The sequence below is a fragment of the Stenotrophomonas cyclobalanopsidis genome (genome assembly GCF_008710035.1).
Taxonomy (GTDB): Bacteria; Pseudomonadota; Gammaproteobacteria; order Xanthomonadales; family Xanthomonadaceae; genus Stenotrophomonas; species Stenotrophomonas cyclobalanopsidis.
The window spans coordinates 98,725-179,810 of the sequence record NZ_VYKI01000006.1 but is presented as its reverse complement, the minus strand read 5'-3'; the positions used below and the strand labels follow the sequence as shown (position 1 = coordinate 179,810).

Genomic DNA, 81,086 nt, shown 5'->3' with positions numbered 1-81,086 from the left:
CCACGCACAGCAGTCGAGCAAGCTCGACGCTACGAACGGCTCGGCTTCATGCGCAGTCGAGCAAGCTCGACTCTACGAACGGCTCGGCTTCATGTGCAGTAGAGCAAGCTCGACGCTACGGATCCCGTGCGGCCACCACTGGCAGGATGTGTGTGGCAATTTCGCCCAACACCTCATCCACCGTCCGCCCGCTGTCCACCAGGTTGAACAATACATGCGCCACACCCTGCGCATGCACGCGCTGCAGATAGGCCCGCAACCCATCACGGCCGACCTTCAGGCCCAGCGGCAGCGCTTCAGCCGGTGCCTGCGGATCGGCCTGCAGGTCCAGCAGCATCGACTGCACGAACGGCTTGGCCTCAGCAGCGCCCTGCGCCTGCTGCCACAGCCCGATGCGCCCTTCCTGCGCCGCCTCTTCGCGATGGTAGGTGGCCCAGCCTTCCGCTTCGCGCGCGATCCACTGCAGGCTCTGCCGCGCCGTGCCGACCACCAGCATCGGAATGCGCGCCTGCGCTGCCGGCAGCACATCGAACCCACCGGTGGCGTCGCGCAGCCGCGCCCGTTCGGCCTCGTCCGGCGACAACGCCGCACGCAGCAGCGCCCAGCGCTCGCGGAACGTGGCCGCCCTGCCCTCCAGGTCTTCACCGAACGCCGCGAATTCTTCCGGACGATCGCCCGAGCCGAGGCCCAGCACGAAACGACCGCCGCTGATCCGGTCCAGGCTCAGCGCGGATTTCGCCACGTGCAGCGGCTGCCGCAGCGGCAGCACGACGGCGGCGGTGCCCACTGCAATACGCGTGGTGGCACCGGCCAGCAGCGCAAGCCAGAGAAAGGGATCGTCCAATGCGCTGGTTATCGCATCCGGCTCCTGCGGCACCATCAGCGGCACATCGCGGGTCCACAGCGCAGCGAAACCGAGATCATCTGCCAGGCGCGCGATGCGTTGCGCTTCGGCAACGTCGGCAAGGCCGTGTGCAGCGACCGGCGTCATCAGGCCCAGGCTCAGGCCGTGTTGCGGGAACACCCGTGCACGGGCCGCATTGAAGTGGTTCATGCGCCGAGCTTATCGTGTGCGATGCACCCGCACGTCATCATGGAAGGAACACTGCATGCATCCCATCCGCCCCGCCCGCCCCGACGACCTGGCCGCGATCAGCGCGATCTGCATGGCTGCGTTCAGCGACGCCGTGGCGCCGTGGCTCAGCGCACAGGGCGTGGCAACGTTCACCCAGGTGGCCGCGGCCGATGCCTTCGCCGAGCGGCTGCAGGGTGACAACCACATCCTGGTCGCCGAACGGGAAGACCGCATCATCGGTGTGATCGAGCTGAAGGAAGGCCGGCATCTGGCGATGCTGTTCGTCGATCCCGCCTGCCAGGGCCAAGGCATCGGCCATGCCCTGCTGCAGGCCGTGCTGCCGCACCTGCGCGCACCGGGGATGAGCGTGCGCGCTTCGTTGAATGCGGTACCGGCCTACCAACGCTACGGCTTCGTCATCGATGGCGAGGTCGGCGAGTTCAACGGACTGGTCTACCAGCCGCTGAGCCTCGCCGCCCCTTGATACGTCGCCGCGCGGACGGTCAGACGAACATGCCGCCGGACGCTTCCACGCGCTGGGCGTTGACCCAGCCGGTGGACGGCGACAGCAGTGCGACCACCACCGGGCCGATGTCATCCGGTCGGCCAGGGCGACCCAGCGCGGTGATCGACGAGACCATCGCATTCATCTGCGCGTCGTCACGCACGCGGCCGCCGCCGAAATCGGTCTCGATCGCACCCGGTGCCAGCGTGTTGGCGGTGATCCCGCGCGCACCCAGTTCCTTGGCCAGGTAACGGGTGAACACCTCGATGCCGCCCTTCATCATCGCGTAGGCCGAGCTGCCCGGCAGCGAAAAGCGGGCCAGGCCGCTGGACACGTTGAGGATGCGGCCGCCATCGGCGATCAGCGGCAGCAGTGCCTGGGTCAGGAAATACGGCCCCTTCAGGTGCACGGCCACCGCGTGGTCGAACTGCGCTTCGGTGGTCTCGGCGATGGGCGCGTACAGCGCTTCACCGGCGTTGTTGAGCAGGCCCTGCAGGGCCGTCACACCCCACTGCTGCAGGGCATCGCGCAGCTGCGTGGCGAAGACCGCGAACGCCGAGCTGTCGGCCATATCCAGCGGCAGGGCCAGCGCACGGCGGCCGAGCGCCTGCACCTGCTGCACGACCTCGGCGGCGGCGTCGGCCTGCGAGCGGTAGGTGATCACGATATCGGCACCGTCGGCGGCCAGGGCCAGCGCGGCATTGCGACCGAGGCCGCGGCTGCCACCGGTGATGAGGACGACACGGGAAGAAGGAGTCATGGCGGGCACCTGTCTGGGAGGAAGTGCGGCCAGACTATTGGGATTGCCTGCGCGCATAAATCGCGCGATCCTGATTTTACTGTTCAAGCCAGACGAACAATCCATGGACCGCCTCGACACCCTGCGCGTCTTCCTGCGCGTCACCGAACTGGGCTCGTTCACCCGCGCCGCCGACAGCCTGGGCCTGCCCAAGGCCAGCGTCTCGCAGGCCATCGCCCGGCTGGAGGCCGAGCTGTGCACCCAGCTGCTGCACCGGACCACCCGCCGCGTGCACCTGACCGCCGACGGCGCGCAGCTGCAGCAACGCGCGCACGACCTGCTGGACGACATGGACGAACTGCAGAACCTGTTCCGCCACGAGCCCAGCGAGCTCAGCGGCCGCCTGCGGGTGGACATGCCCGGCGGCATGGCCCGCAACCTGGTCATTCCGCAGCTGCCCGCCTTCCTCGCCCTGCACCCGGGCATCGAGGTTGAACTGAGCGCCACCGACCGCCGCGTGGACGTGGTGCGCGAAGGCTTCGACTGCGTGCTGCGGGTCGGCACCCTGGACGACAGCAGCCTGATTGCGCGCCCGCTGGGGCAGATGCGCATCCTCAACGTGGCCAGCCCCGCCTACCTGGCCGCGCACGGCACGCCGCGCGAACTGGCCGACCTCGACCAGCATCGGCTGGTGCACTACGTGGGCACGCTCGGCCAGCGTTCACCCGGCTTCGAGTACTTCGATGGCCAGCGCTACCAGGCCTGGCCGATGCGCGGCGCGCTGACGGTCAACAGCGCCGATGGCTACAGCGCCGCCGCGCTGGCCGGGCTGGGCATCATCCAGGTGCCGGAGATGGGCGCACGCGAAGCGCTGCGCGACGGCCGGTTGGTGGAAGTGCTGCCGGACTGCCTGGCCGAGCCGATGCCGGTGAACCTGGTCTATGCGCAGCGCCGCCACCTGCCAAGGCGGGTCGAGGCGTTCATGACCTGGCTGGCCGGCCTGCTGGTAGCGGAGATGCGGTAGTGCCGGCCAATGGCCGGCAGCTGCGACGCCGTAGCCCCGGCATATACCGGGCCGCAAGCCCGACATAAGCAAACTGCATCAGCACGGGCAAGCGGGCTTCCTACAATGGCCCTTCACCCCCGTTCCTTCGAGATGCTGCCGATGCGCGCTGCCCTTCCCCTGCTGCTGGCCACCGCGCTGAGCGCCTGTTCTCCCGCACAGGCGCCGGTGGCGAGCGCGAAGGCCGCCGAAGCCGCGCCTGCAGCGGCCATTGCCTGGCGCCAGGGCGACGTCGACGATGCCTTCAACGAAGCCGCCGAGACCGGCAAGCCGGTGCTGCTGTACTGGGGCGCAGTGTGGTGCCCGCCGTGCAACCAGCTGAAGGCCGGCCTGTTCAAGGATCCCGCCTTCATCGCGCTGACCGGCAAGTTCGTGCCGGTGTACCTGGATGGTGACGAGGAAGGCGCGCAGGCCTGGGGCGAGCGCTTCGGCGTGCGCGGATACCCGACCCTGATCGTGCTCGACCCGCAGCGCAACGAGATCACCCGCGTGGCCGGCGGCAACGACGCCGCCGACCTTACCCGCACCCTGACCGTGGCCGCCAGCCGCCGCAGCGCCGTGGCCGGGACCCTGGCCACTGCCCTCTCTACCCCGGCCAAGCTGGGCGCCGAAGACTGGCAGGTGCTGGGCGACTACGGCTGGGAAGTGGATGCGAACCGCCTGGCCGGCCAGCGCGAGGCCGGCGAGGTGCTGCGCCAGCTGGCCAAGGCCGCGCCCGACGCTGCCCTGCAGCGTCGCTTCGCCCTGCTGGCCCTGGCCACCGCGGAGAAGCCGACCACGCCGCCGACTGAGGTGCGCGAGCTGCTGCAGGCGGTGCTGGCACAGCCCACCGAAGTGCGCCGCAACCGCGAGCTGCTGGGCTATGCCGGCGCCAACCTGGTGAAGCAGGCCAGCGCGGGGCCGGCCAGCAGCAATACGCTGGGCCAGCAGCTGCAGGTGGCTCTGGACCGCGCCGACGCCGAACGTGGCAACCGTGCCGACGATGCGTTGTCGCGCGCACTGACCGAAGTCTCGCTGGCCCGCCAGCAGCAGCCTGAGGGTGCACTGCCTGCGGCACTGGTGCAGCGGGTGAAGCAGCGGGTGACCGCCGCCGACGCCGCGGCCACGGATGCGCACGCGCGCCAAGCCACCATCAGCAGCGCGGTCCATGCCCTGCGCGAAGTGGGTGATGACGCCGGTGCCGAGGCACTGCTGCTGGCCGAACTGAAACGCAGCGAGCAGCCGTACTACTACATGCCCGAACTGGCCGAACTGGCCGAGAAGCGCGGCGACACCGCCGGTGCGCTGGAGTGGCTGAAGCGTGCCTACGACGGCGCGCAGGGCCCGGCCACGCGCGTGCAGTGGGGCGTGTTGTACGTGGAGGGCCTGCTGCGGCTGGCCCCGGACGATGCCCCGCGCATCGAGCAGGCCACCGATGCCTTGATTGCCGAGCTGCAGGCGCAGCCGTCGGGCTACCACCAGCGCACGAAGCAGCGTTTCGAGCGGCTGGCGGTACAGTTGAAGGCCTGGGGTGGCAAGCACCAGGGGGCGGAGACGCTGGCGCGGTTGCAGCAGCGGATGCAGCAGGCGTGTGGTGAGCAGGCAGACGGCGCGTGCCGTGGTTGGTTGAGCTGATTTCCGGTAGCGCCTGGCCATGCCCGGCGAGCGTAGCAGCTGGTAGTGCTGGCCGCTGGCCGGCAACCCGACCCTTCCTGATTGCCGGCCAGCGGCCGGCACTACTTTGACCTATTGACCTCAACCAAAGTTGAGGTGCGATAACAGTCTCCCCGAGGCCAATCCGCTGGCCTTCCCCATGGAGACTGTTGCAATGCCCTACTCGCTTCCCGCCCTCCCCTACGCCTACGACGCCCTGGAACCGCACTTCGATGCGCGCACCATGGAGATCCACCACGGCAAGCACCACCATACCTACATCAACAACCTCAACGCCGCACTGGAACAGGCCTGCATCGCCGACACCCCGGTCGAAACCCTGATCGCCGACCTAGACGCGCTGCCCGAATCCGTGCGCGGCGCGGTGCGCAACAACGGCGGCGGCCACGCCAACCACAGCCTGTTCTGGACCGTGCTCAGCGCCACCGGCGGCACGCCGGATGCCGAACTCGCCGCTGCCATCGACCGCGATCTCGCCGGCTTCGAGGCCTTCAAGGACGCCTTCAGCAAGGCCGCGCAGACCCGCTTCGGCAGTGGCTGGGCGTGGCTGACCAGCGATCGCGACGGACGCCTGCAGGTCGAAAGCAGTGCCAACCAGGACAGCCCGCTGATGGGCGCGGCGGTCGGCCTGTCCGGCAATACGCCGATCCTCGCCCTGGATGTCTGGGAACACGCCTACTATCTGCATTACCAGAACCGTCGCCCCGATTACATCGGCGCGTTCTTCAACATCATCGACTGGGCCGAGGTCGGCCGTCGCTACCGCCAGGCGCGCGCCTGATGGACGCCGGTGGCAGTGCCTATGCTGGACCGTGGGCGGGGGTCTTCCCTGCCCCGGCGCCGGCGCCCTCGGTGGACCTGCCACCGCGCGCCCTGCGCCGGCTGCTCGGCCACTACCCGACCGGCGTGGCCACCGTCCCCGCACGTGACGCGCGGGGACGCACGCACGGGCTGACCATCAACTCGTTCGTGCCGGTCTCGCTGCAGCCGCCGCTGGTGCTGTGGAACCTGGCCCTGCACGCGAAGAGCCTGCGCGTGTTCCAGCATGCGACCCGCTTCACTCTCAGCGTGCTGGGTACCGGGCAGAAAGCCCTCGCCAGACGCTTCGCCGATCCGAGTGTGCGTGAACGCTTCAACGGCGTGCCGTTGCTGGAAGGGGAGGAAGACAGGCCTCCGCGTATCGCCGATGCAGTCACACACCTCACCTGCAGCCGCCACGCGCAGTGGCCGGTGGGCGACCACCTGCTGCTGGCCGGCCGCATCATCGAGGTGCACGAAACCGGTGGCGCGCCCTTGATGTTCCATCGCGGCCGCTTCCTGCCCGGGCCGCTTGAACTGCTGCATGAGGTACAGCCATGAACATCGAAGCACTGGACGCCATGCTCGCCAGCGGCAAGGACAGCGCGCTGCTGCGCTTCGGCCTCGGCAAGAGCTGGCTGGACGCCGGCCAGCCCGTGCACGCCGCCACCCATCTGGCACGCTGCGTGGCGCTGGATCCGGAGTATTCGGCGGCGTGGAAGCTGCTCGGCAAGGCGTGGCTGGCCGGTGGCCAGCCGCAGGCGGCGCGCGCGGCATGGCAGCGCGGGCTCAGGGTGGCCGGCAGCAAGGGCGACCAGCAGGCACGCAAGGAGATGCAGGTGTTCCTGCGCCGGCTGGACCGCGCCCCGCAGGACGGCGATCCGCCGCCGATGCTGGCCAGAGCCAGCTGAAGCCCTCAGCCCGCGTTGGCGGGCGCTGGTGCCGGCAGGATGTCGGGCATCGGCAGGCGGCGCGGCTTGCTCGGGAAGGCGTGGCGCAGGATGCGCCAGACCACCTGCGCGAACTGGCGCGGCAGCGAGCCGTTGTTGTAGTGCTGGCCGTAGCGGCGGCAGATCTCCTTCACTTCCTTGGCGATGGCCGCATAGCGGTTGGCCGGCAGGTCCGGATAGAAGTGATGCTCGATCTGGTGGCTGAGGTTGCCCGACAGCACGTTGATGATGAAGCCGCCGCTGATGTTGGACGAACCGCGCAGCTGGCGCAGGTACCAGTGGCCGCGCGATTCATTGCGCAGGCATTCTTTCGGGAAGGTCTCCGACTCGGCAGTGAAGTGGCCGCAGAAGATGATCACGTAGGTCCAGACGTTGCGCATGCCGTTGGCCACCAGGTTGCCCAGCATCACCGGCAGGAAGAACGGGCCGGCCAGCAGCGGGAAGAACACGTAATCCTTCAGCACCTGGCGGACCATCTTGCGCGCCACCGGACGGGTCTGCAGCCACATCGCACGGCTGCTGATGCGCCCCTTGAACCAGCGGCCCAGGCGCAGGTCCTGCGCGGCCACGCCCCACTGGAACAGCAGCGCGAAGATCGGCGCGATGATCGGCTGCATCAGGTAGAACGGCGACCAGCGCTGTTCCGGGAAGATGCGAAGCAGGCCGTAGCCGATGTCATCGTCCATGCCACGCACGTTGGTGTAGGTGTGGTGGCGGAAATTGTGGGTCTTGCGCCAGTTGTCAGCGGTGGCAACGATGTCCCACTCGTAGGTATTGCCGCTGAGCTTGGGGTCGCCGGTCCAGTCGTACTGGCCGTGCATCACGTTGTGGCCCAGCTCCATGTTTTCCAGGATCTTGGCCAGCGCCAGCAGCAGCGTGCCGGCGATGCAGGCCGGCCACAGCAGCGGTGCCCAGAACAGCGGCGAGAACGCGCCGAGGAACAGCAGGCCACGGCCAAGCACGCTCGACCAGCGCACGGCGGCGGCCACGCGGCGGATGTAGCGGGTGTCGGAGGCGCCGAGGCTGCCCAGGATACGGTCACGGATCGCGTCGAGCTCGGCACCGAAGGCGTTCATCTCGGCGGGGCTCAGGGCACGGTCGGAAGCGCGGGTCATGGCAGCAGGTCCTCAGAGATCCAAAGTCAGGTCGGTGGTCGGTGCGCTCACGCAGATCCGCACCGGCTGCGCCGTTTCGGACTGCATTTCACCGGTGCGCAGGTGGCGGGTGGTGCCACTGACGCGGTCGCAGGTGCAGCTGTTGCAGATGCCCATGCGGCAGCCGTGCTTGGGCTTGATGCCCTGCGCTTCCAGGCTTTCCAGCAGCGAACGGCCGCGCGCGACCTTCAGCTGGCGGCCGCTGCGGGCCAGGGTCAGGGCAATCTCGCCGGCGCTGTCGGTATCGCTGAGCGGTGCCGGCGGAGTGAAGGCCTCGGCCTGGAAACCGGCGACCTGGTGCACCAGGCGCTGCCGCGCGGCGGCGACGAAACCATCCGGGCCACAGGCCAGCACGTGGCGCTGCGCCAGCGGGGTATCGTCGCCAGCCACGGCCAGCGAATGGGTATCGATGCGCGCGGCCGGTACCTCGCCCTCGCGGGTGGTCAGCAGGTGCACGCGCAGGTTCGGGGTGGCCGCAGCCAGCGCCTGCAGTTCATCGCGGAACTGGAAGGCGGCGGCGTTGCGTTCCCAGTAGAACAGGTCCACCGGCGCAGCCAGCGGGCGCTGGCAGGCCTCGCGCAGCAGGCTGCGCATGGGCGTGATGCCGCTGCCGGCGGCCAGCAGCAGCACCGGGGCAGCGGCCGGCATGTGGAAATCACCAAAGGCCGCATCCAGCCTGAACAGATCGCCCGGCTTGGCATGGTGGACCAGGTGCTGGCTGATGGTGCCGCCGTCGACCGCCTTGACGGTAATGGCCAGCTCACGGCGGCCCAGCGCGGTCGGGCTGTAGCTGCGGCGCAATACGCGCCCTTCAAGCTCCACACCCAGGGTGATGTGCTGGCCGGCGCGCATGCCGGCCCAATGCCGATTGCAGCGCAGGACCAGGGTGGCGGCGCCCTCGCCAGCCGGCTCGCGCCGGACCAGGCGCGCCAGGGGCTCGCGCAGGGTCCACAAAGGATTCAGCTGGCCCGCCCAGAAATCGAACAACGTCGGCGACAGCCAGCGGTACGGGGAAAACACGGACGGACGGATCACAGCGCTCATGGGCGCACTATACGGCCGCACATACAGCTGTGTATACATGTGTATATTGCTCCGGATTGGGTATGATTCAGCCTTGCCCCTCCGGAAGTGCCATGGCCGCCGCCACAGTTCTGTCGCCGCCCGAAGATGCCAACAGCCCGGCCCGCCGTACGGTGAGCCGCGAGGACCTGTTGGCCGCCGCGCTGAAACTGATCGGCCCGCACCGCAGCCTGTCCACGCTGAGCCTGCGCGAAGTCGCGCGCGAAGCGGGCATTGCCCCCAACAGTTTCTACCGGCAGTTCCGCGACATGGACGAACTGGCCGTGGCCCTGATCGACGTCGCCGGCCGCTCGCTGCGCACGATCATCGGCGAAGCCCGCCAGCGCGCCACATCCAGCGCAACCAGCGTGGTGCGCGTGTCGGTGGAAACCTTCATGGAGCAGCTGCGCGCCGACGACAAGCTGCTGCACGTGCTGCTGCGCGAAGGCGCGGTGGGCTCGGACGACTTCAAGCACGCCGTCGAACGCGAACTGCACTACTTCGAAGAAGAACTGCAGCACGACCTGGTGCGCCTGGCCGCACTGGACGGCGCCAAGCTCTACAAGCCCGAACTGGTGGCCACCGCCATCACCCGCCTGGTGTTCGCCATGGGCGCCACCGCGATGGACCAGCCGCCGGAGAAAGACCCGGAGCTGGTCGAACAGATTTCCACGATGATCCGCATGATCATCGTCGGCGCCCGCACCCCAGCAGCGTTCCGCCGCGGCAGGTAGGAACCAGCCGCCCGTGGTAGCGCCGGGCCATGCCCGGCGAAATGCAGGCAGATTGCGATGCGCTCGCCGGGCATGGCCCGGCGCTACCGTCAGGCGGCCCCGCCCTCGGCCTTGCGCACGAACGCTTCAAACAGCGCCAGCGTCTGCTCGCTCACATGATGCTCGATGCCCTCGGCATCACGCCGCGCCGTATCCGGGTCCACGCCCAGCGCCAGCAGGAAGCGCTCCACGGTCTGGTGCCGTTCGCGGCTGGCATGGGCCAGCGCCTCGCCTTCCGGAGTCAGGAACACGCCACGGTAAGGCCGCTGCACCACCCAGCCATCACGGGCCAGGCGCCGCAGCATCTTCGCCACCGTTGGCTGGGCCACGCCCAGGCGGGTGGCGATATCGACCTGGCGCGCCTCGCCCCCGTCGGCCAGCAGGTCCGAAATCAACTCCACGTAGTCCTCGACCAGCTCCATCCGGTGTGCCTCGCGCACCTGCCGGAAGCTCTCGACCTGGCGCTCGGCCTCGATCAAGGGGGGGGTCTTAGCCGATGTCGAAACGCCTGTCTTGCCCACGCGAGTGCCTGTCCTGCCGATGACTTCCGGATCTGAACCTGAATTCTGGACCAGTGACGCAGCAAAGACGATTGTTTCTCATTGCTAATGGATATAGCAGTGGCTATATTGCGGCCATGAACACCGTCGCGCCCACCGACTCCCCGGCCGCCCCTGCAGCCAGCCTCGGCGCGCTCAACGCCTCGGTGGCCGTGCCCGACAAGGGTCACTGGTGGTTCCGCCTGCTGGCCTTCATCGGCCCCGGCTACATGGTCTCGGTCGGCTACATGGATCCGGGCAACTGGGCCACCGACCTCGCCGGCGGTTCGCGCTTCGGCTACCTGCTGCTCTCGGTCATCCTCATTTCCAACCTGATGGCGGTGATCCTGCAGTCGCTGTCGGCGCGGCTGGGCATCGCCACCGGCATGGACCTGGCCCAGGCCTGCCGCGCGCGCTACCCCAAGCCGGTCAACCTGGCGCTGTGGGCCCTGTGCGAAGCGGCGATCATCGCCTGCGACCTCGCCGAGGTGATCGGCACCGCCATCGCGTTGAAGCTGCTGTTCGACCTTCCGCTGCTGTGGGGTGCGGTGATCACCGCGCTGGACACGCTGCTGGTGCTGCTGCTGATGAACCGCGGTTTCCGTGCACTGGAAGCCTTCGTCATTGCCCTGCTGATGATCATCTTCGGCTGCTTCCTGGTGCAGATCGCGCTGGCGGCGCCGCCGGTGATGGAGGTGCTGGGCGGCTTCATCCCGCGTACCCAGGTGGTCACCGATCCGCACGCGTTGTATATCGCCATCGGCATCATTGGCGCCACCGTGATGCCGCACAATCTTTACCTGCACTCGTCCATCGTGCAGACCCGCGCGTACCCGCGTACCGATGCCGGCCGCCGCAGTGCACTGCGCTGGGCGGTCACCGACAGCACGATCGCGCTGACCCTGGCGCTGTTCATCAACGCCAGCATCCTGATCCTGGCCGCAGCGGTGTTCCATGCAAATGGCCGCTTTGATGTGGAAGACATCGAACAGGCGCACCAGCTGCTGGCGCCGATGCTGGGCGTGGGCCTGGCCTCGACCCTGTTCGCGGTCGCCCTGCTCGCCTCGGGCCTGAATTCCACGGTCACCGCTACCCTGGCCGGGCAGATCGTGATGGAAGGGTTCCTGCATCTGCGCATGCCGCCCTGGCTGCGGCGCCTGATCACCCGTGCGCTGGCGATCATCCCGGTGGTGGTGGTGATCCTGCTGTTCGGCGACCAGGGTGCGGTGAAGCTGCTGGTGCTGAGCCAGGTGGTGCTGTCGATGCAGCTGCCGTTCGCGATCATCCCGCTGGTGCGGCTGGTGACCGACAGGGCCACGATGGGCGCACTGGTGGCCCCGCGCTGGCTGGGCAGCATCGCCTGGGTGATCGCCGTGGTAATCGTGGCGCTGAACGTAAAGCTGCTGGTGGATACCTTCGCTGGCGCGTAATTCGGAACACTGGGGTCGGATCCCTTGCCGCGGGCAAGGGCTCTGACCCCCGGTCATCAGGGCCAGTAGATCCACGCCATGCGTGGATGCTTTTCATCGCGCAAGCGGTCGCCGAGCATGGGCTCGGCTCTACAGTTAAGCATCGTTGCGGGGTCAGAGCCCTCGCCTGCTGCGAGGGATCCGACCCCAGTAGATCCACGCCATGCGTGGATGCTTTTCATCGCGCAAGCGGCAGCCGAGCATGGGCTCGGCTCTACAGTTAAGCATCGTTGCGAGGTCAGAGCCCTCGCCTGCTGCGAGGGATCCGACCCCAGTAGATCCACGCCATGCGTGGATGCCCATCACCGCGCAAACGGCAGCCGAGCATGGGCTCGGCGCTACAGGTGCAGCGCGATCGCGGCTTCAATCTGCTGCGGCGACTGGAACCCGGCCAACCGCTGCCGCTCATCCCCATCGCGGAACAGCGACAAGGTCGGCGTCTGCCGCAGCCCCAGCTCGCGGAAGAACGCCTCGCCCAGCACTTCCAGCTGCACGCGCAGCAGGGTCGTGCCCTGCCCCGCCACGCTGTTGGCCACGCGGTGCAGCGACATTTCCAGCATGCGGCACCCCGGGCACTGGTCCTTGTGGAAATCCACCAGCACCCGCGGATGCTCGGCCAGCAGCTGCTGGAACTGCTCAGGCGTGGTGGCGTCGATGATCTGCATCGTGATTGCTCCAGTAATGGGCCAGGACCGCATCGGTCCAGGCGTCGATGGCCGCAGCGTGGCGTGCGCCATGCGGCATCTGTTCGATCTCCAGCGGCGGGTGGCCGCTATTGAAGTAGCGAATCAGCCGGTGCACGGCGCCGCAGTAGTACTCCGGCCCCCACTGCGTTTCGCCGGTCCCGAACACCGCCAGCTGGCGTGGGCGCTGGCCGCGCTCGGCGATGCCGGCCACCCAGGCCTTCATCTCCGACGGCGTACGCCCGGCGTTGTCGGTCCAGGTGCCCAGCAGCACCAGGTCAGCCTCATCGGCAGCCAACGGCGCCGGCGCACGCGGGTCATCGGCCTCCTGCCAGTGCACCGCATGCCCGGCGGCCAGGCAGCGCGCTTGGATCAGCCGGCCCAGCTCGCGGGTGTTGCCGCTCAGCGAGGCCACCACCAGCAGAATGCGCAGCGCAGCGCCGGGTTCAGAGGTCGTCGAAGCCGTTGTCGACGTTGGTCTTCTTGTAACTTGCATTGCGCATCTCGAAGAAGTCGGTCTTGGTCTCGGTGAAATTGTCGGCGTAGGCCTTGATCCACGGCATCACATTGTCGGTGGTGTCGCTGTACAGGCGCTCGATGCCCAGCATGCCGGCCATCTTGTTGGCGCGGTACTTCACGTAGCGGGTCATCTCCTCGACGTCGATGCCGTCGATGCCATCCAGCACTTCCGACGACCACTGGGTTTCCAGCTCGATGGCGTGCTCGAAGGCCTGGTGCACATAGGCCGTCAGTTCGTTGGTCTGCAACTCCGGGTTCTCGCCGATGATGGCGCGGATCAGCTCGCTGATGAACTTGGTGTGGGCCAGCTCGTCGCGGTTGATGAAGCTGATGATCTTGCCGGTGCCGGTCATGCGGTTCTGCCGGACCATGTTGTAGAAGTACGCAAAGCCGGAATAGAAGTTGATGCCTTCCAGGATCGACGACTGGATCAGCGACTTCAGCAGGGTCTCGGCGGTCTTCTCGCGCATGAAATCGTCATACGCCCCCATGATCGGCGCATTGCGCTTGATGATGGTCGGATGGGTGCGCGCCAGTTCGAACACGCGGTTCTGGTTGGGCAGGTCGGTGATCGAGGCCAGCACGTAGCTGTAGCTCTCGTTGTGGATCACTTCCTGCTGGCCGATGATCGCCGCGTTGGCATGGGCGGCCGGGTCGGTGATGTACTCGGCCACGTTGTAGATGAAGCGGGTCTGCGGCGAATCGAGCGTGGCCAGCAGGCCGATGATCGAGTCATAGGCATTCTTCTCGCGCCCGGACAGCTCGCCGTACTGGCGCGCGTCCAGCTTCATGTCCACCTCGTCGGGGATCCAGAAGTTGGTCGACAGCTCCTTGTAGGCCCGATAGAACGACGGGTACGGGATGTCGTTCCAGTTGAGGATGCCGCTGGTGCGTCCGTTGATGATGCCGGTGCTGCGGTTGGGGTGGCGTGGTTCGAGGATCTTGATGCGGTCGAGGGGGGTTGCCATGGTCATCTGCCTTCGGATTGCATGCGGTGCATTTGTAGAGCCGAGCCCACGCTCGGCTGCGGTGCGCTTGAGCCGAGCACGGGCTCGGCTCTACAGCAGTCGCAGTGATCAGCTGGCGCACCACTCGCATTCGCTGATGTCGATGTCGTTGGAGCGCACGTAGTAGGTGGTCTTCAGGCCCTCGCGCCACGCGCTCAGGTGCAGCTCCAGCAACGTGCTGGCACGGATGGTGCTGGGCACGTACAGGTTGAAGCTGATGGCCTGGTCGACATGGCGCTGGCGGCGGGCGTTCTGCCGCACACTGGCGAACTGGTCGACCTTGTAGGCGCCCTTCTCGTAGTAGGGCCACGTCTCCAGCGACAACCCCGGTGCGGCCACGGGCCGGCGGAAGTCCTTCTTTTCCTCGTAGTAGAACGCGCTGTAGATCGGGTCGATCGACGCGGTGGACCCGGCGATCTGCGCGGTACTCATGTTCGGCGCCACCGCCAGCAGCCAGCCGTTGCGCAGGCCGTGCGTGGCCACGTCGCGGGCCAGGCTGTCCCAGGCGGCGCCCTCGTAGCGGCGGTCACGGAAGTAGGCGCCGGTCTGCCAGTCGCTGCCAGCGAACATCGGGTAGCTGCCCTTTTCGCGCGCCAGCTGCAGGCTGGCCTGGATGGTCAGGAAGTTGATGCGCTCGAACAGCGTGTCCGACAGCGTCTCGGCCTCGGGCGTCTCCCACTGGATGCCCTGCTGCGCGAGCAGGTGATGCCAGCCGAAGGTGCCCAGCCCGATGGCGCGGTACTTGCGGTTGGTGATGGTGGCCTGCGGCACCGGCAGTGCATTGAGTTCGATGACGTTGTCGAGCATGCGCACCTGGATGGGAATCAGCCGCTCCAGCACATCCTTGGCCAGCAGATCATCCGGTGCGGTGATGGCCCGGCCGAGGTTGATCGAGGACAGGTTGCAGACCACGAAATCGCCGGCGCGGCGGGTGGTGACGATCTGGTCGCCGCTGACGATCTCCTGGATCATCCGCGTCGGGCTCATGTTCTGCAGGATCTCGGTGCACAGGTTGCTGGAATAGACCATGCCTGCGTGCTTGTTCGGGTTTTTGCGGTTCACTTCATCGCGGTAGAACAGGAACGGGTTGCCGGTTTCCAGCTGGCTGACCATGATCCGTTTGAACAGATCGATGGCACGCACCGTGCGGCGGCTGATGCGTTCGTCGCCCACCAGTTCGGCATAGCGGTCGCGGAAGCTGCCCGCACCCCGCGTCTCATCGTAAAAGTCCTGCAGGTACCAGCCCTTGGCCTGCTTCACCTCGTGCGGGTCGAACAGGTACCAGTCGGCGCGGCGCTCCACCGCCTCCATGAACAGATCAGGCACGCAGACCGCGGTGAACACGTCATGCGCGCGCATTCGCTGGTCGCCGTTGTTCAGGCGCAGATCGAGGAAGGCCTCGATGTCGCGATGCCAGATGTCCAGGTACACCGCAACCGCACCCTTGCGCTGGCCGAGCTGGTCGACCGACACGGCGGTGTTGTTGAGCTGCTTGATCCACGGCACCACGCCGCCGGAGGAATTGGGAACGCCGCGGATCGGCGCGCCGCTGCTGCGCACATAGCCGAGGTAGGCACCCACGCCGCCACCGTGCTTGGACACGCGGGCGATATCGGTGTTGGAGTCGTAGATGCCCTGCAGGCTGTCATCCACCGTATCGATGAAGCAGCTGGACAGCTGCCCGCCGACCTTGCCGGCGTTGGCCAGGGTCGGCGTGGCCACCGTCATGTACAGGTTGGACAGCGCCCAGTAGGCCTCGCCCACCAGCTGCATGCGGCGCTCCCTGGGCTTTTCGTCCTGCATCAGGTACAGGGCGATGGTCAGCCAGCGCTCCTGCGGCAGCTCGTACACCTCGCGGCTGCCATCGGTGGCGAGATAGCGCGTGGCCAGCAGGTACAGGCCGTTGTAGGCGAACAGCCGGTCGCGCTCGGGATCGATCATCTGTCCGGCCTGCTGCAGTTCGTCCTTCGAATAGCAGCGCAGGATGTCGTTGCTGTAGACCCCACGGTCGGCCAAGCTTTCCTGCAGACCTACGTAGGAACCGTACTTCAGGCTGACATCGTAGAAGCGGTTGCGACTGGCGCGCTTGTACAGCCGGCGCAGGTACAGCCTTGCAGCAAACTGCTCCCATTCCGGCGCCACCAGGTCCACGCGCGATTCCGCCTCGCGGATCAGCAGGTCGACCAGATCATCGGCGCTGATGCCGGGCTTGCGCTCGACCATCGCCTGCACCACGCGGCGGTAGTCGCCCACGTCCAGCTGCGGGAACTCAGCATGCACGCCGTCGATGCTGCGCTGCAGGCGCTCGGCCTCGAACGGCAAGCGGCGGTTGCCGGCTTCCTTGGTGATCCAGGTGGGCACACGTTCGCCACCGGCGCGCATGGCGTCGCCGGCGCCGGCCAGATCGGCCGCGCGGTAGGTACTGTCGGTCATTGTCGTGCGTCTCCAGGCACGCACGCCTCGAAGCGTCGATGCCATGGCGGCCCTGCGCGCGATACCGGCGCCCAGGGCAATCGGTTGGTGTGCCATTGCGCGGGAACGTCAGACCGTCGGCGATGAGCCTGCGCCTGCGGCCGGTATCCGGGCCGTGGGGACGATCTGCGTACGCGCGATGGCGGCCGCGTCGACACGGCAAGCCTTCAGGGGCGGGCCGCGGGACGTTTGCTGCATGTCCGGCGGCGGCGGCTGACCGGGAGTGACGGCCACAACATAGTGGGGATATTGGAGATCGTCAACACAAGATGCGGTGATGAATACACTCCGCGACGATCCGTCGCAGGATGCCGTGTTGCACCTATGCCGCCTTGTCCACGGCGCCGCCATCCCCAGTTGGTTACAACCTCCTTTTCAACCGGAAGTTCCCCCATGCGTGCTGCCCGATACACCGCCTTCGGCGATCCCGCCACCGTCCTTGCCATTGCCGATGTCGCCCTGCCTGAACCCGGCCCCGGCGAAGTGCGCATCCGCACCACGCTCGCCTCGATCCACAACCACGATCTGCTGACCGTACGCGGCCTGTATGGCTACAAGCCGACCCTGCCGGCCGTCGGCGGCAGCGAAGCCCTTGGCGTGGTCGATGCCCTCGGTGAAGGTGTGGAAGGCCTGCAGGTCGGCCAGCGCGTGGCCGCGGCATCGGTGCATGCCACCTGGGCCGAGGCCTTCATCGCGCCGGCACGCATGGTCATCCCGATGCCCGACGCCATCGCCGACGAGACCGCGGCACAGCTGATCGCAATGCCGCTGAGCGCGCTGATGCTGCTGGAATTCCTGAAGGTGGACGCCGGCCAGTGGATCGTGCAGAACACCGCCAACGGTGCGGTGGGCAAATCGCTGGCAATGCTGGCCCGCGCGCGCGGCGTCAACGTGGCCAATCTGGTGCGTAATGCCAAGGCCGTGGCGCAGCTGCAGGCGCTGGGCATCGAGCACGTGTTCGATACCTCGCAGGACGGCTGGAAGGATCGCGTGCGCGCAGCCACCGGTGAAGCGCATGCGGCCGCCGCGGTCGATTCCATCGGCGGTGAAGCCAGCGCCGATCTGGTCGATCTGCTCGGCCTGCACGGCACGCTGGTGTCGTTCGGCGTGATGAGTGGCGAGGCGATGCGCATCCCGGCCAGCGGCCTGATCTACAAGGAAGCCACGGTGAAGGGCTTCTGGGGCAGCAAGGTCAGCCAGGCGATGGCGGTGGAAGACAAGCGCCGCCTGGTGGGCGAACTTCTGCAGCGCGCGGCCGGCGGCGAACTGACCCTGCCGGTGGACGGCATCTTCGCGCTGGACGACATCAAGGCCGCCGCGACCGCCAGCGCGCAGTCGGGGCGTGGCGGCAAGGTGCTGCTGCGGGTCTGAAGGACCCGCCGTCCGCACCCGGCGTTCGTGCATGACCGGTAAGGCCGCCCCCCTGCTCGACCGCCTGCGGGGCCGTAGAGTCGAGCTTGCTCGACTGCCGTCGCGAAAAGCAGTCGAGCAAGCTCGTCTCTACGTAGCGCCGGGCCATGCCCGGCGTTCGTCATCACCGGCTCAGATGCAGGAACTGCAGGTGCCGTTCGTACTGGCTGATGATGTCGTTGATGATCTGCTTGCGGCTGTAGCCCACCAGGTCGTAATCCTGGCTGCCTTCAAACAGATGCACCTCGGCGCGGTAGTAGCGCTGGTTGCGTAGCTGCTGCGCGGCGAAGGACGGGGTCAGGTAGCCGCTGAGGATCACCCGGTACTGGAAATCCTGCTGCTCGCCGTGGTTGACCGACAGCTCCATGTCACCGGCCTCCAAGCGCGTGACCACCTCCCAGCCCTGCCCTTGCAGCTGCTCGGCCACCGCTTCCATGGCCGGCTTCACCGTGTCATCCATGAAGCGGTAGACCTGGTCGCGCACCGGGAAGTGCATGGCCTGGCTCAGGCGCTGGCGCCAGCCCTGGTGGTGGCGGTCGTCGCCGATCAGCGGTGACGGTCGGAACTGCTGCGCGCGCTCGCGGTGCGATTCATCGCTGAAGGCACGGGTCAGGCCCCACATCATCAGCAGCAGCACCGCCGAGAACGGCAGCGAGGCCAGCACCACAGCCGACTTCAATGCGTCGATGCTGCCGGCCAGCAGCAGCCCGGCGGTCAGCACCGCGATCACCGTGCCCCAGAACACGCGCAGCCAGCGCGGGCCATCGTCCTCGGGCGCTCCGCCGTGCGAGGACAGCGTGGACAGCACCACCGCCCCCGAATCAGCCGACGTCACGAAGAAGATGAAGCTGACCAGCACGGTCACCGCGATCACCGCCTTGCTCCACGGGTAGCCATCCAGCAACGCGTACAGCACGGTCGGCGGATCATCCACCGCCAGCTGGGCCAGCTGCTGCTGGCCATGGTGCAGCACCTGGTCCAGCGCACTGTTGCCGAAGATCGACAGCCACGCCAGGGTGAAGCCGAGCGGGATCAGCAGTACGCCGAAGACGAATTCGCGGATGGTGCGGCCGCGCGAGATGCGCGCGATGAACAGGCCCACGAACGGCGCCCAGCCGATCCACCAGGCCCAGTAGAACACCGTCCAGCCGCCCAGCCATTCCGGGCGGCCGCCGTAGGCGTACACGTCGAAACTCTTGCCGACCACGCTGCCCAGGTAATCGCCCAGGTTCTGCATGAGCGTGCTGAGCAGGTACTGGGTGGGACCGAAGCACAGCATGAACAGCACCAGCGCGATGGCCAGCAGCATGTTGATGTTGGCCATCCAGCGCACGCCTTTTTCCACCCCGGACACGGCCACCACCACCGCCGCGCCCATCATCGCCACCACCAGCAGGATCTGCACCAAGTTGGAGTGCGGCACATTGAACAGGTGGGTCAGGCCGGCGTTGAGGTGCAGCACGCCGAAGCCCATGTCGGCACCGATGCCGAACACGGTGGCGACGATGCCCAATGCGTCCACCGTGTAGCCGATGGGCCCGTTGATGCGCTTGCCGATCAGCGGGTACAGCGCCGAGCGCAGCGCCAGCGGCAGGTTGTGGCGGTAGGCGAAGTAGGCCATCGCCATCGCCGCCAGCGCGAACACGCCCCAGCCATGCAGGCCCCAGTGCAGGAACAGCAGCTGCATGGCCTGCCGCGCGCCGGCCTCGCCGGCGGCCGCATCGCCCTGTGGCGGCTGCAGGTAATGGGTGAGCGGTTCGGAGACGCAGAAGAAGAACAGGGTGATGCTGATGCCGGCCGCGAACAGCATGCCTGCCCATGACAGATAGCTGAATTCCGGTTCGTCATGGTCGGCGCCCAGCTTGATGCCGCCGTACTTGGACAGGGCCACGCCGATCACGAACACCAGGTACAGGGTCATCGCCAGCAGGTAGTACCAGCCCACGTTGAGCGCGGCCCAGTCCTGCGCCTTCACCAGCAGGCGGCCGGCGCCCAGCGGGAACAGGCTGACGAACAGTGCGAAGGCAACGACCACGATCGCCGCAAAGGCGAAGACGGGCCGGAGGGTGCGCACCGGGGTGTGTTGAGGCTCCAGTGCTTCCATCGGCAGCCATCTCCGGTCGATCAGGGATTAGCCGACCGACCCTGCATGAATGGCAGTGGACGCAGGATGAAGTGCCCGGTGGCGATGACAGCCCGGCGACAGGCCAAGCGTGTTATGCGCGCGTCCGGGGCCTGCATTTCTGTAGAGCCGAGCCCATGCTCGGCTGCATCCCAGCCGATCACAGGCTCGGCTGCATCCCAGCCGAGCACAGGCTCGGCTCTACAGATCAGCGGTGGGCCAGCGCGTACTCCAGCGCCGAGCGCACCGCTGCCACCTGTGCGTCGTTGCACTGTTCCGGCGTCGCGCGCGGGCTGTCCGGGTAGACCTCGGTGGTGGTGGTGTACTTCGCACCGGTGATGCCCGCGCACAGCGCCAGCTTCACCAGCGGGTACTCGATGACGCCGTGGGCGACCACCGGCGAGCCGATGATCTCGTTCTTGTCATCCGCCGGGGCGATATGGGTCACCTGCTCGACGGCGGCGATCACTGCCTGCTGGAATGCCGGCTGCGGGTTCTCGCTGTCATCGACCAGATAGAAGCCATCGGGAATCAGGCCCGGCTCGAACGGCTTGCCATCGCGCGCAGCCAGCGCCGGGCGGAACTCGCTCTCGTCGCTGTCGGTGGTCTCGTGCAGGTCGATGTGCAGCACGAACTGGCCCTGGTACGGGGCGGTCAGCGCGATGACGGCGGTCGATTCACGGGCCGGGCCATCAGCGCGGAAATTGCGGTTCGGGTCGATCGCATCGTAGTTCCAGCGGTTGATGCGCTCGAAGCCCCACGGGTTCACGCACGGCGCCACCAGCAGGTTGGCCTTGCCGGCGTAGTCGGCCGCGTGCTGTTCCAGGAAATCCAGCGCCCCCATCACGCCGCTGGTCTCGTAGCCGTGCACGCCACCGGTGACCAGCGCCGCCGGGAGGGCCGGGTTCCAGTCGTGGCTGCGCAGGGCGAACAGGGTGTAGGTCTCACCGGCATAGTCGAGCCGGCCATAGGCCACCTTCTCGAAGCGACCGGCCAGCGCTTCGATGCGCGGCAGCACTTCCTGGTCATAGCGGCGCAGGCGCTGCTGGCGGCCGCGCCACTGCTCCCGTTCCGCCGTGCCCCACGGCTGGCCAGGGGTTCCGACGGGATAGAAAGCGGCAGTGGACATGGCAGATCTCGGCAGTCAGGAAACAATCTTCCACTTTACCACCGGGCCATTCAGGCCACGGCCGCGCCACCCCCGAAAGACGCATTCCATCGGCGAATGGAATCAGCAATAATTCTCATTTACGACCCTTCCGCGCCCGCCTCCATGCCCTTCCGAATCCCGCCCCCGGCCCGCCTGCCCCTGGCCGCCGCCCTGACCCTGTGCCTGTCCGCCACCGCCCTGGCGCAGGACAGCGCCACCACCCTGGACAGCATCCAGGTCTCCGGCAGCTGGCTGGGCACCGGGCTGCACGACAGCGTGAAGCGCTTTGCCGGCGCGCGCACCGTGGTCGACCGCCAGCGCATCGACGCCAGCGGCGCGGCCAGCATCGGCGATGCCATGCGCCGCATTCCGGGCGTGCAGGTCACCGACAACTCGGGCACCGCCGGCAGCTCGGTCTCGCTGAACATCGGCGTGCGTGGCCTGACCGGCCGTTACTCGCCGCGCTCGACCGTGCTGCTGGACGGCGTGCCGCTGGCGGTGGCGCCGTATGGCCAGCCGCAGCTGTCGTTCGCCCCGACCAGCCTGTCCAACATCGAATCGATCGACGTCGTGCGTGGCGGCGGTGCGGTGCGTTACGGGCCGCAGAACGTCGGCGGCATCATCAACTTCAGCACCCGAGCCATCCCGACCGAGGCCGGCCTGCATGGTGAAGCCGGCGTGCGCTACAGCGCCTATGACCACGGCGGCGGTGACAGCACCCAGTACAACGCCTTCCTCGGCGGCACCGCCGACAACGGCCTGGGCATGGCCCTGCTGTATTCCGGCCAGGACGGCCGCGGCTGGCGGCAGGGCAGCGACGACCGCTTCGACGACCTGGCGCTGAAGCTCGCCTATGCCATCGACGCGCAGCAGGAGCTGCGCGCCAAACTATCCTACTACGATGTGCGCTCGCTGACCCCGGGCGGCCTGGCCCGCGCGCAGTACGAGGCCGATCCGTTCCAGAACACCCGCCCCACCGATTTCTGGAAGGGCCACCGCACCGGCATCGACCTGGGCTACACCAACACCCTGTCGGTCGATAGCGAGTTCGAGGTGCTGGCGTATTACAACGAGAGCAACCGCGCCAGCTCGCTGATCAACGCCGCCAGCACCCAGCTGACCGTGCAGCCGCGCGACTACCGCGTGCTCGGCATCGAGCCGCGCTACACCCAGCGCCTGCGCTGGGGCAGCACCGTGCATGACATCACCGCCGGCTACCGCTTCCTGCGCGAGCGCGGCAACGACCGCAGCTATACCGTGGTCCGCCGCACCGGCGTGGAAAGTGCGATCACCCGCTTCGACAACGCCACCGACGCACATGCGTTCTACGTGGACGACCGCATCGCCGTCGGCCAATGGCGCATCACCCCGGGCGTGCGCCTGGAGTGGGTCGACATGGACCGCCGCCAGGCCGGTGGCGGCACCACCTTCAGCAGCCGCAACGACAAGGCGCTGCCGTCGATCAACATCGCCTACCTGCTGACCCCGCAGCTGACCGTGTTCGGCAACTACACCACCTCGTTCGGGCCGGTGCAGAACATCCAGCTGAACTCGCAGACCGCCAGCAACCCGCTGAACCCGGAAGTGGCCAGGACCACCGAACTGGGTGCGCGCTGGCAGGCCGGCGCCCTGCGCGCGGAAGTGACCGTATTCAAGATGCGCTTCGACAACCAGATCCAGCAGGTGCCGGGCATCACCCCGCCGACCTTCCAGAACATCGGCGCCACCGACCACAAGGGCGTGGAAAGCGCGCTGGAGTACCGCTTCGCCGAAGACAGCGCGCTGGCCGGCCTGGAGCTGTACGCCAATTACAGCTGGACCAAGGCGATCCAGCAGTCCGGCGACAACCGCGGCCTGGACGTGCCGTTCTATTCGCGTGACACCGACAGCATCGGCGCCCGCTACGCCATTGCCGCCTGGACCTTCAACGTCTCCAGCACGCACCACAGCGGGCAGTTCTCCGATGCCGCCAACACCTGGGCCGAGAGCGCCGACGCGCGCGTGGGCCGGGTGTCGGGCGTGCGTCTGCTGAACGCACAGGTGGCCTGGCAGGTGCCCGGCCTGGGTGACAGCGAGATCGCGCTGGGCGTGAACAACCTGGCCGACAAGCGCTGGTACACCCGCAATGTCGACGGCAACGCCGGGCGCATGGTGGCCGCGCCGCGCACCTTATACGTGCAGGGCCGCTACCGCTTCTAAGCCCCCCAGCCGCCCGATGCGGTGAGGGCAGCGATCAAGGTGGCGGCGTATCATGCCGCCACCATGTCCTCCCACGCTTCGCCATTACGCCTGCATCTGGCGTTCCAGGGCCTGCGCCTGCGCCTGCGCGGCAGCGACCTGTGGTTCATCGCCCTCGCCCTGGTGGTCGGGCTGCTCGCCGGCGGCCTGACCCTGCTGCAATCGGGCATCGCGCGCTGGCTGCAGGCCGCGCTGTACGGCCTGGAAGAAGGCATGCGCCTGAGCTCCCTGCCCTCGCTGCCATGGACCGCCCTGCTGGTGCTGCCGCTGGGCGGCCTGCTGGTGGGCCTGGTCGCGCTGGCCGCTACCCGCCTCAAGCGCCCCCTGCTCGATGCGGTGGAAGCCAACGCCCTGCACGGCGGCCGCATGTCGATGCGCGACAACCTGATCGTGCTGACCCAGACCCTGATCTCCAACGGCTGCGGCGCCTCGGTCGGCCTTGAGGCGTCGTACACGCAGATGGGCGCTGGCAGCGGCTCGCAGCTGGGACGGGTGATGCGCCTGCGCCGCAACGACGTGCGCATCCTGGTCGGGGCCGGCGCAGCCGGTGCCATCGCCGCCGCCTTCGGCGCACCGCTGGCCGGTGCCTTCTATGCCTTTGAGATCGTCATCGGCGCCTATACCCCGTCCGCGCTGGCCCCGGTGGCCGTGGCCGCGCTGGCCGGCGCATTCGTGGCCGACCAGGCCGGCATCGACGCCTACCTGCTGCCGGCCGCGTCCACCATCGACGTGCGCGCTGCCGACTATGCCATCTACGGCCTGCTCGGCTGCTGCTGCGCCATGGTCGGCATCCTGGTGATGCGCCTGATCGCCTCGATCGAGGGCACGGTCAAGCGCAGCCCGCTGCCGCTGTGGGGCCGGCCGGTGCTCGGCGGCCTGCTGCTGATTCCGCTGGCGATGGCCAGCCCGCAGGTGCTGTCTTCCGGCCACGGTGCACTGCACTTGGACCTGACCACCCACCTGCCGCTGATCTGGATCGGTGCGCTGCTGACCCTCAAGTGCCTGGCCTCGGGCATCTCGCTGGGTTTCGGCTTCCGCGGTGGCCTGTTCTTCGCCTCGCTATTCATGGGGACGCTGGTCGGTGCGCTGTTTGCCGGCCTGCTGGCGATGGCTACCGGCGTGCCGGTGATCGATGCTACTTCGGCTGCTCTAGCCGGCATGGCCGCGCTGGCGGCCGCCGTGGTCGGCGCGCCGATGACCATGGCCATGCTGGTGCTGGAAGGCACCCACGACTTCCTGCTGACCAGCGTGGTGATGAGCGCCGTGCTGGTGTCCAGCACGCTGGTGCGGCAGTGGTTCGGCTATTCGTTCTCGACCTGGCGCATGCACCTGCGCGGGGAAACCATCAAGAGCGCGCGCGATGTGGGCTGGGTGCAGAACCTCAACGCCGGGCGGATGATGCGCAAGGGCGTGGCCACCGCACCGGCCGACCTGGATACGGCCTCGTTCCGCCAGCGCTTCCCGCTGGGCTCCGGCGGCCGCGTGATCCTGGTGGACAGCGAAGGCCACTACGCCGGCATCGTGCAGATTCCGCGCATGTACGGCGATGGCGTGAAGCCGGATGCGGTGGTGGGCGACTATGCCGAAAACCGCGACGTTGCGCTCGCCGCCAACGCCAACGTGGTGGCGGTGATGCAGCGCTTCGACCAGACCCAGGCCGACGAACTGGCGGTGGTGGCCAGCGATGGCCAGGTGCTGGGCGTGGTCTCCGAAGCCTTTGTGCGCAAGCGCTACGCCGAAGAGCTGGACAAGCGCCAACGCGAACTGATGGGCGAGCGCGTCGAAGACAGCGATTGAACTCTTTTTACAGGGCTTCGCCGGCGTCGGCCAGGCGCGATTCGATCAATGCGTACCACTGCTGCAGTGTGTCGATCAGCATGTCCAACTCTGCATCGGCACGTTGCGCGCGCCCGCTGCGCAGGCAGGCCTGGGCGTCCTGCAGCTGGGTGAGGAACCCGGCCACGGTGTCGGCCTGCAGGATCAGGCCCGGCAGGCGCCGGCCGGGAATGCGCACCACCGAATGGTTGCCGAGCTGGCCATACACGCTGACTGTGGTTTCCGTCTTCATGGAAAAGGGCAGGAATTGGGCATTCATCGCGTGCACCATGGAAAGACCTGGCCCGCCGGCGGACGGAGATGACGGGGGAGACGCATCCACGCCGGCCGGCGGATCAGGGGGGAAACTCAGGCGCCGGCGGGGCCGGCGGAATACTCAGTTGCGCCGGGCGGTGCCGGCGATCTGCACGCGGCGGTTCGGCGCGAGGCAGGCAATCAGTTCGCGCTGGGTCTGCTGCGTGCACTGCACGAGGGGGTCGGCGGCGCCGCGTCCTTCCGCGCTGATGGTCTGTGCAGGTACCCCGCCCTGCACCAGCGCCACCCGCACCGACTCGGCACGCCGCTGCGACAGCCGCTGGTTGTAGTCGGCGCCGCCGATACGATCGGTGTAGCCGACCACCTGGATCGACTGCACCTCGCTGGCTTCACGCACCTGGGCAAGCACGCCCTGCACCGCCGACTGGCCGGCCTGGCTGAGCACGTCGCTGTCGAAACCGAACAGCGCATCGGCGGCCAGGCGCAGGGGCTGGGCCGGCAACGGTGCGGGTGCCGCGGCCACCGGCGGCGGCGCGGGTGGATCCAGCACGGCCGCACAGGCCTGCGGCTTCCAGTGACCGGCCTGGGCGATGCCCTTGCCATCGAACTGCACCTGGAACTGGCAGGTGAAGTACTCCGCGCCCTGGGCGGTGCGGAAATTGAACAGGTAATTCCACCGGCGCACGCCCCACATGCCTTCGTTGAAGTGCGGCGTGCCCAGCAGCGCGTACAGCTGGCGCTTGCTCATGCCGGGGGCGAAACGGCGCAGGTCGGCCACGTCGGGATAGGTGCCTTCCTTCAGCGAAGCCTTGCTGGCCTCCGGGAAGCTGACCAGCGTGTCGGCGGCCGGCGCGTCGCCGGCGGGTGCGGTGCTGCGGCAGCCGGCCAGCAGGCCGGCGGCCAGGACCAGGACGAGCGACGCGGCGAACGGGCCGGGGCGCGAGGTGCGTTGGAACGTCATTGGGATTCCCCCTGTCGATGTGGTGGGCACGGCCGGGCTGACGGGCAGCCCGGCCCGGGCACTTACCACTGGATGCCGGCGCCGACGGCTACGCCGGCTTCGCCACGGGTGTTGGTGGAACCGCTGAACTTGTAGATCCAGCGGCCGCCCTCGGAGACACCGGAAATGCCCAGGGCCATGCCGGATTCGCCGTTGTAGCTACCCGCCGCGAACGAGGCCATGCTGCGGCCCGCTTCACTGGGCTGCGGCAGCGCTGCGGTGGCCATCGCCGAGGCAATGCCGGCCGAGGCGCGGTTGTCGGTCTTGCGCAGTTCGCGCTCGAAGCCGCCCATGCGCTCGTCGGTGTAGGCCTTGGACCAGTCCAGGGTCTGCGACATGCCGGCGCGCAGCTGGTCGACGTTGACCGCGTCGGTGCCCGCCGTACCGGCCGCAACGTTGCGCACCGTGGTCGGCCCGCTGGTGCTGCTGCCGAGGGTGACGCTGTTGTAGTTGGTATCGCCGTTGGTGGTGGTGTCATAGCGCAGCGTGCCCTGCTGCGAGGCCTGCAGCTGGCGCACGTTGACCGCGTCGGTGGCCTGGGTACCGTCGGCCACGTTGACCACCTGGCGCTCGGCACCGGCGGCGCCCACCGACACCGTGTTGGCACGGTCGGCGACGGAGCCGGCGCCCAGTGCCACCGAGTTGTCGGCCTGCGCCTGCGCACCGTTGCCCAGTGCGGTGGAGTTGGCCCCGGCGGCGGTGGAACCGGCACCACCGGCGGCGGAGTTGGCACCGGTCGCGGCCGGGTCGGCCAGGTTGTTGCTGTTGTTGGCGCGGAAGCTGCCGGCCACGTTGGTGATGTTCTGGATCTTCTGGTCGGTATAGGCCTTGGACTGGTCGATGGCGTAGTTCACGCCGTTGTTCAGCTGGCCCACGTTGGTGGCATCGTGGTCATCGGAGCCATCGGCCACGTTGGTGATCTTGCGCTCGGCCCCGCTGCTGCCCACCGATACTTCACCGGCCGAGTTGCTGGCACCGGTCTGGCCGTAGGCACCGGTGTAGCCGGTCTGCGCACCGACGCTGGCGACCGAGCCGCCGCCCAGGGCCACGCTGTTGTCGGCGCTGGCGCTGGCGCCGTTGCCGACCGCCACGCTGGAGGCACCCGCTGCGCTTGCCTGCGGACCGACCGCCACGGCTTCATCGCCGGTCGCGGTGGCGGCGGCAGCGGCCGAATTGACCGCCAGGTAGGGGCTGGCGCTGCCGTTGAGGATGCGCTGGTTGAGCGTGCGCAGCGAACCATCGACCGCCAAGAAGGCGGCGGTGACGTTGCTGTAGTCGTTGAGCGAGATGCTGCCGTCGGTGGCGATGCTGGAAATGCTGAAGGACGGGGCGGTCCACTGCGAGGTGGCGCCGTCGTAGGTGGTACTGCCGCCGAAGTAGTTGGCGATGGTGGCATGGGTGGCGAACAGCTGGTCGCCGGTGATGGCATCGCTGCTGCCCGCCTGGATGCTGCCGGCCGCCACGTTGGTGAGCCGCACCGCTGCGTTGCCGGTGCCGCTGAGGGTGACCGAATCCATCACGTCGCCGCTTGCATCCACATCGTATTTCACTGCACGCATGTCCAGTTCGTCGGTCTGGTCGACCACGTTGGCCAGCGAGTTGCTCACCGCATCGAAGGCACTGCCCACGTCGTTGTAGCTGCCCTGGCTGATGGTGCCGTTGGCGGCCACGTTGTTGATGGTGTAGGTGGGTGCGGTGACCACGCCGTTGGCATCGACCGCTGCGCCACCGCCGAGATGGGTGGCCATGGTCTGGTTGGCGGCGAACAGCTGCGCACCGTTGATGGCCTCGCTGCTGAGCGCACTGACCTCGCCCGGGCCCAGGTTGCGCAGGGTGGTGGCGGTACCGCCCTGGCCCAGCGTGGCGCTGGCGTAGTCCACGCTGCCATCGGCGTTGAGGTCGTAGCGCAGCGCGCCCTCTTCCGATGCCTGCAGCTGGCCCAGGTTGACCGCATCGGTCGCCTCGGTGGCCGCGGCCACGTGGGTGATCTGCCGTTCCGCACCGGCGGCGCCGACGGAGACAGTGTTGTCACGGTCGGCCAGGCTGCCTGCGCCGACGGCGATGCTGTTGGCAGCGGTGGCCTGCGCGTTGCTGCCCACGGCGATGGAATCGGCGCCGGTGGCCACGGCTTCCACGCCCGTGGAATTCACCCGCAGGTACTTGGTGCCGCCGTTGCGGATGTCGTTGATCTGCGTGTTGAGGTTGACCAGCGAGCCATCGACCGCATCGAAGGCATCGGTGACGTTCTCGTAGGCGCCCTGCGCGATGGCGCCGTCATCGGAGAGGGTGCTGATCTCGAACAGCGGCGCGGTGAAGGCACCAGTGGCCGGATCGAAGGCAGTGCGGCCGCCAAAGAAGCGCGTGATCGCATCGTTGCTGGTAAACAGCTGGCTGCCGTTGACCGCTTCGGTGCTGCTGGCGCTGATCGCGCCCGCCGTCAGGTTGGACAGCGTGGTGGTGCCGGTGCCGTTGCCCAAGGTGACGCGGCGATAGTCGGGGGCGCCGGCTTCGTCGAGGTCGTAGGTGACGGCAACATCGCCCAGCGCATCGATCTGGCTGATCGCGCCCCGCAGCTGGGCGACGTTGACCGCATCGGTGCTGGCACTACCCGCAGCCAGGTTGGTGATCTGCCGCTCGCCACCGTTGGCGCTGCCCACGGACACTTCGCCGGCGGACACCTGCGCTGCGGTCAGGCCGTATGCGCTGTAGCTGGCCTGCGCGCCACGCACTGCAGCCGAGCGGTAGCCCAGCGCTACCGAATTGGCCTTGTCCGAGGTTGCCTCGGCGCCAAGCAGGGTCTGCCCGTTGGCGGTGCCGGAGGCGCTGTCGCCGACGATCACCGAATGGCCCAAGCGCGCGGCGTAGTCCGCGGTGGGCACGCCGGTGGGGTTGGCCGGATCGTTGGTGCCGTTGCCGGGGAACGCGACGTTGGCATCGACCTTGGGCAGTTCGTGGCGTGCGTTGGCGCCGATCACCACCTCCCTGGAACCGTTGGCATAGGCGCCGTCCCCCATCAGCACCTGGTAGTCCTGCGCGGCGTTGACCGCCCAGCAGGAGATATCGGCCACGCCGAGGACGTCCAGGCACTTGGCCGCCCACTCCGGCGACTGCCCCGGCAACAGCAGGCCGAGCAGGCCGCCCGGATTGCCGTTGTTGATGTTGTAGATGTAGCTGTCCGACGTCACGCCACCGATCAGGGTGAGGTGCGAGCTGCCACCGGTGACCGCACCGCCCAGGCCATTCAGCGTGGTGCCGACCGGGGTGGCGTTGACCACCGGAATGCCCAGCACGTTGACCGTCGAATAGGTCTGCATGACATTGGCAGTACTGACATTGAGGTTGCCGTTTGTCAGGTAGCCGTTGCCACCGAACAAACTGGCGGTGGTCGGGCCGATCAATGCGCCCAGACCACCGACCAGACCACCGGTGCCGATGATCAGGCCGGCATTGGGATCGGCCGCGGCAGGTGCCTTCGGGCTGTCCGGCGGAATGGCCGACGGCTGGGTCAGGCCGAGCCCGCCCAGCGTGTTGCCGAGCAGGCCACCCACCGCACCGCCGAGGTTGCCGACCGTGCCGTTGAGATCGCCGTTGACCAGGCTGCCAACAGCGCCGCCGACACCCTCCAGCGCAGTGCCGACGCCGGTGAGCAGGCCACCCAGTCCCAGCGAGCTGGTCTGTGCGCCGACCACCGAGGTACCGACCAGCTTCAGGTTGCGATCGGCAATGACGGCTTCGCCATCGGGGCCGAGCACGCGCACTTTGCCCGCGACGGAGCCATCGAGCCCGGCGGTCAGTGCACGATCCTCGGTCTCGCCCGGCAGCTCTTCTTTCGCCGGCAGCGTGGCCGACGCCGTCGCGCCAACCTGGCCCCGGCCTTCGATGGCATGGCCGGCCAGCGCCAGCTTCGCATCGACCTTGCCAGCGACCGCGGCCTTCAGGCCGGACAGCGAAGGGGTCGGCGCCGCCGCAACATTGGCGGCAACGGCAGCCTGGGTATCGAGACCGGCAAGCGGCGCGCCGTCCACGCCCACCTGGGCCTTGGCAGCGGCGGTGGTGGCCAGTGCCAACGGTGCCTGTGCCTGCGGCGCCAGCTGCGCACCGAGCGCGGTGTCGACACGGGTGGTGCCGCCCAGCCCGACCGAAGCGCGAACATTGGCGGCCACGGCCGGTGCGGCCACCTGCTGCGGCGTGTTGCCCGCACCCAGCGACACCTTGACCCTGGCCGGCAGCACATCGCGCACGACCGGCAGGCCGGTGGTGCTCAGCTGCAGGCCGATGCGTGCATCGGTACTGATGGCCGGGCTGGCCTGTGCCTGGCGCGCAGCGGCGGCGAGGGCCACTTCCGCGTCCACCTTGACCGGCATGGTCTGGGTGTACTTGGCCGCCAATGCCTGCAGGTCGCGCAGCGACTGATTGGGCTCACTGGCGGCAGCGGTGCCGCTGGCAAGGACGCTCAGCAGTGCCAGGGCCAATGCGCTGGGCACCAGCAGTTTCGATTGCGGATCGCGGAGCGCTGTCGCTCCACCATCGCCGGTGGCCAGTTCCGAGGCCACAACAAGAGCATTGAGCTGGCGGTTCCATACACGCCGGTAAATGCGGTTCATGAGCACTTCCCCCGTTGACGAACGACTTGAAATCCAGTGGGCATGCCGGTTGGCACGTGACTGATATTTCAGCGTCTTCAACGTGGGCGGGGCACTTCATTCCGGCAGGGCAATCGCGCATTCCGGCAAAGCCACGGGCGGATTCGGCAGACGCATATGCAGATTCGGCAGCACGCCTGTTTCAGGCCGGCTGGCCCATCTGTGCCGGCGAGCGCATCAACGTGTCGCGCGGCAGTTCGCCGAACACCTTGCGGTAGTTGTCGGCAAAGCGCGAGAGATCCCACAGGCCGCAACTGAGTGCGATGGCCTTGACCGAGCGGCGGCTGGAGTCGGCCATCGACAGGCTGCGGCAGGCGGCGCACAGCCGAAGCATCGACAGGTAACGGTTGGGCGACACGCCGAACAGATCTTCGAACGCGTAGCGCAGGCCACGCTCGCTGACGCCGGCCGCATCGCAGATTTCATTCATATAGATGTTGCGCCGCAGGTTGAGGCGCATGAAGTTCTCGGCGCGCTGCGCGATGAGATAGTGCGTCCGCCGCGCGCGGGTGAAGCCGGGGCGATCGGCAGGCCCGGCCGCCAGCAGCGCTTGGATGTGTTCATGCAGCAGGCGATCGGTCTCTTCCGGCTGCAGTGCGGCACCCTGCCCCAGCTGCGCGTGCAGCTGCAGGTAATGGTTGGCCAGCGCCTGGCTGTCGACGGGCAGCTGCACCAGGCTCAGGGCCTGGCCGGCCGGTGGCGTACTGCGCAGGCTCAGCTCGGTGAGCTTGCGCTGCACCCGCGCCACCGGCAGCAGCATGACGGTGATCTGGGTGCCGGCGCTGAGCGTGAACTCACTGATGCCTTCAGGCAGCACCGTGAACGACATGCCCGCCACCATCGGCACGCCGTGGCACCAGCTCTGTACTTCATCGGTGGCATGCACGAAGCCGAGCATCGCCCAGTCCGGCGGCAGCATGAATCGTCCACGGCAATGGAAGCCGCAGGTGATGCTGCAGAACAGCGCTTCATCGTGCACGCGCGAAGAGAAGGCAGCCTTGGGCCCGTTGCCGTCGAGCAGCAGCAGTTCCACATCGCAGACGCGAAGCACACCGCTCAGCGTCGCCAGGTCGATCGACCGGAGTTCACCGTCGTCGAGCCGGCCGCCTTCGAGATCGCCCACCCCACCTTCCATGACAGCGTCGTCCCCCATGAGTCCGTATCCGCCGCCCCACTGGCCGAAAGGGCGCGCGCCGCAATCCATTCAACGTGCCGTAGCGAGGCCGGCCTGCACTGCGGCCGGCTGCCACGAGTACGTTTCGATTGCGTTGGAGTATTGCGTGTAAATGAGCGTCCGTAAACAGTGATGCATTACGTAAACCATTAATGGCCAGCCTTTCGGAATGTAGCTGCGAATGGCACGAAATTCGCATGCGGCAAGGCTTCCCGGCGATTTTCTCGATCCAAATGAACGGATTTGTCGGGTAACCTTTTTTCTTCACCTGAACGACAGTTTTTCTTCACGCAAGAATGGCTTTCTGCCGAATTTGCATATTGATTTGGCTTGCGGCACCGCGCCATTCGGGCAAGAGTCGATGCCATGGTGATCCGGCGATGCGACATCGGCGTCACCCAGGGGGAAACATGCAAATGCGCGCCACCCTCGCACAGCTGACCCGCGGCAGGACGCGGCGCGACGGCGCTCGTGCGCAGGCTGCTCCTGGGGACAGGGATCACGTTGATTGACCATGGCGGGACTGTCCCGCCATGTCCCCCTGCCAGGACGGTGGGGGTCCATGGATGGACCCGGTGGAACCGGGCGCCCATTCAACCTGGGTAACACATGAAAACCTGACTGGTATAGGGAGACAACCGTCATGAACGCATCGATCCGCAAGTTCCTCAACGAAGAAGACGGCGTGACTGCGCTGGAATATGGCCTGCTGGCAGCAGTTATTGCTGGCGTGATCATCGCCATCGGCGGAGAACAGATCTCCGAGTACTTCGGCAAGCTCTTCTCGAACCTGACGACCCTGGCTGACAAGGCAGCAGGCGTCGGCGCCGGAGATTGATTCGCGGCGCCACGTTCCGCACGCGGCCCACGCGGCCGCGGCTGCGGATCGCTGAAAGAATCGAAAGTGCTGAAACAGAAACGGTCCATTGATGGATGTTGAGGGTGTGGGATGACGTTACTGGGGCTGTTGGCCATGGGTTTGAGCCTGCGCATCGCGATCAGCGATCTGTACGCCCGCCGTGTCCCCAATGCCTGGCTGGTCGGAGCGTGCGCGCTTGCCCTCCCGTTGATTGTCGCCGGTCAGTTTTCCGGCCCGCACCTGCCATGGTGGGGGCACCTGCTGGGCGCCGCGCTAGGGCTGGCATCGCTGCTGCCCTTCTACGTGCTTCGCTGGATGGGCGCCGGCGACGTCAAGCTCTTCGCCGTGCTGGGGTTGCTGCTGGGCTGGAACGCCCTGCTGCCGATCTGGATCGCCGCAAGCCTGGTGGCAGGCCTGCACGCGGTGCTGGTGATCAGCACGAGACGGCTGATGCACTGTGTATCGCCACGCCTGCAACTGCACTGCGCGCGATGGAGCGCGCACTGGCAGGCGCGCCCGGCCGTCCAGCACATGCACCTCGCCCGCCAGGGACGCCAGGGCGTCCCCTACGCCGCCTATCTCGCCTTCGCCGCCATCGGCTGGGTCGCGGCCTCGAGCCAGGGAGTACTGCAATGAAGACGATCCGATCCCAACGCGGCGTCATCACCGTCGAGTACGCACTGATGATGATGCTCGGCTTCCTTCCGCTGCTGATGCTTACGTTTTCCGGCGTGATGATCATGGCCGCGCAGCAGACGCTGGCGACCGCATCGGCCGAAGGCGCGCGTGCCTCGCTGCGCTTCGGCAGCACCGCCGAACGTCGGGTCGCTGCATGCTCGGCCGCACGCCGTTCGATGCAGTGGCTGCTGCGCTTCTCGGGCCAGGAGCCTGACTGCAGCGCGGCCGGCAGCAGCGGCGCCATCGTGGTCTCGCCGCCAGCGGCGTGCAGCGGTCTTGCCAGCGCGCAGTGCGTGACCGTCACGGTCAGCTACGACTATTCCAGCCACCCCTTCCTTCCCGGCACCGGCACGCTGTACGGCTGGGTGATGAAGGCCCCGATCCGCAGCGTTGCGGTCGCCCAGCTCGATCTCGGCAGCAACTGACGATCGGTTTCAGGAGATGCTTCCATGCTCAAGTTGACCCGCATCGCCGCCATCGCACTGATCGGCCTGGCCGCGCTGCTTGCGGTAGTGGCGTTCATGGTGGGGCGCAAGCCCGCCACGACGGCGACCGCGCCCATGGCAGCCTCGACCACCGACGCACGCACCCTAACCGTGGTGGAAGCCGTGGCACGACTGCCGGCCGGCGAACCGATCCGCGCCGATGGTGTACGCCTGGCCCAGCGCACCAGCGCCGAACCGGGCGCCTCGTCCGACCTGGCGTCGGTGCTCGGCAAGGTGCCGGTACAGGACATCGCCGAGGGCACCACGGTCAGCCGTGGCCTGCTGGCACAGGGCTTCTCGCTGCAGCTTCGCCCCGGCGAGCGCGCGTTGGCGGTGCCGGTCGATGAGCTGGTGGGGGCGGGCAACCGCATCCTGCCGGGCGATTTCGTCGATGTCTTCCTCAACCTGCGCAGCGCCAACAACAGCACGAACGGCCAGCCGCAACCGGCGCAGACGCGCCTGCTGCTGTCCCGCCTGCGCGTGCTCAGCTATGGACAGCAGGACATCGCCGTGGACACGGCACAGGCCGGCGCTGAAAACAGCGGCAACGCGCAGGGCGACGACCCGCGTGCCGCCGACATCACCGGCAGCGCCAGCACGGCCAGCCGCAGCGACACCGCCCAGGCTGCACGCAGCGCGGTGCTGGCGGTGCCGGTGGACGAAGCCAATCGCCTGCTGCTCGGTGCGCAGCAGGGCAAGCTGTTCCTGGCGCTGCGCAACCCCGCCGATGCCGGCCTGCCCGATGTTGCCCTGTTCCCGCAGGCACGCGGCGTGCTGGATCCGCTGCGCGGCCTCGACAGCGAACAACAGGAAGCGCTGCAGCGCCCCGAGAACAACGCCTACGCCGGCATCGACGGCGACGGCCTGGCCGGCGGCGCAGCACGACCGCGGCCGGTGGCCGGGGCGACGCCGCGCCCGGTTGCACCGCGCCGCGCCGGCGCGCGCCCGGCCGGCATCGAGATCATCCGTGGCGACAGTGCAGCCCCCCGCGGTTCCCTTTGACCTGCCCCGAGACCTTCCATGACCGTACATCGCCCGCATCCCCGCCCGACCGCCCGCCAACGCTGGCTGGCGCTGCTGCTGGTGCTGCTGGCGCCCGGCACGGGCGTGGCGGCAGATGAGCTGGTGCTGCAGGCCCGCGAACAGCGTCCGTGGACGCTGCCGGCCGATCTCGAACGGGTGGCGATCGCCGATCCGGGCGTGGCCGACGTGGTGATGCTGCGCGGCCAGCGCCAGGCGCTGCTGGTCGGCAAGGCGCCCGGCACCACCACCCTGCTGTTGTGGCACAGGAAGCAGGGCGAGCCGCAGCGCCTGCAGGTGCGCGTGCAGAGCGCCGTGCAGGGCGCCGCGGATGCCGGCCGCAATGGCCTGGTGTTCACCCAGCAGGACCAGCAGGGACTGCTGCAGGGAAGCAGCGACAGCATGCTGACCCACATGCAGGAGCAGAAGACCGCGGCCATGGCCCTGGGCAAGGACGGCATGCTGGCCGACGCCTCCACCATCGCCAGTGGTGGCGTGGTGCAGGTGGAAGTGAAGGTGGTCGAATTCAACAAGACCGCACTGAAGCAGATCGGCATCAGCTTCCAGAACCGCAACGGTGGCTTCGCCTATGGCTTCGCCCGCCCCGGCGGCATCCTGCCGGGCAACACCGGCGTGCTGCCGGGAATGGCGGAGGGCGGCATCAGCAACGAAGCAGAGTCGCCGATCTCGTCCGCATTCCGGCTGGTGTTCGGCTCGACCAAGGGCCTGTGGAATGCCGACGTCGACCTGCTGCAGAGCAACGGCATGGCCCGCGTCCTGGCCGAGCCGACCCTGGTTGCACTGTCCGGCCAGAGTGCGAGCTTCCTGGCCGGCGGCGAGCTGCCGATCCTCGAGCCGCAGGGCCTGGGCACCACCACCGTCACCTACAAGCCGTTCGGCATCGGCCTGACCGTCACCCCCACCGTGCTGTCGCCCAACCGCATCGCACTGAAGGTGGCGCCGGAAGCCAGCGACCTGGACTACACCAATTCCATCGCCCTCAATGGAGTGCAGATCCCCTCGATCAGCACGCGCCGCGCCGACACCACGGTCGAGCTGGGCGACGGCGAAAGCTTCGTCATCGGCGGCCTGGTCAGTTCAACGGTGGCGTCCACGGTGAACAAGATCCCGATGCTGGGGGACCTGCCGATCATCGGCTCGTTCTTCCGCAATCTCGACTACAAGCGCCAGGACAAGGAGCTGGTGATCATCGTCACCCCGCGCCTGGTGCAGCCACTGGCCCGCAACACCGAGCTGCCGCTGCCCGGCGACCGCGAGTCGCGCCCGCACATGCCCGAATGGGGTGCATGGCTGCTGGGCCCGGTCAGCCAGGACCCGGTGCCAGGCTTCTCGCGCTGACCCGATGCTGCCGAGTCCACGCCCATGCCCTACGCCACCGCCCAGCCACTGCATGCCACGGGACCAGCGATGAACCTGGTGCTGTACGGCATTGATCGCGAACTGCTGCCGCGGCTGGCGTCGCGGCTGCCGGCATCGGCGGTGCTGCACTGGCAGGACAGCACGCAGCCGACCTCCGCACAGGACCTGCAGCGAGGCGCCAACAGTCTGGTGCTGCTCGACTTCCGCCCGGAGTACGCGGCGTCTTCGACCGTGCTGACCGAGCAGCTGCAGCAGACCCAGCCCGACCTGAACCTGATGGCCGTGGGTGCCACCGGCACCGGCCAGGTGGAAGGCGTGGTGATGGCCCTGCGCGCCGGGCTGCGCGATGTGCTCGACCTGGACAGCGACAACGGCGCAATCGAAACCGCCCTGCGCCGGGCGCTCTCGCCGCGCACCGCCGCCGCCCCACAGCCGACGCACCGCGCGCGGTTCGTGCTGCTGCTTGGCGTACGCGCCGGCGTTGGCACCAGTACCCTGGCCGCGCACCTGGCCGTGCTCGCCCAGCAGCAGCGCAGCCACGCAGGCGACGATGCCATGGGAACCGACGGCCTGCTGATGGAGCTGTCGCAGCCGGCGGGCGATCTCGCGCTGTACCTCAACCTCGACAGCCACTTCCATTACGAAGATGCGCTGCGCAACGCCAGCCGCATCGACGCCACCCTCGCACGCACCGCCATGGCCCGGCACACCAGCGGCCTGGTCCTGCTCGACCGCGCCAGCGGCAGCGACGCGGTGCCGCCCTCCGATCCCGGCCCGCTGCTGCAGCGCCTGCGCGGGGTCTTCACCAGTGTGCTGTGCGATGCCGGCGGTTGCCCGCTGCGCCAGCTGCCGCCGCTGCTGCTGGAACAGGCCGACGAGATCTGGCTGGTGGCCGACACCGCCATCGCCACCCTGGTCTCGCTCGACCATGCCCTCAAGCACCTGAGCGGGCAGCGTGAACGCGAAAGCCGGCTGCAGCTGGTGGTCAACCGTCATGACGAACACAGCGGCCTGGCCCCCGAACAGATCGCACGCCGCTTCGAACTGCCGCTGCTGGCCACCCTGCCCGAGCGCCCGCGCGTGCGGGCCGCGGCCAGCCACGGCCATCTGCTGCTGCAGGATGCCCCGCGCGATCCGTACCTGCGCGCCCTCGCCCCGCTGGTGGCGCGACTGGACCCGGCCGCCGGCCCGGCTCGGCCGCCCGGCCTGCGGGAAAGACTAGCCCTTGCCCTGGGTGGAACGCCATGGAAGACAAAGTGACCCTGTTTCCCAATGCCATGGCGCGCGCCGTGCTGCCTGACAGCGCACCGGCCAGCCCGCCGTTCGCGCAGACCGAGCAGTACCAGAAAGTGCTGTCGGCCGCGCACGAGCACCTGCTCAACAGCATCGAAGACGAGCGGATCGACATCGACTCCTGGGCGCCGGATACCATCGCGCGCTGGGTGCAGGTGCAGACCGTCAGCTTCATCCAGGAATGGCGCATCCCGATCAACGAGGGAGAGATGCAGACCGTCGCCGAGGGACTGGTGAAGGAGCTCACCGGTTTCGGCCCGCTGGATGACCTGCTGCACGATCCGACGATCGAGGACATCCTGATCAACGGCTTCAAGGACGTGCATGTCTCGCAGGGCGGCGTACTGCGGCGCGCGACCCAGCGCTTCACCGACGACACCCACCTGCTGCGCATCCTGCGCCGCATCCTGGCCCCGATCGGCCGCCGCCTGGATGATTCCAATCCGATGGTGGATGCGCGCCTGCCCAACGGCGGCCGCCTCAACGCCATCATCTCGCCGTTGGCCGTGGACGGGCCGATGGTGTCCATCCGCAAGTTCCGCAAGGACCCCTTCACCCCGGACGAACTGCTGGCCAAGGGCACCTTCGACGCACCGATGCAGGCGCTGATCAGGGCCATGGTGCTGGGCCGCTGCAACATTCTGGTCTCCGGCGGCACCAGCTCGGGCAAGACCTCGCTGCTGAACGCGCTGACCAGTTACGTACCGGAAACCGAGCGCGTCATCACCGTGGAAGACACCGCCGAGCTGTCGCTGAACCACCCTCACGTGGTGCGCCTGGAGAGCCGCGTGGGCGGTGCCGATGGCCATGGCGCCGTGAGCATCCGCGACCTGGTGCGCAACAGCCTGCGCATGCGCCCGGACCGCATCGTGGTCGGCGAGGTGCGTGGCGCCGAAGTGCTGGAAATGCTGCAGGCGATGAACACCGGCCATGACGGTTCGATGGCCACCATCCACGCCAATTCACCGCGCGACTGCCTGTATCGCATCGAGATGCTGGCTGGCTTTGCCGGCTTCCAGGGCAGCGAGGACAGCCTGCGCCGGCAGATCGCCAGCGCGATCGACTTCATCGTGCAGATCGCGCGCCTGCCCAGTGGCCGCCGCGTCCTGGTATCGATCACCGAGATCACCGGCGTCAGCGACAACCTGATCACCACCCAGGAGATGTTCCGCCACGAAGTGCAGGTGGACGCGGACGGGGCGGAGGTCAACCGCTGGATCGGCCTCGGCTTCCAGCCCCATTCGCGCAAGCTGGAGCCGTTCCGCCAGCAGCTGCGCGAGTCGCTGTACGGAGACTTCTGAAATGGGCACCGCCGCGCTCCTGCTGCTGAGCGTCATGGCCCTGCTGCTGGCTGCGGCCGTATGGCTGTGGGGCACCGCGCACGCCCGCGAGCAGCGCCAGACCTCGCTGCAGCACGCCGAGCAACAGCTCGGCCGCGCCGGCAGTACGCCGGCGCCGGCGGCCGACCCCGCGCGTACCGCGCCCTCGACAGCCAAGCGCGCCCTGCCCTGGGACGCCCTCCTGCAGCGCGCCGGCCTGGACGCCGGCTGGAAACTGCCGCTGCTGCTGCTCGTGCCGGGCATCGCGCTTTCCGTCGTCGCGGTGCTGCGCCTGGGTACGCTGTGGATGTTCCCGCTTACGCTGGGCCTGTACCTGCTCGGCTGCGGGCTGTGGATCGTCCGCCGCACTACCCGCCTGCGCGCACGCCTGCTGCACCAGCTGCCGGATTTTCTCGACAACCTGGTGCGCCTGACCGCGCTCGGCAACAGCCTGCAGATGGCCTTCCAGACCGCATCGGGGCAGACCACCGCGCCTTTGCGGGGCATGCTCGACACCACCGTGCGCTACGCGCGCAGCGGCATGGATCTTGACCGGGCACTGGGCCTGGCCGCACGGCCCTACCAGATGGACGTGCTCAGGGTGCTTGCCGTGGTGATCGGCGTCAGCGTGCGAATCGGCGGACGCTCCGACCAGATCCTGCAGCGCATGGGCGATTTCATGCGCGACCTCGAGCAGGCGGAGCAGGAACTGGCCGCGACGACCTCGGAGACCCGCATGTCGGCCTGGGTGCTGGGCCTGCTGCCGCCGGCATGCGCCGTGCTGATGGCGATCAGCAGCCCCGATTTCTTCCAGCCCGTGCTGCACGACCCGCTTGGCCACAAGGTGCTGTTGATGGCCCTCGGCCTGGAGCTGGTCGGTGGATTCCTGCTGTATCGACTGGCGCGCTCGCTATGACCAAGCATCTGTACCCGGGAGACCTGCGATGAGCGCCGCCACCTGGTGGATGCTGGCCCTGCTGGTGCTGGCCGCAGGCGTGGGCCTGCTCGGCCTCGGCGGCTGGGTGCGTGGCAGCCGCGAAGCACGCACCTCCGCGACCCTGCAGACCGCACTGCGACCGCGTGATGCCGCACCGCCGGAGCCCGCGCCTGCGCGCGACTCCTTCGGCTGGCTGCAGCAACTCGGCCAACTGTTTACCGGTGGCCGCGTGGAAGCCGCGCTCCTGGCCAACGAAGACCGGCTGCTGCTCGACCTCGCCGGCTGGAACACGCGCCGAGGCACCGCCATCTATCTCGCCCTGCGGCTGATGCTGGCCGTGCTGGTGCTGGTGGCTTCACTGGCAATGAGTGATGCCACCGGCGTGTCACGCCTGATGGTGGTCATCGCTGCGCTGGCGGCGGGGCTGCTGCTGCCGAAGTTCGCGCTGTCCAGCTGGGTGGCGCGGCGGCGCCGTGCGGTATCCAACGAACTGCCGCTGCTGATCGACCTGCTGCGCCTGCTGCAGGGCGTCGGCTTCAGCATGGATCAGAGCCTGCAGACGCTGGGCGACAAGCTGCGCGATGCGCTGCCCGTGCTGGGCCGAGAGATCCAGGAAGCGAACGCCGCCTACTCGTTGGGCCGCACGCGCGCACAGTCGCTGCGCCGCCTCAGTGAAGTCTACGGTGATGACGACCTGTCCAGCCTCGTGCAGCTGATCCTGCAGGTGCATGCGCATGGCGGCGCGGTGCAGGAACCCCTGCGGCAGTTCAGCGTGCGCCTGCGCGAACAGCGCCGCAACACGCTGAAGGAAAAGGTCGGAAAGCTCTCGGTGAAGATGACCGTGGTGATGATGCTGACCCTGCTGCCGGCACTGATGCTGGTGCTTGCCGGCCCTGCGCTGGTGGCGCTGGCCAATACCTTGACCAAGATGGGATGAACCTCATGCCTGCGCTTCGCCCCGCCTATCTGCTGTGCGCCCTGGCCATGCTGTCCGGCTGCGCCTCCACTACCCCGGCCTATCGCCAGGGGCCCAGCCTGGCCGAACCGACGCCGGCCCCGCAGGACAGCCGCAACACCTATCTGGAATTGATCGCGCGCATGCAGCAGCAGGGCGCATGGTTTGCCTCGCTGGCCCATGTCGACGCCTATCGGCAGCGCTTCGGCGATGCGCCCGCGCTGCGCCTGCTGCAGGCCGACGCCCTGCGCGAGACCGGCCAGGCCGACGCCGCCGCCGGCATCTATCGCAGCCTTGATTCCGGCGCCCAGGCCGCCGCTGCCGCGCACGGCCTTGGCCTGATCGCGGCGCGCCGCAACGATGACGCCGCCAGCGAACTGGCGCTGGCGCGCGCTACCCGCCTGCAGCCGTTGAACACCGACTACCTCGGCGACCTGGGCTATGCGCGCCTGCGTGCCGGCCAGCTGGAGCAGGCACGCGAACCGCTGGCCAAGGCGCTGGAGCTGCAGCCGGGCAATGCCAAGGCCACCGCCAACCTGGCGCTATGGGCCGTGCTGCGCGGTGATGCGGCAACGGCGGAGCGGCTGACGGTGCAGGCCAAGCTCAGCCCGGACGTACAGCGCAGCATCAGCGAGCAGGCACAGCAGATCCGCGCACGCTGGCAGCAGCGTGACACCGCGCACAGCACGCCGGCCACCACGCCTGTCTCAGCGGCGCGCACCGCCATGGCCACGCGCGTGGCCGTGCCCGGCCGCATTGCCGCCGAAACCCCACGCAGCGAGCGCGACGACCGCCTCGTCCCGCGTCTGCCGCCGTCCATGCTTGAACGCTTCGGCAGTGCCGACCACCCCACCGGGAACACGCCATGACCGCTTGCATTTTCCTGTTCCATCCTCGCATGGCCCTGGCCGCCACATGCCTGCTGTGGGCTTCGGCCAGCGCCGCGCAGTCGCCGCAACCGCCACTCACCGGCCAGATGATGGGCGGCCCCCTGCCCGCAGTGCCGGCCCCCGTGCACGCGCCGCCGTCGGCACCGGCCCAGCAGCTGCCCACCGTGGATCTCACCGCACCTGCGGTGGCGACGACCGCCTCCGCCGTCAGCACGCAGGCTGCACCGCGAGCCGCCCAAAGCACGGTCGCCCTGCTGCCGACCGGCAACGGCGCGACCGTGCGCTACCTGTTCCAGCTGCAGGCTTCGGGCATCCAGGCCGGCGCCCGCCTGCCGATCCTCGGCGACCAGGCCACGGCCAGCTATGCGCGCTACCTGAAGAGCTTCGAGCACGAGATTCCGGAGTTCTTCGAAACCGACGTCACGCCCGCGTCCGGCGCATCCGGCTCCGGCCGCTGAGGACCCGACAATGAGTGGTCCGCCGCGCACCCTTGCCTTCCACCAACGCGGTGGCATGTCGGTCACCATGATGCTGGTGCTGGTCTCGCTGGTGGCGATGCTCGGTCTGGTGGAAGTGGGCTACCTGCTCTGGGCCAAGCGCGATGCACAGAAGGTGGCCGACCTGGCCGCCCTGGCGGGCGCGCAGCGCCTGGACCTGTGTACGTCGGGCAACAGCGACAATGCTGCCGCCCGCCACAACGCACTGCAGGAAAATGGCTTCGGCGGCCAGCTGGAGGTGAGCTGCGGCAACTGGAACGCCAACCACCCCAGCGCCGATCACTTCCTTGCTGCCGTCAGCGCGGAGAACCCCCGCAATGCGGTTAAGGTGGTGGCACATCGCAGCGTGCTGCCGTTCTTCGGCATCAATGCGCAGCTGCCGACGGTCAGCGGCCAGGCCGTGGCCAAGCGCACCGCGCCGTCCGCGGTGTATAGCGTGGGCTCGCAGCTGCTGCGCAACAATGGCAACTCGCCGCTGATGTCCACCCTGCGCCTGATCGGCCTGGATGCAAGCGACGCCACCGTGCTGTCCTACGACGGCCTCGCCCAGGTCAGCGTGACCCCGTCGGGTCTGCTGAAGGCACTGGGCATCCCGGTGGAGGCCAACCTGAGCGTGGCCGATTTCAACCGGCTGCTGTCGGTCAACAGGATCTCGCTGGCCCAGCTGGTCGATGCCACCGCCGTCGTGCTCGGACGTGACAGCGTGGCCGCCGCACAACTGCGCGCGCTGGGCAGCCTGGTGTCGACCGGCCTGGACATCAACCAGGCCAACATCACCCTCGGCAGCCAGACCGGCGGTGGCGGCCTGTTCGCCGAAGTCATCGCTCCGGATGGAACCATCGGCAGCGCGCTTGAATCGAAGATCAACGTATTGGACCTGCTCAATACAGGCATTTCCATCGCCAATGACAACAATGGCCTGCAGGTCCGCGGTCTCAACCTGCTGGGCATCGAGGCCAAGGCCGGCGTGATCGAGCCGCCGTCGATCGCCATCGGTGGCATCGGTGTACGCGCCTACAACGCGCAGGTGCGGTTGATGGTAGACGTCGACAGCAACCGCGTGCCTGCCATCGGCGCACTGCTGTCGCTGCTGGGTACGCGCCTGCACCTGCCGCTGCACGTCGATGTCACCAATGCGATGGGCACGCTGACCTCGATCCAGTGCGGCGCCACACCGCCCACCGCCACGGTCAAGGTCGATTCCTCGGTGCTGCGGGCGTGCGTCGGCACCGTCAATGCCGCCGATGTGTTTTCGAAGAGCAATGTCTGCGATGCGACGCTGCAGAACGCCCAGTTGCTTACCCTGCTCGGCCAACCGCTGATCAACAACAAGATCACCCTGCCGGCATTGACAGACAGCCAGAACCTGACGCTGGCCGCCGGCCAGACCGGTTCCACCCGAGTCAATCCGCTGGCGCTGGGCGATACGGTGTCAGGCCTGGTCAATGAGCTGCTGCGCGTGCTGTCCGGCATGCTGAGCGGCCCCACCAGCGATGCCAAGCAGGCCGCGACGGCCCTGGCCGACCGCTACCTGACCGCCGCACACGCCCCCGGTGCCCGCTACAACGTCGACAAGGTCATTCCGCTGCTGATCAACGGAAATCCTTCCATTGAACTGAAGGGACTGGGAGAGTGGGCCGCGCCCAGCGGCGTGCCGTACGCCTGCGGTCTGCTCCTGCTCGGAACCTGCTACGAGCCGGGCTCGGTCTGGGCTGCGTACCGGGTCACCGTCACCGGCCAGGGCCTGGGAGCCCTGGAAGGACTGATCGGCGGTCTCACCGGGCAGCTGCTGGTGAAGCGCTGCGACAGCCTGCTGGGCAACCTGCTCGACTACAACAACTGCGTGCGCGACAACCTGGCGTCCTACATCCAGACCAAGCCCGGCGGGTTCAACGACCCCAGTGCCGGTGGCGGCATCACCGCCCCCGGTAACAACGTCAGCTGCTCGGGCCTGCTGTGCACGGTGCTCACGCCGATCCTGGAGATCCTCAAGCCTGTACTCAACAGCGTCGGCGATCTGCTGACCGACCTGTTGGCCAATCTGCTGGGCCTGGAACTGGGCCGGACCGACGTCAGCATGCAATCGATCCAGTGCAATGCCGCCCAGCTGGTGTATTGAGTGCCGTCCAGTGCGGCTGGCGTCTGCTGGACCCATGCTAGACTCGCGGCGGGGAACCACATTCATTTCAACCACACTTCGTTCGTGGATGGTCTAGACATGCGAGAAACTTCAGGGGGCACCGTCTTCGCCCGGTATCCGCGCGGCGCGGCACTGCTGGCCATGGCCATGATCCTGGTGGCACCCTCGGCACTGGCAGCACGCGGCGATCGCGAAGCGGCGGCCGAACCGGTCCGCAGCGGGCCGGTGGTGCGCAATACGGTGGACGAACTCAAGCAGCTGATGGATGGCAACCAGCTGACCGAGCTGCGTACCACCTACAACGGCAACTACGGCGCCAGCCTGCTGTTCAATGACAGCACCCTGACCTACTACGTGGCACTGTTCCAGGAAAAGAACTTCTGGCGCGTCATCAAGACCGATGCCGTCGACAACGCCGAGCGCGTATACCGCACCTTCGTGCAGCAGACCGAGCAGCTGGCCCAGGTCTACATCGACACCACCCGCCTGGAAGCAGGCAAGCGCTACACCGAGCGCCTGGTGTCGTACAACGAAGAGCGCCTGCGCACCCTGCAGCAGGAAATGGAACAGCAGCAGGCACAGTCGGCCCAGGTCAGCGCGTCCCTGCAGCAGGCCCAGCAGCAGGCGGTCAGCCTCAGCACCGATGTGCAGAGCACCAACAACCAGCTGGACGCCCTGCAGCGCCGCATCCAGATCCTGCAGGCCGAGCAGGGCAATCCGGAGCTCAGCCTGCCGAAGGCGGACCCTTCCGGTTCTCCGGCGGCAGCCCGCGACGGAAACTGAGTTCCTGGCACTGCACCACACGCGACGGCACCTTAGGGTGCCGTTGCTGTTTCAGGGGGACTGGCAGGCCAGGCGCAGTGCGTCATCCAGCTGCCGCCGCTGCTGGTAGTCCAGCCGGCGCGCATGCGTCATCTTCCGCGCCTGCTCGCGGCGTGCCTGCTCGCAGCCGGCTGGATCACGCGCCAGGGTGATCAACGCGCCCTCGGCCCGAGCGCGACGGCCACGCCGCACATTGGTCGGCGCCCTGACCGCCTGCGTGGGGCGCGCGGGCTTCGACTCCCCCTTGCCTCGTGCCTGCGCCGCTTCGGCGGGCACGTCCCAGCGCCATTCCGCCCGGCCTTGGCACGGCGTCTGTTGGTAGACCGGGTGCGGCCCGTCCACGCACTTGTAGACATGGGTCTGGGCCAGCGCGGTACCGGCCAGCAGCCAACACCCCACCATCGCCCCCGACAGCATCTTCTTCATGCAGCGTCCTCCGTGGCAGAGCGGTCATCGTGGCCAGCATCGACCGCCCGGCGCCAGAGCGGAACGCGTCGCCCACCTGCAACCGCCTGCCCTCCATCGGACACAGGCGTGCAAGCCGCACGGCGGATCCTGGGCTGTACTGCCGGGGGGGCGGATCACTTTCCACTGGAAAGGGCTCTGACCCCGCAGCCGATCACTTCGCCTTGGCCGCCTGGGCATTCCACGCCGCCACCTTCGCCTTGGTGTCGGCCAGCATCTTGTCCAGCGCCGCACGGTCATACACGATGCCGCGCAGGATCACGCTGTCAATCCTTTCCGTCGCGGCGATGTCCTGCAGCGGGTTGGCGGTCAGCAGCACCAGGTCGGCCGCCTTGCCGCGGGCGACGCCACCGTAGCGGTCCATCTGGCCGAACCATGCCGGGCCGGAACGCGTGGCCGCCGACAGCGCCTGCGGCGCGCTCAGGCCTTCCTTCACGAACAGCTGCAGTTCCTGGTGCAACGCGATGCCCGGGAAGTTGTACGAGTTGAGGAAGCCGGCATCGGTTCCGGCGATGATCGTCACCCCCGCTTCCTGCAGCATCGGCAGCACCGAGGCCACCTGGTGGTACTGCGCATGGCGCGCTTCGATCTGCGCCGGGGTCGCCTTGGCCGCGCGATCCACGCGCCACTGGTAGGTCGCACGCAGGCCCGGGCCGATGTAGGCCAGGTACGGATCGTTGGCATGGTCATCCTGGTCGAGGAAATCGAGGATGCGGCCGCCATTGAGAGTCGGGGTCACGAACACGCCGCGCTTGGCGAAGTCGCGGTAGGTGTGCATCGCCGTATCGTGGTCGAAGCTGGCATCCAGGCGGCGGTTGGCTTCGGCACGGTCGATGCGGCCGGCACCGAAATCGGCGGCGATCTGCGCTTCATCCTTGCTGCCGGCCTTGAAGGCGTAATCGAGATGCTCGATCGAGGCGAGGCCGGCATCGACCGCCTGTTCGACGGTCAGCGCCATCGGGATGTGGCCCGAGGCTTTGAAGCCGGCCTTGCGCGCGGCGCTGGCCGAATACAGGAACAGTTCCGGCTTCAGCGTGCTGTCGGTGATCTTCACGAAATCGACCTTGTCGTGCTGCAGGCGGGTGATCGCCTTGTCGACGTCAGCCTCGCTGCCCACTTCGATGGTGCCCTTCCAGACCGGCTTGATGCCTTCGATCTTGGCGCCGGAGCTGAGCAGGCGCGGCCCGAACAGCGTGCCCTTGGCGATCTCGCCACGCCACTGCAGCACCTGCCCCGGCAGGTCGCCCGAGCAGTCGCGCACGGTGGTGATGCCATGGGCGATGTACAGCGGCAGCAGCGCCTTGTTCTCTTCGATGAGGGCCGGGCCGCCGCCGAAGTGCACGTGCATGTCCCACAGGCCCGGGATCAGGTACTTGCCCTTGGCGTCGATCTGGCGGCTCGCGCTCCACTGGCTGCGCAGCTGCGCATCGGGGCCGACGGCGACGATGTCATCGCCACGGATGACCACGCTCTGCCCCGGAAGGCTGCGCGCATGTTCGACATCGACCACGGTGGCGTTGCGGATCAGCAGGTCGGCGCGCTCGGCAGCGGAGGCCGACAGCGGTGCGACGGCAAGGAGGATCGCAAGGGACAACGGACGGGACTGGAACATGGACGGCATCCTGGTGGGCGCGCGTAACGCGCAGGGTGGAAGGGGACGGGGATCAGCGGCTGGCGCCAGCGCGGCGCAGCAGGGTTTCAATAGGGGTGTAGCCACGCTGGCGTGCGTGCATCAGCGGCGTCACGCCATCGCCATCGGCCAGGTCGGGATTGGCGCCGGCGTCGAGCAGCAGCTGCACGATCTGCACATGGCGCGGGCCACCATCGCCGAGCAGGATCGCTTCCAGCAGCGCGGTCCAGTGCAGGCGGTTGACATGGTCCACCGCCACACCCGCGCGCAGCAGCGTGCGCACGGTGGCCACATGGCCGCGCTCGGCGGCGGGAATCAGGGCGGTGCCGCCGTAGCGGTTGGTGCTGCGCAGATCGGCACCGTGGGCCAGGGTCAGCGCGAGGATGTCATCCAGGCCGCGCGCACCGGCATACAGGTAAGCGCTGTCCTGCATCGCATCCTTGGCGTTGACGTCGGCACCGGCCTCGATCAGTTCGCGTGCGGCATCGAGGTGGTTGCCGTGGGTCGCCAGCAGCAGCGCGGTGCGGCCCTGCCCATCGCGCGATTCCAGATCGGCGCCGTCCTCTACTGCCGCACGCACGGCGGCGGCATCGCCTCGCGCGGCAGCATCGCGCAGGCGCGCATCGACCGAACCGGCCGTGGCCGAACAGCCCGGCACCACCATCGCCAACAGGCACAGCAGCAACAGGCGACCCAGCGGGCCGGGCAAACGAGGGCGACGAGCGATGCGCATCTGCGGTTCTCCGGTGCAGCGGGGCGCCGTGCTTGCCGCCCCCTGCCCTGCATGGTAGAAGTCGCCACGTGCATCCAGAAGTGAAATGTTCAAATGCAAGACAGTGCCAAATCGAATAGAACGCTGTTCGAACTGGACCTGCTGCGTGCGCTGGTGATGGTTGCCGACTGCGGGAGTTTCACCACTGCCGCCACCCGCCTGCATTCCACCCAGTCCACGGTCAGCCAGAAGGTGCGGCGGCTGGAGGAGCTGGCCGGGCACCGCCTGCTCGAACGCGGCCACCGCGACGTGCACCCCACCGACGCCGGGCACACGCTGCTGGGTTACGCCCGGCGCATGCTCGACCTGAACGAAGAAATGGCCCAGGCCCTGGCCGGCGCCACGGTGGAGACCGCAGTGCGCATCGGCGTGCCGGAGGATTTCGTCAACGCGCAGACCACGCGCATGCTGGCCGCCTTCAGCCGCCGCCACCCGCAGGTGAAGCTGGAGATCAGCAGCGGCCTGAGCCGCGACCTGGCGCATGGCTTCGACCATGGCGAGCTGGACCTTGTGCTGGTCAAGCAGCGGCGCAACACGCGCCAGGCCGTGCACTGCCGGCGCGAGCCGATGCACTGGATCGACAGCCAGCGCAGCAGCAGCCTGCAGCTGGATCCGCTGCCGCTGGTAACGTTCCCGCCGCGCGGCCTGTACCGCGACGAGATGATCCAGGCGGTGGAGGCACTGGGCCTGCGCTGGCGCATCGCGTTCACCAGTTCGTCGCTGAGCGGCATCCAGGGGGCGGTGGCCGATGGCATCGGCATCAGCCTGCTGCCACGTCGCGCGGTGAACCGCGAGCACCGCGTGATCGATGGCGAGCGTGGCCTGCCGGTGGTGGAGAACTATGAGATCGGGCTGTTGCATCGGCCGGATGCGGATGATGCGGTGCGCGCGCTCGCCGCCGAGCTCTGGCGGCAGGTCCAGCGCGAGGCGGAGTAAAGTTCGGCAGGGCTGCGCCCTGCACCTGCTCAACGTCAACGTCAACCTTAGAAGCGTACATTCCGTGGGTTGGCGGGGTGGGTCCGGTTGAAGGGGACGCCGTAAATACGTCCATGTAGGCTCGGTCGCCGCATCCATGCGGCTCACGCCCCCTCAATCGGACCCACCCCGCCTTCGACAGGTTTCCGCGATCTGTCGGAACCTGCTGCTGATGGATCCTGCTGCTGATGTGGGTGCCGACCGTTGGTCGGCACAGGCCCTGATCCCAGATAAATTTCGCTATCTGACAGATGTGCCGACCAACGGTCGGCACCCACCCACACCGCCCCGCCATCCCACGGAATACCGCTCTGGCTTTGGCCGTTGCCGTTGCTTTAAGCGGGTGCAGGGCGGCAAGCCCTGCCGACTACACCCACTGCCCCTGGACGACCACGCGCCGCTCGACCGGCACACCCGCCACCGCCGCCGGACCGTGATCCGCCCGCACCGCCACGAACGTCGCCGGCAGCCCCTCGCCGATTCCGTAGTCCGGCAAACCGATCACCGCCGCCGCATGCGTGGTCACCATGTCCAGCGCCAGCATCAGGTCCGCATCCATGTAGAACCCCGAACGGTAGCCCAGCAGCATCGCCCGCTGCAGCAGATCGCCATTACCGTAGGGCCACCAGCAGTCACGGATGTTGTCGTTGCCTGCGAAAACCCGTACCCCGGCATCGTGCAGCGCCCGCAGCGGCGGGAACGGATGATTCCCGGGCGCGTTGCTCATGATCGACACGCCGGCGGCCACCAAGGCCTCGCCTACCTGCAGGGCGCGCGCCAGCGGCACCTCGCCCAGTGCGTAGGCGTGGCTGACCGCCACCCTGCCCTGCAGCCCGGCCGCACGCGTACGCGCGGCGATGCGCAGCAGCTGGGCCAGGCCGGTTTCGCCCGGTTCGTGCAAGTGGATGTCCAGGCGCACGCCATACCGCTCAGCCAGGCCGAACAGCAGCGCCAGCTGCCCCTCGGCATCGCCATCCAGCGTGGTCGGGTCGATGCCACCCAGCACTTCCACGCCCTCGGCCAGGGCCTGCTCCAGCACCGCGGCCGTGCCCGCGCAGGACATCACCCCCGCCTGCGGGAACGCCACCAGCTGGATCTGCATGATGTCGGCGCAGCGCTGCGCAGCCTCGCGCACGGCCTGCAGGTGCCGCAGGCCTGTGCTGGCATCGATATCGACATGGCAGCGCATCGCCACCGTGCCGAAGCGGCTGCACTGGCGGATCAGCGCCTCGGCGCGGGTTACCATCGGCGCGGCGTCGGCCACGCCGGCCTTTTCCACCGCCAGGCGCTCGCGCAGGCTGGCCACCGGCTGGTGCGGATGCCAGCGGTCGCCGACGAAACTCTTGTCCAGATGGATATGCCCATCCACCAGCGCCGGCAGCAGGGTGAAGCCCTGCAGGTCGATGACCTCGGCACCTTCAGCCGGACCCCTTGCGCGGTTGAAGCCCTCGAAACGCCCTTCGCGGACGTGGAAATGCACCGGCGCACCCTCGCGGTCGACGCCGCCGTGGATGAACTGCAGGGTCATGGGGGAAACTCCCGGAAAGCCAGACAAGGGGCCCATCGTGCGCCCCGCCCGGCCCATCGGCCAACGAAATATCTGCATGCCTCATATTTGGCAACGCGATGAATGCCTGACGGGTCGCGACGCTTTCGGCACGCCCGGGACACGCCTGAACGGGTAACATGGGCGCCTGTTTCCGCTGTGATGCCGCATGGGCCCGTCCGACCGCCACGATCGTCTCCGCCGCTGGCAGGCGGCATCCCTGCTGGCCGCTGCCCCGATCGCCAGCCTGTCCGCCGCCGATGCCGGCGCCACCGCGCCGCTGCAGGCGCCGCCCGGGCAGCAGCGCATCGCGCCCGCCGCCATGGTCGAACAGCTGCACCGGCGCGTGCTGGCCGGCCCCAGTGCAACCGGTACGCTGGAAAGCTGGTGCGCCGAGCACGGCCTGGCCGAACAGGCCCGCGTGCGCGCCGTACGCGTGCATGGCCAGGACAAGGCGGCACCGGCCGACGTGCAGAAGGCGCTAGGCGCGGACGCCGATACGCCGCTGCGCTACCGTCGCGTGCAACTGGTCTGCGGCAGCCGCGTACTCTCCGAAGCCGACAACTGGTACCTGCCGGGGCGTCTCAGCGCGGCGATGAACCAGGTGCTGGACAGCAGCGACGAACCCTTCGGCCGCGTGGTCGGCCCCCTCGGCTTCCAGCGCCAGACTCTCGCCGACCGGACCTTCTGGCCACCGCGCGGCGATGGCGACCATGGCGTCATCCTGGAAGTGCGCGCCCTGCTGCGCGACCGCCAGCAACGGGCTTTCAGCTACGTCATCGAGTCGTACAGCGTGCAGGCGCTGCCTTGACGGCGAGCGAGCGGTAGTCGAGCAAGCTCGACTCTACGGCTGCGGTTGACCATGGTTAGTCCATTGTGGGCTCGACGGTCCTCATTCCTGAACCGCCCCGGACCATCGCACAGCAGGCTCCGCACTTTGCAACAAATTTCATGGGCATCGCCCCGCGCAGGCGTGATGGTGGCCGGATGTGCATCGAACCGAACCTTGCTTCCCCTCCTGCCCTGCACCCGGTACTGCGCCGCCACCTGCTGCTGCTGGGCCATGGTTCCATCAACCTGCGCTCGCTGCAGCGCACCGACCTGCCCGGCTGGCGCACGCTGTGCGGCCAGCGCCGCAGCCGCTGCAACATGAACTGCCGTAGCGAGGCCGAGGTGCAGCTGTTCATCGGCATCCAGCGCTCGCGTCTGCAGGAAGACAATGACCGTCTGCTGCTGGGCGTGTTCGACCAGCCCAGCCAGACCCTGATCGACCAGCTGACCGTGCGGCTGCAGTCCGCGCGCGATCGCAGTGCCGAGCTGCAGCGCTTCTGCCAGGCCGACTGGACCGATGCGCAGCGCTTCGCCGACACGCTGCAGGCGCTGTGCCCCTTCCTGTTCGACCAGGTCGGGCTGCACCGCGTCTACGTGATGCTTCCGCCCGACGATAGCGCCGGGCTTGCGGACGTGCTGCGCGCTGCCGGCTTCGAGAACGAAGGCCTGCTGCGCGACCATCATCTGGGGCCTGACGGCTGGGAAGACCGCAGTCTGCATGCACTGACGGCGCCGACCTGGCGCCGCCAGCACCCCGAGCAGGGCTAGCGCACCCTCTCCAGCGCGGACCCGGCGCCGGTCAGCACGCCGCAGGCGTGGTCCTGCAGCTCCTCGGCACTGGCGTCGTTGCCGGTGGCGGTGTCGAGCCGGGTCGCTAGCAGCACGAACCCGGGGGCGCCGTGCGCATCGCGGTGCCCGGCCACCAGCAGGCTCCAGTTGCCGACATCGGCCGGGCCACTCAGGTCGAAGGCCAGCAGGTTCAGCGGGTTGGCGGTCAGCTCGGCGCCCGGCAGCACGCGCGCCTGGTACGGGTGGCCACGCAGCGGAACCGGCAGCGGCGCCCACTGCGGACCCAGCACCGCACGCTGCGCGTCCAGCGCCTGCACCACGTCGGCACGCAGGCAATCCACGTGGATGTGCAGCTGGTGCTGCGATCGCCCATGCGGCGAGTTCAACGCCAGGCTGGCCACGTCGCGCGGAAGCGGCTGGCCAAGCGCCTGCTGGGTGTGCGAGCGCGCCTGCCATGCGGCGGCGAAGTAGTTCGGCACGCCCTTGCGGTACAGTCCGGGGCTTTCAATGCCGCTGACCTTGTCCAGCGGCATCAGCAGGAACTGGTAATCCCCATGCAAATCCTTGACCAGCACGTCGCGGCGGTCGGCGCCGGGCTGCACCTGCAGGCAGGCACCTCGCGGGCCATCGCCCCCTTCGCAGTCACGCTCGATCAGGCGCCACAGCGCATCGGAATGGGCCGGCGGCGGCGGCGCGCTGGCACAGGCAGCCAGGGTGGTCAGGGACAACAGCAGCAGCGGACGCAGGGACACGGAGGAAACTCGGTAATCAGGTGCAGCGAACATTGTAGAGTCGAGCTTGCTCGACTGCCCGCATCGACCGGCTCAGTAGGTCCCGAACGGCACTTCCACGACCTTCGCCGCGCCATTGCCGGGGGCCTGCAGGGTGTAGCGGTCCAGCGCACCATCGTCATCGGCAAAGGGCTGGCGCTGGAACTGCAGCCGGTACTGCACCTCGCCCAGGCGCACCGTGGCCGCCTCGGAGTCCAGCGCGGCGGCTTCCGGCAGCAGCAGGCCGCCCAGATCGCTGTAGGCACCGGCAACATCGGCGAAGGTGTAATCGGACAGCTCATCCACCCGCTGCATCGCGTAGACATGCGGCACGTAGGGGCGGGACGGGCTGCGCACGTTGCCGAGGTCATCCACCCCGGCCTGTGCGAGATGGTACTGCTCGCGCAGCGCGGCCACGCCCAGCGACGGACTGGCCACCTGCAGGCAGCACACCGCGCGGTGGCCTTCGCGATCAAGGATGACGAAGCGGTCGCCGCGGGTCGCGTCCTGCGGCAGCATGCCGAACGCCAGGTTGCGCTGCGCCGGCTCATGGCCGGCCTCGGTCTGCAGGTTGCGCCAGCCACCGAACACGGGGGCGCCATCGGCGGTTGCGGCCGCCACTGCCGGATCAATGGCCGCGGCGTTGACCGTCGCGGCTGCCAGCAGCAACGGCAGCAACGCCATCGAGGTCAGCCAGCCCTGTCCGTGCGCACTGCCTGCCTTCATACCCTGTTCCGCACCTGCGCCGGAATGGCCCGACCTGCCCGTCGGCGCGATGCCGTACGTTCGCGCACTATGCATCGGCGGTCGGCCAGCGGCAATGATCCGATCGCTGCCGGGGCCGCGGCAGACAGTGCTATGGTGCGGCCATTCCCCTGCAATGGAGCGCCCGCATGACTGCCCACCGCCTCTTTCTGCTGCTTCCTGCAACTGCCCTGCTGCTGTCGGCCTGCGTCAGCACGCCTGGCCCGCAGGTCAAGGGAAGCGGCCGCTGCGATGCCAGCACCCTGGGCTGGGCCGTCGGCCAGCCGGGCAACGAAGAGAACATGCGCCGCCTGTCCCGTGAAAGCGGTGCCGGCCTGGTCAACCCAATCGGACCAACCACCATCACCACCAAGGACATCCGCCCGGACCGCCTGCGCGTGTACGTGGACAAGAACAACGTCATCACCGCCGCACGCTGCGAGTGACCCGACTGTAGCCGAGCCATGCTCGGCTGCTCTGGCCTTCTGTAGAGCCGAGCCATGCTCGGCTGCTATGGCCTTCTGTAGAGCCGAGCCATGCTCGGCTGCTCTGGCCTTCTGTAGAGCCGAGCCATGCTCGGCTGCTCTGGCCTTCTGTAGAGCCGAGCCATGCTCGGCTGCTGTGGCCTTCTGTAGAGCCGAGCCATGCTCGGCTGCCCCCGCAAACGCAGTCGAGCAAGCTCGACTCTACCGCGCTCAGGGCTCGGTATAGCCCGCGCAATCCGGCAACGCCTGCTCCGGCTGATAAGCACCGCCACTGAAGCGGAACGTGCGCACATACGTGCACGCCGGGTCCTGCTCGGTGCGCAGGTCCTTCTTGGTCAGCGGTCCCCTTGCCAGCGAATCCTCGTTGCGAGACACACCGGCCGGGAAACGCGTGGCCACGGTCTGGTAGCGCAGCACCGGCATCGCCGTAGCGGTCGAATCCAGCGAGAGCCTGGCCGAGAACCCGTAGCTGTCATGGCAGGCGCCAGCGCGCTGCTTCATGTCCTGCTCGCTGAAGCAGGCACGGATCTCCGCATGTCCCGCCCAGGCCACACCGAGCACGTCATTGTCGACCTGGATGCCGTCGTCCAGGTGCCGCACCCGTGCCAGCTGCAGGCGCGACGCATCGGCAACGCCGCCGGAATACATGTTGCTGACCTTGCTGATGCCGCCGACCAGCACGTTCTGTCGTGCCCGCTGCTGCGGATCGGCCACGGTCTGGTCGGCGTCCACACCCGGTGCCAGGCGCACGATCCACGGCCATACGGACAGCTCGCCTTCCACCGGCACATCCATCGCCACGTGCCACGACTGCGGCTGGCCGGTGCCCTGTGCACGCTCGGTCACCACCAGCGTGGTGGACGCCTCTCCTTCCTTATCGCTGGGCTGCAGGGCCACGCACCAGGCGCGATCAGCCGTGCAGTTCTGCAGGCGGTCGCCGCCATCCTCGCAGGGCAACAGCACCTGGCCCAGCGGTTCCATCACATTGCCTGCGGCGTCGCGCTGCTGCGGCAGGATCGAGCCCTGCGCAGATACCAGTGCCGGCGTGGACAGCAGCAGCGCAGACCACCCAGCTCGCGAAATCATCGTGTGCATCGTCATCCCTGCGCGTCGGCGCGTCCCTGCGGAATGCCGATGATAGTCAATGCCCGCTGCAATCGCAGCCGCCCCACCCCGCTACCTTGGACGTGTGGCCGATGTGCCGGTTGTCGGACCCCGGCTGCATATGCACGCGCACCTTGATGTTACGGCCGGTAGGCAGTGCGGAGAATTGCTGCGGGAGCGAAGCCATCATCAATTGACGACTCCAGGCTCTCACCATCCCAGCTTGCATGCCTGAGCCACTCGACGGCCTTTTCAGCGAACGTGTCGAAAGTCGGGGCAAGAAGGTACTTAGTATCTTCATCCGCACCGAACGCAATCATTTGACCTTGATTACCCGCGACGTCGGGGTCGAAATCCAGTCCCATGTGATTTCCTCCGCCGTCGTGGGTCAGCGGTATCCAGCGCGCATTCGTGTACATCGGCTTGACCACGCCAGCGGGACTGGACTCCATAAATTCGGCGCAGCTTTCGTTCATGCCGTCGGCCTCAACCTCACGCCAACCTCGCCACTGTTGGATGATTTCCGCGACCGAGAGCATCTGACTTCCAAAGAGAATGCCGAACCCATCCTGTCCATTGTGAATCATCAACAACTGCCTTAACAGATCCGGCAGCGCGACTCCAAGCTGAGCCTCCAGTTCAACCAGTTCCGCTTCAGAAGCTCCCGGCCGTAACTGCATCTCATCCAGGCAGCCCTTTTCGAGAAGCGGCGCCTTTATCGACGCCCATATTTGATCTGCACTCTGCATTTGTTCCGTATCCGTGTCAGCCAGTACCTCAGGCTAGTGCCAAGCCCATCATTGGGGAATGCAACAAATCCTAATTTTTGACCAATACGCAGCTAATGCCCGCTGCAATCGCAGCCGCCCCACCCCGCTGCCTTGGACGTGTGGCCGATACCGGGATTGAACGTGTTGCTCGGATCCAGCTGACGATAGAAGCCGGCCAGCGCCGGCTTGGCCGGGTACAGGTGGCCGACGTTGTGTTCGGCCGGGTACTCGGCGCCACGCAGGTCCAGCAGCGCCCACATCGCATGTTCGATGGCCGTCGGGTCTTCGCCTTTGCGCGCGATGTAATCCTGGTGGAACACATGGCAGAGGAAGTGCCCGTAGTACAGCTTGTGCAGCAGGCGCCCATCGATGTCGGCCGGCAGCGTCTCGAACCAGTCCGCATCGTCGCGGCGCAGGGCGATGTCCAGCGCCACGATGTCCTGCACCTGCGTGCGATGCATCTCGCGGTAGCGCACCGCCGCACCAGCCACGGCAAAGCGATGCAGGAGGGCCTTGCGTCCTTCCTCGGCGTTGCAGCGGAAGAATCCGCCCTCATGGTTGGCGAAGCACTCGCGCAGCCAGCGCTCGGTTTTCGCGGCATCCTGCGCCGATACCTTCAGCAGCAGGTGATGCTCATACCGCTGGCGGAACTCGCCCATGCGCGGCGGCAGGTGCGACGGCAGCAGGTCGACCAGCGCCTGCATCACGCGGTCGGTCACCCCGCTCAGGCCCAGCCGCTCGAACCAGCCATCGACGCGGCTCTTCAGCGCGAACGCGGCCGGCACGCGCGCCGTGCCGAGGCGATCGATCAGCAGGAAGGTGTCCTTGCCGTAACGCTCACCGATGTCGTACGCATCGCGGTGGATGTACTCCCCGGCAATCGGCAGGCGTTCGAAGCCGGTCAGCAGCTGGCGGCGGATGGCGGTGAGCGTGGCGGTGCGGTTGCTGCCGATGTAGAACACCTCGGCAGCTTCCATCTCGAAGGTATCCAGGCGCACGGCGAACACCGCCAGTTTGCCCGCCGAACCGGAGGCCTCGTAATGACGGCTGGGATCGGCGTTGAAGCGTGCGGGCGTATCCGCATCGATACGTCGCACATCCTCGGCATAACGCGCATCGGAGGCAGCGCGGCCATCGCCGTCGCCGACATCGGCGGGGCTGTAGTCGCCCGCCTGCAGGCGCTGCAAAATCTGCTCAGGCGTATCGCCGAGGGCAATGCCGAGGTGGTTGACCAGCAGCAGCTGGCCCTGTGCGTCGACCTGGGCGAACAGTGCCATCTCGGTATAGGCCGGGCCACGCCGCACCAGTGCGCCGCCGGAGTTGTTGCAGATGCCGCCCAGCACCGAGGCACCGATGCACGACGAGCCGATCACCGAATGCGGCTCGCGCCCCAGCGGTGCCAGCGTCTGTTCCAGACGATCCAGCGTCGCGCCGGGCAGGCACAGCACCTGGCGGCCCTCATTCAACAGCTGGATGCCGGTCAGGCGCAGCGTGCTGACCAGTATGATCGGCCGATCGTAGTTGCTGCCATCGGGAGTCGAACCGCCGGTCAGGCCGGTGTTGGCCGCCTGCAGGATGATCGCCGCCCCACCCTGCACCGCGGCCTGCAGCACCCGCCACAGTTCCAGCAGCGTGCCCGGGCGCACCACGGCCAGCACCGGGCCTTCGCCGAACCGATAGCCGCGGCGGAACCGCCGGGTCGCCTTGTCGCCGGTCAGCACATGGCGGCTGCCGACGGCCGTGCGAAGCTGCGCCAGCACGTTCGCATGGTCGCTCATGGCAGGCTGACCAGCGAATCGCGGCCGATGTCGGCGATCCGGCGCGCACCGGTCAGCGTCATCGCCACCCGCATTTCCTTGGCGACCAGATCCAGCAGGTTGGCCACGCCGGCCTCTCCCTGCGCGGCCAGTGCATAGACGAAGGCGCGGCCCAGCAGCACCGTATCGGCACCCAGCGCCAGCATGCGCACCACGTCCAGGCCATTGCGGATGCCCGAATCGGCGAGGATCTTCAGGTCGCCCTGCACCGCATCGGCGATGGCTGGCAGTGCGCGTGCGGTGGACAGCACGCCATCCAGCTGGCGGCCACCGTGGTTGGAAACCACGATGCCATCGGCGCCGAACTTTACCGCGTCGCGCGCGTCGTCCGGGTCGAGGATGCCCTTGATCACCATCGGCCCCTTCCAGAACTCGCGGATCCATTCCAGGTCCCTCCAGGAGATCGAAGAATCGAAGTTGCTGCCCAGCCAGCCGATGTAGTCCTGCAGCCCGGTCGGATGGCCGCGGTAGGCAGAAATGTTGCCGAGGTCGTGCGGGCGCCCAAGCAGGCCCACGTCCCACGCCCAGCGCGGGTGGGTGATGGCCTGGCCGATGCGGCGCAGCGAGGCATTGGGACCGCTCATGCCCGAATGCGCGTCACGATAGCGCGCGCCGGGCACCGGCATGTCCACGGTGAACACCAGGGTGGTCACGCCGGCCGCCTGCGCACGCTCCAGCGCGTTGCGCATGAAACCGCGGTCACGCAGCACGTACAGCTGGAACCACATCGGCCGCTGGATGGCCGGCGCCACTTCCTCGATCGGGCACACCGAGACGGTCGACAGGGTGAACGGGATGCCACGGCTGTCCGCCGCACGCGCGGCCCGCACCTCGCCACGCCGGGCGTACATGCCGGTCAGGCCGACCGGCGCCAGCGCCACCGGCATCGCCAGCGTCTCGCCGAACAGCTCGGTTTCCAGGCTCAGGTCGGACATGTTGCGCAGGATGCGCTGGCGCAGCGCTATGTCGGACAGGTCGGACACGTTGCGCTTCAGCGTGTGCTCGGCATATGCGCCACCATCGATGTAGTGGAACAGGAACGGCGGCAGTCGACGCTCGGCTGCGGCACGGTAATCGGTGGAAGCGGAAATGATCATGGGGTCAACCGGAAGTCATCAGCCATGCGGGGAAGGTAGACGCGAGGCTCGCGCACGCCGGGCTTCGTTGTCATCGAGCGTGCGCAGCGTGGTGTGCACGAACTCAAGGTGGGCATGGGCAGCCACGCGCGCGCGTTCGGGATCGCCCGCCAGCACCGCATCCATCATCTCGCGATGCTGGTCGGACAAGGGCGAAAAGGTTGCTGCCGAGGTGTAGAGCTTCTCGCGGCTCTGCGAGATGTTGGTCTGCAGCAGCTCGAACAGGCCGCGCATCACCTGCAGCAACACCAGGTTGTGCGAGGCCTCGGCGATGGACAGGTGGAAGGCCGCATCGGCTGCCGCCTCGCCGGCCGGGTCGTTCTTGCCGTGCGCGTCCAGCATGGTCTGGAAGGCCCGGCTGATGCGCGCGCGGTCCTCGTCGGTGGCACGCAGCGCGGCATGCCACGCCGTGGCGCCTTCCAGCGCGTGGCGGATCTCCAGCACATCGAAACGGTATTCCGGATCGCCCTGGAACACCGGCAGGTACGGTACCAAGGGTTCCTGCAGCGCCTGCCGGGCGATTGCCGCCGGGTCGGCCACGTAGGTGCCGCCGCCGACGCGGGCGGTCAGCAGCCCGTGGCTGGCCAGCTGCGCGATGGCCTCGCGCAGCGCGGTTCGCGAGACGCCCAGCTCCAGCGCCAAGGTGCGCTCGGCCGGCAGCCGGTCGCCGGGTTGCAGCTGTTGTTCCTGCACCAGCAGCCGCAGCTGCGCGGCCACCTTGTCGGAGACACGCGGCGAGGTCATCGTGCACACCGTGCGGCGGACGCACATTGGTATGACCTTTCTCGATGTCGGCTGCGCTGGCGATTCAAGGCGTCTGCCGAATCCGGGCTGGAGCGTCATTACAGCACAAATTCCGCCGGATATTTGGTCTGACCTCTTATCCGGATATGGGCCAGAGCCCCCACTCCCCTCAGAGTCTCTTCCCCACCCGCCGGATCACCGCCAGCACCAGCACGCACAGCACGCTCACCCCGATGGCGATCACGTACTTGCCGATGCCCACGGCAATGCCGATGGCCGCAGCCATCACCAGCGAACTCGCCGTGGTCAATCCGCTGACCTGGTCCTCGCGGTTGCCGCGCAGGATGGTGCCGGCGGCCACGAAACCAACGCAGGCCACCACTGCCTCGATCAGGCGCACCGGATCGACCTGCAGCAGGTCGCGGTAGCGCTCCTGCTGGAAATGTTCGGCCACCGAATCACCGAGGCCGACGATCAGCGCCGCCGCCCCGGCAATCAGCATGTGCGTGCGCAGGCCCGCGGCGTGCTTGCCCATCTCGCGTTCGACGCCGAGCACGCCGCCGAACAGCATCGCCGCGGCCACGCGCAGCAGGATCGATACATCCTGGGTGAGTTCCATCGGCAGGCTCCGGGAGTTTCCCCGGAGCGTCGCGCGAGCGCCGTGGCACCACAGTGAAGGTGCCACTACGGCCGGTTCACCCGACAGCGCCGGGCTTCAGCGCATCACTGCGCCAGGTAGCCACCGTCGATCGCGTAGTAGGTTCCGGTCGCGAACGAGGCATCATCACTGGCCAGCCAGGCCACCAGCGCCGCCACTTCCTCCGGCAAGCCCAGGCGCTTGAGCGCATGGCGCCCCTCCAGCGTCGCGCGCACCTTGGCATCCATCTTTTCCAGCAGCGGCGTGGCGATGAAGCCTGGGCCGACCGCATTGATGCGGATGCCATCGCCGGCGTGCTCCCACGCGGCTGTCTGGGTCAGGCCCACCACGCCATGCTTGGCTGCCACGTAGGCGGTCGAACCGGCATAACCCACCTGGCCCAGGATCGAGGCCATGTTGATGATGCTGCCGCCCTTGCCCGCCGCGCGCATTGCCTGGATCTGCGCACGCTGGCACAGGAACACGCTGGTCAGGTTCACGTCGACCACGCGCTTCCAGCCATCGACCGGATAGTCGCCGCTGCTTGCGGCCGGGCCGCCGATGCCGGCGTTGTTCACCGCCACGTCGATGCCACCCAGTTCCTTCACCGTGCGCTGTACCGCCGCCTCCACCGCCGCTTCATCGGTGACGTCCAATGCGATGCCGATGGCCTCCACGCCTTTCGCCTTCAGGCTCTGCATGGTGGCATCCACCGCGTCCTGTTTCAGGTCCCACACCGAGAGGCTTGCACCGGATGCAGCAAGCAGTTCCGCCACGGCCAGGCCGATGCCGGACACACCGCCGGTCACGATCGCGGTCTTGCCCTTGAGCTGGTAGTCGATCATCTGTGTTCTCCACGTGTTGGTCATCGATGCGGAGCGTGTCCGCCTGGTGATGACGCTACGCCCGCGCGTGTTACGGAGGTGCCATCTGCAGCGACATTCGCCGTCCATTGGCTGCAACGAACCTTCCCATCGCTGCAACGCATTCGCGACTATGCTCCAAGCCACACCTCTCCCCCAGTGGAACCCTCGATGAGCCCTGCCGCCGATCTGCTGTTCACGCCCACCCACCTTGGCGATATCGCCGTGGCCAACCGCATCGCCATGGCACCGCTGACGCGCAACCGTGCGCTGCCCGACCGCGTGCCCTCGCCCCTGGCGATCACGTACTACCAGCAGCGCGCCAGCGCCGGCCTGATCATTGCAGAGGCAACGCAGATCAGCCCGCTCGGCCAGGGCTACCTGGACACCCCGGGCATCTACAGCGACGCACAGGTGGCTGGATGGAAGCCAGTAACCGACGCGGTGCACGCCGCCGGTGGCCGCATCGTGCTGCAGCTCTGGCACGTCGGCCGTATCTCCCACACCAGCCTGCTGCCGGAAGGCGAAGTGCCGGTGGCACCAAGCGCGATCCGCGCCAATGGCAAGACTTTCACCGCCAACGGTTTCGAGGATGTGTCCGCGCCACGCGCGTTGGCCATCGAAGAAATCCCGTGGCTGATCGAGGACTACCGCATCGCTGCACGCAACGCGATTGCGGCCGGTTTCGACGGCGTGGAAGTGCACGCCGCCAACGGCTACCTGATCGACCAGTTCCTGCGCGATGGCAGCAACCACCGCAGCGATGCCTACGGTGGCAGCATCGAGAACCGCACGCGCCTGCTGTTTGAAGTGGTCAGCGCGGTGGCCGAAGCCATCGGCCCGGCCCGCACCGGCGTGCGCCTGTCGCCGGTCACGCCGGTCAACGATGCGCAGGACAGCAATCCGCAGCCGCTGTTTGATCGTGCGGTGGAGCGCCTGGACGCGATCGAGGGCCTGGCCTTCATCCATGTCATCGAAGGGGCCACCGGCGGCGACCGTGACAACCTCGCCTTCGACTACGCCGGCCTGCGTGCGCGCTTCCGTGGCCCGTGGATTGCCAACAACGGCTACGACGCCGCGCGTGCCGAGCAGGCCGTGGCCAGCGGCTACGCCGATATGGTCGCGTTCGGGCGACCGTTCATCGCCAATCCCGATCTGGTGGCACGCCTGCGCAGCGGCGCTGCCCTGGCTGAGCTGGACCCGGCCACGCTGTATGGCGGCGGCGAGCATGGCTACACCGACTACCCCGCACTGGACGGGTAAATCCAGTGTCACGGCGCCATGGCTACGGCTCTGGTAGGTGTCGACCTTGGTCGGCACGCTCTCGCATGGCATGCCGGCCAGCGGCCGGCACTACCCGCCGGGCACGGCCCGGCGCTACCAACATCGCTCGATCCCTGCTCTGGTAGGTGCCGACCTTGGTCGACACGCTCTCGCATGGCATGCCGGCCCGCGGCCGGCACTACCCGCCGGGCACGGCCCGGCGCTGCCAACATCGCTCGATCCCTGCTCTGGTAGGTGTCGACCTTGGTCGACACGCTCTCGCATGGCATCGCCGGGCGGAGCCCGGCGCGCCCACCAACCTCAATACACCGGCAGATCGATGTAGCTGGCCTGCGCGGCGCTGTGCCACACCCGCTGCGTAGCCTTCTGGTAATCCCCCGGCTTGGCCAGGTAGATGTTCGGCACGTAGGTCTGCGGATTGCGGTCGTACAGCGGGAACAGGCTGGACTGCACCTGCACCATCACCCGGTGCCCCTTCTGGAACACATGGTTGGCATTGGGCAGATCGAAACGGTACGGCTGCACCTGGTTGGGCACCAGCGCCTTGGGCTCACTGAAGCTCTCGCGGTAACGCCCACGGAAGATCGCCAGCGACACCGGCAGCTCATAGCCGCCCATTTCCGGCGACGAGGCATCCTGGTCCGGGTAGACGTCGATCAGCTTCACCACCCAGTCGCTGTCGGTGCCGCTGGTCGATGCCTGCAGGTGCACCGCTGGCGCGCCACCGATGCGCAGCGGCTCGCTCAGCGGCTCGGTGATGAAGGTCAGCACGTCCGGGCGGCCATCGACGAAGCGCTGGTCCTTCACCAGCCAGGTGGTCCACATGTCACGGTCGCCGAAGCGCACCGGGCGCGGCACGAACGGCACCGGCTTGGCCGGATCGGACACGTATTCCTCGAAGTCACCCTCGCCCACCGCCGGCGCCTGGAACGCCAGCTTGCCGCCAGCACGCAGGTACAGCGGCTTGCTGGCTGCGGTGCACTCCTTCTGGCAGCTGCGTGGCCAGCCCTGCAGGCGGTCCCAATGGTTTTCACCGGTGTTGTAGATCAGCACCGGCGGCGTGTCGGCCTTCGGAGCACCGTCCACCAGGTACTGGTCGAAGAACGGCTTGAGCACGTCGCGGCGGAACTGCAGCGCAGTATCGCCGTCGAACTTCAGCGCGCCCAGCGAGTCACCGGTGTAGTTCACCTGGCTATGCCGCCACGGTCCCATCACCAGGTAGTTGAGAGTGTTGCCAGTGTCGCGGCCTTCCATCGCCTGGTAGGCATGGTTGGCGCCCCACATGTCTTCCTGGTCCCACAGGCCCTGCAGCCACATGGTCGGCACTTTCAGCGGCGTCTTCGCCATCACCGCGTCCAGCGCCTGGCCCTGCCAGAAGGCATCGTAGGACGGGTGCTGCACCAGCTTCTTCCACCAGGTCAGCTGGTCCACGCCGGTGAAGCGCGCGTAATCGCCGGCCGAGCCGATGCGCAGGAAAGTGCTGTAGTCGTCGTAGCCGAGGCTGGGCAGCGGCGTACCCTTGCCGCGCTTCTCGGTCTGCATCGCGAAGTAGTTGAAATTGACCTGGCGGAACGCGCCGTAGTTGAGCCAATCGTCGCCCATCCAGCCGTCGACCATCGGGCTTTCCGGTGCGGCAACCTTCAGCGCCGGATGCGGGTCGGTCAAGGCCATCACCACGGTGAAGCCCTCATACGACGAGCCCAGCATGCCGACCTTGCCGTTGGTCTCCGGCACGTGCTTGATCAGCCAGTCGATGGTGTCCCACGCATCGGTGGAATGATCGACCTTGGTGTTGTTCAGCGGACCGCGCAGCGGCCGGGTCATCACGTAATCGCCTTCGGAACCGTACTTGCCGCGGATGTCCTGGAACACGCGGATGTAGCCGCCATCGACGAATACTTCATCGCCCTGCGGCAGCATGTCGCGCATGCGCGGCGAATCGGTGCGGCTGGCGCGGCCGGCCGCGTCGTAGGGCGTGCGGGTCAGCAGGATCGGCGCGTTGTGTGCGCCCTTGGGCACCACGATGACCGTGTACAGCCTGGTGCCATCGCGCATCGGCACCATCACCACGCGCTTGTCGTAGTCACGGCCGACATCGGGGGCCACGAAGGGCTTGCCGCTGATGTCCGGGGTCATCGGCGGGGTATCGGCGGCCAGCACGGTGCTGGACAGGCCAAGGGCGATCGCTACAGCAACGGCACGCACACGCATGGAAATCCTTCCCGACAGGAAAGTCCCAAGCCTACTCCTGCCCCGCCCGGTGAAGTGTGTGCAGGCTTTGCGTTCTGCGCTCTTTGGGGGCAGGACTGATGGCACATGTGCCCTGGGGCATCGGAACGTCCGCCGGGCATGGCCCGGCGCTACCGACCCACGGCCCACGAGGGGCTGCGTCCCATGTCCGGCGGATCCGATCCGCGCCCCGAGGCAGCGCCGGGCCATGCCCGGCGGATCCGTCAGCCCGATTGAACCTCATGCAACGCCAACCAGTGCCAACACCCCTGCTCCTGCCGCAGCACCGCCAGCGACTCCCGCCACGCGACCACCCCATCGCCCACCGCATGCCCCTCGCGATAACGCAGCACTGCCAGCGGTGACGGCGCTTCAATCGCCTGCACGGCGTCGATGGCGATGCGCAGGCCAGCGCGCGCACCGTGCCCACCCACGAACAAGGCCTGCACCGCCTGCCGATCCAGCCGCCGCCCGGCGATGCCGACCATGCTGAAGTCCGCACAGAAATGCGCCATCAGATCGTCGAGTGCGTCAGCGCCCACCTCGGCGCGGAACCAGGCTTGAAGCTTGTCGTGCAGTTCGTGGATTTCATGTTCGGCAGTGCGGTGCATCAGGCATTCTCCGGTTGCGGAAGGAGCAAGGGCTGCGCGCGGCGCAACAGCGCCAGCGGCAGCAGGGTCAGGAAAGCGGCCAGGCCCAGCGCCACACCGGTGGCCCGCGCTGGCAGCCATTGCATGGCCAGCGCCAGCAGCAGCGCGATTCTTTGCGACCAATCCGGGCAATGCCGTGGTGCGCGTGGACGGCGCCAGCAGCCTGCGCGCCTTCGCCCAAGCCGGTGCAGGCGTCACCGTGCTGCCGCGCTGGCTGATCGAGGACGACCTGGCCCACGACCGCCTGCGGCCGGTACTGCGCCAGCACCGCTTCCCGCAGCAGAGCGTCTACGCCGTCTACCCGCACAGCACGCAGCCCTCGCCGAAGGTGCGCCAGTTGATCGACCTCCTGCGCGGGTGGTTCGGCAGCGCCCCCGTGTGACGACGGCGTCCGCCGGGGATGCCGTGACCGGGTAGCGCCGGGCCATGCCCGGCGAGCGCAGCAGCAGCCCGCAAAACAGAAACGGCCCCTTGCGGGGCCGTCTCTTCATGCATCAACAACCCGCTGGATCAGCGCAGCACCTGCTCCACCAGCTGCACGTCCACCGTCTGCAGCGGTTCGGCCGCGTTGCGCGACAGCTGCACCTGGTAGGTGCCGCCGTCGATCTTCCACTGGCGTGCCTGCGCATCGTAGTGGGCCAGGGTCTTCGGCTCGGCTTCGATGCGGATGCGGCGCTGTTCGCCCGGCTGCAGCTGCACCTTGTCATAGCCGATCAGGCGGATCGGCGTGGTGCTGCCCGCCGGCAGCTTCAGGTACAGCTGGGCCACGTCGGCACCGGCGCGCTTGCCGGTGTTGCAGATGTCCACGCTGGCGACCAGGCGCGAACCTTCCACGCTCACCTTCAGGTTTTCATAGGCGAACGAGGTGTAGGACAGGCCGTGGCCGAACGCGAAGGTCGGGGTCAGGCCCTTGGCGGCCATCCACTTGTAGCCGACGTTGGCCCCTTCGATATCGAAATCGAACACGTCGCCGAATTCCTTTTTCGGCTTGAAACCCAGGCCGTCGATGTGCGGGCGCGGCAGCTGCGATTCGTCCACCACCCAGGTTACCGGCAGGCGGCCGGACGGGTTGGCCTGGCCGGTCAGCAGCGCGGCGATGCCTTCACCACCGCGGATGCCCGGGTACCACGCCTGCAGCATCGCCGGCACCTGCGCCAGCCACGGGGTACGCACCGGGCCGTTGGTTTCCAGCACCAGCACGGTCTTCGGGTTGGCCTTGGCCACCGCCGAGATCAGCGCGTCCTGCTTGTCGGGCAGCTGCATGTCCGGCAGGTCCACCGATTCGGCCGCCCACTGGGTGGCGAACACGATGGCCACGTCGGCCTGCGCGGCTGCCTTGGCCGCCGCAGCGGCGTTGCTGCCGTCCACGTACTCGATGGTTGCGTCCGGACGCGCTGCACGCAGCGATTCCAGCGGCGAGGACGGGTGGAAGATCACCGGGCCCGGCCAGGTGGTCGGCATCACGCCCGGCACTGCGTTGGTGCCCTTGGCGGTCACGCCCACCATCGACGAACCACCACCACCGATCACGCCCTTGTCGGCATGGCCACCGATGATGACGATGCGCTTCACGCTGTCGGCCAGCGGCAGCAGGTTGCCTTCATTGCGCAGCAGCACGCTGCCTTCTTCCACCGTGCGCTGGGCAACGGCGTAGCCGGCTTCGGCATCCACCTTCTGGTGCTGCGGCGGATTGTCGAAGTTGCCATGCAGGAACATCGTGCGCAGGATGCGCGCCACCATGTCGTTCAGGCGCGCCTGCGGCACCACGCCGCCGTGCACGGCCAGGCGCAGCGGTTCGTCGAAGAACACCGCGGCGTCGAACACTTCACCGGCCGACTGCTGGTCCAGGCCAGCCAGCGCCGCCTTCGAACCGCTGTGCACGCCGCCCCAGTCGGACATCACGAAACCGGGGAACTTCCATTCCTGCTTCAGCACCTGGTTCATCAGGTAGCCGTTCTCGCAGCCGTAGGTGCCGTTGATCTTGTTGTACGAGCACATCGCCACGCCCGGGCGACCGGCTTCCAGGGCGATCTCGAAGGCCAGCAGGTCCGATTCGTGCATGGCCTGTTCGCCGATGCGCACGTCGTGGAAGTTGCGGCGGGTCTCCATGTCGTTCAGCGCGAAGTGCTTCATCGAGGAGATCACGTGCTGGCTCTGCACGCCCTGGATCAGCGCGCCAACCATCGAACCGGCCAGCAGGGGGTCTTCGCCGGCGTATTCGAAGTTGCGGCCGTTGCGCGGGTCACGCTGCAGGTTGACGCTGCCCGACAGCAGGATGTTGAAGCGCTGCTGCCACGCTTCGCGGCCCATGGTCGCGCCACCGGCGAAGGCCACTTCGCGGTTCCAGCTGGAGGCGGTGGACGGGCCGGACGGCATCGCAGTGGCGAAGTCGCCCGGACGGATGCCGCCCGGATTGGTCACGCCCACGCCGGCATCGGCCGACTGCTGCGCCGGAATGCCCAGGCGCGGCACCGCCGGCACGAAGCCGGCCGAACCCACGGCGCCTTCCGGCAGCGGGCCACCGTCCTTGCCCAGCCCGAAGTAGCTGTGCAGCATCTGGAACTTCTCGTCCTCGGTCATCGCCTTCAGCAGCAGCGCAGCGCGCGCATCGGCGTTGAGGGTGGTGTCCATCCACGGCTGCTCCCCGCCCTTGTCGGCCACGTAGGCCAGGGTCAGCAGGGTCGCGCGCAGGGCGCTGCCATCGATCTTGAACGGTGCGCTGCTGGCGGCCTGGAAGCCATCGCTGAAGTAGCTGGCGTCGGCTTCCAGGGCTACGCGGGCCGGATCGAAGCCAGCGGCCGTGGCCGATTCACCGGCCACCGCACCCAGCAGCACGGCCGGTGCGCCCAGGCGCGAACGGGTGACCAGGGCCGGCAGGCGCGCGGCGCCCGCACCGGCATCGGTGTACAGGGCCACAGTGTGGCGGCCATCGTCCAGCCGCAGGTAGTTCAGGCCCGGCTGGTCGGGGCCGGATTCGGCGGCGATCGGCAGGCGGGTCAGCACGGCCTGGCCGTGCTGGGTCTGGCCGTCATCCTTGCCGGCGTCAATGAAGCGGTATTCGTAGCCCAGGCCATCGGCCAGCAGCTGCAGCGGATCGACCTGGCCGATGCCGCGCTGCACCTGGCGCACGCTGACGGCGTCCACCTGCAGGGATTTCAGCTGGGCAGCCAGGGCGGGAATGGCATCGGCGCTCGGCGCCTGGTCCAGGGTCAGCACGGTGAAGGCGGCCGTGTCGGCCCAGGCCGGGGCGGCCAGCGCGGCAGACAGCGCAAGGGACAGGGCGAGCGGCTTTGTAAACGTTTTCATCGGCGGGCGTAATTCCGTTGCCAAGGCAATCGGTCCAGGGAAAGTGCCGCCGAAGGGTGCAGCGTTCATGCCGCGCGGGCGTTGCCAGGCAACACACCGCAGGCCAGGGGACGGACCGGTCTGCGCGCGGGACCCTCCTCCCGGCGTGACAACCTGCCTGCCCGGGCCGTCGAGCGGCCCATCCCATTAAGATTGGGCGAGGCCGTTGATGACTGTCAACAGGACCTAAGTCACAGGCCCCTATCTGGCCCTGGTTATCAGGCCATTACCGGCGGTCATCAGCGGGCCGCAGGGGCGTGCCGATAATGGGGTCCCAGGCGATGGACCGAGCCCATGAACGTACACCGCACTTTCGACCACCTCTGGCGCGACCGCTGTGATACTTCCAGCCAGCGCAGCCCGCGCGTGCTGATCCGCGTGTTCGTCACTCCCGGCGAGCTGGAGCGCAGCGTGGCGTTCTACGAGCAGCTGCAGGGCGTGGTGGCCGATGCGGGCTTTCCGTTCCCCGATGCCGGCCTGCGCCTGGCCATGGTCGGCGCCTTCCTGCTGATCGAAGGCAGCGATGACGCGCTGGCGCCGTTCACCTCCACCACCGGCACCCTGCTGGTGGATGATGTGCGGCCCTATCACGACAGGCTGGTGGCGGCCGGCGCCGAGATCATCTTCCCGCTGCAGGTGGTGCCCACCGGCGCGGCGTTCAATGCAGTGCATCCTGATGGCACCGTGGTCGAGTACGTGCATCATCGTCCGGATCCGCACGGGCGGTGATGGGGCGGCCGGGCTGCCGCCCGGCACCCGCTAACGTCAACGTCAACGTCAAAAGCCTGCATTCCGTGGGATGGCGGGGTGGGTCCGGTGGCAGGGGACGCTGCAAGTACGTCCATGTAAGCTCGGTCGCCGCTTGCTCGTGCGCGCAATCCTGCGCACACGGCAAGACCGGGGTTGGGCGTCCTGCCCAACCCGCCCGAGGCATGCCTCGGGCCCATGCGGCTCACGCCCCTGCCACCGGACCCATCCCGCCTTCGACAGTTTCCTGCGAGCTGTTGGAACCTGCTGATCATGGAACCTGCTGATGATGGTGGTGGGTGCCGACCGTTGGTCGGCACGGGGGGCGGATCTGCTTTGATTCAATCCTGATGGAGGTCCATCCACGCACGGCGCGCATCTACAATTGCGGCATGCCCCACCCCGCCCTGCCCTGGACTGGCACCCTGCTGCTGGATGCACACGCCGCCCTGCTGCAGGGCCATGCCGCTGGCAGCGGCACGCACGCGCACTATGCCCACCAGCTGCTGCTCAGCGATGGCGCGCCCTGGCAGGTGGAGATCGACGGCGTGGCACAGCAGAGCCAGCGCCTGTGGCTGCCGTCCTTCGTGCCGCACGCCATCCTCTCGGCGCCGCAGGACGGGTGCACCCTGTTCCTGGAACCGGCCCACGCTGATCTCGGACAGATCCAGCAGCAGCTGCCCACGCTGCCCACCGACATCAACGCCCTGCAGCAACGGCTGCCGCAGCTGAGCCGTGCGCAACCACTGGATCGTCGCGTGCAGGTGGCGCTGGAACGCATCGCCCAGCACCTGCCCGGCCCGGTGCCGGCCGCCGACATCGCCGGGGCCGCGCACCTGTCCACCAGCCAGCTGCACCGGCGCTTCCAGTCCGATCTCGCCGTGACCCTGCGTGGCTGGGTGCTGTGGCAGCGGCTGCGCATCGCCCTGGCCCATCACCTGGGTGGGCACAACCTGACCGACAGCGCGCATGCCGCCGGTTTCGCCGATCTGGCCCATCTGTCGCGCAGCCTGCGCCGCATGTTCGGCATCGGTGCGGCGCAACTGCAGGGCCTGCAGCTGCGCGCTGCCTGAGGCGTGCGCTCAACGGCGACGACGCAGCCCGTCGGGCACCTCGGGCACCTGCCCGTTTGGCAGCTCACGGAACGGCGCCAGCAGCTGTCCCGCATAGCCGCGCGGATAATCCGGCTGGCTGCCGATGCCCAGGTCACGCGTCCCCAGGCGATAGTCCGGCGCATCGAAGGCCGTGCCCAGCAGGCGGTCCCAGACGGTCAGGAACAGGCCGAAATTGACGTCGCCGGCGGTGCCGTAGCGCATGTGATGGAAACGGTGCAGCGGCGCCCAGGCCATCACCCGGCCGAGCACGCCCGGCCGCATGTCCACGTTGGAATGCTGCAGCAGCAGCTGGATGGCGATGGCGAAGGCCAGCACCGCCGCCACCGGCAGCGGCAGGCCCAGCAGCAGCAACGGCAGCACGCCGCCCACCGCCTCGGCGGCCTGGTGCAGCGGGTGCTTCATCAGGCCGTTGAAGCCGTACATGCGGGTCACGCTGTGGTGCACCGCGTGCAGCCGCCACAGCCAGCCGATGCGATGGCTGGCGTAGTGCACCAGGGTGATGCCGAGATCGGCGGCGATGATGGCGACCAGCACCTGCAGCGCGAACGGCCACTGCTGCGGCCACGCCTGCCACGGAATGATCGCCGCCAGCAGCGGCACGGCCGCGATCGACAGCAGGTTCAGGCCTTCGTTGACCACGGCATGCAGGGTGTCGCGCAGGCGATCGCCGTGGTCGTGGTTGAACGCCGGGTCGTAGGGCCAGAGGCGTTCGGCCACGAAGGAAACGGCGATGGCGAGGGCGAGCAGGGCCAGCAGCCACAGCGGGTCGCCGTGGTGGTGGCCGACCCAGGCGATGGCAGCGGCAACGAAGCCTGACAGGAACAACGGGGCGTACAGGCGGAGGATCCAGCGTTTCATCGGCAGGCCATGAATGAGGGGCCTGCAGGGTGGCCCCCACGCCCCCGGCCGGGATTGAACAAACGGCGCAACGCGCAGGCGGGACGGGGTCGGGGATTTCCCAGTAGATCCCCGCCATGCGTGGATGCCTTCGGCCTTCATCAACCTGAAATCCCACCCCGGAATTTCATTAGTAATTCTACTCACAAGGCGAGTAGCATGTCGGTCTCAGCCCCTGATCCTGGCCCGTCGATACTCGCTCCATGCCCGCCGTTTCCGCCCATTCCTGCCGCTTCCCGTCTGCCCGGCGCCTCCTCTGGAGGACCGGCTGATGGGTGCCGTCGTCGCGCTCGACCGCCTGCTGGACGGCCGCCAGCTGTGGCGTGGCCCGGCGCGCACCGGGCCGGCAAGCGACCACCTGGCCAGCGGCCACCCGGCGCTGGATGCCCGCCTGCCCGGCGGTGGCTGGCCGGCCAGCGGCCTGTGCGAGGTGCTGCAGGATGCCCCCGGGGTGGGTGAGCTGGCCCTGGTCTGGCCGGCGCTGGCCAGGCTGAGCCAGCGCGACCGGCCGATCGTGCTGGTCGCCCCGCCCTACCATCCGCACGCCCCGGCCTGGGCCGCGGCGGGCCTCGACCTGGCCCAGCTGCAGATCATCCAGGCCGCGCCGAAGCAGGCCCTGTGGGCAGCCGAACAATGCCTGCGCTCGGCCGCCTGTGCCGCGGTACTGTGCTGGCCGCAACCGCAGCAGGCCGATGACCGTTCGCTGCGCCGCCTGCAGGTCGCCGCCGACAGCGGCCAGTGCCTGGGCTTCGTGTTCCGCGACGTGCGCGCCGCGCGCAATCCCTCCCCGGCCAGCCTGCGCCTGCAGCTCGACCACGGCCAGGTGCGGGTGCTGAAGTGCCGCGGCGGCCTGCCACCGGCGCAACCGCTGCCGCTGGCCATCGCCCACTGAGGCCGCGCCATGCATTGGGCCTGCCTGTTGTTGCCGCAGCTGGCGCTGGACAGCGTGCTGCGCCTGCAGCCGGACCCGCAGCGGCCGCTGGTGCTGCTGCAGGGGCCGGCGCAGCGCCGCGTGCTGCGTGCGGTCAGCCCGGCGGCACGCGCGGCCGGCCTGCGCCCGGGCATGCTGCTGTCGGCCGCGCAGGTGCTGGTGCAGGACATGCAGCTGCACGATTACGACCCCAGCGCCGAGCAGCACACCCGCCAGCTGCTGGCCAGCTGGGCCTATGCCTACAGCTCGCAGGTCAGCCTCGATTTCCCGCATGCGCTGGTGCTGGAGATCGGCGCCAGCCGTGCCCTGTTCGGTGACTGGCTGAAGATCGAGAAGCGCCTGCGCGATGGCCTGCACGAGCTGGGCTTCCGCCACCGCCTGGTGGCCGCGCCCACCCCGCATGCCGCACGCGTACTGGCCAACGTGCACGACGGCCTGGGCGTCGACATGCAGCAGCTGCCGGCGCTGCTCGCGCAGCTGCCCCTGTCGCGCTGCGGCCTGCCCGCCGAGGCGGTCACCGTGCTCGGCCGCTCCGGCCTGCGCACGTTGGGCGCCGCGCTCGACCTGCCGCGCGACAGCCTGGCCCGGCGCTTCGCCCCCGATGTGCTGCAGCAGCTGGACGCGCTGCGTGGCCTGCCGGCACCGCCATTGCGTTATTACCAGCCCCCGGACCGCTTCGATGCGCGCATCGAATTCGAGTACGAGATCGAATCCAGCCAGGCGCTGCTGTTCCCACTGCGCCGCCTGCTGCTGGACCTGGCCGCCTTCCTCTGTTCGCGCGATGGCGGCGTGCAGCGTTTCGACCTGTATTTCGAACACGACCTGCTGCCGGCCAGCGTGCTGACCATCGGCCTGCTGGCCCCCGAGCGCGATGCCGCGCTGCTGTTCGAGATCGCCCGCAACCGCATGGAAGCCTTCGCCCTGCCCGCCGGCAGCCGGGCGCTGCGCCTGCAGGCCGAACACCTGCCGCCGTTCGTGCCGGCCGCGCGTGATCTGTTCGACACCCGCCCGGCGCAGGCGATGCCGTGGACCCAGCTGCGCGAGCGCCTGCGCGCACGGCTCGGCGATGACGCCGTGCAGCCGCTGGCGGTGCAGGCCGACCATCGCCCCGAATGTGCCAGCGGCACCCAGCCGGCGGCCAAGCCCCCTGCGTACTGGCCGCTGCGCCCCGGCTGGCTGCTGGACACGCCGCAGCCGCTGCGTGACCCGCGCCTGCGCATCGTCGCCGGGCCGGAACGGATCGAATCGGGCTGGTGGGACCAGGCCGACGCGCGCCGCGATTACTACGTGGTGGAAACCGCCCACGGCCAGCGCGGCTGGGCCTTCCGCCCGCGCAACGATCCGCATGCGCCGTGGATGCTGCACGGCTGGTTCGGTTGAACCGCCATGACCGCCACCGCCCCTGCCTACGCCGAACTGCACTGCCTGTCGGCCTTCAGCTTCCAGCGCGGCGCGTCCACCGCCGATGAACTGTTCGCGCGTGCCGCCGGCCAGGGCTACCGCGCCCTGGCGATCACCGATGAGTGCTCGCTGGCCGGCATCGTGCGTGCCTGGCAGGCGGCGAAGACGCACGGCGTGGCGCTGGTCATCGGTGCCGAATTCCAGATCGAGGATGGGCCGAAGATCGCCCTGCTGTGCACCGACCAGGAGGCCTATGCCAGCCTGTGCCAGCTGATCACCACCTGTCGGCGGCGCGCCGGCAAGGGCGAATACCGCTGCCTGCGCGAGGATCTGCACGGCCTGGCCGAGGGCCTGCTGTGCCTGTGGCTTGACCGCCAGCCCGATGCCAGCCACCTGCCGCTGCTGCGCAGCGCCTTCGACGGCCGCCTGTGGCTGGCGGTGGAGCTGCACCACGAACACGACGACGTGCGCCGCCTGCAGCAGCTGCAGGCCTTCGGCGAGCGCCACGTGTTGCCGCTGGTGGCCAGCGGTGACGTGCACATGCATGTGCGCCGCCGACGCGCCCTGCAGGACACGTTGACCGCGATCCGCCACCGCTGCAGCGTGGCCGAAGCCGGTTGGCGGCTGTTTCCCAACGGCGAACGCCACCTGCGCCCGCGCAGCGCGCTGGCCCAGCTGTATCCCCCCGAGCTGCTGGCCGAGACCCTGCGCATCACCGAACGCTGCCACTTCACCCTGGACCAGCTGCAGTACACCTATCCACGCGAGCTGGTGCCCGACGGGCAGACGCCTGACGGCTGGCTGCGTGCACTGGTGGAAGAAGGCATCCCCGAACGCTGGCCAAGAGGCATCCAGCCAGCGCAGCGCGCGCAGATCGAACACGAGCTGGCGTTGATCGCCAAGAAGAACTACGCCTCCTACTTCCTCACCGTGCAGGACATCGTGCGCTTCGCCCGCAGCCAGCAGATCCTCTGCCAGGGGCGTGGTTCGGCGGCGAACTCGGCGGTGTGCTTCGTGCTCGGCGTCACCGAGATCGACCCGGCGCGCAGCAACCTGCTGTTCGAGCGCTTCATCTCCGATGAGCGCGACGAGCCACCGGACATCGACATCGATTTCGAGCACGAGCGCCGCGAGGAAGTGCTGCAGTACGTGTTCAACCGCTATGGCCGCGAGCGCGCCGCGCTCACCGCCGTGGCGATCAGCTACCGCGGCCGCAGCGCGATCCGTGATGTCGCCCGCGCGCTCGGCCTGCCGATGGACCAGGTCAATGAGCTGGGTGCGGCGATGGACCACTGGGGCGGCAACATCCCGCTGCCGGACACGCTGCGCGAACGCGGCTTCGATCCGGACACGCCGCTGATGCGGCGGCTGCTGTCACTCACCGAAGAGCTGATCGACTTCCCCCGCCACCTGTCGCAGCACCCGGGTGGTTTCGTGATTTCCGAACACCCGCTGTCCACCCTGGTGCCGGTGGAGAACGCGGCCATGGCCGGGCGCACCGTCATCCAGTGGGACAAGGACGATCTGGATGCCACCGGCCTGATGAAGGTCGACTGCCTGGCGCTGGGCATGCTCACCGCCATCCGCAAGTGCCTGGCCATGCTGCAGCAGCACGGCCTGCACGAAGGGCGCATGGATGCGATTCCAGACGAGGATGGCCCGACCTACGACATGATCTGCGCCGCCGAAACCATCGGCGTGTTCCAGATCGAATCGCGCGCGCAGATGGCGATGCTGCCACGCATGCAGCCGCGCACCTTCTACGACCTGGTGATCGAAGTGGCAATCGTGCGCCCCGGCCCGATCCAGGGCGATATGGTGCACCCCTACCTGGAGCGCCGGCGGGTCCTGCGCGAACAGGGCCCAGAAGCGCTGAACGATCCGGACAACCCGCTCTATCCACCCCAGCTGGAGCGCGTATTCGCGCGCACCCTGGGCGTGCCGCTGTTCCAGGAACAGGTAATGCAGCTGGCGGTGGATGCCGCCGGCTACAGTGCCGGTGAAGCCGATGCACTGCGTCGCTCGATGGCCGCGTGGAAGCGCCATGGCGGGCTGGAGCCGCATCGCGAAAAGCTGTTGACCGGCATGCTCGATCGCGGCTACAGCCTGGAGTTCGGCGAACGCCTGTTCGAGCAGATCAAGGGCTTCGGCAGCTATGGGTTCCCCGAGAGCCATGCGGCCAGCTTCGCCCTGCTCACCTATGCCAGCTGCTGGCTGAAGTGCCACCACCCGGCCGCGTTCACCGCCAGCCTGATCAACAGCCAGCCGCTGGGTTTCTACAGCCCCGACCAGCTGCTGCAGGATGCGCGCCGGCATGGCATCACGGTATTGCCGGTGGACGTGCGCCACAGCGATTGGGACTGCAGCCTGGATTTCAGCAAGGGGGCAGCGGCCATCCGGCTTGGCCTGCGCCTGATTGATGGCTGCAGCGAAACGGCAGTGCAGGCACTGATGCGCGAACGCGCGCGCCGTCCGTTCGACGATGTTGGCGATCTCTGCCAGCGCACCGGGCTGGACCGGCGCCAGCAGGGCCTGCTGGCTGATGCCGGTGCGCTGCGTGGGCTCAGTGGCCACCGCCATCGTGCGCGCTGGGATATTTCCGGCGTGGAAAACCGGCTGCCGCTGTTCGACCAGGCCCGCGCCACCACCGAGGCCCGCGTGGCCCTGCCGCTGCCCAGCGCGTGGGAGGACATGCAGGCCGATTACCGCAGCACCGGCACCACGCTCGGCCGCCATCCAATCAGTTTCCTGCGTGCGCAGCTGCGCAGCCGTGGCTGCCTGGACGCTGCACAACTGGCGGGCCACGGCCACGGACGCCGCGTGCGCATCGCCGGCCTGGTACGCATGCGCCAGCGCCCGCAGACCGCCAGCGGCGTCACCTTCCTCACCCTGGAAGACGAGACCGGCATGGTCAATGCCGTGGTCTGGCGGCACGTGGCCGACCGCCAGCACCGCGTGCTGGTCGATACCCAGCTGATGCAGATCGACGGCCGCCTCGAACGCGTCGATGGCGTGCAGCATGTGATCGTGCAGCGCATGCTGTGCCTGGATGAACTGCTGCAGGGCCTGCGCAGCCACAGCCGCGACTTCCATTGATGCGCCGTCGACCGGTAGAGTCGACCGTTGGTCGACTGCATTTCCACCGTGCTGGCGCGCGATAGTCGACCAACGGTCGACTCTACCCATCCGCTTTTGCATCCGCTATCGTCGGCACATCCAAGGAAGGACGAACGATGGCCCGCGCTGTCAGGCATGATCCTGCTCGGCCCCGATGGCTCCGAACGCAGCGGCTACGGCACCAGCGACCGCGGTGGCGAAGCCCTGTTGACCCTGGACGATGCCAGCGGCACCACCGAAGTGTTCAAGGTCGTGGCCAACCCCGATCGTGGCGCGAGCCTGATGGTGCGGCACCAGAACAACACCGGCGCCATGCTCACCTCATGGCAGGGCAAGCCGGAACTGGTGTTCCTGGATGACACCGGCCAGACCTACTACGTGCGACCGGGCGCCAACGCCGCGCCCTGAGCGCTCGCCCTTGTAGAGTCGAGCTTGCTCGACTGCCGTTCGCCGCACAGTCGAGCGAGCTCGACTCTACCCACCGCACACCGCCAGCAGGTCATCGGCCAGCTGCCGCAACTGCGCCGTCGCCAGCGCCGCACAGGTAATGCGCACCCCATGCGCCGGTGCCGCCACAGCAAACACCTCACCACCACGCACATGCCAGCCGCGCGCCGCCAGGGCCAGCACCTGCGCGTGGCTGTCACCCGGCAGCGGCAGCCACAGGTTCAAGCCCTCCATCGGCAACGGCGTCTGCAGCCCACGCGCACGCAGCAGTTCCTGTAATGACTGCAGGCGCTGCTGGTAACGCTCACCCGCAGCGGTGATCTTCGCCCGCTGCGGCGCCGATTCAAGCACCGCGCTGGCCGCATCCTGCAGCAGGTGGCTGACCCAGCCGGTGCCGGCCGCCAGACGCAGGCGCAGCACGCTGGCAGTGGCCGCATCGCAGCCCAGCCACGCCAGCCGCAGGTCCGGCCCCAGCGCCTTGGACAGCGAACGCAGCAGCGCCCAGCGCCGGCCATCGTCCGGCAGCACCGAATGGTAGGGCTGCTGCGAAAGCAGCGCGTAGTGATCGTCGATCAACACGGCCACCTGCGGGTAAGCGGCCAGCAGCTGCCGCAGTGCCCGTGCCCGCTTCGCATCCAGGCTGGCGCCGGTGGGGTTGTGCGCACGCGGGGTCAGCAGCACCGCCCGCGCACCGGCCTCAAGCGCCGCACGCAGCGCCTCCACCTGCATGCCGTGCGCGTCCACGGCCACCGGCAGCACCCCATGCCCGCCCGCGGCCAGCACATTCAGGCTGCCGAGGAAGCACGGATCCTCGATCGCGATGCGGTCACCCGGCAGCAGCCACGCCGCCAGCAGGCGCTCGATGCCATCCACCGCCCCATGGGTCAGCTCCAGCGCATAGCCGGCCGGGCAATGCGGGTCCAGCGAGGCGCGCGCCAGCCGCTGCATGCGCACGTCCACAGTGTCCGTGCCGTACAGCCGCGGGGCCGCGGCCTGCACACGCAGCGCCGGCAGCTGGCGCGGGTCCGGGTTGCCCCCGGCCAGGTCGTGCAGGGCCAGCCCCGGCGCGCTGCCCTCGCGGGCCATGGCCTGTGCCGGCCCACGCACCACCGTGCCACGGCGGCCGCCGGTGCTGGCCAGGCCGGCACCGTCGAGGCGCTTGTAGGCAGCCGCCACGGTATTCCGGTTCACCCCCAGCCGCTCGGCCAGCTCCCGCACCGGCGGCAGCATGCTGCCCGCGGCCAGCTGGCCATCGCCAATGCCCTCACGGATGCTGTCGAAGATGGCTTCGGCACTACGCCCGGTGATTTTCATTTTGTCCTATGTCAAACTAAACCTTGTCCTGTGCCAGTGTATCCCACCCTGGCCGCCCCGCACCGGAGGTCCCCCATGCCCCTAGCCGCCGCCGACTGGCCCGTCGCCCAGTCCGTCGAACAGATCGCTGCCAACCTGGTCATCGTGCGCCAGCGCATCGCCGATGCCTGCACCCGTGCCGGCCGCGACCCGGCCAGCGTGCGCCTGCTGCCGGTCAGCAAGACCGTCGACGAGTCGCGCATCCGCATGGCCGTGGCCGCCGGTTGCCACGAGCTGGGCGAGAACAAGGTGCAGGAAGCCCAGCGCAAGGCCGAAGCCATGGCCGACCTCGGCTTGCACTGGTCGGTCATCGGCCACCTGCAGACCAACAAGGCCCGCCATGTCGCCCGCTTCGCCAGCGAGTTCCAGGCCCTGGACAGCCTGCGCGTGGCCGAGGCCCTGCAGCAGCGGCTGCAGCTGGAAGACCGCACGCTGGACGTGTTCGTGCAGGTCAACACCTCGGCCGAACCCAGCAAGTACGGCCTGGAACCGGACGCCGTCGCGGCGTTCGTGCAGCAGCTGCCCGCCTTCGACCGCCTGCGCGTGCGCGGGCTGATGACCCTGGCAATCTTCACCACCGACGCCGAACGCGTGCGCGCCTGCTTCGTGCGCCTGCGCGAACTGCGCGCCCAGCTGCAGCACAGCGCACCGGCGGGCATCGACCTGTCAGAACTGTCGATGGGCATGTCCGGTGATTTCGAGGTCGCCATCGAAGAAGGTGCCACCGTGGTGCGTGTCGGCCAGGCGATCTTTGGCGCGCGCGCGACGCCGGACAGTTTCTACTGGCCCAGCGCAGGGGAACGCGCATGACCACCGCTGCCCGCAAGCACGCCGTGGTGCTGCAGCATGTTGCCTTCGAAGACCTGGGCACGCTGCAGCCGCTGCTGCTCGCGCAGGGCTGGACCGTGCAGGTCCTGCAGGCCGGCGTCGATCCGCTGGAGCCCGCCGAACGCGCGGACCTGCTGGTGGTGCTCGGCGGCCCGATCAGCGTCAATGACACAGCGCTCTATCCGTTCCTGGCCGACAGCACCGCCCTGCTGCAACACCGCCTGCAGCAGCAGCGGCCGACGCTGGGCATCTGCCTGGGCGCGCAGCTGATGGCGCGCGCCCTGGGCGCAACGGTCGCGGCCAGTGGCGGCAAGGAGATCGGCTTCGCGCCGCTGCTGCTTACCGAAGACGGCCAGCGCTCGCCGTTGCAGGCCTTGCAGGGCATTCCGGTACTGCACTGGCATGGCGAAGCCTTCGAGCTGCCCGAAGGTGCGCAGCGCCTGGCCAGCACCCCGGCCTGCCGCCACCAGGCCTTCGCCGTCGGCCATCATGCCCTCGCCCTGCAATGCCATCCGGAACTGGATGCACACCCGTTCGAGCGCTGGCTGATCGGCCATACCCTCGAACTGGCCCAGGCCGGCATCGATCCCAACGACCTGCGTGCGCAGGCCCGTCGCTACGGCGCGCCGCTGGCCGCTGCAGCCAACGCCATGTTCGCGCAGTGGCTGCAGCACCTGCCGGAGAACCCGTGATGCATTACCGCCTGACCATCCATCGCCACGGCCAGTATTGGGGGCAGTTCGACTGCGAGGGCCCGGGTGCCCTGCAACACCTGGACGCCGTCGCCGCGCGCCTGCCCGTCGAAGACGGCTTCCGGCTGCAGCGCCTGAAGGGCGTGGGCGAGGAACGCATCCTGTCCAGCGGCGCCGACGGCCTGCGCGTGCTGGCGGCGCAGATCCAGTACAAGCCACTCTGAGGCCGGACGACTGCTCTCACCGCAGCTGTAGAGTCGAGCTTGCTCGACTACCGTGGTGGGTAGAGTCGAGCTTGCTCGACTACCGTGGTGGGTAGAGTCGAGCTTGCTCGACTACCGTGGTGGGTAGAGTCGAGCTTGCTCGACTGCCGTGCACAGCAGTCGAGCAAGCTCGACTCTACCTTCG

The 81,086-nt window shown here is 68.2% G+C and carries 71 protein-coding genes and 2 pseudogenes; 40 read left to right on the top strand and 33 right to left on the bottom strand.

Annotation, left to right across the window (positions count from 1 at the left end):
* Positions 1–115 precede the first annotated feature (115 nt).
* Positions 116–1,054 (bottom strand): TIGR03571 family LLM class oxidoreductase, encoded by a 939-nt coding sequence (locus FJU31_RS07295; protein WP_150454155.1) that lies wholly within the window; start codon positions 1,052–1,054, stop codon positions 116–118.
* 55 nt (positions 1,055–1,109) lie between these two features.
* Here FJU31_RS07295 and FJU31_RS07290 point away from each other — a divergent pair, with 55 nt between their 5' ends.
* A complete protein-coding gene (locus FJU31_RS07290) occupies positions 1,110–1,559 on the top strand; it encodes a GNAT family N-acetyltransferase (protein WP_150454154.1) in 450 nt (149 codons plus the stop codon).
* A 19-nt stretch (positions 1,560–1,578) separates the two neighbouring features.
* On the opposite strand, the gene FJU31_RS07285 is transcribed toward FJU31_RS07290, so the two are convergent.
* Positions 1,579–2,340, bottom strand: a complete 762-nt coding sequence (locus tag FJU31_RS07285; protein WP_150454153.1) for an SDR family NAD(P)-dependent oxidoreductase — start codon at positions 2,338–2,340, stop codon at positions 1,579–1,581.
* A gap of 37 nt (positions 2,341–2,377) precedes the next feature.
* Between FJU31_RS07285 and FJU31_RS07280 the strand changes: the two genes are divergently transcribed.
* The 5 genes from FJU31_RS07280 (at position 2,378) to FJU31_RS07260 (ending at position 6,744) form a co-directional block, all read left to right on the top strand.
* The gene (locus FJU31_RS07280) at positions 2,378–3,343 is read left to right on the top strand and encodes a LysR family transcriptional regulator (RefSeq protein ID WP_246161247.1); all 966 of its coding nucleotides are present in this window, start codon (positions 2,378–2,380) and stop codon (positions 3,341–3,343) included.
* A 132-nt stretch (positions 3,344–3,475) separates the two neighbouring features.
* Positions 3,476–4,996 (top strand): thioredoxin family protein, encoded by a 1,521-nt coding sequence (locus FJU31_RS07275; protein WP_150454164.1) that lies wholly within the window; start codon positions 3,476–3,478, stop codon positions 4,994–4,996.
* A 193-nt stretch (positions 4,997–5,189) separates the two neighbouring features.
* Positions 5,190–5,816, top strand: a complete 627-nt coding sequence (locus tag FJU31_RS07270; RefSeq protein ID WP_150454151.1) for a superoxide dismutase — start codon at positions 5,190–5,192, stop codon at positions 5,814–5,816.
* A complete protein-coding gene (locus FJU31_RS07265) occupies positions 5,816–6,394 on the top strand; it encodes a flavin reductase family protein (RefSeq protein ID WP_150454150.1) in 579 nt (192 codons plus the stop codon). The genes FJU31_RS07270 and FJU31_RS07265 overlap by 1 nt, the downstream gene beginning before the upstream one ends.
* Positions 6,391–6,744 (top strand): tetratricopeptide repeat protein, encoded by a 354-nt coding sequence (locus FJU31_RS07260; RefSeq protein ID WP_150454149.1) that lies wholly within the window; start codon positions 6,391–6,393, stop codon positions 6,742–6,744. Before FJU31_RS07265 ends, FJU31_RS07260 begins: the two co-directional genes overlap by 4 nt.
* 5 nt (positions 6,745–6,749) lie before the next feature.
* On the opposite strand, the gene FJU31_RS07255 is transcribed toward FJU31_RS07260, so the two are convergent.
* Positions 6,750–7,898, bottom strand: coding sequence for a fatty acid desaturase family protein (locus tag FJU31_RS07255; protein WP_150454148.1), 1,149 nt, complete (start codon positions 7,896–7,898; stop codon positions 6,750–6,752).
* A gap of 12 nt (positions 7,899–7,910) precedes the next feature.
* On the bottom strand, positions 7,911–8,981 hold the full coding sequence (locus FJU31_RS07250; RefSeq protein ID WP_246161245.1) for a ferredoxin reductase: 1,071 nt from the start codon (positions 8,979–8,981) through the stop codon (positions 7,911–7,913).
* A 92-nt stretch (positions 8,982–9,073) separates the two neighbouring features.
* Between FJU31_RS07250 and fabR the strand changes: the two genes are divergently transcribed.
* The gene (gene fabR, locus FJU31_RS07245) at positions 9,074–9,733 is read left to right on the top strand and encodes an HTH-type transcriptional repressor FabR (RefSeq protein WP_150454146.1); all 660 of its coding nucleotides are present in this window, start codon (positions 9,074–9,076) and stop codon (positions 9,731–9,733) included.
* 89 nt (positions 9,734–9,822) lie between these two features.
* On the opposite strand, the gene mntR is transcribed toward fabR, so the two are convergent.
* The gene (gene mntR, locus FJU31_RS07240) at positions 9,823–10,293 is read right to left on the bottom strand and encodes a manganese-binding transcriptional regulator MntR (RefSeq protein ID WP_150454145.1); all 471 of its coding nucleotides are present in this window, start codon (positions 10,291–10,293) and stop codon (positions 9,823–9,825) included.
* A 116-nt stretch (positions 10,294–10,409) separates the two neighbouring features.
* Here mntR and FJU31_RS07235 point away from each other — a divergent pair, with 116 nt between their 5' ends.
* Positions 10,410–11,741: an Nramp family divalent metal transporter gene (locus tag FJU31_RS07235; protein ID WP_150454144.1), complete on the top strand. Its 1,332-nt coding sequence runs from the start codon at positions 10,410–10,412 to the stop codon at positions 11,739–11,741.
* Between the two features lie 377 nt (positions 11,742–12,118).
* Here the strand turns inward: FJU31_RS07235 and FJU31_RS07230 are convergent, their stop codons facing one another.
* From FJU31_RS07230 to FJU31_RS07215, 4 genes are all read right to left on the bottom strand, one after another.
* A complete protein-coding gene (locus tag FJU31_RS07230; protein ID WP_150454143.1) occupies positions 12,119–12,445 on the bottom strand; it encodes a thioredoxin family protein in 327 nt (108 codons plus the stop codon).
* Positions 12,417–12,896 (bottom strand): flavodoxin, encoded by a 480-nt coding sequence (locus tag FJU31_RS07225; protein WP_246161246.1) that lies wholly within the window; start codon positions 12,894–12,896, stop codon positions 12,417–12,419. Before FJU31_RS07225 ends, FJU31_RS07230 begins: the two co-directional genes overlap by 29 nt.
* A gap of 13 nt (positions 12,897–12,909) precedes the next feature.
* Positions 12,910–13,950, bottom strand: a complete 1,041-nt coding sequence (locus FJU31_RS07220) for a ribonucleotide-diphosphate reductase subunit beta (RefSeq protein WP_079222141.1) — start codon at positions 13,948–13,950, stop codon at positions 12,910–12,912.
* A 108-nt stretch (positions 13,951–14,058) separates the two neighbouring features.
* Positions 14,059–16,422: a ribonucleoside-diphosphate reductase subunit alpha gene (locus FJU31_RS07215; RefSeq protein ID WP_150454141.1), complete on the bottom strand. Its 2,364-nt coding sequence runs from the start codon at positions 16,420–16,422 to the stop codon at positions 14,059–14,061.
* 432 nt (positions 16,423–16,854) lie between these two features.
* Here FJU31_RS07215 and FJU31_RS07210 point away from each other — a divergent pair, with 432 nt between their 5' ends.
* Complete coding sequence (locus tag FJU31_RS07210; protein ID WP_150454140.1) at positions 16,855–17,832, top strand: zinc-binding dehydrogenase; 978 nt, start codon at positions 16,855–16,857, stop codon at positions 17,830–17,832.
* 163 nt (positions 17,833–17,995) lie between these two features.
* Here FJU31_RS07210 and betT read toward each other — a convergent pair whose 3' ends face one another.
* Positions 17,996–19,975: a choline BCCT transporter BetT gene (betT, locus tag FJU31_RS07205; RefSeq protein ID WP_150454139.1), complete on the bottom strand. Its 1,980-nt coding sequence runs from the start codon at positions 19,973–19,975 to the stop codon at positions 17,996–17,998.
* Positions 19,976–20,201: 226 nt separating this feature from the next.
* Positions 20,202–21,122 carry a M14 family metallopeptidase gene (locus FJU31_RS07200; RefSeq protein ID WP_150454138.1) on the bottom strand — a complete coding sequence of 307 codons (921 nt, stop codon included), beginning with the start codon at positions 21,120–21,122 and terminating at the stop codon, positions 20,202–20,204.
* 144 nt (positions 21,123–21,266) lie between these two features.
* Here FJU31_RS07200 and FJU31_RS07195 point away from each other — a divergent pair, with 144 nt between their 5' ends.
* Positions 21,267–23,342, top strand: a complete 2,076-nt coding sequence (locus FJU31_RS07195; RefSeq protein WP_150454137.1) for a TonB-dependent receptor family protein — start codon at positions 21,267–21,269, stop codon at positions 23,340–23,342.
* A 63-nt stretch (positions 23,343–23,405) separates the two neighbouring features.
* Entirely contained in the window at positions 23,406–25,178 is a 1,773-nt protein-coding gene (locus FJU31_RS07190; RefSeq protein WP_246161244.1) for a chloride channel protein, read from the top strand.
* Positions 25,179–25,185: 7 nt separating this feature from the next.
* Here FJU31_RS07190 and FJU31_RS07185 read toward each other — a convergent pair whose 3' ends face one another.
* From FJU31_RS07185 to FJU31_RS07170, 4 genes are all read right to left on the bottom strand, one after another.
* On the bottom strand, positions 25,186–25,476 hold the full coding sequence (locus FJU31_RS07185; RefSeq protein ID WP_246161243.1) for a DUF6959 family protein: 291 nt from the start codon (positions 25,474–25,476) through the stop codon (positions 25,186–25,188).
* Positions 25,477–25,593: 117 nt separating this feature from the next.
* Positions 25,594–26,433: an OmpA family protein gene (locus tag FJU31_RS07180; RefSeq protein WP_150454134.1), complete on the bottom strand. Its 840-nt coding sequence runs from the start codon at positions 26,431–26,433 to the stop codon at positions 25,594–25,596.
* A 62-nt stretch (positions 26,434–26,495) separates the two neighbouring features.
* Complete coding sequence (locus FJU31_RS07175; protein WP_150454133.1) at positions 26,496–31,076, bottom strand: YadA-like family protein; 4,581 nt, start codon at positions 31,074–31,076, stop codon at positions 26,496–26,498.
* A gap of 181 nt (positions 31,077–31,257) precedes the next feature.
* Entirely contained in the window at positions 31,258–32,268 is a 1,011-nt protein-coding gene (locus tag FJU31_RS07170) for an AraC family transcriptional regulator (RefSeq protein ID WP_150454132.1), read from the bottom strand.
* A gap of 202 nt (positions 32,269–32,470) precedes the next feature.
* Between FJU31_RS07170 and FJU31_RS07165 the strand changes: the two genes are divergently transcribed.
* The 14 genes from FJU31_RS07165 (at position 32,471) to FJU31_RS07100 (ending at position 45,525) form a co-directional block, all read left to right on the top strand.
* A complete protein-coding gene (locus tag FJU31_RS07165) occupies positions 32,471–32,662 on the top strand; it encodes a hypothetical protein (protein ID WP_150454131.1) in 192 nt (63 codons plus the stop codon).
* Positions 32,663–32,932: 270 nt separating this feature from the next.
* Positions 32,933–33,127 carry a Flp family type IVb pilin gene (locus FJU31_RS07160; RefSeq protein WP_150454130.1) on the top strand — a complete coding sequence of 65 codons (195 nt, stop codon included), beginning with the start codon at positions 32,933–32,935 and terminating at the stop codon, positions 33,125–33,127.
* A 111-nt stretch (positions 33,128–33,238) separates the two neighbouring features.
* A complete protein-coding gene (locus FJU31_RS07155; protein WP_150454129.1) occupies positions 33,239–33,784 on the top strand; it encodes an A24 family peptidase in 546 nt (181 codons plus the stop codon).
* Positions 33,781–34,251, top strand: coding sequence for a TadE/TadG family type IV pilus assembly protein (locus tag FJU31_RS07150; protein ID WP_150454128.1), 471 nt, complete (start codon positions 33,781–33,783; stop codon positions 34,249–34,251). Before FJU31_RS07155 ends, FJU31_RS07150 begins: the two co-directional genes overlap by 4 nt.
* A gap of 24 nt (positions 34,252–34,275) precedes the next feature.
* Entirely contained in the window at positions 34,276–35,313 is a 1,038-nt protein-coding gene (cpaB, locus tag FJU31_RS07145) for a Flp pilus assembly protein CpaB (RefSeq protein ID WP_150454127.1), read from the top strand.
* Between the two features lie 18 nt (positions 35,314–35,331).
* Positions 35,332–36,690 carry a type II and III secretion system protein family protein gene (locus tag FJU31_RS07140; RefSeq protein ID WP_150454126.1) on the top strand — a complete coding sequence of 453 codons (1,359 nt, stop codon included), beginning with the start codon at positions 35,332–35,334 and terminating at the stop codon, positions 36,688–36,690.
* A 69-nt stretch (positions 36,691–36,759) separates the two neighbouring features.
* On the top strand, positions 36,760–37,971 hold the full coding sequence (locus FJU31_RS07135; protein WP_246161242.1) for a P-loop NTPase family protein: 1,212 nt from the start codon (positions 36,760–36,762) through the stop codon (positions 37,969–37,971).
* Positions 37,956–39,305, top strand: a complete 1,350-nt coding sequence (locus FJU31_RS07130; RefSeq protein ID WP_150454124.1) for a TadA family conjugal transfer-associated ATPase — start codon at positions 37,956–37,958, stop codon at positions 39,303–39,305. The genes FJU31_RS07135 and FJU31_RS07130 overlap by 16 nt, the downstream gene beginning before the upstream one ends.
* A gap of 1 nt (position 39,306) precedes the next feature.
* Entirely contained in the window at positions 39,307–40,239 is a 933-nt protein-coding gene (locus tag FJU31_RS07125) for a type II secretion system F family protein (RefSeq protein WP_150454123.1), read from the top strand.
* A gap of 28 nt (positions 40,240–40,267) precedes the next feature.
* Positions 40,268–41,197, top strand: a complete 930-nt coding sequence (locus FJU31_RS07120; protein ID WP_150454122.1) for a type II secretion system F family protein — start codon at positions 40,268–40,270, stop codon at positions 41,195–41,197.
* 5 nt (positions 41,198–41,202) lie between these two features.
* Entirely contained in the window at positions 41,203–42,084 is an 882-nt protein-coding gene (locus FJU31_RS07115; protein ID WP_150454121.1) for a tetratricopeptide repeat protein, read from the top strand.
* Positions 42,081–42,563, top strand: a complete 483-nt coding sequence (locus FJU31_RS07110) for a DUF3613 domain-containing protein (RefSeq protein WP_425473644.1) — start codon at positions 42,081–42,083, stop codon at positions 42,561–42,563. The genes FJU31_RS07115 and FJU31_RS07110 overlap by 4 nt, the downstream gene beginning before the upstream one ends.
* Before the next feature lie 10 nt (positions 42,564–42,573).
* A complete protein-coding gene (locus FJU31_RS07105) occupies positions 42,574–44,721 on the top strand; it encodes a TadG family pilus assembly protein (RefSeq protein ID WP_150454120.1) in 2,148 nt (715 codons plus the stop codon).
* A gap of 99 nt (positions 44,722–44,820) precedes the next feature.
* The gene (locus FJU31_RS07100) at positions 44,821–45,525 is read left to right on the top strand and encodes a DUF2968 domain-containing protein (protein WP_150454119.1); all 705 of its coding nucleotides are present in this window, start codon (positions 44,821–44,823) and stop codon (positions 45,523–45,525) included.
* 51 nt (positions 45,526–45,576) lie between these two features.
* Here the strand turns inward: FJU31_RS07100 and FJU31_RS07095 are convergent, their stop codons facing one another.
* The 3 genes from FJU31_RS07095 to FJU31_RS07085 all read right to left on the bottom strand — a co-directional run bounded on the left by FJU31_RS07095 (position 45,577) and on the right by FJU31_RS07085 (position 48,392).
* Positions 45,577–45,990, bottom strand: a complete 414-nt coding sequence (locus FJU31_RS07095) for a hypothetical protein (RefSeq protein ID WP_246161241.1) — start codon at positions 45,988–45,990, stop codon at positions 45,577–45,579.
* Between the two features lie 193 nt (positions 45,991–46,183).
* Positions 46,184–47,641: an amidohydrolase family protein gene (locus FJU31_RS07090; protein ID WP_150454118.1), complete on the bottom strand. Its 1,458-nt coding sequence runs from the start codon at positions 47,639–47,641 to the stop codon at positions 46,184–46,186.
* Between the two features lie 52 nt (positions 47,642–47,693).
* Positions 47,694–48,392 carry an ankyrin repeat domain-containing protein gene (locus FJU31_RS07085; RefSeq protein ID WP_150454117.1) on the bottom strand — a complete coding sequence of 233 codons (699 nt, stop codon included), beginning with the start codon at positions 48,390–48,392 and terminating at the stop codon, positions 47,694–47,696.
* Between the two features lie 93 nt (positions 48,393–48,485).
* On the opposite strand from FJU31_RS07085, the gene FJU31_RS07080 reads away from it, so the two are divergent.
* Positions 48,486–49,367 carry a LysR substrate-binding domain-containing protein gene (locus FJU31_RS07080; protein ID WP_150454116.1) on the top strand — a complete coding sequence of 294 codons (882 nt, stop codon included), beginning with the start codon at positions 48,486–48,488 and terminating at the stop codon, positions 49,365–49,367.
* Between the two features lie 406 nt (positions 49,368–49,773).
* Here the strand turns inward: FJU31_RS07080 and FJU31_RS07075 are convergent, their stop codons facing one another.
* Positions 49,774–50,934: an amidohydrolase family protein gene (locus FJU31_RS07075; protein ID WP_150454115.1), complete on the bottom strand. Its 1,161-nt coding sequence runs from the start codon at positions 50,932–50,934 to the stop codon at positions 49,774–49,776.
* A gap of 187 nt (positions 50,935–51,121) precedes the next feature.
* Here FJU31_RS07075 and FJU31_RS07070 point away from each other — a divergent pair, with 187 nt between their 5' ends.
* Together FJU31_RS07070 and FJU31_RS07065 are read left to right on the top strand one after the other, a co-directional pair.
* Positions 51,122–51,763, top strand: a complete 642-nt coding sequence (locus FJU31_RS07070) for a hypothetical protein (RefSeq protein ID WP_150454114.1) — start codon at positions 51,122–51,124, stop codon at positions 51,761–51,763.
* Positions 51,764–51,939: 176 nt separating this feature from the next.
* On the top strand, positions 51,940–52,551 hold the full coding sequence (locus FJU31_RS07065; RefSeq protein ID WP_150454113.1) for a GNAT family N-acetyltransferase: 612 nt from the start codon (positions 51,940–51,942) through the stop codon (positions 52,549–52,551).
* Here FJU31_RS07065 and FJU31_RS07060 read toward each other — a convergent pair.
* Together FJU31_RS07060 and FJU31_RS07055 are read right to left on the bottom strand one after the other, a co-directional pair.
* Entirely contained in the window at positions 52,548–53,324 is a 777-nt protein-coding gene (locus FJU31_RS07060; protein WP_150454112.1) for a CDP-diacylglycerol diphosphatase, read from the bottom strand. The two genes, FJU31_RS07065 and FJU31_RS07060, sit on opposite strands and share 4 nt — an antisense overlap.
* 72 nt (positions 53,325–53,396) lie before the next feature.
* Positions 53,397–54,068, bottom strand: coding sequence for a decarboxylase (locus tag FJU31_RS07055; RefSeq protein ID WP_150454111.1), 672 nt, complete (start codon positions 54,066–54,068; stop codon positions 53,397–53,399).
* A gap of 167 nt (positions 54,069–54,235) precedes the next feature.
* Between FJU31_RS07055 and FJU31_RS07050 the strand changes: the two genes are divergently transcribed.
* On the top strand, positions 54,236–54,532 hold the full coding sequence (locus FJU31_RS07050; RefSeq protein ID WP_150454110.1) for an I78 family peptidase inhibitor: 297 nt from the start codon (positions 54,236–54,238) through the stop codon (positions 54,530–54,532).
* A gap of 249 nt (positions 54,533–54,781) precedes the next feature.
* Here the strand turns inward: FJU31_RS07050 and FJU31_RS07045 are convergent, their stop codons facing one another.
* The 7 genes from FJU31_RS07045 to FJU31_RS07015 all read right to left on the bottom strand — a co-directional run bounded on the left by FJU31_RS07045 (position 54,782) and on the right by FJU31_RS07015 (position 61,624).
* Positions 54,782–55,666 (bottom strand): hypothetical protein, encoded by an 885-nt coding sequence (locus FJU31_RS07045; protein WP_150454109.1) that lies wholly within the window; start codon positions 55,664–55,666, stop codon positions 54,782–54,784.
* Between the two features lie 149 nt (positions 55,667–55,815).
* Positions 55,816–56,424 (bottom strand): SMI1/KNR4 family protein, encoded by a 609-nt coding sequence (locus tag FJU31_RS07040; RefSeq protein ID WP_150454108.1) that lies wholly within the window; start codon positions 56,422–56,424, stop codon positions 55,816–55,818.
* A gap of 92 nt (positions 56,425–56,516) precedes the next feature.
* Positions 56,517–58,223 carry a D-lactate dehydrogenase gene (gene dld / locus FJU31_RS07035; RefSeq protein WP_150454107.1) on the bottom strand — a complete coding sequence of 569 codons (1,707 nt, stop codon included), beginning with the start codon at positions 58,221–58,223 and terminating at the stop codon, positions 56,517–56,519.
* Positions 58,220–59,359 (bottom strand): FMN-dependent L-lactate dehydrogenase LldD, encoded by a 1,140-nt coding sequence (lldD, locus tag FJU31_RS07030; protein WP_150454106.1) that lies wholly within the window; start codon positions 59,357–59,359, stop codon positions 58,220–58,222. The genes dld and lldD overlap by 4 nt, the downstream gene beginning before the upstream one ends.
* Before the next feature lie 18 nt (positions 59,360–59,377).
* On the bottom strand, positions 59,378–60,142 hold the full coding sequence (lldR, locus tag FJU31_RS07025) for a transcriptional regulator LldR (protein WP_150454105.1): 765 nt from the start codon (positions 60,140–60,142) through the stop codon (positions 59,378–59,380).
* Between the two features lie 169 nt (positions 60,143–60,311).
* Entirely contained in the window at positions 60,312–60,761 is a 450-nt protein-coding gene (locus FJU31_RS07020; RefSeq protein WP_150454104.1) for an MgtC/SapB family protein, read from the bottom strand.
* 104 nt (positions 60,762–60,865) lie between these two features.
* Complete coding sequence (locus FJU31_RS07015; RefSeq protein WP_150454103.1) at positions 60,866–61,624, bottom strand: SDR family NAD(P)-dependent oxidoreductase; 759 nt, start codon at positions 61,622–61,624, stop codon at positions 60,866–60,868.
* 189 nt (positions 61,625–61,813) lie between these two features.
* Here FJU31_RS07015 and FJU31_RS07010 point away from each other — a divergent pair, with 189 nt between their 5' ends.
* On the top strand, positions 61,814–62,905 hold the full coding sequence (locus FJU31_RS07010; protein ID WP_150454102.1) for an alkene reductase: 1,092 nt from the start codon (positions 61,814–61,816) through the stop codon (positions 62,903–62,905).
* A gap of 321 nt (positions 62,906–63,226) precedes the next feature.
* Here FJU31_RS07010 and FJU31_RS07005 read toward each other — a convergent pair whose 3' ends face one another.
* Positions 63,227–65,137: a CocE/NonD family hydrolase gene (locus FJU31_RS07005; RefSeq protein WP_150454101.1), complete on the bottom strand. Its 1,911-nt coding sequence runs from the start codon at positions 65,135–65,137 to the stop codon at positions 63,227–63,229.
* A 242-nt stretch (positions 65,138–65,379) separates the two neighbouring features.
* Positions 65,380–65,766: a DUF4440 domain-containing protein gene (locus FJU31_RS07000; protein WP_150454100.1), complete on the bottom strand. Its 387-nt coding sequence runs from the start codon at positions 65,764–65,766 to the stop codon at positions 65,380–65,382.
* A gap of 31 nt (positions 65,767–65,797) precedes the next feature.
* On the opposite strand from FJU31_RS07000, the pseudogene FJU31_RS06990 reads away from it, so the two are divergent.
* Positions 65,798–66,187 (top strand): annotated as a pseudogene (locus FJU31_RS06990) (LysR substrate-binding domain-containing protein); the annotation flags it as partial.
* A gap of 128 nt (positions 66,188–66,315) precedes the next feature.
* Here FJU31_RS06990 and FJU31_RS06985 read toward each other — a convergent pair.
* Complete coding sequence (locus FJU31_RS06985) at positions 66,316–69,111, bottom strand: beta-glucosidase family protein (RefSeq protein WP_150454099.1); 2,796 nt, start codon at positions 69,109–69,111, stop codon at positions 66,316–66,318.
* A gap of 333 nt (positions 69,112–69,444) precedes the next feature.
* On the opposite strand from FJU31_RS06985, the gene FJU31_RS06980 reads away from it, so the two are divergent.
* Together FJU31_RS06980 and FJU31_RS06975 are read left to right on the top strand one after the other, a co-directional pair.
* Positions 69,445–69,879 carry a VOC family protein gene (locus FJU31_RS06980; protein WP_079222247.1) on the top strand — a complete coding sequence of 145 codons (435 nt, stop codon included), beginning with the start codon at positions 69,445–69,447 and terminating at the stop codon, positions 69,877–69,879.
* 410 nt (positions 69,880–70,289) lie between these two features.
* Complete coding sequence (locus FJU31_RS06975) at positions 70,290–70,970, top strand: AraC family transcriptional regulator (RefSeq protein WP_150454098.1); 681 nt, start codon at positions 70,290–70,292, stop codon at positions 70,968–70,970.
* Positions 70,971–70,979: 9 nt separating this feature from the next.
* On the opposite strand, the gene FJU31_RS06970 is transcribed toward FJU31_RS06975, so the two are convergent.
* The gene (locus tag FJU31_RS06970) at positions 70,980–71,870 is read right to left on the bottom strand and encodes a sterol desaturase family protein (RefSeq protein WP_150454097.1); all 891 of its coding nucleotides are present in this window, start codon (positions 71,868–71,870) and stop codon (positions 70,980–70,982) included.
* Positions 71,871–72,180: 310 nt separating this feature from the next.
* Between FJU31_RS06970 and imuA the strand changes: the two genes are divergently transcribed.
* The 4 genes and pseudogenes from imuA to FJU31_RS06950 form a co-directional block, all read left to right on the top strand.
* Positions 72,181–72,801, top strand: a complete 621-nt coding sequence (imuA, locus tag FJU31_RS06965; protein ID WP_150454096.1) for a translesion DNA synthesis-associated protein ImuA — start codon at positions 72,181–72,183, stop codon at positions 72,799–72,801.
* A 9-nt stretch (positions 72,802–72,810) separates the two neighbouring features.
* Positions 72,811–74,220, top strand: coding sequence for a Y-family DNA polymerase (locus FJU31_RS06960; RefSeq protein ID WP_108769138.1), 1,410 nt, complete (start codon positions 72,811–72,813; stop codon positions 74,218–74,220).
* Between the two features lie 6 nt (positions 74,221–74,226).
* Positions 74,227–77,337, top strand: a complete 3,111-nt coding sequence (locus FJU31_RS06955) for an error-prone DNA polymerase (protein WP_150454095.1) — start codon at positions 74,227–74,229, stop codon at positions 77,335–77,337.
* A gap of 90 nt (positions 77,338–77,427) precedes the next feature.
* Positions 77,428–77,766, top strand: a pseudogene (locus tag FJU31_RS06950) (hypothetical protein); the annotation flags it as partial.
* Between the two features lie 66 nt (positions 77,767–77,832).
* Here FJU31_RS06950 and ptsJ read toward each other — a convergent pair.
* Positions 77,833–79,119 carry a MocR-like B6 salvage transcription factor PtsJ gene (gene ptsJ, locus FJU31_RS06945; protein ID WP_150454094.1) on the bottom strand — a complete coding sequence of 429 codons (1,287 nt, stop codon included), beginning with the start codon at positions 79,117–79,119 and terminating at the stop codon, positions 77,833–77,835.
* Between the two features lie 75 nt (positions 79,120–79,194).
* On the opposite strand from ptsJ, the gene FJU31_RS06940 reads away from it, so the two are divergent.
* Genes FJU31_RS06940 through FJU31_RS06930 form a run of 3 tightly spaced genes read left to right on the top strand, consistent with a single transcriptional unit; the run spans position 79,195 to position 80,902 of the window.
* Positions 79,195–79,968: a YggS family pyridoxal phosphate-dependent enzyme gene (locus tag FJU31_RS06940; protein WP_150454093.1), complete on the top strand. Its 774-nt coding sequence runs from the start codon at positions 79,195–79,197 to the stop codon at positions 79,966–79,968.
* Entirely contained in the window at positions 79,965–80,678 is a 714-nt protein-coding gene (locus FJU31_RS06935) for a glutamine amidotransferase (protein WP_150454092.1), read from the top strand. Before FJU31_RS06940 ends, FJU31_RS06935 begins: the two co-directional genes overlap by 4 nt.
* Entirely contained in the window at positions 80,678–80,902 is a 225-nt protein-coding gene (locus tag FJU31_RS06930) for a hypothetical protein (protein ID WP_150454091.1), read from the top strand. Before FJU31_RS06935 ends, FJU31_RS06930 begins: the two co-directional genes overlap by 1 nt.
* Positions 80,903–81,086: the final 184 nt, after the last annotated feature.

What these genes read in the sequence shown, in the direction of transcription:
- FJU31_RS07270 (WP_150454151.1), top strand. Translation starts at nt 5,190, where the DNA reads ATGCCCTACTCGCTTCCCGCCCTCCCCTACGCCTACGACGCCCTGGAA.
- FJU31_RS07130 (WP_150454124.1), top strand. Translation starts at nt 37,956, where the DNA reads ATGGAAGACAAAGTGACCCTGTTTCCCAATGCCATGGCGCGCGCCGTG.
- FJU31_RS07190 (WP_246161244.1), top strand. Translation starts at nt 23,406, where the DNA reads ATGTCCTCCCACGCTTCGCCATTACGCCTGCATCTGGCGTTCCAGGGC.
- FJU31_RS07015 (WP_150454103.1), bottom strand. Translation starts at nt 61,624, where the DNA reads ATGATCGACTACCAGCTCAAGGGCAAGACCGCGATCGTGACCGGCGGT.
- FJU31_RS07275 (WP_150454164.1), top strand. Translation starts at nt 3,476, where the DNA reads ATGCTGCCGATGCGCGCTGCCCTTCCCCTGCTGCTGGCCACCGCGCTG.
- FJU31_RS07050 (WP_150454110.1), top strand. Translation starts at nt 54,236, where the DNA reads ATGACTGCCCACCGCCTCTTTCTGCTGCTTCCTGCAACTGCCCTGCTG.
- ptsJ (WP_150454094.1), bottom strand. Translation starts at nt 79,119, where the DNA reads ATGAAAATCACCGGGCGTAGTGCCGAAGCCATCTTCGACAGCATCCGT.
- FJU31_RS07075 (WP_150454115.1), bottom strand. Translation starts at nt 50,934, where the DNA reads ATGACCCTGCAGTTCATCCACGGCGGCGTCGACCGCGAGGGTGCGCCG.
- FJU31_RS07170 (WP_150454132.1), bottom strand. Translation starts at nt 32,268, where the DNA reads ATGGGGGACGACGCTGTCATGGAAGGTGGGGTGGGCGATCTCGAAGGC.
- FJU31_RS07215 (WP_150454141.1), bottom strand. Translation starts at nt 16,422, where the DNA reads ATGACCGACAGTACCTACCGCGCGGCCGATCTGGCCGGCGCCGGCGAC.
- FJU31_RS07100 (WP_150454119.1), top strand. Translation starts at nt 44,821, where the DNA reads ATGCGAGAAACTTCAGGGGGCACCGTCTTCGCCCGGTATCCGCGCGGC.
- FJU31_RS07000 (WP_150454100.1), bottom strand. Translation starts at nt 65,766, where the DNA reads ATGCACCGCACTGCCGAACATGAAATCCACGAACTGCACGACAAGCTT.
- FJU31_RS07115 (WP_150454121.1), top strand. Translation starts at nt 41,203, where the DNA reads ATGCCTGCGCTTCGCCCCGCCTATCTGCTGTGCGCCCTGGCCATGCTG.
- FJU31_RS07175 (WP_150454133.1), bottom strand. Translation starts at nt 31,076, where the DNA reads ATGAACCGCATTTACCGGCGTGTATGGAACCGCCAGCTCAATGCTCTT.
- FJU31_RS07285 (WP_150454153.1), bottom strand. Translation starts at nt 2,340, where the DNA reads ATGACTCCTTCTTCCCGTGTCGTCCTCATCACCGGTGGCAGCCGCGGC.
- FJU31_RS07135 (WP_246161242.1), top strand. Translation starts at nt 36,760, where the DNA reads ATGAACCTGGTGCTGTACGGCATTGATCGCGAACTGCTGCCGCGGCTG.
- FJU31_RS07165 (WP_150454131.1), top strand. Translation starts at nt 32,471, where the DNA reads ATGGCACGAAATTCGCATGCGGCAAGGCTTCCCGGCGATTTTCTCGAT.
- FJU31_RS06935 (WP_150454092.1), top strand. Translation starts at nt 79,965, where the DNA reads ATGACCACCGCTGCCCGCAAGCACGCCGTGGTGCTGCAGCATGTTGCC.
- FJU31_RS07080 (WP_150454116.1), top strand. Translation starts at nt 48,486, where the DNA reads ATGCAAGACAGTGCCAAATCGAATAGAACGCTGTTCGAACTGGACCTG.
- FJU31_RS07295 (WP_150454155.1), bottom strand. Translation starts at nt 1,054, where the DNA reads ATGAACCACTTCAATGCGGCCCGTGCACGGGTGTTCCCGCAACACGGC.
- FJU31_RS07120 (WP_150454122.1), top strand. Translation starts at nt 40,268, where the DNA reads ATGAGCGCCGCCACCTGGTGGATGCTGGCCCTGCTGGTGCTGGCCGCA.
- FJU31_RS07210 (WP_150454140.1), top strand. Translation starts at nt 16,855, where the DNA reads ATGCGTGCTGCCCGATACACCGCCTTCGGCGATCCCGCCACCGTCCTT.
- FJU31_RS06970 (WP_150454097.1), bottom strand. Translation starts at nt 71,870, where the DNA reads ATGAAACGCTGGATCCTCCGCCTGTACGCCCCGTTGTTCCTGTCAGGC.
- FJU31_RS06940 (WP_150454093.1), top strand. Translation starts at nt 79,195, where the DNA reads ATGCCCCTAGCCGCCGCCGACTGGCCCGTCGCCCAGTCCGTCGAACAG.
- FJU31_RS07150 (WP_150454128.1), top strand. Translation starts at nt 33,781, where the DNA reads ATGAAGACGATCCGATCCCAACGCGGCGTCATCACCGTCGAGTACGCA.
- FJU31_RS07185 (WP_246161243.1), bottom strand. Translation starts at nt 25,476, where the DNA reads ATGAATGCCCAATTCCTGCCCTTTTCCATGAAGACGGAAACCACAGTC.
- FJU31_RS07230 (WP_150454143.1), bottom strand. Translation starts at nt 12,445, where the DNA reads ATGCAGATCATCGACGCCACCACGCCTGAGCAGTTCCAGCAGCTGCTG.
- FJU31_RS07290 (WP_150454154.1), top strand. Translation starts at nt 1,110, where the DNA reads ATGCATCCCATCCGCCCCGCCCGCCCCGACGACCTGGCCGCGATCAGC.
- FJU31_RS07070 (WP_150454114.1), top strand. Translation starts at nt 51,122, where the DNA reads ATGGGCCCGTCCGACCGCCACGATCGTCTCCGCCGCTGGCAGGCGGCA.
- FJU31_RS06930 (WP_150454091.1), top strand. Translation starts at nt 80,678, where the DNA reads ATGCATTACCGCCTGACCATCCATCGCCACGGCCAGTATTGGGGGCAG.
- FJU31_RS07005 (WP_150454101.1), bottom strand. Translation starts at nt 65,137, where the DNA reads ATGCGTGTGCGTGCCGTTGCTGTAGCGATCGCCCTTGGCCTGTCCAGC.
- FJU31_RS07090 (WP_150454118.1), bottom strand. Translation starts at nt 47,641, where the DNA reads ATGTTCCAGTCCCGTCCGTTGTCCCTTGCGATCCTCCTTGCCGTCGCA.
- FJU31_RS07220 (WP_079222141.1), bottom strand. Translation starts at nt 13,950, where the DNA reads ATGGCAACCCCCCTCGACCGCATCAAGATCCTCGAACCACGCCACCCC.
- cpaB (WP_150454127.1), top strand. Translation starts at nt 34,276, where the DNA reads ATGCTCAAGTTGACCCGCATCGCCGCCATCGCACTGATCGGCCTGGCC.
- FJU31_RS07040 (WP_150454108.1), bottom strand. Translation starts at nt 56,424, where the DNA reads ATGCAGAGTGCAGATCAAATATGGGCGTCGATAAAGGCGCCGCTTCTC.
- FJU31_RS07265 (WP_150454150.1), top strand. Translation starts at nt 5,816, where the DNA reads ATGGACGCCGGTGGCAGTGCCTATGCTGGACCGTGGGCGGGGGTCTTC.
- FJU31_RS07010 (WP_150454102.1), top strand. Translation starts at nt 61,814, where the DNA reads ATGAGCCCTGCCGCCGATCTGCTGTTCACGCCCACCCACCTTGGCGAT.
- FJU31_RS07250 (WP_246161245.1), bottom strand. Translation starts at nt 8,981, where the DNA reads ATGAGCGCTGTGATCCGTCCGTCCGTGTTTTCCCCGTACCGCTGGCTG.
- FJU31_RS07260 (WP_150454149.1), top strand. Translation starts at nt 6,391, where the DNA reads ATGAACATCGAAGCACTGGACGCCATGCTCGCCAGCGGCAAGGACAGC.
- betT (WP_150454139.1), bottom strand. Translation starts at nt 19,975, where the DNA reads ATGGAAGCACTGGAGCCTCAACACACCCCGGTGCGCACCCTCCGGCCC.
- FJU31_RS07255 (WP_150454148.1), bottom strand. Translation starts at nt 7,898, where the DNA reads ATGACCCGCGCTTCCGACCGTGCCCTGAGCCCCGCCGAGATGAACGCC.
- dld (WP_150454107.1), bottom strand. Translation starts at nt 58,223, where the DNA reads ATGAGCGACCATGCGAACGTGCTGGCGCAGCTTCGCACGGCCGTCGGC.
- FJU31_RS07020 (WP_150454104.1), bottom strand. Translation starts at nt 60,761, where the DNA reads ATGGAACTCACCCAGGATGTATCGATCCTGCTGCGCGTGGCCGCGGCG.
- FJU31_RS07085 (WP_150454117.1), bottom strand. Translation starts at nt 48,392, where the DNA reads ATGCGCATCGCTCGTCGCCCTCGTTTGCCCGGCCCGCTGGGTCGCCTG.
- FJU31_RS06975 (WP_150454098.1), top strand. Translation starts at nt 70,290, where the DNA reads ATGCCCCACCCCGCCCTGCCCTGGACTGGCACCCTGCTGCTGGATGCA.
- FJU31_RS07095 (WP_246161241.1), bottom strand. Translation starts at nt 45,990, where the DNA reads ATGAAGAAGATGCTGTCGGGGGCGATGGTGGGGTGTTGGCTGCTGGCC.
- FJU31_RS07235 (WP_150454144.1), top strand. Translation starts at nt 10,410, where the DNA reads ATGAACACCGTCGCGCCCACCGACTCCCCGGCCGCCCCTGCAGCCAGC.
- FJU31_RS07155 (WP_150454129.1), top strand. Translation starts at nt 33,239, where the DNA reads ATGACGTTACTGGGGCTGTTGGCCATGGGTTTGAGCCTGCGCATCGCG.
- lldD (WP_150454106.1), bottom strand. Translation starts at nt 59,359, where the DNA reads ATGATCATTTCCGCTTCCACCGATTACCGTGCCGCAGCCGAGCGTCGA.
- imuA (WP_150454096.1), top strand. Translation starts at nt 72,181, where the DNA reads ATGGGTGCCGTCGTCGCGCTCGACCGCCTGCTGGACGGCCGCCAGCTG.
- FJU31_RS07200 (WP_150454138.1), bottom strand. Translation starts at nt 21,122, where the DNA reads ATGTCCACTGCCGCTTTCTATCCCGTCGGAACCCCTGGCCAGCCGTGG.
- FJU31_RS07140 (WP_150454126.1), top strand. Translation starts at nt 35,332, where the DNA reads ATGACCGTACATCGCCCGCATCCCCGCCCGACCGCCCGCCAACGCTGG.
- FJU31_RS07045 (WP_150454109.1), bottom strand. Translation starts at nt 55,666, where the DNA reads ATGCACACGATGATTTCGCGAGCTGGGTGGTCTGCGCTGCTGCTGTCC.
- FJU31_RS07195 (WP_150454137.1), top strand. Translation starts at nt 21,267, where the DNA reads ATGCCCTTCCGAATCCCGCCCCCGGCCCGCCTGCCCCTGGCCGCCGCC.
- FJU31_RS07160 (WP_150454130.1), top strand. Translation starts at nt 32,933, where the DNA reads ATGAACGCATCGATCCGCAAGTTCCTCAACGAAGAAGACGGCGTGACT.
- FJU31_RS07125 (WP_150454123.1), top strand. Translation starts at nt 39,307, where the DNA reads ATGGGCACCGCCGCGCTCCTGCTGCTGAGCGTCATGGCCCTGCTGCTG.
- FJU31_RS06960 (WP_108769138.1), top strand. Translation starts at nt 72,811, where the DNA reads ATGCATTGGGCCTGCCTGTTGTTGCCGCAGCTGGCGCTGGACAGCGTG.
- FJU31_RS07105 (WP_150454120.1), top strand. Translation starts at nt 42,574, where the DNA reads ATGAGTGGTCCGCCGCGCACCCTTGCCTTCCACCAACGCGGTGGCATG.
- FJU31_RS07055 (WP_150454111.1), bottom strand. Translation starts at nt 54,068, where the DNA reads ATGAAGGCAGGCAGTGCGCACGGACAGGGCTGGCTGACCTCGATGGCG.
- FJU31_RS06980 (WP_079222247.1), top strand. Translation starts at nt 69,445, where the DNA reads ATGAACGTACACCGCACTTTCGACCACCTCTGGCGCGACCGCTGTGAT.
- FJU31_RS07180 (WP_150454134.1), bottom strand. Translation starts at nt 26,433, where the DNA reads ATGACGTTCCAACGCACCTCGCGCCCCGGCCCGTTCGCCGCGTCGCTC.
- fabR (WP_150454146.1), top strand. Translation starts at nt 9,074, where the DNA reads ATGGCCGCCGCCACAGTTCTGTCGCCGCCCGAAGATGCCAACAGCCCG.
- FJU31_RS07065 (WP_150454113.1), top strand. Translation starts at nt 51,940, where the DNA reads ATGTGCATCGAACCGAACCTTGCTTCCCCTCCTGCCCTGCACCCGGTA.
- FJU31_RS07110 (WP_425473644.1), top strand. Translation starts at nt 42,081, where the DNA reads ATGACCGCTTGCATTTTCCTGTTCCATCCTCGCATGGCCCTGGCCGCC.
- FJU31_RS06985 (WP_150454099.1), bottom strand. Translation starts at nt 69,111, where the DNA reads ATGAAAACGTTTACAAAGCCGCTCGCCCTGTCCCTTGCGCTGTCTGCC.
- FJU31_RS06955 (WP_150454095.1), top strand. Translation starts at nt 74,227, where the DNA reads ATGACCGCCACCGCCCCTGCCTACGCCGAACTGCACTGCCTGTCGGCC.
- lldR (WP_150454105.1), bottom strand. Translation starts at nt 60,142, where the DNA reads ATGACCTCGCCGCGTGTCTCCGACAAGGTGGCCGCGCAGCTGCGGCTG.